The sequence below is a fragment of the Microbulbifer maximicatervae (SeqCode) genome, from assembly GCF_056232625.1.
The window spans coordinates 4,877,401-4,992,743 of the sequence record NZ_CP174324.1; the positions used below are offsets into that span (position 1 = coordinate 4,877,401).

The window sequence follows — 115,343 nt, forward strand, 5'->3', positions numbered from 1 at the left end:
TGTCAGTGGAGGCGGAGTTGGTGCGCTACTACTCCCTCGGGGATTTATTTGCCCACAGTGTGGGCTATGTGGGGCGAATCAGTGACCGGGACCTGAGTAACTTTACCGAGGATGATGTGCGCCGCTATCGCGGTACCCGCAGTATCGGTAAGGTCGGGTTGGAACGCTCCTACGAGGACCTCCTGCTCGGTGAGGTCGGTTATGAAAATGTTGAAATTAATGCTCGTGGCCGGGTTTTACGAGTACTGGAGCGCCAGGACCCCAAACCGGGCTCGGATCTGGTGCTCAACCTGGATGCTCAGCTGCAACAAGTCGCCTCTGATGCCCTGGGAGATCGCCGCGGTGCAGTAGTTGCGATCGATGTAAATAGCGGTGGCGTGTTGGCGTTTGTCAGCAAGCCGTCCTTCGACCCCAATTTGTTTGTGACCGGCATCAGCTTTGCCGACTATCGCGCCCTCAGCGATTCCCTCGATGTGCCCCTGTTTAATCGGGCGGTGCAGGGTCAGTATCCACCGGGTTCCACTTTAAAGCCGTTGATGGGGCTGGGTGGACTCCAGGCGGGCATTATTACTCGAGAGAGTACAGTCAAGGACCCCGGCTTTTACAAGCTGCCCAACGATCCGCGCATCTACCGCGACCACGTGCGCTGGGGGCACGGTGAGAAAGTGGATCTGATACAGGCCATGGCGCAGAGCTGTGACGTCTACTTTTGGGATATGGCGCACCGCTGGGATATCGATGATATGCACAGCATCGCCTCTCATTTTGGCTTGGGCAGCAAGACAGGGATTGATCTGCCCATGGAGCGCTCTGGACTATTTCCTTCCCGAGACTGGAAGCGCGGCGCCCGCGGAATGCCCTGGTTCCCCGGTGACAGTTTGAATGCGGTGCTGGGGCAGGGGTTTGTGTTGGCGACGCCACTGCAGCTTGCAGTAATGACTGCCACGATTGCCAATCGCGGTACCCACTACCGCCCGCAGATGGTCAAGTCGATCAACGGGGTGGAACAACCTCCCGAGATACTGCACAACCTCGAGGCCCGCCCTGATCACTGGGATTTGGTATTCGAGGGAATGGAGGCTGTAGTCAACCACCGTACCGGTACCGGGAAACGGGCAGGTAAAGATCTGGACTTCCGCGTGGCGGGTAAGTCCGGTACTGCTCAGGTGGTCGGTATTGCTCAGGGGGAGCGCTATGACTCAGAGGCCCTGCAAGAGCGCCACCGAGACCACGCCCTGTTTGTGGCTTTCGCGCCTGTGGATAACCCCCGTATCGCCGTTTCGGTGCTGGTCGAAAATGGTGAGGGCGGGGGCAAGGTTGCTGCTCCGGTGGCAAGAGAGCTATTTGCGGAGTGGATGTCACGCCCGCAGTTGGAACCGCAGAAGACGGCGGATACCACTTATTTGAGCGAGGGGGCTGGCAATGGCTAGTCGCGATTTCTCCCACCGTTTGTCAGATGCCCACGGCAGTCTGCGCAAACCGGCCAGTCTCTCACGCCGCCTGCATATTGATATACCGCTACTGGTGCTGTTGTTGGTGTTGGCCGCCGTAGGACTTGGAGTGCTGTACAGCGCTTCTGGCGGTGATATGAACTATGTGCGGCGCCAGTCAATTTTTATGTGCGTGGCCTTTGTGGGCATGTTTATCGTTGCGCAAATCCCCCTGGATTTTTATCGGCGCTGGTCCCCCTGGGCCTATTTGGCCGGTTGTGCGCTATTGGTTGGGGTATTGCTTTTTGGCACCAAGGCGATGGGGGCGCAGCGCTGGTTGGAGATAGGCGGATTTCGCTTCCAGCCATCGGAAGTGATGAAGCTCGGTGTCCCCATGGCAGTGGCAGCTTACCTGCATCAACGCCGCTTGCCGCCATCACTGACCACGGTGATTGGAGCTTTGGCAATTGTGGCGATTCCCGCAGCTCTTATCGTACGGCAACCGGATTTGGGGACCTCGATCCTGATTGCGGCGTCCGGTCTTTTTGCCCTGTATCTAGCGGGGTTGAGTTGGAAGATGATCAGTGCGGCGGCAATGGCGCTATTGGTTGCTGCCTATCCAATTTGGCACTGGGGGCTCCACGACTACCAGCGGCAGCGAATTTTGACCCTGCTCAACCCAGATGATGACCGTTTTGGTGCTGGTTGGAATATATTTAACTCGAAAGCAGCTATCGGCTCCGGTGGTGTTTACGGCAAAGGCTACCTGCAGGGAACCCAGTCACAGCTCGATTTCCTGCCGGAGAGCCATACCGATTTTATTATTGCGGTACTGTCGGAGGAGTGGGGCATGCGCGGCGCCCTGTTGCTGCTTTTGCTATATGTACTGATTATCGCCCGTGGCATTTACATCAGCTTTATGGCCCAGCACGTATTTGGCCGACTGTTGGCGGGGAGTATTACCCTCACTTTTTTTGTCTATGTATTTGTAAACATTGGTATGGTTACAGGATTGTTGCCGGTGGTGGGGGTGCCTTTGCCAGTGATTAGTTACGGCGGGACATCCTTGATTACATTGATGGCCGGATTTGGCTTGTTGATGGCTGTTGGCACTGAGCGGCGCAGAGTTCACTTTTGAGGAACACTGCATAGGGACAATAACCGGATTTAGAGACGCGAGATGAAGACAGGAGCGGTCGTTTTGAAGTGGACCTCGGGATTATTAATCGGGATGGGACTGGCCCTCGCCGCCTGTGCGCAGGAACCGGGTCACGGAAATAATAAACAAGCGCAAGAATTCGTTGATTATATGGTGGAAGAGCACGATTTTAATCGCGAAGAAATGCAGACTTTGATGCGTGAGGCCAAGCGCAAAGACTCCATCCTAAAGGCGATCAAACGGCCAGCCGAGAAAGCCAAGCCCTGGCACGAATATCGCAAAATGTTTCTCACCCCGCAGAGCATTGCCGGTGGGGTAGACTTTTGGGATCAAAATGCCGAGGCCCTGGCTGAGGCTGAAAAGAAATACGGTGTACCGGCAGAGATGATTGTTGCCATTATCGGTATCGAAACCCGATACGGCGGTAATATGGGCGGCTACCGGGTTCTGGATGCACTTTCCACGCTGGCATTTAACTACCCCCGTCGCTCTGCGTTTTTTACCAAAGAGTTAGAAAACTACCTTCTGCTGACTCGTGAGCAGGATATGGACCCCCTGGCCCTCAAGGGCTCTTATGCTGGGGCTATGGGCTACGGTCAATTCATGCCTTCAAGCTACCGCTCTTATGCGGTGGACTTCAGCGACGATGGCAAGGCGGATATATGGAACAACCCTACCGATGCGATCGGCAGTGTGGCTAACTATTTCGTTAAACATGGATGGAAGCCCGGTGAACCGGTTGCGGTACTGGCCAGCCCCCGCCCGAATGCGGATATGACAATCGTCAACGATACTCTGCAGCCGCAGTGGACCGTTGGAGAATTGGCGGACAAAGGCTTTAACGCTACTAGCCAGGTGGCTCCGGAAATGCCGGCCAACGTATTCTCCCTGCAAACTGAGCAGGGAAAACAGTATTGGCTCGGTTTGAATAATTTCGCGACTATCACCCGCTATAACCGCAGTCGTCTTTACGCTATGGCCGTCAATGACCTGGCCCAAGAGATCGTTAAAGCGAGAGGCGGCAAGTCTTAAGGCGGCTTCAGTCCCGCAGCTAAATTTAACCCAAATGGAGGGAACCATTTGGGTTTTTAGTGTTCATATTTTTCTATTTTATTTAGCAGTTCCAGATAATAGCGGCTTGGAGACGGCAGCAATAAGTTGTCGCGCGCCGGGGGGATTATGTTTCAGTGCAAAGCGCGTTGGGGAGTGGCCCTGGCGGTCCTGATATTAGCGGCCTGTAGTGGCCCGCAGCCAAAACCACAGAAAACCGAAAATACCAAGCAGCCGGACTTTAATAGCATCAAGGATAGTGGCCCTGCTGCTCCGGTAAATATGCAAGCAGCCCCTGAGCCGATCCCTGTCCGCGAGCCGATCGGCGACGCCGGCAATAAATCCCCCTATAAGGTCAACGGTGTCACGTATCGTGTACGCAATGACGTCAAGGGTTATAAAGAGGTGGGGCAGGCTTCCTGGTATGGAACAAAATTCCACGGCCGACGCACTGCAAATGGCGAGGTCTACAATATGTATGCCATGTCTGCTGCCCATAAAACGCTACCACTGCCCAGCTATGCCAAGGTCACCAATCTCGACAATGGCCGCAGTATTATCGTGCGGGTAAACGATCGGGGGCCCTTTGTGCACGGGCGCATCATCGACCTCAGTTATACTGCTGCGCAAAAGCTCGGATACATTGATAAAGGCATTGCTCGGGTTGAGGTAGAGGCTCTGGATCCGGCCGCGTTGCCGGCGGCCAATGAAGTGCTGGCCAATAGTGATGGCACCGCTGGTTTGGCGGAAGATACAACTATCAAGTTGCCCGACAATACCTATCTGCAAGTTGGTGCTTATAGCAGTTCCGCGCAGGCCCAGGAAATTCGCACCCAATTGGCAGCGGCCATTGACTATCCTGTTGCTGTTAGTTCTGTTCAGAGTGGCGGCAAGACTTATTATCGAGTTCGAATTGGCCCACTCACCCAGCAGAGAGCTTTGGCAACAGCGCGGGAAACTGTTGAGCAAAAGCAATTTGGACAGCCACAAGTAGTTTACGAATAGTGTTGTGGGCTTTTGGGTATCAATAGGGAAGGGTGATATCTGCCTTAAATGATTGTGACTGATGCTATCGGTGGCAGTCATTTGAATACCCGTTCACAAAATAGTGCGCATTGACGCGTTTTTTCTTGTATTTTGTAATTTTGTAATGATAGGCGGCGTTTGGTGACAAGCTCTAGTGCCGCTGATTAACCTTGTAGATTTCGTTGCAGGTTAAGCCAACGAAAACGAGGAATGACGAGACATATACCTATGATCACACGGATTATCGCCTGTTCTTTCCTGTTGTTATGTGCGGGCCTGGCCCAGGCGCAATCTCTTATCCCTGCACCGCCTCAATTGGCGGCAAAGTCTTACCTGCTCTTAGATGCCAATACCGGTCAGGTCCTGGTTGAGCACGAGGCGGATACTCCGGTACCGCCGGCAAGCCTAACCAAGATGATGACGGCCTATATCGTTTCTGAGGAGATCCTTAAGGGAAGCATCAAAGAAAACGATATGGTTCGTATCTCTGAAAAGGCCTGGCGCAAGGGTGGCTCCAAGATGTTTGTTAAAGTGGGTGACCAGGTGCCGGTTATCGACTTGATGCGCGGTGTGATTATTCAATCCGGTAACGATGCGAGTATCGCCCTGGCAGAACACGTCTCCGGTAGTGAGGAGGTCTTTGCCGAAGTTATGAACCAGCAGGCAGAGCTGCTGGGAATGGAAGATACTAACTTCGTCAACGCCACTGGCTGGCCTGCAGAGGGGCATGTAACGACTGCCCATGACCTGGGTGTACTGGCGCGCGCGCTGATAATGGACCACCCAGAGCATTACGATATTTATTCCGAGAAGTATTTCAGCTACTCCGGCATTAACCAGCCCAACCGCAACCGTTTGCTGTGGCGCGATTCCTCTGTAGATGGAATTAAGACCGGCCATACGGAAGAAGCAGGGTACTGCCTGGTAGCTTCTGCAATGAAGCGCGGCATGCGCCTGGTTGCTATTGTTGTCGGCACCGACAGTGATGAGAAGCGCGCCTCTGAAACCCAAAAACTGCTCGCCTACGGCTTCCGCTACTACCAAACCCACAAGGTCTATGGTCAGGGTGAAGAGTTGCAGACGGAGCGTGTCTGGGGTGGTAAAGAGCCCAGCGTGGGTATTGCCGTAGCTAAAGATGTATTCGTTACCATCCCCCGAGGCGGTGAGGAAGGCATTAAGGCCGACCTGATTGTGGATGGCGAGCTGGAAGCGCCTGTGCAAAAGGGCCAGCCAGTAGGTAAAGTTGTTGTGACCCTGGATGGTGAGACTGTCGCCGATGTTAAAGCCGTTGCTGCCGAAGATGTGGAGCGTGCCGGTTTCTTCAAGCGCATGTGGGACTCCATCAAGCGCTTTGTAATGGGCTTTTTTAGCTAATTGCTGATTTAGGGATGGGAATGATTCCCATCCCTGTCCATCCCTCCCCACTCTCTGTCCACTTCCCCTTTTGCTCACTGTCCACTGCTGTTTAGCCGCTGTATAATCGCCGCCCGGCTGTGCCTAAGCTTTTCTCAATATCTAACAGCCCGGCCCCGGAGAGTGGTATGAGTCAAGATCCCAATCAAAAAGCCCCGAAAATTGAATTTCCCTGCGAAGACTACATGGTCAAGGTCGTGCGTGATGCCAATGATGAGGCGCACGAATTTGTACTGGATGTGATGCGTCGCCATGCCCCCGGCCTGGATGAAGAGCGCGTTACCTTGCGTGACAGTAGTACTGGTAAATTCACCTCAATGACTTTCTTTATCCTCGCCACTGGTGAGGAGCAGCTCAAAGCATTATTTGAAGAACTGAAACAGCACCCCGCTGTGCATATGGTGCTCTGATGACCATTGTTCGCGATCTTGCGCGGCGAGATTACAAGAGTGTCTGGCAGGCTATGTCGCGCTATACCGATAGTCGCGATGGCGAAACTGCCGACGAGATCTGGTGTGTAGAGCACGAGCCGGTTTTCACCCAGGGGCAGGCAGGCAAAGCCGAGCACCTGCTGAATACCGGTGATATACCCGTGGTTCAGGTGGATCGTGGGGGACAGGTGACTTATCACGGCCCCGGCCAGTTGGTGGTGTACCCATTGCTGGACCTGCGCAGAGCAAAAATCGGCGTGCGTGATCTGGTCACTGCCCTAGAAACTGCCACGGTGGCAATGCTGGAAACCTTTGGTGTTGCAGCGGCACCCAGGGCCGATGCGCCTGGGGTCTACCTCACTGAAGGCCCACGTGCGGGGAGTAAAATTGCCTCTATCGGATTGCGAGTTCGGCGGGGGTGCAGTTTCCACGGTATCGCCATCAATATCGATATGGATCTGGCTCCATTCCTGCGGATCAACCCCTGTGGCTATGCGGGGATGCAGATGGTGCAGATGGCAGAAATATTGGAACCAACCCCGAGTTGGAGCCAGGTCGCCGAGATTTTTGTACGCGAGCTACTCCACACTCTTCAGTTGCCCGACGCCCAGTGGCAACCCATTGATGAAAAAGTATTTGCGCAGCTGAGCGCAGAACAGCAGGAATTAAGTAATGGCTGATAAACCCGACCTGGTGCCCGTTAAGCGCACTCGCCGCCTCCAGCAGGGGGAGAAACTTCGCGATGGCGATAAGGTAGAGCGTATCCCGGTGAAGGTAATTGCCAGCGATAACCTGCTGCGTAAGCCTGACTGGATTCGCGTAAAGGTTCCCGCTTCAAAAGAAGTGGATCGCATCAAAAATATTCTCCGCTCACAAAAACTGTCAACGGTTTGTGAAGAGGCGAGCTGCCCTAATTTGGGAGAGTGCTTTAGTGGCGGTACCGCGACATTTATGATCATGGGTGAAATCTGTACCCGTCGCTGTCCTTTCTGCGACGTAGGCCACGGTAAGCCCAATCCACTGGACCCGGAAGAGCCTAAGAACCTGGCGGATGCCATTGCTGCAATGAGTTTGCGCTATGTGGTAATCACCTCTGTTGACCGGGATGACTTGCGCGATGGTGGCGCCGAGCATTTTGCCAATTGTATTCGTGAATCGAGAGCGCAATCCCCGAACCTGCAAGTGGAAATTCTCACTCCGGATTTCCGCGGCCGTATGGATGTAGCGCTGGACATTCTGGAGAAAGAAGCTCCGGATGTGTTTAACCACAATTTGGAAACTGTGCCACGCCTGTATAAAGAGTCTCGTCCCGGTGCCAATTACAAGTGGTCTTTAAAGCTGCTGCAGGAATACAAAAAGCGTCGCCCTGACGTACTGACCAAGTCCGGGTTGATGGTTGGCCTGGGTGAGGAGAAAGAGGAAATTTTCCAGGTAATGGACGATATGCGCGAGCATGATATCGATATGCTTACGATCGGCCAGTATCTGCAACCGAGTAAAGAACACTTGCCGGTGCAGCGCTACGTCCACCCGGATGAGTTTGAAGAGTATCGCCGCTACGCCGAGCAAATCGGCTTTAAGCACGCGGCCTGTGGTCCCTTGGTGCGCTCTTCCTACCATGCCGATAAGCAGGCTCATGGAGAGAAAGTGGGTTAAGTCGGGGGAATAAGTTGATTTGTTAAGGGTGCTTTCATGCACCCTTTTTTTATCATTTTCCCCAGATTATATGTATACCAACCCGAACTGCCAGCTCGTAAACATATTCAGTTGCTAATCGTTGGAGCTAATGTTAGCCGATCCCAAGAGCGTGTTATGAAAGCTCCTAGCCAGACTTTAGAGATGCAGCGAAAAATCATATACTGAAAAATTCTGGTGATACATGGATCTCGTTGTATTCTTCACAAGATCCCAAATTACTCCAAACAAAATTTATATTCTTTTGGGCTATTTTAGCTGTAAGCAAAGTTGAGTAGGCCCGAGTTACTTGGATTTCGTCAGGGAAATCAACTTTGCACCAATTTTGGGAGCAGGTCTTATTTGTTTGAAAGTATACACCTCCATTTTTATGGGTTATCAATCGTGTAACTTGCTCGGTACAGTTAATTGCGGCATTTGCACTCGTAGCGCAAAGGATGAACATAAGGCTAAAAGTTATTTTGTATAGCATAGAAAAGTTTCCTGAAGTTTTTACTTGCTTTGTATGGAGGTGGGTTTATTGTTTTATTTACAAGGTTGATAGTTTATTTGTTTGCGCATGAATATTGATTTCCTTTTTTAAAATTTGGGCTCGTAAGTGTCTTTAAGGTGTTATTTCGATTTTCAATGCAAGCTTGTCAGGGTTTTTCAGCTTGAAAGGATTGGTGTGCGAAGATATTTTTTTTGGTATTTCGGGAATTACAATTAACTTGTACTACTGTTTTAAATGACCTCTAAATTTTTAGTTTTCTAGAGAGAAGTTTAACAGCTGGTTGAAGCTTTTATTCGGATTAAAATACCAGTGACCTGAATGAATGTATAGTGTATGGTAAGTTTGCAAAGAACATGAATCCCTATTTTGCTGTAATTCATGGCTAATGGATAGGAATTGGATGAGTTCCGCTCCGAAATTGGAGGTTCAGCCATGCCAAGGGTTTAACAATGGTTGTGCCGTATTCTAAGTCCCTTCGATTCTTCAGGGAATTTTCCCCAAGCTTTCCTAGCTATCTCTCTCTTTATATTGATAGCTTCTGCATTTACCGAAACTAATACTAGTCTTACTTTCGACTCACCGAGTGATGGCACATGTGTATCTAGTCGATTTCCAGAGTTTAGGTTAAAGCTTGAAGGGGTGGCAGGTTTAAATGATCTGTCCCTCATTGTAGGAAGCAGCCCTTCACCTCAGAATGCCTGTACCTTGGGAAAAACTAGTATTTTTGCTTATTGCTCTCTATCGGTGAGTTAAGATAACGGTTGGCAGTCAATCTCGGCTCTTCTCTATGATGGTGATTCTCTTGTTGCGTAAGCGAATGTCTCTATCGCTGTGAATCTAGATGAGGGTGGGGTTCCTGACCATCTTGATAAATGTGGTGGTACCGCAGAAACAGATGAAGTTGATTTGGATGGCTGTTCCTCTATCCAGCTAGATAGTGATGGAGATGGTACATCTTATGAGTAACGACGCCAGATTCGAGCTGTAAGGAAAATGATAAGAGGTAGAGGGCAATCGATAGGGAATTGGAGTCGGTCAGCCTGCGGTTGGTAAAGAGCTGACTCGCAATTGGGAAGGCAACATCTACTGCTATAAACAAATACAATGAATGATCGAAGAGCGTCGTAGACAAGTGTACCCAATACCATTGAACTAAAAAATAGTAAGCTGAAACAAAAATTGACCACAGAGTAATCTTATGTTAGGTGGGACAAAAAGAAAGCCTGTTAGTCAGCCATAAAGCCATTTACGTACAGTCTAGATTGATAAGCAGAATGGTATACAGGAACTTATGGTGTATCGATAGCCCCCAGCGAGGGGAAAGCTCTATCGGGAGCACATTAAGAGCGTGATGATTATCGAACAGCTACCATAGGTCGTCGATGATAAATCACTTATCGGCGACTGCGAAATTGATATTGTTTTAGGAAAAAGCCATCGTGATACGATGGTCACAATCGTAGATTGTAAGAGCAGGCCCACACACACTCTCAGTAAGTTGAATACAAGACGGCAGGGCTAGTTATTCAGTTTACGATTACGCTACTTGAATTTTATGAGCGTTTAGTGCTTACCATCACTGAGTATAATGGTAAATAAATTTCCCAGCATGAGAGGGTTAGTGAAGCTCTGGATGCTGAGATCCATTTTAAGCATTCGTATGCGTCTTAGAGTATAGGTCTAAACGAAACTAAGAGAGGCTTGTTGTGTCATTTTTTTCGAAAAACTATGACTACAAGCTTGTGCTTGAACAAGAAGTTAAAGGCGTTGTTGAATGCTTAAATGATCGCCCCAGGAAAGCGTTGGACTTTTAAAGTCCTGGCTAGATATTGAAAGATGAGATGACTGTGACTACTGCTTAGGATGGTGTAATTTGAATCATGGTTTTATAGGCTGCCGTTGATCGTTATAAGGTCTTCCAATTACCGTCTAAGTTTGCCAGCTTTCAGTAGTCTGCGTGAGATTTGTGGGCTCTCAATTGAGATGCAGATAACCCCAGAAGTTAGTTCCATTTTAAGTCGGCTGATTGAGTTATGAAAAGTGTTAAGTTTATTGTAATCGTTTTGCTTTCGGTTTTATCTGCTGGATGTTCATTAGAAGTTAATGATGATGACGTGTTGTATCAAGGGTACATGAGAAATTTGGACCTGGTGTACGATTATTACAAGCTAACTGCCGACCAAATAGAAACAGACTCTATACTTGTTAACTACTTAATAGGGGTGGGTACACTTTCGATGTCGATTGTAAATGATATGGAAGTCTCTCCTAGGGAAAATCGGTTTCTCTGCATGTCAGACAGAAGGGTTCATGAAATTAAGGATGATTTAAAAGTTAGGTTTCAGAAGGGGGGATTGGATCCTTTTTTGAAGGATACATTAAAGAGCTCTAGAGAAATAATTGATGAGATAAAGAATGAATTTAATATTGACTGTGAAAGTAAGTTAAAGCAATTTAAAGCTAACTTTCATGGGTAGCTTGAGTTCGGGGAATAAGTGTAGTTGGTAAGGGGGCTTCGCAGGTAGAAACGGTTACTTTCTCGACCAAGAGAGAGGCACCTAAGAGCTTCTGCTGGCTTAGCTGAAGTGAACGATGTCAAATAACAGATTTAGAAATGCTGAATGTTAACAGAGAGAAATAGATAAATTATTGCCTCCCCCTGGTTAGGGGTTATGAAGTAACTATATTTTGCGATGATATTGTTCAGGGCGAGCACATAAATTTTCAGGTCTTAGGTGTGGGCAATTGTATAAATTATAGAAAGTAACTGATTGCCCTTAATAGTTGAAGTTAATATAACATATAAAGTTTTTAATTTATATGCCTTGCTTTAGGTTAAGTTAGTGTAGGAACAATGCACGCATGGACTGGAGTGTGATGTAAAGCCGGTCTTAAAGGTGAAATGGATGAACAGACTCATGTAGTTTATCTTCTGGTAGTAAGGCAAAATGAAGTAGGGGTAGGAATCAATACGCCAGTTTTTCTTGGTGCAACAATGTAATTTGCTTGAGCTGCAGAGATTTATAGTTATTTTTTGAAATAAAAAGGTTTAAGGTTGAATAATATTCTGATAAGGAATCGAATTCATAGGGCTGCAAAAGGGATATATAATGTTTAAAAAAGTATTGGCTATTTTGTGTTTTTTAGCGCCAGTGAGTATTTTGGCTCATTCAAGTACAGGAAGTATATCTATTACTAAATTACAAAGCTGGAATGGCGGTGGGGTTTTTATTAAAACGGATGAGTTGGAGATAAGTAATCCCGCAGGGTGTGCTATTACTGATCAATATGTCCTATCCCCAAATGCATCTGAAATGTCACAGTCTATGCTGCTTAGCTCATATATTGCTGGGCAAAAACTGAATCTAATAGTGTATGGTGATGGCTGTGAAAATGATAGGCCTATGATAGTTGCGGTTACATTTCATAAATAAAGTAAGAAGTAGCTCGGCGATATTTGTCATCGGCACCTTTTGTGTTGCCTGGTGGCAATACTTATTTCTGGCAGTTGTCTATTTTGTACCAGGTTTGTCAGTAAGTCGTTTTTTTCTTGAAGATGAAAAAAAATTCTGTGAAAATGCTCACGAATAAGAAAGTGGTTTTTTCTGTAGTTGGTTGTTGCAGTTTTTGGTCGGGATGCTAAAAGTGTAATCTTTCGATTCGCGAAAAATCTGGCCATCATCAAGGATGAAAAAATGGTTGGATCGCTCGCTGAGCCTCTTCATAAAATGGAAGCTAAAGTAGTTTCTATTTTCTTCTCTTTCTTCATTGTGTTTTCTACCTGTCCTGTTGTTGCAGCCACAACTGCATCTGTATCAATAAATGCTCCAGGTAATGATACGCTAGTTTCAGATAGGTTTCCTGGTGTCGAAGTTTCACTTGCTAACGTTCAAAATCTAACAAATCTTGAGCTTAAAATAAGCCAGGGGAGTGGAGTAGAGAACTTATGTCTGATCGATTTGAATGAAAATATAGGGCTTTGTTCACTTGCAGTAAGTCTTGACGATGGCTGGCAGGCTATTGATGTGAGTTTGTATAGTGATGGAGGCCTGGTTTCCAAAGCAGCAATATCTGTTGCCGTAGATGAAGACCGTGATGGTATTGCAGATCATTTAGATAAATGTAAGAACACTATTGATACTGAGGCCGTAGATGTCGATGGTTGTAGCCCCGTGCAGTTGGATAGCGATGGCGATGGAATTTCAAATGTAGATGAATTTCTACTTATTTTACCTGCGATTAATATGCTACTTGACTCTCCTTTTGAGCCCGTAGAAGAACCTAAACCACTAGAAAATGCTATCGAAGATGGTTTGTTTTTCGAATCCCCAGCCCATAAAGCTCTGGTTGTAACCGATAAGCCCTCTTTGCGGCTGAGAGCTAACTCAAGTCTAGATTTAACTGGTGCAAAATTAACAGTCAGCATTGGTAACGGAAGTACAGAGTCTTGTAGCTTCGATCCTGATACAAAGGTTGGCAAGTGCGATTTAATAAAGCCGATAGGACATGAATGGACAGATATAGAGGCTGTCCTTTTTAAGTCTGATACACAGCTTGCTCGAAGTGTTATCTCAGTGGCGCTGGATAGCGATGAAGATGGAGTCGCTAATTTCGAAGATTTCTGTTCTTCAACTTCCCTAGATGAAACCGCGAATAGTTTAGGGTGTGCTCCATCTCAAATTGATTCTGATTTTGATGGTATCAGTGACATTGATGAGATAGCAGCTGGTAGTAATCCATTTAGCGGAAAAAGTTATCCGGCCGTTAAAATTAGTGCATTTACGGCATTGCCTGAAAAAATCTCTCGTGCTGGTGATAGTGTGGGGTTGAGCTGGATAACATCCGGTGCCACATCAGTTAGCCTTACTAACAATGCTGATGACTTTTCTTTTTCCCGACTACCTGATGAGGGTAATGCGAGGGTGTCGCCAAACTTCTCGACTACCTATACCGTAGTGGCTACGGGACCCGGAGGTAAGTCAAGTGCAAATGTTCAAGTTAAAGTAGGTGCATTTACGCCACAAAACCAGTGGGGAGAATCCCCTCTTGATCAAGTAGCTGAAGCGATTAGTGCTTCACTCACTGTTTCAGAAAGTGGAGCTGTTTTTTTGGGAGCCTTTGATAATAATTATTATCGTTTCTCACCTAAAGGTGATCTTGATTGGACGCTGAAAGATGTCGGTGTGGTGATGAATAAGGGCGCTATACAAGGAAGTACCATATTTATAGGCACCAGCAATTCAACTGGGGGAACTGTAGCAGCCCTTGATGGGGATAAAACCACCAGGTGGACATCAAAGACTGAGTCAGCAGTTATTGGAGGGCCGGTTCTTAATTCCACAGGCACAATTGTATATGCTGCGACATATGATGGCTCGGTATACGGATTTGATACTGTAGATGGTCAAGAGCAGTGGAGTTACCAGCTGCCCGAAGGTGAGACTGTAAGTGCAACACCTGCCTTGAGTCGGGATGGTGCGACCCTCTATGTGCACAGTAACTCCCATAATGTATATGCACTGAGTTTGCTGCCATCGCCCCTGTTAATGATGCGTAGTTCTCAGTCGTTATCCGGCCAGAGCCCTTCAAATAGTGAGCAATCTCAGACTAATGGCACTTTACTTTGGAAAAGTGATATTGGTAAAGAGGAATAAGAAAGTCGAGTAATGGCTTTAACCACTGTCTTCAACGTAATGGATGGTGGGCGTAGTGAATTATTTATAATGAACGATAGTGCAATGTAGTCTGCCAGTCGTCTTGCATATGGAACGGTTTGTTATGTCTTTTTGGGGATTACTCTGTAAAGTTAGATCAATAGTTAGCTCTATATTTCTCGCTTTATTATTTCTTTCTTGTTCAACTAAAGTTTGGGCGATTCAGTGGTTTTCAAATGACTACCGTGATTATTTTGAAAATATAGATGTGACTTTTAGTGTCACTCCGAACTCCATAAGCAAAGATGGGAAAATTAAACTTAAAGTTGTAACAGAATCCAATGGTTACTCCTCTGGTTCATTCACTTGGCCAAGTTTGCGAGATGATGGAAAAATAATTTCTACTCCTTGCATGATCTACCAAAGTACGGACGGAGGAAGCACCTGGAGTCGGATACCGGAGAATTTCTCTTTTTTTACTGGTTTGGAAGGATTTCTTCCAGAAATTGACTGTAACCCGAACACCTTTGGTAGAGCGGGTAAACAGACCATTTTGTCTGCCACCATAACCCGGAATGTTAATAAAACTTATAAATTTAAGTTCAGAATGGCGACTGGTCCAGGTATAGGAGCAGATCCGGTAGACTATTGGACAACTCCCGTTGAAGCCGTAACCGTTGATATTCCGGAAAGACCAGGCAAAGTAAGAATTACCTCAGCTACTGGTGAAAAAGAGGCTGCCGATGGTGTTTTCACTATTAAATGGGCTAAACCTTCTGGGGATGTTAATACTTATAAAATACGGGAGTACTATAAACGAGGTAATGTTACTTCCGACCCAAAATATATCACAGTAAACAAAAACACTTACAGCTATACTCCCCCCAAAAAGCCAGCTTCAACTACTTACTACTATAAAGTTAAGGGGTGTAATGAACTCAATCAATGTAGTAATGAGTGGAGTGATCCTCGGGCTGTTAAAGTAAGAACCAATGAAAAGCCGACAGTTAAATTACAGGCTCCAACTCACGGCAAGACCTACCGGCCAGGTGATATAAAAACCATTTACGCCACTGCATCAGACTATAACGGTATTAACCAGGTAGAGTTTTTTCGTAGTGCGAGCAGCTCCGGTAGCAAACCAGCTTCGTTAGGATATAGTACCTCTGATAATGGTGATTGTAATGGCTGTTACCGTATTAATTGGCCTGCAAACTCTATTTTAGGAGAAAATATCTATATTTGGGCTGTAGCTAAAGACACCCTTGGGCTGAAAAATACGATAGACGATACGAATACAGTAAAAATTACAATTCTAGATAATGAACAGCCTGTTGGCTGGCTAAATAGTCTGCCATCCTCTATTACTCAATATGATAACGTTGTGTTAACTGCAACTGCCTCTGACAATGATGGAAGTGTGGCATCAGTTGAGTTTTTTGTCGGCGGATCCAGTTTAGGTATTGATAGAACTTCACCTTATACGGCTAATTGGAATGATGTGCCAGATGGGAATCATTTACTATCGATAGTTGTTACGGATAATGAGGGGTTGTCTAAGACTTCCAATCCAGTAACCGCTAGTGTAAAAGCACTAGACCCACCAGCTCCTCCTAGCAGTTTAAATATTGATGGATATACCGATCCAGTTCCAGAAAACACTACAGGGTCTTATACCGTCAATTGGAGCGATGCTGGTGAATATTATGTTCTTGAACAATTAAAAGTAGGAGTTGACAGCGTATTTAAGTCAATTCCTTTAGCGAACAATAAAATTACTGGGCAATACATACCCAATCAAGGTGCGGGCACTTATAAGTATCGAGTATATGCTTGCAATAGGGCTGGTTGTAGCTCTCAACCTAGCCCAGAAATATCAATAGAAGTAGTTAAAGAAAGTCCTAAATCCCCCCCAAAACTTGTAGCTGTCCCTGCGGGAAATGAAGCTCTCTTCACAAGTAACTACCAGTTACGATGGGACGCGTTTAACCAACAGGAAGGGGGCGCAAGGCCTACTTATTATGTATTACAGGAAAAATCAGGAGGGCTAGAGACCTCTGGAAAATGGACTGTGCTTTCCTCCAATAGCCTTTCCAACAGTTTTTCTGTAGAGCGTAAGAGCCCAGGAGTTTATAGCTATCAAGTTATGGCATGTAATGTCATAGGGTGTAGCGAACCAGGGGAAATAGTCACATTAACAGTAGTTCCACCCTATTTTTCAGCGGCAGCTGTCTCATGCGACGGTCAATGTATCTCACTTTCTGTTAACGGGCTGGACCCGGAGGGCTCGATCCTGTTGAGCGCGATACATTCCAAGCTATTTGACTTGTCTATTTCTGCTAAAGATCTCAACTGGCAATCCTCTACAGAGTTTGAGCTTGCAATAGTTCCTGAGATGGAGCTTTATAAAGGCCTGTTCGAGCTTGGTGTCCGAGTAACTGCTGTTAACCCTAATAGTGCCAAAGGGGGTATAACTGTTTATGGAGATAAAGCTACAGAGATTATTGGCGAGAGTCAGTCGGCCCCAACCCTTTCCCCGGATGGCACCTTATATGTCGGTGCGGATGAAAAGCTATATGCCTTGAACACTGAGGACGGCTCCGTTCTTCCAGAGTGGCCTTTTACTACTGGAGGAATTATTAAAGCGAGCCCACGGATTGATGGAACGGATGGAACGATTTATGTTGGATCTTTAGACCACAGTCTCTATGCGGTAACTCCTTGGGCTATTCAAAAGTGGCGCTTAGAAACGGGGGGAGAGATCGTCTCCTCTGTTGTGATTGATGACAGCCGCGTGCTTTACTTTGGTTCTATGGATGGTGTGCTCTATGCCGTGAATGCACCTAATGGGAGTATAAAATGGACGTTCCCTGCGGATGGCGGCATTGCGGAAACGCCAGTCCTTGCCGGCAATGATACTCTGTACTTCACCACGGTAGACAGTAATCAAGTATTTGCAATTCCTCGCAGTAACCAGGGGCCTGGAAAGCTGGTCTGGGATAGTGTTGATGACTCTTTGATATGGGAAGAGATCGGCAATTGGAATCCAAATATCGCCCAATTGCCTGAATTTCTTACCGTTGCACGACTTTATCGAGGTCTTTTACAGCCACCACTAGCAATGAATAGAAAGGTACTAACTTTCTGGACTTATCAGCTATTGAGTGGCGACTATACGCAAGTCGACATTGCCAAAGCTTTTCTTAATTCGGATACGGGTCGTAGTATTTATGCTCCAGCATTAAGTAACACTAAATTTATAGACACTCTATATGAAAGAATTTTTCCCGGTCAGGGAGCTCCGCAGATAACCTGGGGTGGGGTAACGTATAGCCGTGCGATGCTGTTGGATATGTTATCTGGTGGCTATTCTCGTGAGCAAATAGCGGTGCTATTAACGCAGTCTCTTGAATTTAGTTATGCCACCAATACCCTTTTAAACTATAGCTTTGATTACCTTTATGAACAGGATTACAGCTGGGCAGTAACAACCTGTGACGAAGGAGATGAATATACTCGCGATTGCGACTCGGACGGGCTCCCTGACTGGTGGGAAATACTCTTTCTTGGGAGTACGGATTACGATAGCTCCGATGACCCAGATGGCGATGGAATTACTAATGGCGAAGCATTTGCAGGTAATCTGAGTCCATGTGATGCTGGTTGTTACAATGGAATCGTTGATCAACCACCGATCCCGGCAGGAATTCCTCAATTATCTGCAAGCGAGATAAAGACATCAGAATCAATAGGTGCATTATCTGGTAACTTCAGGGTCAATGAGACAGGCGCTGCGACTTATTCTATTCCCCTAAGTGTTCCTGTGGGCACTGCCGGTGTCGCGCCAGAGCTTGCTCTAAGCTACTCCAGTCGATCAGGCAATGGGCTTTTAGGGCAGGGGTGGAGCTTATCAGGGCTTTCTTCTATTAGCCGGTGTAATAAAACCCTGGACCAGGATGGTAAGGGTGCAGCGGTTTCGTGGAGCAAAGATGATCGATTTTGCTTGAATGGGCGCCGCCTGGTATTGGTTGAGGGAAGTTATGGAAAACCTGGATCACAGTACCGAACTGAAATAGATACCTATGTTTTAGTTACCGCTAAAGGAGGGACAGCAGGCCACCCCAGCTACTTTACGGTTGAAAGCAAAGACGGATCGATAAGTTATTTCGGTGACGGCAATAAATCACAACAAACTATTTCTGGAAAAGGTACTTCAACTTGGGCAATTAGCCGTACGGAAGATAGTGCGGGTAATGGTATAAATTATATTTATGCAAATGATGGTGGTCATCGTATACGGGAGATACGCTATGCCTATGGAGCGGGAGCAGTAGCTGAGGCCCGAGTCTCTTTTACTTATGATGATCGTATGGACGTGATCAACGGCTATTTTGCTGGCTCCCTGCTATCAGTTAAAAAGCGAATGACCGGCATTGAAATATTTGGTAGCGAAAGTGATGCCTTGCGTCGGTATGAGATTGATTATCTAGACAGTGGTTATGATCACCTGAGTCGAATTGAGTATATACGGGAATGTGCAGGCAATATTTGTAGGCCGGATACAGCCTTCGAATGGCATCTGCCTTCCATTATGCATAATCCTCAGTACTCAGACACGCTGCAGCTGAGCAAACAATTAGATCGCGCAGCCATTTCTCCCCGACCGGCGGATATCAATGGAGATGGTTTACTGGATATAATTTGGCTGGAACCAGATTGGGATCCCGATGGAAGGATCCATGATCAATATTTCAAGTATGTACTAGCTTCTGGTAATTCATTTACAAGAGAAAGATTAGCCTATAAGTACCAAGAGGATGTTGATACGCCTTATCAGTGGAGCATGATTGACTATAATGCGGACGGGCGCTCCGATTTGGCTATCTATGTGAGAGAGCGTGGCCACTGGGTAGTTCACCAGTCTCAACCGAGTTCGGCTGGAGTTTGGAACCTTCCTTCATCCAGTATTCCGCCTATCGACTTGCCTGTTTATGAAGAGGATGCGCGCTTCATAGATATCAATGGCGATGGACTTGCCGATGCGGTATCTGCCACTGGATATCAGTTACTCGAGCCCGATAGCTCCAAATCTACTTCCTCAGCCAATTACTATAAGTATGGTAATAAAAGGAGCTGGACGATTAGTGGACTACCGTCTTGGGGTGAACTTGACAGTAAATACGAAAGTACAGAGTTGTATCTGGATCCAGGTGCAGTAGGAGATTTCAATAATGATGGTCGGGTAGACCTTGTTTTTGTTGATACTAAGCAGACTTGGGAAGTTGATTTAACTAATTTCGACTTTTCTTCAGGTAGAGATGAAACCCTCATTTTGTCCAATCAACATACTCGGGTTTACTATGCATCCATTGATGGGGATAACCTGTTTATTGATGGTAAATTGTTGGATTTCGTGCAGGCGTCCTGGCCAGATAAAGAAAATAAAGAATATGAAACCACAGCACTTGAAAGACATGGGAGCCTTAAGCAGTCGCTACAGGTGGTCGATGTTAATAGTGATGGCTTGCTAGACTTAATTACACGAAATGGAGAAAACTATAAATATCGAATAAATACTGGCGATGGTTTCAATTCGGAGGTTAACCTCGGTACATTAAATAAAAAATTATCGTTCAGCTGGTTTGATTACGAAGGTGATGGTGACCTTGATGTGCTTTGGCGAGAGGAAGATGGCGCTAGTGAAAAGTTAGTTTTCCGTCGCTGGCAAAGCCGTACCAATAACTTCTCTGAGCCTGAAACTTTCAAGCGTGTGAATAGTTCCCGGGTTGGTGGTAAGGATATATTCCTAGATATGAATGGGGATGGGAGGACAGATTATCTCGAATTCCATGATGATTACCTCTATATCTATCATGCTGAGGAGCGCCAGGTTGCCCCTAATGTTATTTCTAAGATAACTAATGGTCTTGGGGCTGAAACTTATATTACCTACAGTGCAACAAATACCTCTGGCCACTACGCCCAGCTGGGAATCGGTGTAGCCCTTTCTGGTTATTGTTCTCGAGTTTCAAATTCTGACAGTAATGTAGAGGACTGGTGTTTAACTAATAAGGTTGCTAGTAGCAGCGAGTTCTATCAAGCCCTTAATTCTGATTGGCAACACTCTTTAACCCTTGGGAAAACCAATGTCGTTATGCCGTTATTGGGTAACCAATTCCTGGTGACTCGCATTGAAAGTTCGACTCCCGCTGCGGGTCACCAACCCGGTACGGTTGACAATCTTGCAACGAGTGGAATTCGCTATTTCTACGGAAATGCTCTTCTACAAGCGGGCGGAAGGGGCCATCTGGGGTTTGAGTCTATCCAGACTTTAGATGAACAAACCGGCGTAACCACGACCACCACCTATAGGCAGGACTTTCCCTTCATCGGTATGCCTCTACGTACAGAGCAGCGTACTGGTGATGGCGCTCTACTAAGTGAAGCGGATAATACCTGGGATATTCTGGGTATGGAGGATTCTTGGCCTGGGACTGCTAGAAGCGAAGGAACTATCTCTTTAGGCTCGTTAAAACCTTATATTTCCCAAACTATCGAATCCAGTTACGCCTTAAGAGCGAACGGTCAAGCTCAGGGGGAACATCTCAAAACTGTTACCACCCATACGGAGCAGGACATGCATGGTAATGCCACCAGGCTTACGGTAAATACCGAGGCCGCTAATGGTGATAACTACATTACCGACACCGAAAATGATTATGGTTCTGGTCGGCGAGTCAACTTCGTTAACCCTGATCACCAATTGAATGAGTATGAGGAACTAGGACGTCTTGTCTCTGCCAGAGTCACTCATAATCGTATTGAGGGGGGTGAGAGTGATTCTGCGGTTCGATATAGTGAATTTAGTTACTATGAAAATGGGTTTAAAGCAGGTCTCTTAAGAGAGGAAATCATCGAGCCGCTCTCCGATATCTTGCGAATCACTACTCTCTATGATTATGACCAGTTCGGTAACAAAATATTCGCGCAGCAGTCAGCGGCGAATGAAGAGAGCCGTTTCCAGCACTGGATTTACGATGTCAGTGGGCGCTTCGTAGATAGGGAAGAAAATGTTTATGGGCAAACCACATCCCTAGTATTGGAGCGTAATGAATATGGTCAGCCGACTCTGGTTGAGAACATTTCGGGTGTGCCTACATCATTCCGTTACGATAGGTTTGGCCAGCAATTACTAGAATATAGTGCTACAGGCTCACACAAAATAGTAATGCTGGGCCATGCCGGTGCTCAGTGCCCAGCAGCTGCTGTTTACCAAGTTACCGAACGCGTCGGCGGCGGTGGTGAATCTGTTACTTGCTTCGATATGCTGGCGCGGAAAATTCGTACCGCCGGGCGCGCTTTTGATGGAGGGTGGAACATTGTCGATATTCAGTATGACCAGCTGGGGCGGGTGAAGCATCAAAGCCAGCCTTATTCCCAGGGGCGTTCTCGTTACTGGACTACACAATATTACGACTTGATTGGGCGTATCGTCGGAACCGACTTACCCGGAGTTTCAGGGGTTAATGGCACTGGCTACGATGTTGCTGTGGAGTATGATGGTTATACGAGCTCATCTATAAATGCTAAAGGCCAGGTTCACCGGTCAACAAAAAATGCGTTGGGTGATCAGGTACGAGTCCAGGATAATTTGGGCAATGTGCAGGAGTTCCAATACGATGCCCAGGGTAACCTCCGATTCGTATTTAATCGTGGCGATGGCAGTCGCAACATTGTGACAGGTATGGAGTATGACCTGCTGGGACGTAAAACAAAGATGTCCGATCCTGACAAGGGGGAATGGGGTTACAAGTACACAGCTTATGGCGAGCTGTTCGAACAGACTGATGCCAATGGCCAAGTAGTAATTAATCGTTATGACCGCCTTGGCCGCTTAAAGGAGCGTACGGATAAAGATAGCTCTGGTGTAATTGTTGAGACTACGCAGTGGGGTTATAACAACGAGGTATCCTCGGATATTTATGGCACACCTGCGGGGGCCCTGCGTGAAGTGGTAGCCTTGGATAGTGGTTATATCCGCTTGCATGGTTACGATACTTTAGGCCGCCCACAAGAGACGATCACCAGTTTTGCTGATGGTGATGATCATTACGAAAGAAGTAATTACGACCAATACGGCCGCGTGTTCCAGGTGTTTGATGCGGGTGGTGATGGCAGCTGGGAGAGCAGTGCGATCCAGCATAAGTACAATGAGTATGGTTATTTAGAGCAAGTTATCGATGCCGAACAACTCAACCTTGCCACTGCGGAACAGTTTTATACTGTTATTCGCATGGATGCTCGGGGTAATGTCACTGAATATTTGAACGGGAATGGGATAACAACCCAAAAATTCATTGACCCCGCCACTGGTCGTCTTACTGGTAAAGTCGCCCATGTACTCGGGCTTGGGAATATTCAGGAGCTAAGTTACCAATGGGATGATGCGGGTAACCTGGAGTACCGGGAAGATCGCAGTGGTGACAAGGATCTTCATGAAAGCTTCAGTTACGATGGTTTGAATCGACTAGAGCGATCGCAAATCCAAGGACGCGATGCTCAAGATGTGCACTACGATGATTTGGGTAATATTACCTTCAAATCAGATGTTGGCACTTATAAATATTCTGAGCAGTGCAGTAACGGCGCGGGCCCTCATGCGGTGTGTGAAACCAGTGATGGTGTCAGCTACCAATACGATGACAATGGCAATATGACCTCTGATTCCAGCGGCCGCTCATTGCTGTATAGCACTTTCGATAAGCCTACTGAAATTACTAAAGATGGCCATAAAACCGAATTCCTTTATGGTCCAGAGCGCAAGCGTTTTCTTCGCAGAGATACGGCTACTGATGGTCAGGTAACTGAAACTCGTTATATTGGGAATGTGGAAAAAGTCACGACTGATGGTAATACCGAAGTGAAGCGGTATTTACCTGGTGGAGCCTTGGTGATTATTTCTGCTGGGCAGCGCAAGAGCCGTTATATGCATACGGATCACTTGGGCTCATTAGATGTCATAACCGAAATTAGTGGGGAAATAGCCAAAGACAGCAATGGAAATCAACAGGTCTTTAGCTTTGATGCCTGGGGTCAAAGGCGCAACGCTGTAGACTGGAGTGCTTTATTGGGTGATGAACTTACAGGCTTCTCATCCAGTTTAACCAGCCGCGGCTATACCGGCCACGAGATGTTGGATCAGGTTGGACTGGTCCATATGAACGGGCGCATCTACGATCCCCGCCTGGCCCGCTTCCTTCAGGCGGACCCCTATGTACAGTCGCCGGATTACAGCCAGTCTCATAATCGCTATGCGTATATATGGAATAACCCACTGAATTCCACCGATCCCAGTGGTTACTTCAGGCTTAGAGACTGGGTGGGAGTCATTGTTGCTGTAGTTGGTGCATGGATCTGTGGCAGCCCTTGCGCAGAATTTGGTTGGGAGATGGTCGCCCTTGGAGCCGCTTCTGGTGCAGCAAGTGCTGCCGCGAATGGAGGGAATGTTCTAGAGGGGGCTTTGATTGGGGGCATAAGTGCTGCTGCTTATGGAGCGGTAGGGCAAATGGACTTTGGTGGGCTGGGCTCGTTTGCAGGCGTTGCTGAATTCTCTGCTTATGGTATAGCTGGTGGTATTACCAGTGTGCTAAGAGGTGGAAAATTTGGGCATGGGTTTGTTTCCGCCGGTGTGAATCGGAGCGTTTCCGGGAAAGTTGATGGTGTTGGAGGATCAGGCCCTACAGGAGTAGCTTTACGAACGGTTGTAAAAGCTGTTGTTGGTGGAACTGTTTCTGAGGTTACAGGTGGCAAATTTGCCAATGGGGCTGCTACTGCTGCTTTCTACGAGTTGGTGGGTTCAGTTGAATTTAGTAACGTTTCAAATGTGGGCAAGATTGATTTCTCAACTGAAGGTACGGCTGCCGAGAGATATGAGCGATTTAAAAAGGTGTCAGAGGGCGAGAAAGGTATAGAATGGAAAGATTATTACAAAGGGGAGCAAAAAAATTCTGATGGCACTGTCACATCAAAAGACTTTACCGATGCAGCAGAGTTCCAAGCATGGCTCGCAGAGGAACTTCCTAAAGGAGCGGTATCGAGGGGCTGGGTCAGTGGAGTTACCACTACAACAAAAGTTTTTGGTCTTACAGTAAGTTCTACAATCGTTCTTTACCGATCAAGTGTTATGGGTTTTACGGGAAGACGATTTTTGCCCGATGGAAAAGAGGTGAGTGGATATTTCTCACCATTAGAGAGTGGCTATATAACTGTAGGACATGAAATCGCTCATAGATCTGGAGTTGAAGTGGGAGACAATTCTATTGCTCACCTTAGGTCTAATTTAAATGGTTACGATAGGTGCTTGGCTGCAGGGATGTGTAATTGGCAAGGCTGGTCCTTTGGAGATTTGTGATTGTGAATAAAGCTTATATTGCCTCAATATTTATGATTTTTTCTAACTGCGTAATTTCTGAATCTACAGCTATATATCAGGCCTCTGAAACTGATGTTGTTGAGAAATCTTATGATATTGTGGAGGGGAAAGTCGTTGGTGGTTCAGTTGAAAAGCCGGCGGGTATAGGAACATGTTTTAGTTATGTATATGATATTAAAGTAGAAGATAGCTTTAAGGGGAAGTATAAAGCGAATGAAGTGATAAAGGTTGGCCTTAATTTGAATTCTATCGCAGTTGAACCGAATCAACAGCAACTTATAGTTTTAATGGAGCCCTCTAAGGATTTTTTTAAGCATTGTATTAGCGCTGATTTTGGCGTAAGTCGTGTGGATAAAATTACATCGGGACACCTTGTAGGTGTATTTGAGATTTTATCTGCTGAGGGGGAGGGTGTTAAATTTAGAAGTGTCAGTTGTAGTAGGGATAAACCTATCTTATACGAGGATTTTGCAAGAAATAGAAAATGGATAACAGGGTCGTGTTATGAGGTAGTTGGTGTGTATCAAGATTTAGAGCAAGAATTAAAGAAAACAGTGGGGGGAAGTGGTCGTTTTTGATGTTGATGCTCATTTTATAGGTTTTTTTGTTTTTATTTTCTATAGTAATTAGCCATCCTAGATTCAGTGACTGTTTTAAGGTCAAGGATATATTATGTTCCGCTCTATTATTTTTTTCTGTTTTCTTATTTTTTCATATGGTGCCTCTGCTGCCTCCACAATGTGCTCCCAATATGGCAATAAATTGGATGGGCTGGTCGGACCTGATTCGGGTACAGGCGATAGAGTATTTTCATCGCTTAAGTCAGAAGGTAATGAGTGTGGCTGTACATTTGTACGGTTTATTGAGGGCACAGCCGATGTCAATAAAGTTCTTTCGGTACTTATGACAGCAAAAGTAAGTGGGAATACTGTCAGAGTGGACTTTGCTGAGCCGGATAATTGCAATAGTGGAGTTAGAGTTTATCTTGAGTGATAGACTGTTAGTTAGTTTTCAATGAATTTTCACTTTTAGGGCTGGATTTTTCAAATGAAGAGTAAGTGCTTAATATTAGTAGCCAGTATCCTTGGTTTTACACAAAGTGCATTCGCAATGTGTACTCAAAATGGTAACAGCTTGAATGGGTTAGTAGGGTTGGGCAGTAGCGGAACACTGGTTTACGCAGACGTGAATTCCGCATCCAATGAGTGTAGTTGCGATCGTTTTAGATTTCAGTCTGAGAATACCGATATTAAAATTGCTTTGAGTGTTCTTCTATCTGCCAAGATAGCGGATAAAAAAGTGAGAATTGATATTAAAGAACCAGGTAATTGTAATACGGCAACTAATGTCTATCTTCAATATTGAAACTACCAGTCTGTCCAGAAAATGGATAACGTCCTAGAGTCTATTTATACCCTCACGAATAAGCAAAGTCAGTACATTCAATATTAAGGTTTGCACTTTTACGAAGACTTAATATTTAGTATATTCTGAATCTGTACAGCATTCTGTCCCTCCCTCGCAATTTATATATTGGGCCTTTGATGCAAGCCTAATTTATCCTGGTAACATTTTGACTATTCAGTCCCTTTTGCACTGAAGAATAATCTAAAGTAAGTTTATCCATTAAGAATAACAATAAATTCACGCTGCCATTCAAGTTGCAGTTACTGCCAGTAGAGCCACTGTGCCACTTTATTGATGGTGTAGAAGGTTACAATCTTACTGAGGATTTTTTGAGGATATTTTCACTAATAAAGCCTGCTACTTAGTACCCAAATTACAAAAAACACAATAATGAGAGAGGACAAGCGATGACCCCGGAAGAAAAGTACGAGATGGTGAAGGACCTGCAGCCCCTGGAGCTTCTATATCAAAGGGAGTTGCAACAGGCGGATACGGTCTTTCTTCGGCAGATGCAGCAGCGTCAATGGCGGGATTATACCTGGGGTGAGGTCATGGATCGGGCTCGCAGGATCGCTGGGTACTTACGGGCCCAGTATGAGCCCGGTGATCGCATCGCTATTCACGGTAAAAACTGTGCGGACTGGATCATCGTGGACGTGGGTATCATGTTAGCGGGAATGATCAGCGTGCCACTTTACCCTGGCCAATCTGTCTCCTCAATGACCTATGTTTTGCAGCACTCTGAATCGAAAATGCTTTTCTGTGGGGCCACCGACAATAATGCCGCTCTACAGGAAGTTGCTGATATGCTGCCCTCGGTCGCTATCCAGCGCTGTGAGATTCGTTGCGATCAGGACCTGGAAGCTCTCATTAAAGGTAGTGAGCGCTTTGAGGAGAAGCCGATCTTTAATCTGGATGATATTTTTACAATCATGTATACCTCCGGAACCACGGGTAATCCAAAAGGGGTTATGCATAGCTGGTCTTCAGTGGTTTTTGTCTCCCCAAATATGATTCGCGGTTATGGCATGGATGAAAATGACCGTGTTCTTTCCTATCTGCCCCTGGCCCACGCGGCAGAGCGAATATTGGTTGAATTCCACTGCTTGTATTCAGGCACTCCAATTCACTTCCCCGAGTCTTTGGATACTTTCTTAGAAGACCTAAAGCGTACGCGCCCAACGATGTTCTTCTCGGTTCCCCGGCTATGGACCAAGTTTAAAGAGGGTATTGATGAAAAAATCCCGCCGTCACTGCAAGAAGTGCTGTTGCGTATTCCCGGAATCAATACCTGGCTGAGAAAGAAAGTTCGCAGTGGTTTGGGGTTGGATGATGCAGAAATATTGGTTAGTGGTGCGTCTCCCATTTCCATTGAGTTGCTCCGCTGGTACCACCGTATGGGAATGAAGGTGGCTGATGGTTATGGTATGACGGAGAACTTTATCTATGGCTGCTTTGCTCCACCTGGGGAAGATCCTGTACCGGGGACGGTTGGTAAGCCTTATCACGGCTGTGAAGTTAAGATTTCTGAGGAAGGGGAGATACTCTTTAAGAGCGGTTCCTTGATGAAGGGATACTATCTTGAACCGGAAAAAACCGCGGAGGTAATACGGGACGGTTATTACCACACGGGTGATTCTGGATTTATTGATAAGGACGGTCTGGTACATATCACCGGGCGTATTTCAGAAACCTTCAAGACCAGTAAAGGCAAGTTTATTCAGCCCAGCCGACTCGAAGGATTTTTTGGTAATGAGACAATGCTGGCCCAGCTCTGTGTTCTGGGACACGGTATGGATCAGCCAGTAATGTTGGTGACTATCTCCGAGTCCGCTGAAAAATTACCACGTGGGGAAGTTAATGAGCATTTGCAGAAACTACTGACTTCAGTGAATGATAAGTTACCGCAACATGAGCGAATTAAGACTATCTTTATCACCAAGGAAGAGTGGACACCTCTTAATGAATTCCTCACGCCGACTTTGAAGATTAAGCGAAAGGTACTCGAAGCGAATTATCAGCCTTTATTTAAACAGCACGTGGATACCAAAGGGGTTGTATGGGAGCCGCGAGCCTCTGTTGGCGAAAGCTCAAAAGAGGCCTCATTAGAGCCTGTGAATTAATTGCCTTTCAATTAATAAAAAAAGCCCGGCAAATATTGAACCGGGCTTTTTTATTGGGTCTCTAGCGGACTACTAATGGGTGTAACTCTGGCAGTGTTGGGACTTGCCTATCAGTCCAATTTGAATGCTCTCTGCTGAACACTCGAAGTCATCATTAAATTTACAGTCTTCCATTTTACAGGCTCCAACACCGGCGGTACGGGAGCTGCTTGTATGACGGGAGTTGGTGAAGAAAGTATCACAGTCGGGATCGGCACCGTCACCAATGGTAATTGCCCTGGCGTGGCAAGCATCGTTGGCGTTGTAAGCACATTGGCTGGCGGCACATCGACTGACTTCTGGCATATCGGTTGCGATAATCATGGCAGTCCTCTCCTTAATAGTAAGTTGGAGACTAGACCAGCATGGTTGCATGTCAATGAAAAACCACAGGGTCTGTGTGGTATTTTTACTTTGTAAGAACAGGCAAAGCTGTTATCGCAAATAGTTTTTGGGTGGATAACCTTTATTCCGAATAGAAATTTTTCTCCATTACTTCTTGCTGCCAAGCCAGTAACAATACTGTTTTCGTTTCACCGGGCAGCACAATTTCTTTTTCAGCACTTAAGCCCAGCTTCTTTAATAACTTAATTGAGGGCGTGTTACTGGGTTGTGCAATGGCCAGAATGCGTCGTAGGCCCAATTCCTCTCTCGCGTATTGCATGACAGCTTGTGCCGATTCCAGAGCGAAGCCCCGGCCGCGAAAATCAGGTAAAAAGGCAAAACCGATATCGATACCATCCAGTCCTGCGCGTTTGACTAATCCGCAGATTCCTATAGCAGTGCTATCTTTCAAGGACACCTTGTACATACCAAAGCCGTGTTCCCGATACATGGCAACGGGGCCGTTCAGGATAAACTGGTAGGCATCTTCCTTAGTACGCACGCCACGATCGCCAATATTTTGTAGGAACGCAGAGTCGTTGAGCAGTGATAGAATTAGGGTACTGTCTTGTTCTGCATTTATCTCTTGGATAATAAGATTGTCAGTCTCCAGCTTAAACATATGAGAATCCCTGTTTTTCCAACGCCAAAGTGGAGTGGGAAAGTTTTGGTGTTTGCAGATCAATAAGGAGGGGGGAGACTGTGCCCCCTGAAAGGGGGCACAGTGTTGCTTAGAAGCGGTAAGTCAAATTGACAGAGGCAGATTCAGTCGTTGGGCGGGAAGCGACAGTTGCGCTAACAGCGATAGCGTCAGCTGCTTGCCAGCGAATACCGGCAATCATACCCATGCCACCGTTGAAGATGCCCTCATCGACACTGGCGTAGCTTGGCATGGCATTCATATTGCCTTCCATGGATTTCACGCCAACCTCAATGGTGTCTTCTTCTGTGCCGTTATTATCTTCGTACCAGATTTCGGCGTAAGCGTTAATGGTATCCCAGCTCTTATTAGCGAAGGCACCAAAACGCATATTTCTAATACGGCGTTCTTGGTCGCCGTAGTGCATGCCGAGAGGGTCGAGCTCATTACCGCTCAAGTCGGTATAAGTGAAGCCCTCGATAGCGTCTTCGGTGTAGCCGTCTACATCAGTAGTGACCTTGGTAAAGCTTACAAATGGACCGAACTGGAAGGTCTCACTACTGAGTAGGTTGGCACCGGCTGTAATTCCCAGGGACAAGCTCTCGCCAGACGTATTGCCAGTCAGGTTGCCGTTGTAAGTGTCACCCAGAGCGACAGCGCGGCTGACGTCATCGTAATCTACATCGGTCAGGGTCGCGTTACTTTCGACAAAGAAAATGTCGTAGTGCATACGGCCAAAGACGCTGTAGTTGGTTGAAGTGGAGTCAATAGCAAGCTGTGAATTATCCACATCAATATTGGAGCGGCTCACTGCAAAACCGATTTCCGCATTGTCGCGCACGGCGTAAGTCAGGCCGAGAATATTGGAATAGCCATCTCCCCTGACATTGGCGGTGTAATCGGTATCGTAGTCGACGTTACCCAGGGAGCTACCGGCGAAAACGCCAGTCTGAGCGGTGCGGTAACGAACACTAGCCAAGCTCTCGTCAAGGCTGTTGGTGTGGGTGCGAGTAGCCTGGATTGCGATATCCGGCAGCTGACCGGCAACCTGAGCAGCATTCACGATTGCGGTGTAGTAGTCACCGAGGATTTCCTGACCAATTTGAGTGGGGTGAACACTGTCGTTGAAGATCAGCTTGTCTGCATCGGGGTCGGTGCCGTTAATGCCATAAACGGAATGCTCAATACAGTCGTTGCCACTGCCGTCGTAACAAAACAGTTGGTTCTCTGAGGAGGATAAACCAAAGATGGTCGGGTTATTGAGGGCGACTTTCAGGATACCTGCCTGGTCAACCATCAGAACGCCGTCGATATCCTTGGCCTTAGCTAACAGTGCTGAGTTGAAGGTTTCAGAAGTGCTACTTGCTTCGAAAAGTATCTCTTCGAAGGCGGTGGCCAGCTGGGCATCCGCATCTTCCTGGGTCATCAGTCCAGCATCAACCGCGGCTTGCAGAGCCTCTGCATTGTCGCTGGAGTAAACGGCTTCATATGCAGCAGCGTAAACGCCAGGAGTTTTGCTGACATCGGGTACATTGGATACGAGGATGTAATTGGCACCTGCATCGGACAGGGCGCCAGCTGCGCTTGCCAGCATAGTTGACGCAACGTCTAGGTCCGCAGTGACTTCTTCGATGGTTGAGGTGCCAGCGACGACATCTTCGAAACCGCTGAGCAAGTCGTTACCACCGCCGTTTACCCAATAAAGAGCGTTGTGATCAGCACTTCCCAGAGTGCTTTCCAGGTAGCCCATTCCCAGTGGGTGTGGGTTACCCGAGGTTCCAGATGTGGCGATAAGACCAGCAAAGGTGCCTTCGATGGCATCGCTCATAGCGGCGGCCTGGGTCATCAGCTCGGCATAAGTAGCCATATCTCCCTCAGCCTTAGCTGCTTCAGCTTCAGCTACTAGTTGGGCTGCTGTGGCCTGTTGTACTAGCAATTGGCCCAACAGTTGGGAGTCTGGATAGCTGGGCGTTAAGCCCTCGTCGCCAGTGGTTGGCATCAGGGCGCTTAACAGGTTATGACGGCTCGGGTCAGCTTCCAGGCCATATGCTTGCAGGTAGGCCGCATAGTTGTCGGGGCCGATGATGTTCATCAGAACATCAGCAGCTTTATGTCCACCTACGGCCCAGCCTGTACCAGCATTGCTCAAGCCAGCAGCAATCTGAGCAGTAACGGAAGCTTCAAGATCCTCTGCACTCAGTGAGGGGTCTACGGTGGGTAGGCAAAAGGAAGATTGCATACCTGCACAAGACGGTGTAACTGCACCCAAGCCGAGATTCTGGGATAAAAGACTAATGGCTACTTCACGATCGTCGCCACCATTGGTGAACACATCGTAGTTGCCAACATCAGTCAGACTGTCACCAAAGGCGATAACTTGGGAAAAGGCGGTGTCTTTAGCAAAAGCTGCTGAGCTTGTCATTGTTGCGAGTGCAATGGCCGCTGCGAGGCTACGCTTGGCGTTGTGCATGGTTTTCTCCTTGTCGCGGTAATCTCACACCCGCGGAGACATCGGGAGCAGTCCAGAGGAAACTACAGGGCGCGAGTCTTTATTGTTCTTTGCTCCAGTACTTCGAGGAAGCTGGGCAATGTTAGCGGATTTGACTGAGACTTGAAAATAAGTCACAAATCATCCCGCGTATTCTGGTCGGCCCTCAGGCCGCTTCACTAGCTTTTATTTGGCTGGCGCAATATTACTTAATGAGGGTTTCCCGGTAAATGAGGTTTACCCCCTGATATCCTCACTTTATAGAAAGCATTTTTCGGTATATTGATTTCTGTCAATGGCGAATTGTATCTGTGTAGTGGGACTGGTTAATAGCTGCACTATTTGGGCAAAATAGTCATAGAGTTTTGTATTTTTAGTAAAACGATGTAGCTCAGGCTTTGGATATTTATGGTTTGTGGAAAAGGTAGGATATCGGTTTCTCAAGATGAGATTGAAATGAGTGCGATACGCGCTCAAGGCGCCGGTGGCCAAAATGTAAATAAAGTTTCCAGTGCAATTCACCTGCGCTTTGATATTCAGGCTTCTTCACTTCCTCAGCTAATTAAAGATGGCCTTTTGAAGCTCAAAGATCGGCGTATTTCTTCAGATGGAGTGGTGATTATCAAGGCCCAGAGGTTTAGGACCCAGGAAAAAAACCGCGCAGATGCCCTAGAGCGATTACAGGAGCTGGTGGATAAAGCCGCATTCAGGCCAAAGTTTCGTGTGGCTACCAAGCCCAGTCGAGGTGCCAAGGAGCGCCGTTTACAAGCAAAAAATCGTCGTTCTCAGGTGAAATCAATGAGGGGTAAGGTAAAAGATCAGCACTAATACAGTTCCCTAGAAAAGGGAAAAATTTTCTCAAAGCTTTACTACCACCCGGCTCCTTAGTACGGATGTTCTAGTTGGTGGGTAGGGCGATATCTCAACTCTAGTGTAATCGAATCATTTGTAGAGCCGACCTATTTTTCTTTTCTCATATGAATTCCTAAGCTACTCACAGAGGGTGGCGTAAACCTGGGAAGGGTGTGTGCTGGTTGAAATAAGCTATATAGGTGTTAACCCCTGCGGACTAGAGTGACCGCAGAGGTATCCTCGATGGGGTAGAGATCTATAGGTAAGGAGAGCGGGCGAGGGCTTGCTGGTACTCTGCCTCCCGTTGCATTAGTTCGTATTGTAAGTCCGCTATTTCCATTCCTAGCTCAGAGTGCCTAACCTTTAGGCGAGCGACGTCAGCTATAAGTGTTACTCGTTCGGAATTGTCGATTGCTTCATCGACCAACAGTGCACCAATTTCTGTCATGTCATCGAGAATGTGTTCTCTCTCCAACTCCAAGTTGTGAATTGCCGACACAATTTCCTCAACGGCTGACTTGGCAAGAAAAATATCCTGGCCTGAATTGTACCCCCGCAGGAATAACCCTTCGAGGTCCGCGGGGCAGACACCGTTATAGTGGTTACCGGAGCGCCCTTGGTCAAATCCGCGCAGCTCGGTACAAAAAAGCTCCAGCCCCTCACCTCGCCCATCCCGGTAAGCATTAGTATTGACCGTTACGCCATATTTTGCACAGGATTCGCGGCGTCTCCCCAGGTAGGATAAGTCCCTGCCCGCTGCGCCATCCTCATACCCGATTGCCTGCCAATCTGCGACATAACATTCATCTTCACTCATGGTGGCACACCCTGAGATCGAGGTTGCTAAAAATATGAGGAGGGCAATTGTAGAAGTAGACTTCACGGTGGTTTTCCATCTCATTAGTTTTGCTACAGCCTACTCAAGTGATCCTGACTGGCAGCTGAAGCGCTAGTTTCATATGGCCATTATGTTAACAAATTGCTACCAACAGTGGCGCCGATAATTTTCCGCTGACGACTAATCTGATGGTGTTAGGGGGCCGGTAATTGTGAGCTTGGGTCAATGAGCGATTTCGTTGGGATGACTGCTCTCGAGTTGTTACGCGGATACAGGGCGAAGTGTTTTTCGCCGGTTGAGGTTGTCGAGGGGCTACTCAATCAAATTGAGAAGCTAAATAGGCATGTCAGTGCTTTTTGTCTGATAGACAGGAAGACCAGCATTGCCTACGCACGGGACTCTGAGCGCCGCTATATGTCTGGTACTGTCAAAGGGTTGCTTGACGGAGTGCCGGTGGCAATAAAAGACGTTTTTTACATGCCGATGTGGCCGACAGTTTTCGGTTCCCAAATTATTGACCCAGAGACAACATTGGGTTGTGCGGCCCCTTGCATTGCGGCTTTGCAACGCCATGGGTACATACCAATAGGGAAAACCACGACACCGGAGTTTGGTTGGAAGGCGGTGACGGATAATGCCATAGACGGTATTACGAGAAACCCCTGGGATAGGGATAAGACATCGGGTGGTTCGAGTGGCGGGGCCGCTGTTGCAGTATCACTGGGATTGAGCCCTCTGGCTGTGGGGGCTGATGGTGGTGGATCTATCCGGATTCCTGCTAGCTTTTGCGGCACAGTTGGGTTCAAACCGAGTTTTGGGCAGGTTCCCCATTGGCCATTAGGTACCTTCTCCTCCCTAGTGCATGTGGGGGCCTTAGCATCGACGGTGGAAGACTGTGCACTGATGATGAATGTAATCAGTGAACCGGATCATCGGGATATCCGCGCAATACCACGTCGGAACATTGATTTCCTTGCAGCTACAGAGGGAAGGTTGATTGAAAGAACAGGAAAGTTGCGTATTGCTTACAGCCCTAGTCTTGGTTACGTAGAACCTGATCCCATGGTGGTGAGCAACGTTTCTGCTAGTGTAATGCACTTCCAGGAATTGGGTGCTGAAGTTGTAGAGGTTGACCCAGGTATTGATGATGCTAGTGCAGCTTTTGGCTGTCTATTTTGCGCGGGAATAGCGAGTATCTTTAGGGCGATGGATAGTACCAGGCGCCAACTGGTGGAGCCCCAATTGTTAGAGGTCGCAGAACAAGCGGACAAATTATCCTTACCTGATTATCTCGACGCGCTGAAGTGGCGAGATAACTTTGTCGAGCGATTACAGGAATTTTTTCTGAAATATGATCTGTTAGTGACCCCAACTTTACCTATTACCGCATTTAGTGCAGGGGTCAATGTGCCGGATAATAATCCAGGCTCTCTATGGTATTCCTGGACACCTTATACCTACCCCTTCAATTTATCAGGCCATCCGGCAATATCAATCAATTGCGGTTTTTCAGCGAGTGGTCTGCCTGTAGGCTTGCAAATAGTAGGCAGAAAATATGCTGATGAGACCGTTTTATGTGCAGCCGCTGCTTTACAAAACCAGCAGGGATTAAAAAAGAGGCTTCCTGGTTGGGTGGATTCCTTGTGAGTTGTAATCTTCAAATTATTCTTGTAGATCTAATTAAAATAAAGGGCTGAAAAACCCTTTAGTTCAGAAATTATTCCTAGTTCTATTTGCTATTAATAGTGTTTTTATATTCTATGTTTTTTGTGTATTTGTGATCCACTTAAAGTTTATTGCGGCTCTTACGTTGAAAGATGCCAAATTGTTTTAGTATTTATTTGAATGTGCTAGCTTTTCCTTGCCGGATTGGTCAATCCGGTTTTGTTTGTTCTCTCTGCGCTTTTCGAAATTCGAATAATAAAAATATTTCTGGATTGTCCGCGATTGTTTATAGGTATGGCCTGTAGTTCCATTCTCATTGGTTTTTGTATTATTTGAATATTATTGAGATTCAAAACTGCTGTTTGTGCAGGCTTCTTGCATGTGTGTTTATTGCCTGCCTGTGTTTTTGAAATATTAGGAATTCGCAGGGGGCTAACTTAATGTGGAGAAGATAATGAAAAAAATTATTAGTAGGTCTTTAGTTGGGGTTCTTGCACTCCCCGGCGCTGTTGTGGCAGAAGAGCTGTGGATAACTATAGGTAGTGATGGTTATAAAACCTTAAAGCAAAACAGTAGCCTGGTTGCCAAGCAACCACTCTCGATTCAAGGTGAGGAACGTAACGGAGTCACTATTCTAAAAGTTAATGAAAAGAATCTTTCCGAAATATCGACTCTGATGCATATCAACCATAACCGTTGTGGCGGCTTTATGGTGCATGACTCATTGGAGGAAGCAGAAGCTGCCCAGATTTCATCGCTGACGACAACAGTGAATAACGTGATCGCTTACTCTATTGATAATGGAGATGTGGTTAACGCCCTGCAGGCAGAGATCTCAGAGTCTAATATACGGTCAACTATTCAAAGTTTGTCGAATTTTACTAATCGCTATTACACCACTTCAACCGGCGTGGATGGTGCTGAGTGGATAAGGGATGAGTGGCAGGCATTAACGAATTCACGAAGTGATGCCTCTGTCGAACTTTATAGCCATAGTTGGGCGCAACCCTCTGTAATTTTGACGATTCAGGGGCAAACTGACCCGGATGAAATTATCGTGCTGGGGGCGCACCTGGATTCTACGGTCGGTTTTGGCACTGGTGAAGGTACGAGAGCGCCGGGGGCTGACGATGATGCGTCTGGCATAGCAACATTGACTGATGTCATTAATGCAATTGTCGCTACAGACTATAAGCCGGATAAAACGCTGGCTTTTATGGGGTACGCTGCTGAGGAAGTGGGGCTGCGGGGGTCAGATGATATTGCTAGCGATTACAAATCACAGAATAAAAATGTGATAGGTGCCTTGCAGTTGGATATGACTAATTACTATGGCTCAAATAGTGATATCTATATTATTGGAGATTACACCAATAGTGCCCAGAATAGCTTTCTTGAGGATCTGGCCCAGACCTACCTGAGCGGCCTCACTGTTGGAACAACTTATTGTGGTTATGCGTGTTCTGATCACGCATCTTGGTATAACCAGGGTTATCCGGTTTCCTTTCCTTTTGAGGCGACTTTTAATGGCTCAAACCCTTATATCCACACTTCAAGTGATACCCTCGCTAATAGTGGTGGAGATGCCAGTCATGCGGTGAAGTTTGGAAAGCTTGCTGCTGCCTATGTCGCTGAATTGGCCAAGGGTTATATAGGGGATGATCCGGGCCCAGACCCCGATCCGGACCCCGATCCCGATCCAGACCCCGGTGAGGAACAAACAGAAACCTTTAGTGGTGATGTGGGGCGAGGTTCGGAGGATCACTATGGACCTCTCAGTGTAACGCCCGGTACAGATTTTATCGCGGATATGACCGGTACTAATGATGCCGATCTATATGTCCGTTTTGGTGCGGCACCTACTTGGCGCTATTACGATTGCCGTCCCTATGAGGGAGATAGCTCTGAGAACTGTTCCTTAACCGTGCCAAGTGGTGAGAGTGAAGCCTATTTTATGGTGCGGGGCTACAGTCGCCTGGGATCGGATTATGAGGTTGATGTTACTTATACACCTCAATAGACGGTGTTGATTTCACCTATTTATTTTTTTAAGTGAACTCATTGCTGTCACTTTTGCTTCAGCCTTTCTAAAAGTCACGTTTGGCAGTTTTTGGCATTTGCTAAACGTGTACCCCCTCCTTTTAAAATAAATATCGCGACATTAATTTTTTGATTTGTTGGAAGTTGACATTTAATCGCGTAAAAGATCTACCCTAGGCGTGCACTAATTTCTGGCATGGATGCAATTAGACGGAACGTCAGTATGCCGCTTTTTTTGTTTAACCCCTGCACGGATCTAATTTGATGTGCATTGCTTTGATGAATTATCCGGTGATGTTCTGTTTGATGTTAATAATGAGAAGAGAGGGTGGTGAATATGAAGCGTTACTTGTTGAGACCTTTGTCATTGGCGGTGGCAGTTGCGATTTTTAACTCTGGTGGGTATGCGATTGCTGAGGAAAAGGAAGAGGGTGCCTCTAATACTGCTGATCGGGCAATGGAGGAAGTGATAACCACAGGTACACGCAAAGAGGGTGTATCTCCCACCGAGACTCTTTCTCCGGTAGATGTGCTTGGCGGAGAGGATATTGCGGATCAAGCGAGCTTTGATCTTACTGAGTCCCTGGCAAAAATTGCCCCTTCATTTAATACGCAGAGATTTCCAATTGCTGATGGTACCGCTTTTATCCGCCCGGTAACTTTACGTAATTTATCCCCAGATCAAACTTTGGTACTGGTCAATGGAACTCGCCGCCATCGCTCTGCGCTGGTTAATTTGCAGCTTGCCCCCCTGGGTACAGTTAACCAGGGTGCCCAAGCCGTCGACTTTTCGGCGCTACCCTCTATGGCTATAGAGCGAGTTGAGGTTTTGCGTGATGGCGCTTCAGCACAATATGGCTCCGATGCGATTGCCGGTGTCGTTAACATTATCCTGAAGGATGATGCAGAGGGATTTAGCTTATCAGCTCAGACAGGGGAGTATTTTGAAGGGGATGGAACCCGGATGAGTATTGCCGCAAATACGGGATTTGCGCTGGGTAATGCAGGATTTATTAATGGCACCGTTGAATTCTCCCGCGCAGATAAAACCTGGCGCAGTGAAGCGCGGCCAGATGCGCAACAGGTAGGATCAGTTGTGGGAAATAATTTAGTACCACTGGATGGCTTGGGTCAGAGATGGGGTGATCCCGATGTTGAGTCCCTGAAGTTTTTTATTAACAGCGGCCTGGAGATCTCTGATTCGGTAGAGCTCTATGGAAATTTCGGTTATTCACAAAATGAAACAATTTCTGACTTTTTCTATCGTGGACCGGTGCTCGACCCAGAACACCAGTTTACTGCGAGAGGTACCCTGCAAGTAGACAGCCCTAATGATCCCCTTGATCCGAATAGTATCGACTACATGCCCGACCCAGCTCCCCAGTCTTTAGTGGATTCTATTTTGGCGCAAGGCCTAAACCCCTCGGATTACCTGGTAGCAGATACTTCCAGCGACAGTGGGTACGTGTTGCGAAACCCAATTTATACTCAGTTCCCCGGCGGCTACAACCCTGAATTTGGTGCAGATATTTATGATATCGCTGCTGTATTCGGGGCGCGTGGAGAGCTTGCCAATGGCCTCTCCTGGGATCTACGCGGACGTTTGGCTGAAAATGAAGTGGACTATGTCCTGAAAAATTCCATCAATCCAAGCTTGGGTATTTTGTCTCCTACTTCCTTCAAGCCGGGAACCCTCACGCAGGAAGAGTCCAGCCTCAATGCGGATTTTGTCTACCCCATTGATGTCATGGCTTTTGCTTCGCCATTGAACCTTGCATTCGGCGCTGAGTGGCGTGAAGAGACTTACTCAATTGGTAGGGGGGATGCAGCGTCCACTGAGGTAGGTCCAACTGCTGCGTATTTTGGTGTGGGTTCAGATGGTTTTCAGGGGTTCCCGATTGAAGCGCTGGGCAGTTTCAGTAGTGAGAGTATTGCAGCTTATATTGACCTTGAAGCCGATCTGACTGAGGCTCTGACTTTGGGAGCGGCTTTACGGTTAGAGGAATATGATGAGTTTGGCTCGACATCGGATTGGAAATTGTCAGCACGGTATGATGTGAATGAACAACTGGCATTTCGAGCGACGGTAAATACTGGTTTCAGGGCGCCAACACCCGGACAGGTGAATACCTTAAATGTTACTACTACGACAGACTCTAGTGGCAACCTGATACCCAATGGAACCTACCCTGTGGCTCATCCGGTGGCATCAGCGCTCGGAGCCGTTGAGCTGGAACCGGAGGAATCCACCAGTTTCACCTTGGGTGCGGTTTTTGCCCCACTGGACAATACCAGTGTGACAATAGATTACTACAACATCGACATCGAGGATCGCCTGGCTCTGCGCAACAATGCCATCGGAGATGACGAAGTGATTCTGTTGCAAAATGCCGGTATAGAAAATGCAGCACTACTCAACGGCAGCAATGCAAACTATTTCGTCAATGCTTATGACTCGGAAGTGTCTGGTATAGATCTGGCAGTTACCAGTGATTTCGAGATTTTTGAAAGTTTATTAGTGGTGGATTTACGCCACAATCACAATCGCCAGGAAGTTACCAGTGTTACGCCAAATACCATCAATGCCTCACGGGTATTTGACCTGGAAAACCAAGTTCCCAGTGATCGAACAACTTTAACTTTTGATCTCGATACGGGTGATTTATTTGCAGGGTACCTGCGTTTTAATCGCTATGGCAGTTGGGAATCAACAGGCGGGTTGTTTGGTGCTGGGGATGCCAGTGATACCTATAGTTATGGCAGTGAAATTCTCGTTGATGTCGAAGCGACGTTTACGCTGTATGAAAATTATAAATTGTCGTTGGGGGGCGAGAATATCTTTGACGTAATGCCTGATGATGAGCAGGAGCCCACATTGCGATATCTCGGGGTACGCCATGCCCTCACATCACCATTTGGCTTTAATGGTGGTTATTGGTATTTACGTGCTAGCGCAGAGTTTTAAGCTGTATAAATAGGGGAGACTATTTAGCCTCGAGTCTTTTCCTGCTTTAACTCAGAGCAGTAGCCCGGTAATTGTCCCGGGTTACTGTCTGTTCTCTTAATTGGTGAAGGGGATCTTCTCCAACGTCTAAGTGCCAGTTTTTGTGAATTCAACACGGGCATTAAAATCGGATACGATTTGAGGTTCATCAGTGAAAACCCCATCAATACCTTGAGCTGCCAACAGTATCAAATCGTTGGGGTCGTTGACGGTAAATACGAAGTTCTTAAGCCCGCGCTGTTTTGCATCGGCTATTAAATCTGCATTTATAAAATCTACGTTCGTATGTAATGAATAGGCCTTTAATGGAGCAGAGCAGGCTGCAAGATCGAGGGGAACACCGGAAACCAGAACTCCCCGCCGAACCTCAGGAGCTAATTGCAGGCACTGGTACAACTGGCGGTGATCAAAAGAGGAGACGATGTATTGCTCGTAGCTTGCACCAGTATCCTGCGTAAAGGTGTGGATTTCATCCGCGAAAAGGGCTGCACAGTTAGGCCCTTTCAGCTCGATATTGAGTTGGGCACTATTTCCCACAAGTTCCAGGACCTCCCTTAATGTAGGGACCTTATTCCCGCAAGGGAGAGGTCTCTCTTTCAGGGCATCGGGATGCATTTCAGTGATGAGTTCAGAGCCCGCGATTAGGCGTCCGAGTCGCCGGTCATGCTTGACCAGAAGCTGCCCACCAATATTCCACACATCAATTTCGATACCCCCGACGTTGAGTTCCAACGCATGCCCGATTGCTTGGAGAGTGTTTTCACTGGCTCGCTGTTGATAGCCCCGGTGGGCGAAACAGAAGAGCGTAGTTGAAGTCATGGCTTATCAGTCCATTTTCATGGTTTGCTTCAGACTGCCCTTAAATTATTACGAGGTCACTAATGCAACACCAAAGTTTCTGCCAAATACTGGTTAATTGGCATTAAAAAATTATTTTTATAGCCTTTGGGTAGTGATTAGGCTCCAAAAAGTGAGCTGCTACTCTCCAGCCAATGCACGATAACAGCCTTGATGAAAGACCAGGGGTTCACCACCAAAAGCGGCAAATTCCAGCACCTCTCCAAGCAATATTGTGTGATCTCCACCATCAATGCACTGCGCGCGGCGGCAATGGAAATAGGCTGCACACTCCTCTAGGCGAGGTATACCATTGGGGCCTTCATACCAGTTGACCTGTCCAAATTTGTCTGCCCCTCGACCAGCAAATAGGTTTGAGACATGTTGTTGGTCTGCTCGCAGGATATGCACGGCAAAGTGCTCCCGGGTGGTAAATGCTTTATAGCCCATGGACTGCTTATCGATACTCCATAGAACCAGGGCGGGGTCCAGGGAAACGGAATTAAAGCTGTTAGCCGTCATGCCGGCAGGTTGGCCATTGGTATCCTGAGTGGTAATGACAGTTACACCGGTAGCAAAGTGGCCGAGGGTGTCCCGCAGTAGCCGGCTTTGCTCGGGTGACGGGGAAATCGTACGGCTTTTCTCTGTCGTCATACTAAGGCTACTTGTACCAAAACTTTGAAGGGCCGCCATTTTAAGGCAAAAGTTAACGGTTTGCGCGCTTTACCTCGAATAGCTATTAAAATAAGTATGATTATCAGTCATTTTTTGACTGATCGTTCATAATTGGCTGGCACTCTTGACTGAGCCTTTCCCGGAGGGCGATCGCACCACCGGTAAGGGCAAAACCTATTAAATTGCCCTTTTCGTCGCGAAATTCGGCGCAAACCCCTGAATCTTCTTTGTTGATTTGCCAAGTCCCCTTGGTATCAGGGCTTGGCGGGCAAACGGTAGTTGGGTGCAGGGTTGTCTTTACGGCCACAGGAATAACGCCAAAGCAAACGGGAGTCAGATTTCCTGACAGAGTATGTGCCAGACTCTTCGCACAGCTGATTAGGGGGGCGACAAAGAGTAACTGATGGCCGTCTATTTCTGCGCAATCCCCCAGGGCGTAGATATCGGGATCGCTTGTTTGCAGATATCGATCTACAGCAATACCTCTTTGCACGGCTATACCGGCCATGGAGGCTAAGCCGGTGTTAGCCTCAAGTCCGAGTGCGGCGAGAACGACATCCGCTTCTATTTGCTCTCCATTACTCAGCTGGGCCCGGAAACCGGTGCTCAATTTCTCGATACGCTTTAATGATGAGCCCCCATGGAAGCGAACGCCATAGTCTTCCAGGGCTCTCTGCAGATCGCGTCCGGCGACTTCCGGCAGCAGTGTCGCCAGTGGCCATTGCTCCATGTCAACCAGATCCACTGCGAAGCCGGTCTGTACCAGATCGTTGGCAAATTCACAGCCAATCAAACCAGCGCCCAGGAGTAGTATGCGTTTGCGCCCCACCACGGCAGTGCGAAAACGGTGGTAGTCTCTGAGATTATTTATGCGAAAGATATGTGATTGGGCATCCCCCTCATAGTGGGGAAGTTTGCGGCACTTGGCCCCGGTTGCCAGAACTAGCTTTCCATAGGAAATCTTGGATACATGCTCTGCACCATCCTGCTGAATCGTCAGAGTTCTGTTTTGGCGATCTATATGTATTACCCGCGTGTGAACCAGAATCTGTGCATTGAGTTCGCGAGCCATATCTTCGGCACTGGAAGTGCTGAGTTGCTGTGCAGTCTTGCCGTGAGAGAAAGAGGCTGACAGCAAAGGCTTGGAGTAAAAAGCTCCATCATCGGCAGTGATTAACAGGAGAGGAGACTGGGGGGTAAGCTTGCGAAACTCTCGCGCCAGATTATACCCGGCCAGCCCTGTGCCAATAATAACTAAAGGTACTGAGGTTGTAGTGGTTGTTTTTTGGTTGGCTGAAGGGGACGGGGCGGTGGGGGCTTGGCCTACAAGAACCATATCAAATTCTTGTTTACTAACGCCGCATTGAGGGCAATTCCATTCGTCGGGAATATCCTCCCAACGAGTACCGGGAGCAATGCCATCTTGTGGACATCCCTCGGCCTCATTGTATGTCCAGCCACATACCATACACTCCCAGATTCGAAAGCCATCATTGCTAGCTAAGCGGGCTTGAGTGGTATCGGCGCCAATCTCCAGCATGGAGAAATCTTGTTTGGCTGCACCACACTCCGGGCAGTACCAGTCTTCAGGTATATCTTCCCAGCGAGTACCGGGAAGAATTCCATCCTCGGGCCAACCTTTGGACTCATCGTATATCCAGCCGCAGTTCTGGCACTGCCACTTTTTGCATGCCGACATGTTTTTTCACCAAACAGAGCTGAGCTCGGTAGCTAAAACTACCGGGTTAACCCCATTTATAGTGGTAAAAACGAAGGCAGTCGGGCAATAGTATTATTCAGTGCTGCGCTGAGAGATTTTACTAAGGGCACCTTGATAAATATCAGCAATTTCCCCCGGGTGCTTAATTGAAATACCCAAATCATGTACCAGGCCATCTTTTAGGCCGTAAACCCAACCGTTGACGGTGAGTTCTTGACCCGCACGCCAGGCATCGCGAACGATCGTTGTCTGACACACGTGTATCACCTGTTCCAGGACATTTAATTCACACAACAGATCTGTACGCTGCTGTTGTTGAAAAATATCGATCAAAGTGTGATGTTTATCCCTAACGTCTTGGATATGTCGCAGCCAGTTATCAATTAAGCCCAGTTGATCATTGTTGAGGGCTGCCTGGACGCCGCCACAACCGTAATGACCACAGACAATAATATGTTTTACTTTCAGGATCTCCACAGCATATTGGAGTACTGATAGGCAATTCAGGTCTGAGTGAACGACTACATTGGCAACATTTCTGTGAACAAAAAGCTCGCCGGGTAAAAGGCCGACGATCTCATTGGCGGGAACGCGGCTATCTGCGCAGCCAATCCACAGGTATTCAGGGCTTTGCTGTTCAGATAATTGAAGGAAAAAGTCTGGCTCTTCTTGACGGGTAGCCTCGGACCAATGTTGGTTATTTTGTAATAAGTGGTTAAGCGGGTGCAATGCGATTGTATCCTGAAGTGACCATTTGGACATGTAGACAGCAGAATAGCGGCTTTGCTCGTGTGCGCCAAGTAAACTTGGTCTAGTCTTAAATGTGACTAACGGCTCAAACTTGGTCTAATAAGGATTTCAGGATCATGGGAAGAAAAAAAAGCTCAGTCCCCGGCAGGCGGCAAAGAGTTACTCGACACTCTAAGACGGCAGGTCGACATCGCCTCAGGGTGCGCCAGTTATTGGCGAGACGAACCCGGTTACGCAGTTACTTACAGTACTTTGTGAGTGATGACAAAGTTGATTTTAAAGAGACTTTAGAAACAGCGAATGCAGAGCTTACCGATTGAGTTTACTATTTTTCCCTGGGATCGCTACAGGTCATTATTTTGGTATGCTCTCCAACAGCTCTTACTTATCAGGCGCCTGTAAAGGCATTTTTTCGCTGTAATTGCGGAGGTAGGAAAAAATATTTATGGTTTTATCAGATTGTGAAGCTGGTACCGCATTAAAGATTGATTTGGCGAATTACGACGACTCGCAACATGCAAGTGATATCTTGGCTTTGATGGATGAATATGCCCGAGATCCATTTGGCGGTGGTGAGTCTCTAAGTGATCACTGCCGCTCTAGTTTATTGCCGGCATTAAGAGATTTTCCTGGGGCTTTTAGTGTTCTTGCTTATCGAGGGGAGCGTGCGGTAGGGCTCATTAATTGCTTTACTGGCTTTTCTACTTTTTTATGTAAGCCGCTGGTTAATATCCACGATGTTATTGTCAGTGAAACTGCTCGAAGTCTGGGGGTGTGCACTGCCATGCTCGACTTTCTGGCGAAAGAGGCAAAAAAGAGGGGCTGTTGCAAACTTACCCTGGAAGTTCTGCAAAAAAATTATACTGCTCAGGCGGCTTATCTTAAGACCGGCTTTAAGCCATACACATTGGATGAAGAACAGGGGCAAGCTGAGTTTTGGCAGCGCTACCTTTAACTTTGTAGGGTGAGCACTCGGATCCCCCACTCAGACAGCAATTACCCGTTTAGTCAGGTAATTGCTGAGCTACCTTCCCAGGAGTTAGGTTGCGCTCACTTTAGGCGCTTTTTTCCAAGAAATGGCCAGGCTGATTAATGTGAGAACTGCAATTAGGCTAACACTAAGTAGCATCCCTGCCAGAGGTTGCGAAGGGCTTTTTTCGTAGAGCCATCCGCCCATTGCAAAGCCAATTGTGTAGCCTCCGGTATGCATCAGTGACAAAAGGCCAAACAAGCGGCCGTTGCGCTGTTGCCCTTGACTTAATAGGGCACTGTAGCCAGGGACTAAGAAGGCGATACCAATAACAAATAGAATCAAGCCTAGCACCGCAAGGGAGCTGCCTAGAGCGAGTGATAGTGATGTAGTGCCCAGGCATATACACAGAACCCCAATTACAAAGCTGATTAGTGGGCGCGCTATTTTTCTAACTAACAGCATCTGGACAAAGAATCCGCAAATGGCGACAGCAGCAAGAAGAATGGCGGTTGTCGATGATGCCTCCAATGCACTTAATCCGTATAAGTCTTGTAGTACTGGCCCCATAACAACTTGTAGCTGCCCGATGCTTACTGTGCCCAGCAGTGCTATCGCGAAAAGCCCAATAGTTGTAGTGGGAAAGTGAGTTTTTTCGACTTTCTTTTCAGCTATTGTGCAGCCCGGAACTCGAGGTAAAAAAAGCGTTAAGGTTAGGGCGGAAAAGGGCAGGAGGACCAGCCAAAGTAAGGGCCAAAGACTACCCACTAGAAGGGTCGGTAAGGCAAGTAAGGGGCCTAATCCTCGCCCTAAATTTGCAGCAGCGCTGATCCCTGAGAGAATTGACAGTTGTTGGTTTTTCTCTCCCAGCTCTAGGGCCCAAGCTTGGCAGCAAGGAAAAATTGCGGCGGCGTTTAATCCATAAAGGATTCTGCTGGCAACCAGGGCCACAAGCGCTGTATCTGTTTCCAAGTACCCTTGAGCCAGGGCGACGAGCAGGGCAACGAACAGGATCTGGGATAGTAGTGCCCCACTGAGCCCAGCTAGCAGAATTGGCTTCCGTCCAATTTTATCGCCTAGCTCTCCCCAGATTGGGCCCGCAATCATCAGGCAAAAAGTACTGACTGCAACTAGTGCGCCGAGAGTGGCTAAATCCAGCCCGCAATACTCGATGATTAATGGAATCTGGGTCAGCAATATGACCTGGGCCGCACCCTGGCTCGCAACAATCCAGTTTATTTTTTGGAAGTGAAGGGATTTCCGCATTCGGGCTCCAGAGGGATAAAACTAGGGACAATTGTCAAATTTGTCCTAAACAATGGTTCTCAGCCGAATAATTTCCCTATTAAAAAGCTTGATGTGTACCAAATTTCACGACATGATAATAAAAATACAAATCATTCGCATTACAATTCTGTAAAAGAACCTTACTCATGAATAATCCAGATCTCGACGGGACTTTGCCGGGCGTCTCCGCAGGAGCTTCTGATGCTCAAGGATTGAGCCTGACCACCTCTGAACAGTTGGTCAATATGACTGTAGAAGATCAAAAGGTCAAATGTGCCGGCGAAAGGTTGTCGGCTAATTGCTTTTTTAATGCGCTATTGCGTGAGACCGAATGTGGTCAATGGTACGAGCAGAGCGGTGTGTCACTCCCCCAAGGCATAAGGGTTCCCGCAGTTTGTGTGCCATTACCGAGCACTGGCGCTGAGCTTTGGCTCAATCTAATCTACCGAAGCGAGTGTGGCAGGCATCAATTTGAGCTGCCAATGGTTTGGCGGCAGACCTCCGGGAAAAGCCAAGAAGTATCAATGGCTGAGTGTGCCCGTTTGATCGCCGACGAGTCAGCTTTTTTCCCCGGCGCTGGAGAAGAATCACGACAGGTATTTGTGGAGCGTGTGCAATCTAGCGTTCGCAATATGACCCAAGCCCTACAGACGCGCAACAAAGATATGGAGCGTTTGTTTGGTGATGTGTTGTCTTTTGGTGAGTCAGAACAAGCTCTACTCTGTGGTCACTCTATTCACCCTACCCCAAAGAGTAGGGAACCCTTTACCGATCAAGATGCTGAGTGCTTTGCGCCGGAATTTGGCAACAGCTTTTCTCTGATGTGGTTAGGGGTAGATCCCAAGTTTTTATCTGGTGCTAGCGGAGCGCGAGTCTCAGAAGGTCAGCTAGCGGGTTTGGTGCGAGTAACTGATGGTGCTCCCCTGCCGCCGGAGGGCTTTGTAGCTGTGCCCGCTCACCCTTGGCAGTGGCGTCAATTACAGAGTGACCAAAGAATTGCCAAATTACTTTCAACTGGCAGTGTTGTTGAGCTGGGTGTTGGCTCGGGCGCTTGGCGGGCGACGTCATCTTTGCGTGCAGTGTACAGCGCTGAGAGCCCCTATATGTTGAAGTTTTCTCTCAGCTTGCGCCTGACTAACTCGGTGCGCACCCTGCAGCCGAAGGAGATGGTGAGGGGACTGGAGGTCTTGAAAGTACGAGACACGCCAATTGGGCAAGACTTTGCACGCCGTTACCCAAATTTCCAGGTTTTAGCTGAACCCGCCTACTTGATGTTAGCGGATGAGTCAGGAAACCCGGTGATCGAGAGTTTGGTGATGTTCCGTGAGAACCCATTCATCGGTGAGGCAGCAGAAAACACCTGTTTGTTGGCAACTTTAACTCAAGACCATCCAGACGCTGATTTCTGTCGCGCAGCTCAACTTATCTCTCAGTTGGCAATGGAACAAAACCTATCTTCTGCCATTGCTGCAAAACGATGGTTTAATGCTTTTCTCGATGCGGTGATAGAGCCACTGTTAATTGCTCAAGCTGATTTTGGAATTTTATTTGGGGCTCATCAACAAAACTTAATTTTGCGTTTTGATGGTTCCATGCCTATCGCTGGTTATTTCCGCGACTGTCAAGGTAGCGGTTATAGTCATCTCGGTGAAGAGCTATTGAAGCCCTATTTACCAAATCTTGCTCAAAATAGTGAAAATGTTATTAATGAGGAAATGGCTAATCGTCTATTCGCCTATTACCTTATTGTGAATAGTTGTTTTGGACTAATTTCCGCCATCGCTGCTGCCGGACTTGTAAGCGAAAGTGCTTTGTTAAGTGAACTTCGTGAACGCTTGCAGCTTCTTTATGACGGTCAGCGACGAGATCGTAGCTGTTTAGAATATTTACTCCAATCTGCTCAGATCTGGTCAAAGGGTAACTTTCAATGTGCAGTTATTGGTATGAACGAAACAACGAGTGAAGACCCTTTATCAATTTACCACTCAATGGATAACCCACTGAAGATAGCTGACAAGCTTTTTGCCGCAGAGCCTGGTAGCTCGGCCCTTGTAGAGCAATAAGGATCGAATGATGAATAACGCAGAGATTGTTTCTGAAAAACAAGGCATCAAAAAAGGTGCATTACCTGATGGACGGCTGTGGACACTTGATGGTGAGGGTTACCAGTGTCAGTTGGAGTTAGATAATTTTTTTAAAGTGCGGCACAGAATAACTAGTGATTTTGCACAGGTACATATTTCTAGTCATGAGGCTGAATCAACCGGATTAAATAATTGGTTGGATTGGGTATTTGGCACTCACGGAGATATTAAGCTTGTTGAAATAATTAGTTTAGGTGGAAAAAAGATAAATGAAATACTCAAATCTGATTTCTATCAGCGTAAGGACCTTTGGTATCGAGGCAATAATGGTGGGAATTTTCCCCTAAGATGGGTGGAAAATGAGCAAGGCGTAAAGCATCCACTTCGAGCAAAACCTGTGGAGGGGGAAGTATATCGTCGTCACTTTTATTCCCTGGAAATGGACCTTAGTCTTCGTCACTTGGATCCAGATAGCGATCTTGAGCTTTTTACAAGCTGGATGAACATGGGGCGTGTAGCGAAGTTTTGGGAAGAGGAAGGGGGAATGGATAAACAACGGAAATTTATCCAAGATGTTATTCAAGACCCTCATAAATACCCACTAATCGCCTGCTTCGATGATGTGCCCTTTGCTTACTTTGAGGTTTACTGGGCACTTGAGGATCGTATAGCCCCTTACTACAACTGCCAACCCTTTGATCGTGGAGCCCATATGCTGGTGGGCAACAGTCGTTTTTTGGGTAGACGCTATGCTCAAGCTTGGTTTAATGCAGTATCTCATTTTATGTTTCTAGATGACTGTCGAACTCAGACTTTGGTTGGAGAGCCAAGAGCTGATAACGGGCCACTATTAAAGTACATTGATGGAACTTTTGGTTGGAAAAAAATAAAAGAATTTGATTTTCCGCATAAACGAGCTGCGTTGGTTACCTGCGACAGAGATGAATTCTTTGAGAGTATGGGGGAGATATGAGCCAAAGTTATTATTGGGAGCAGGCTAATCGGAAAATACTTGCCAAGTCTTTATCTGAACTCTGCTATGAGCAAGCTTTGAGCGCCCGTCAAGAGCTAGATAAATCTTACGTTGTTAAGCTCAAGTCTGGGGTGAGTTATGAATTTACTGCGCGTTTGACTATCTGGGATTGGCTTCAAATTGATGAGGATACAATTCAAAGAAATCAAGGTGATGGAGAATTAGTTGCTGACGATGCAGCTCAGTTCTTTATTGATGCTGCTGAAGATCTGAAAATAACTGCCAGCACACTGGGTAATTTATTGCATGAATTGGCGAATACCATCGCTAGCGATGTGGCCATACTTGAAAAACGTGAAGATCAAGCAGCGGAAACTATGGCCAAGTTTACCGATGAGCAATTACAGTGCTATTTAGATGGGCATCCTAAAGCGATTGTCAATAAGGGGCGTATTGGCTGGGGCGCGCAAGAGTTCAAGGCCTATGGCACTGAATCGGGTGAATATGTGCGCTTCTTATGGTTGGCAGTTCGGCGTGATCTGACTGTCAATGGACATAGTGAGGATTGGAATTGGCAGCAGTTACTTGAGGAAAGCCTCTCCACTAATCAAAAGCAGTCATTGGAAGCTATCTGCCGGGATAAAAAGATAAACTGGCGGGAGTTTGTTCCTCTGCCAGTTCATCCATGGCAGTGGCAGCACCATATTCGTCAGCATTATGCGCAGCTACTAAGTCGCGGGGATATCATTTTATTGGGTGAGTTCGGTGATGAGTACTTGCCACAAGTCTCGTTGCGTACTTTCTCAAATCGGTCTCGCCCACAAGCCTTGCATATTAAATTACCTTTAACAGTGTTAAATACTTCGTGCTACCGTGGAATTCCCGGAAAATACATGCAATGTGGGCCGTCTTTATCACAGTGGATGCAGGAGCTCTGTGATAGAGATGAAAATTTATCGGCTCGCGGTACGGGTATTCTTCAGGAAGTTGCTGGATTACATGTTCCTCATCTCCATCACGAACAGGTAAAAGGGACACCTTACCGATACCGAGAGATGCTAGGGGCGACTTGGCGCCAAAGTCCTGCAAGTCATTGTTCAGAGGGTGAGCGCCACCTTTTAATGGCTGCGCTATTGCAGAAAGATTCCAGTGGGAAATCCATTGCAGCCGCATTAATTGATAGCTCGGGGCTTTCGATTGAAAAGTGGTTGGAATATCTTTTTGATTCAACAGTTGTGCCCTTGTACCACCTGCTTAGCCGCTACGGAATTGGTTTAGTTGCACATTCTCAAAACTTAACTTTGGTACTAAAGGAAGACCGAGTAACTCGTGTTCTGTTAAAGGATTTTCAGGGTGATTTACGTCTCGCGAAAGGAGATTTTCCTGAACGGAGTGATATTCCATCCTCGGCTTTGGCTGTGTTGGATCAGTTGCCTCCAAATTACATTATTCATGATCTTTTTACTGGACATTTTGTGACGGTCTTGCGTTATCTTTCATCCCAGTTGATGTTGGAGCTTAATTTTTCTGAGACTAAATTTTATAGTGTATTGGCTCAAGTTTTACGTTCTTATCAGAAAAAAGTTATGAAAGAAAACGCGAAAATGGCTGAGCGTTTTCAGTGTTTTGATGTTTTTCGAGCCCATATAGAGAGAGTTTGTATTAACCGGGTGCGGTTATCTCAAGGTTATGATGATAGTGCTGAAAGGCCGGTGCCTATAGTTGGAGGTGATCTGGAGAACCCCCTTTGGTTATCAGAACAGAAGCCAACTAAAGACGAATCAAAAAATCATACAATTTCCCCCGTCGAGGTATAATGATGAGTAATATATTAGATCTAGCTGGTATTGGCGCCGGTCCGTTTAACCTAGCTGTTGCCTCCCTGATGTGGGATAAGTCTCTAACCCACCGTTTTTTTGAAGCAAAAGCGGAATTTTCATGGCATCCGGGATTGATGTTGCCCGGAGCCATGATGCAAACCTCTTATTTAAAAGACCTGGTAACACCGGTCGATCCAACTAATCCATATAGTTTCCTGGCATATCTTGTCGAGAAAAAGCGTTTCTACGATTTTTTACATGCCGAGCAACGCACGGTTACCCGCAGAGAATTTGCTGATTATTTGGCGTGGGCTGCAAAGCGTTTAAGTTCAGTAGAAATGGGGAGCCGAGTGCAAAGTGTCTTAGATAAGGGAAGCTATTTTGAACTGGATGTCCACGGTTCTCAAGGTCAAGAAATAGTCAAAGCGAAAAATATCTGTGTTGCAGGTGGTAAGAAACCCAATATCCCAGAGTTTTGTCGTTCTCAACTATCTGAATCCTGTTTCCACGCCTTGGAAATTGCTTTGCGCAATCCTGATGTCCATGGTAAACGGGTTGCTGTAATAGGAGGTGGCCAGACTGGAGCTGAGGTGGTTATCAACCTACTTAATAAAGAGTGGGGAAAACCGGAACAAATCACCTGGGTTTCCCGTCGGAGTAATTATCTCCCCTTGGATGAAACCCCATTTACTAATGACTGGTTTACACCTGAATATGTAGATGTGTTCCGTCAGCTATCCCAGCACCGTAGGGAAGAAGTCGTGGCGGAGCAGAAGCTAGCCTCGGATGGGATTTCACCGGATACTTTAAAAGAGCTGTACCAGCTTTTTTATCGATTGGTACACCTTGATGGTGACACGAATCGTGTGGTGCTAATGCCCAATCGTGAAATGGTGGATATGTCTAGTTGTGGCAGTTATCGAATTCAACTGCAAAATCATCTAGTTGGTGGAGCAAATGGGCAAGAGTGGTTAGACGCGGATATTGTCATTCTGTGCACAGGGCTATGTGAAGCACTGCCTCCTTGTATTGCGCCCCTACAGGATCGTATAGCCAGAGATGGGGAGGGGCGTATACTCCTGGATGACGCTTTTGCAACCCAATTAAATGGTGATGAAAGTGATCGTCGGCTCTATTTTTTGGGGACTGGACGCTTTAGCCATGGTATTGCAGAGCCACAGCTAAGCCTCTCTGCCTGGAGGGCTGCACAGGTTGTTAATGATTTGCACAGTGATCTGGTATACAACAACCAGCAGTCAAGCAACTATATGAATTGGATTACTCCCAAGAAGGTTCAAGAGGCTGCTGTAGCCTAATTCTTTAGCTAATCAGTGGTTGAGTACTTTAATTCAACCACTGATTGTTTAATTCCCCATATCCAAGTCGTAAAAAGCCTTGCTTACTTGGTGACACTTATAAAGATTCCCATATGGTCAGTTACCGCTGCTGACATACTCGCATCGTTCACTGCAACTGGGGTACTCTGTGAGAGATAACCTACTTGATTAACACGAATTGTACTTGTGTTGTAAATCGCCACATCATACTTCTTACTCGCGGTGCTGTTTGTGCCCGAAAAACTGCGTTCATAAGAATCTGAAGGCTGTATGCTAGCGCTACTATGTGCGTCAGAAAAGGTCGACCCAGTGGCCCTGCTAAGAACATCTTCGGTGAAGCTATCAGTCCCTTGATTGGTATCGCCCATCACAAGATCAATGGTGCCATAACCTCCGTGTATCACCTGGTTGTTGATAAAGCGATAGAAGGAGATTGCATCACTTTGTTTTTTGGCAATACTATTGGGAACGTGTACAAAAACGACATTGATATTGCCTGATCTCACTGCAGTCCAACCCATGCCTGAACCGAGGATTGTGTGCTGGGTGGTATTGGCCGCATGAATACTAAAACTGTTACAGGCTTTTCCTGTTGTGTTTGAGCCGACCAGATTTCCTGCATGCTGTTGCATAGAACTCCATTCACTATTGCTACCATCCATTTCTCCGTACACCAATAAATCACAGGTTTGACCCAGCGAGCGATACAGATGTTGATGTGTCTGGCGGGCCTTCCCTTCTATCATGTTCAAAAACTGGGCATCGCTATGCTGATTTTTACCCATAAACCCTTGTGGCGCCTGTGCCACTAGTTGGGCCGGGCCATGGATTGGAATTTGTGGCCTTAATCCATCTGCAGTTGGCATAACCAGGTGCCAGCGGTCCTGGTTAGATGCCTGATGATTATGCGTCATACGGGTGAAATATTGGCTATTGGACGCACCAATTCCGCAATTGGTGCTAGCGTTCGAATTTATTGATTGGTAAGCGAAAGTTGGCATAGAGGATCATCATCCTTGATTCGGGTATTGAATGTCATTTCTTTTAAAACTAAATTCCATGAGTTTTACAGCGGGTAAGCCGCGATCTTATGTAGAACTCAATGTGAATGGCGCTGCTTTGAAATGATCTCACTAAAGACAGTGAGTTTAAATTTTGATGAACAAGAATAAAAGAGGAATATGTAAGCACTTTTACAGACATCGAATTACCCGATAGTTAAATATAGGCCACATTCTCAGGGTTAACTAGGGTATTTTTGTTGTTGTGATATTACTTTGTAGGGTGTTGAAAATGTTCTGGGCATGCAGGTTAGCGAGGGATATACATTATTAGTGTTCTGGCCTAGAAAATTTCCCGTTGCCCCAATTAGATAGCTCATATTAAAAGTACAGGGGAAATTTTATCGTATCGAGCTATTTATAAGTTCTGAGGTCAAATATTGCGATTTTAAAATTTAAATTAAAGGAGGCGCGAAAAACGAGGTCAGACTCCTTCCGTGTGCAATACTTTTTGGGTACTGGACCACCGGTCTAGTGCGCGGTGAGCAAGGAGGGAACCTGCGATGCGATTGAATTCAACTTTGGCTCAGGGGCGCTATCACTATAGTTGTGATGGCAGGGAAATGCCTGTGCAAGATAGTTGGCAGTTAGGGAATGATGAGCAGGGGCGACGCTCGCTTGTCAGTCGGCGCTTAGTCGGGGACCAGGGGTTTGGGATCGAAGTATTTGCTCTTTTGGAAGGGGGGCTAGTGAGTGAGTGTGTTGTGCATTGGCGAGATGAAGTTGATGAGGTGAGCGCCCACTACAAGTTAATTCCTGAGGAGGGAAAAAGTCCTGTGATAGGTGATGACATTCAAGCCAGCTGGACAGGTCCCAATGGCCCTCAGCAACTCAATATAGAAGGGGACGAGCGGCTTTTGTTTCCACTGATGCGGGTTTTTATGGGGCCTGTCTTGTCGAGGTTGGTACAACATGAAAATGGCCTGGAAGTTGTGTCCCCTGATATCGTCGATCCATCTCAGCGAGGTAAGTTGCTCTCTCCTAGGGTGAGCCATCGCACGGCAAGATCAATGGCGGGGGATGTTTCGAGCCAGAAGGCTCAGGAACTGGGTTCCGATATTATTGCTTACATTTACCAGGGCGATGAAGCTGAAAGAGATGCCCATTGCTATGTTGATAGTCGGAGCCTGTTAGTGGGGTACGATTGGCCATCTAGTACTGGCCGCCTGTGGCAGGTTCGGCTGAGGGACTTGGAGTGGTCGTCGAGCTTAAAAGGACTACTTTAGTCCAGCTTGAGGAAACTTTATAACCACTATTGGTCACACAAATAGGCTTAAATGGAGATTCCTGTTTCTATTCCTGTCACTATTTAGTTTTCTGTTCTATCTAAGCTGAAATTAGAGCTTCGCTAGCCTGATTGGCTATCTTGTCACGATAATCGCAAAATTATGTAGTGGGACTTGTAATCCTCTCCAGTGTAAGCTTGCATCACGATTGCAATAAATGACTGGGGGAAAGCGTTTTGTCCTACTATCGAAGAAGGGTTTTTGCCGGGCTCACATTACTTTCTTCTGTTGGGTTAGTTGCACAGTTGCCAACAGCTTTAGCTGAAGAGGCGCCAGAATCAACTTTTTCTATGGATGCGGGAGAAAACCTGCAGACCCACCATAAGCGCTGCTTGAACGAGCAAATACTTGTTTCGGATGCCGATGTCACGATAAGGGAAATTCGACGTATCTGCGCTGAAAGAGTTAGAGCTGAACTGACCCTTGAAGAAGATCCGGTGATAGCAGACTTTATTGTCGACGAGTATGAGGAAGACCTTCCGACAGATGAAGTATTGTTAGGGGGCAGAGCTCAGGCTATCAGGGATGCCGCCAATAACCCCTTTACTTTAGCTTCCCATAAAACTAACTACGTGCTGCCAATGGTCTACAACCCAGCCCCTGAAGAGGGAGGGGTGGCAGATATTGAAGGACCAGATAAAGCTGAGGATTTGGATAACGTCGAAGTACAGTTCCAGCTCTCTGTGCAAGTGCCTATTTGGCGGGGTTTTTTGGGGCAGGCTTCTGTACTGAGTGTCGCCTATACAAATCGTAGCTTTTGGCAGGCATACAACTCTGATAACTCCTCTCCCTTTCGTGAAACAAATCACGAGCCGGAATTGATTCTGAGTTGGCTCAATGATTGGAGCCTATTTGGCTGGAATAATGTAGCTAATCAGGTGGCGATTAACCACCAGTCAAATGGGCGCAGTGAACCCTATTCCCGCAGCTGGAATAGAATTTACGCCAATTTTGTTTTTGAGCGGGATAATTATTCAATCAGCCTAAAGCCCTGGTACAGGGTCCCTGAAGATAAGGATGATGATGATAATCCGGATATTGAGCACTACCTGGGGCATTTTGAACTAGGTGGGCGATACCGCGATGGAGATCACACGGTTTCACTGATGTTACGTAACAATTTGCGCTCAGATAATCGTGGTGCAGTGGAGCTGACCTGGGGCTTCCCTCTCGGGAAACGCGTCGATGGATATATCCGCTATTTCAATGGTTACGGCGAGAGCCTCCTTGATTATGATGAATCAGTGCAAACTTTAGGATTTGGATTTGTATTAGCCCAGGGGTTTTAACCTTAACGACGAGGGCGTACTCGCAATGAATAGGCTCTCGTTTTTCCCTTCTTAACCTGACTTGTTATCAGGGTTTGTTCATGGCCTTTGATGATAGTTACCGATTGAGTGCCCATGCGGTAATCACGAATACTGGCGGAGAAGTACTGCAGCTGAAAGCGACTTATGCTGAGCGTAGCTGGGGCTTGCCTGGCGGAGCATTAGACCCGGGTGAAACTGCCCATGAGGCATTGGTGCGGGAGTGCCATGAGGAGCTTGGACGAGAAGTGCGAATAGAGTATCTCAGTGGCATCTACTACCACAACGCTTTCAATTCACATGTTTTTATTTTTCGAGCCCATTTTATTAAAGAGGGTGACTACATTCTCTCTGATGAACATTCCCAATGGGCTTACTTTCCGCTTCACCAATTATCCCTGGTACAACGTCACAGGGTCGAGGATTGCCTCACGTTTAATGGTATTGTGCGTAGCGCAAAGTTCTAACTTTATTATCTTCCTTGGCAATAGATCTGGTATGCCTGGGTACATTTGGCGAAAATCGCCAAATGCAATGTAGTCGCAGAATTCCCCTCCCTCCTACATTAGTATTTGCCCCCTGGTGTTTATTGCCCTGGAATTCCAGAGCCACCGCAACTCGCGGGGGCCTTATAAAAGTTAATAAAATCAAATAGTTGAATAATTGATACAGCAAGTTGTTCTCACCTGCAAGCTATGCTGATGGATAAGAATTATGGGTTTGGAATTGAAGATGCCTGAGTTGGGCAACCTAAACGAAAACAGCCTTGAATTAGAGTGCCGGGTCGCTCTGGTCAGTTCTGATAGCAAATTGGCCAATGAGTGGATTACCGCTCTCAATAATACGGCAGCAGTACACGACAATCCTTTTGGCCTTCACTTTGAAGCCGTAACGCCCGCAGATGCTGAAAGGTTGGCAAAAGAAGAGGATTCACTGCAAGCGGTCATTGTCGATGGTGGCAGTGACGGGCAGGGGTTGGATGCTGCAGATGACATCGCTGACCGAATTCACGCTTTGCGTTCCCAGCTTAATATCTTCCTCGTAGCCCACAGTGGTTTTGCTGGAACAACCTCCAAGCCGGGCAAATCCGGTTCAAAATCCCTGGCAAATTTGCGTCGCCGCTTCGATGAGTTGTTCGATCGTCGTGAGGGCAATTTCAACCATATGTTCCGCTTGGTGCAGGCGTTTATTGCTCGAAGAGCTTCGACTCCTTTTGCCGACACTCTGAAAGAATACGTATTCTCAGCTCGGGATGCGTGGCATACACCTGGCCATTCTGGTGGTGACAGTTTGCGCAATAGTCCCTGGGTGGGGGATTTTTATCGCTTTATGGGTGAACATATCTTCAATACAGACTTGTCTGTTTCTGTTCAAGTTTTAGATAGTTTACTTGAGCCCCACTCGGTTATTCAGGAGGCGCAGGATCTAGCAGCTCAGGCTTTTGGGGCTCGCCATACCTTTTTCCTGACCAACGGCACCTCTACCGCAAATAAAGTGGTTATTCAGCAAATTCTTGGTGGTGGCGGAAAAATTATCGTTGACCAAGCGTGTCATAAATCAGTTCACCATGCGATTGTGATGAATCGCTGTGAGCCGGTTTACCTGAAGTCTGTACTGCATCCAGAATTTGGAATTTACGGGCCGGTAAAGCGTTCGGATATTGAAGCTGCCCTGGATGAGCACAGTGATGCGCGCCTATTGGTAATTACCTCCTGTACCTATGATGGATTGCGTTACGACCTTAAGCCAATTATCGACTACGCCCATGAGCGTGGAGTGAAAGTGCTAGTGGATGAAGCCTGGTTTGCCCATGGTTTCTTCCATCCCGAGTTGCGGCCTACAGCACTGGAGTGTGGGGCGGATTATGTGACCCAAAGCACCCACAAAATGCTGTCGGCCTTTTCCCAGGCCAGTATGATCCACGTGCAAGACCCGGACTTTGATGAATTCCGTTTTCGCGAAAACCTGAATATGCACGCCTCTACCAGTCCTCAGTACGCAATGATTGCGAGCCTAGATGTGGCGCGTAAACAAATGGCGATGGAGGGGTATGGTCGTTTGAAGCAATGTCTAAAGATGGTGGAAATTTTACGTAATGCCGTCAATGAGACAGGTGTGTTCCGCGCGCTAACACGTGATGACTTGATTGCTGATCCACTTGCCAGTGATAACATTCGCCTTGATCCCACCAAGGTGACTATTGATATTTCCAAGAGTGGTTACTCTGGCAATGAAATGCAGATTAAATTGTTTGATCAGTATGGCATCCAGGTGGAAAAGACTACCTACAATACCATTACTGTACTTGTAACCCTCGGTAGTACAGAGAGCAAATTACTTCGCTTGATTCATGCTCTTAAGCAATTGGCAGGAAATACTCACAAGCGTATTCATATCGGGTCGCCGAGGCGTTTGCCAGAATTTACCCGTTTTACATGTCTACCGGCAGATGCTTATTTTTCGGAAGCAGAAGAATTGCCGCTGATGGATAATGGCACAGAAGCTATTGAGAATCTGGTTGGTCGGACCAGTGCAGATGAAATTGTTCCCTATCCGCCAGGTATTCCGGTCCTTGTGCCGGGGCAGGAAATTTCAGCCCAAATAGTACAGTTTTTGCAGCAGCTACTTCAGGGGCAGAATACGACAGAAATTCACGGTCTTATTTTCCGCTCTGATGAGCCGATGCTAAGGGTCGTTAAGGAAGCCTCCAAGGGCAAAGCTGAGAAAGTGCAGTCTTCTGGAGAGAAAAAGAAAGGAAAATAGTAAAACTCCACAATCCGGCATGGAGGCCGGTATGCTCGAAAGTCCACAATCTGTGTTGATAGCCGGTGCTTCCGGTGGCATAGCGCAGGCTATTGGCGCCGAAATTATTCGGCGCTATCCTCAAGTTACATTATTGACCTTGAGTCGAATCACAGTTGATATGATTCCTGGCCATGTCGGTGAGCGACACCATTTATCCGTTTGTTTAGAGCAAGCCGAGTCCATCGATATTGTTGAAAATTTTTTGGCCGAACATTCTGAGCCTCCAGGTTGGGTAATCAACTGCTGTGGCATTTTACATGATGAGTTCCACGGACCGGAGAAGTCCCTATCGCAATGTGATGATCACTGGCTATTGCAGTCGATTCAGGTCAACGTACTTTCCCATTTACATTTAGCGCGCGCACTAGATGGATTCTTGAAGCGCAGACGCCCTTTGTTGTGGGCGTCGCTTTCGGCAAAGGTGGGAAGTATCACGGATAACCAGCTCGGTGGCTGGTACAGCTACCGGTGTAGTAAGGCCGCATTAAATATGCTGGTTAAGAATCTGTCTATTGAGTGGGCGCGGAAACTGGAGGAAAGTTGTGTGGTAGCGATTCACCCGGGTACGACAGATACTTCACTATCCAAACCTTTTCAGTCTAATTTGCCCCCAGATAAACTCTACACCCCTGAATTAAGCGCGAATCGTATTGTAGATGTCTTGAGCCAACTGGCATCGTCAGACACCGGAAAATTACTATCATGGGATGGAAGTCTTATACCCTGGTAGCGATCAGCGTGAAATAGGCGCGATAGTAGCTGTTATCGTATCTTAAGTTATAAGAGGGTTTCCCCGCTCCAGAATAGTGGCGATGTCAATCCCGGTGGGTAGGCTTCCAGTATTGTGTGTGCCGTTAATCCCTATTCTTGATTTGATAAAGGCATCAGTTACACAAGGGCTACTCCCCTGTAGCAGAAGGTGCGCCTGCATGGTCAGGGCCATTTGATCAATAATATGACGTGCACGGTATTCAAATTGATTTAGGTCGGAAAGATCGTTTCTTAACTTGTCGACTGCCGTATCAAATTGTGTGTTTATGCCTCGACTAATGTTTAACTCATCAAACCAGTGGCTAATTACTGCAGGGGTTTTAGTGATGGCACGTAACACGTCCATCGCTTGAATGTTCCCTGAGCCCTCCCAGATTGCATTTATCGGAGCATCTCGGTACAGCCGTGCCGTAATAAAGTTTTCAATAGCTCCATTGCCTCCCAGGCACTCCATAGCCTCATAGGCGTGATGGGGACTGCGTTTGCATATCCAGTATTTTCCCACCGCGGCCCCGAGCCTGAGTAGCATCTTCTCGTGTTCGCTGCCCTCTTGATCCATTGCTCTGGCTATGCGCATGGTAAAGGCAATTGAGCCTTCCACCTCCAATTGAAGGTCGGCAAGTACATTTTGCATCAGTGGTTGATCAATCAGCTTTTTGCCAAATGCTTTACGCTCACTAGCGTTGTATATTGCCTGGATAACAGCTTGCCGCTGCCCTGCAGATGAGCCCATCATGCAATCAAACCGCGTAATCGCTACCATCTTGATGATGGCGCTGACCCCACGCCCTTCTTCGCCGATTAGCCAGCCCAATGCGCCGCGTATCTCAACTTCTGAAGAAGCATTGGAGACATTGCCACACTTTGTCTTCAGGCGTTGAATCTCCAGCTGGTTCTTCGATCCATCCGGCCTCCATCTTGGAACCAAGAAGCAGGATAAGCCGCCGGGCGCCTGGGCAAGAATTAAAAAGGCATCGCACATAGGGGCGGACATAAACCATTTGTGCCCTAATAATTCATAGGTTCCATCGGCGAGGGGAATTGCAGCGGTGGTATTTGCCCTGACATCTGAGCCCCCTTGTTTTTCGGTCATGCCCATACCGATCGTCAATGAGTTTTTTTCAAAATATGGGCGATTACTTCCATCGTAAGTGCGGCTGGTTATTTTGGGTACCCATTCACTGGCGATTTCAGAGTTTAGCTCGATAGTGGGTACTGAGGCGAAGGTCATAGTGATAGGACACCCGTGACCGGCTTCAAGCTGAGTGTGCAAGTAATTTTTTGCAGCTCTGGCCACGTGGGCACCTGCGCGTGGGGCGGTCCAGGGAGAGCTGTGTAAACCTTCTGAAAGTGCCAGCTGCATTAGCTGGTGATAAGAGGGGTGGTATCGAACCAAATCAATGCGGTGGCCAGAACGATCATGACTTTCGAAGATAGGTTTAAATTCATTGGCAGCATAACCCCGCTCAATCATTTCTGGCCTGCCACACACCTCCCCATACCGCTCCAGGTCATCTTCAGCCCAATGGGCCCCATTAATATGTACGGCTTCCTTTAACGCCTGATCAGCAATATAGAGGTTATGACCAGTAAGTGGGCGAGGCTGATTGCTAACTTGATATGTGGATTTGTAATCTGGCACATAGTTTTGACTGTTCATAACTTCACCTAAAGGACTTGAGATTTCAATTGGTGTAGCGACTTACTTTGTACAATTTTACCAATTAACTAAAGGTAATAATTCAAGAAATAGCTGAATATGAGCATAAAACAAGCTTTCCTTGATTACTATTTAAGCTGTTTGATTGTGGGCAGTTATTTTGTTGCTTTTATTTGCAGGGCTGTATGTTTTGATTTGAGGGTAATGTTTACTCGATCAAATATGGTTTTAAAGTAATGAAATGAAATTTATATTTAATTGCTATCGAATACTGTTTTTTCAGTTTATCTACTGTAGCTCTTGAATAGTTTGATGTTTGTCACCTCATTTTAGCTAAGGTTTTTTTTTATCTAAAATTGATCAAAATAAATTTAATAATACTGTGGACCAGTATAAAAAAATTGATATTTATGAGTTCTTGTTTGCTGGGAGAATCTATACCAAAGCATGTGAATTTTTCTTTTCGGTTCACCTTTCTATGATACCTTAGTATTACTAAATGGTATGAGGGAACCAAGTTGGCACACTTAAGATTGAATTTTTGATATCTAGATCACTACCGGTTGAAGTCATTGGGTTGATCGAATAGATTTAGCTCACAGCATAAGATGAGCGCGGAAACTTAAAAAATAGTTAGCCTGGTAACAGGCTTAAACATAAAAGGACTGCACATTGGGGGAACCCAGATGAATTTGCATAAGGATTATGCACCGCTAAAGGTTGTTAGCCCTAAGTCAGAAAAGACAGGGATTACAGTTGCCTTTTTAACCGCATGCGTCAATCTACAATCCTCAATATTTGCCGGGCGAATTGAAGATGAGTTTAAGACTACTTGCGCTATTTTGCAGCGCTCGACACTTTCATCGCTGAGTGGCATTAAGGCTGAATACCTCCTTCTTGATTGTGCCGATGTCTCTGCTTCAGAGCTTGAATTACTCTTAAGGGAAATACACTCCCTGCCCAGTCCACCAAATATCGTATTGATCAATGTAGGTCAGAAATCGGATATTGATTTTGTTCTTCACTGGGAAAAAGTCTTGGGATTAATACCCTCTGAGTGCGAAGCAAAAGTCATTATGGAGAGGTTAGGGAGGATATTCTCAGGGGAATACTGGTTCCCAAGAGATGTGCTTCATAACTTCCTTAGGCAGCATAGAAAGCCAAAAAAATGGTGCGATAAAGTATCAAATCTTACTCAGCGGGAACGGCAAATTTTGCAGTTGATTTGTGACTGTAATACTAATGCTAATATAGCTGAAGCCTTGTGTGTCAGTGAACATACTGTTAAGAGCCATCTATATAAGATCTATAGAAAAATAGGCTGTAAGAATCGCCTAGAAGCAAGTAGCTGGGCCAGTCAAAACTTGTAATATTATGAAATCACTATTAATAAGTGCAGCTGTGTTTACAGTTGCACTTTCATGTATCGTATACAAAAGTTATGCCCAAGAAACAGGTGAGCAAATCTCAGAGGAGTCTCTGCTTACTGGACTGGTTATTGATAATACGGTAAGTGGTATCGGCCATGAGTTTGCGAGATCTCTTTCTATTTATATCACGACTAATTTCACTGGGTTTGATTACAATCTGACAGTGCATGAAAGGCCGTCGGCTAGATGGGGTAGTGTTGTTTGGGTGACCTTCGATAGCAAGCAGGTTTTTAAGACGGTTATTTACCCTGGGCGAAGAAAGTTCGGTGCAGTTGTCGAGCAGGCAGCATCGCAAATAAATAATAATGTACGTCAGCAGCGGTTACAGGAGCTGTTATCTCAAAATATTGATTTGGCGGGGGATGAAATATAATGAAATATATTTGCGCGGTAGCTATTTGTATTTTTTCTTGTTCAGTGTTTGCAACGGAGTTGGTGTATACGCCAGTTAACCCATCATTCGGGGGTAATCCTTTAAATGGTAATTATTTGTTGAATAATGCTAGCGCGCAGAACAGTAAGAAAGATCCTGATGCTAAGAATTCCCCCTATTCTGATTCTTCTTCCCTGGATAGATTTACAGACACTCTAGAATCTCGCTTGCTTTCACAGTTGTTGACAGATGTCGGGAACGGTAATGACGGGACTTTGGTGACTGATGATTACATTGTAAATATTGTTGATATTGATGGTGAGCTAACAATAACGATAACCGATGCTGTTACAGGTGAAATATCTGAGATTGTGGTAGTGGGTCTCAATCCTACCAATTAATAAAATTTTATCGATAGGCTTAGGTTTTTGTGGGGTGGTGCAATGTTGTTAAGAATATTGTTGTTTACTGTTATTTTTGGGTTGAGTGCGTGTAGCTCTGTAAAAGAAGCTTTATTTGGTCCCGGTCAACAAAAGGCAACGCTGACAGACCGAATGAGCACTTATTCTGATTTGGTTAGCTTGCCAGCTCCCAGGGGAAAAATAGTCGCAGCTGTTTATGGTTTTAGTGATCAGACTGGGCAGTATCGGCCTGCGCCTTCCAGTTCATTTTCGACAGCGGTTACTCAGGGAGCTGCTGCCATGCTTGTTCAGGTTCTGAATGAATCTGGGTGGTTTGTAACGCTTGAGCGAGAGGGTCTTCAGAACCTATTGACGGAAAGGAAAATAATTAGGGCCGCAATAAAAGAACAGGATAGCCCTGCAAGTCCTGTGTTCGATTTACCTTCACTAATGTCAGCAAACATTATGCTTGAAGGTGGGATTGTTGGTTATGATACCAATATTAAGACTGGAGGAGCAGGTGCCCGTTACTTTGGTATTGGTATTTCCGAGCAGTATCGTGTCGATGAAGTGACCGTTAATTTACGTGCAGTAGATGTGCGAAGTGGTCGGGTGTTGAGTAGTGTTTTGACTAGCAAGAAAATTTTGTCGAGGCAGGTTCAGGGAGACGTTTACACTTTTGTTGAGTATAAGCGATTGCTTGAAATAGAAGCAGGTATGACAACTAATGATCCTACTCAGTTATGTGTTCTTTCGGCCATAGAGTCAGCGGTAATTCACCTTATTTCACAGGGGGTCAATGCTAACCTGTGGGCGCTAGAAGATAATAGCCAATACCCTATGTCTGTACTTAGCGAATACGCAGCAACTCCAGTTAAAATATTATAAATTTTTAAAGAATATTAAATTTTGCAATACATGTTTCTATTTGTTTGGTTGGCCTGGAGTGGTTTTGTTTGTTAATTGTCAAATTTTATTTGTGAGCTTTAATGTTTTTGCGTGTAATTAGATGGAATGGGTTTACGTTGGCATTTTGTGTGTTTTGGGCTTGTGGTCTAAGTTAATACCAAAGTCTTATATTCTTCTTATTCTTTTTTATTAAATATAATCTTTCTTCTGATTCAATATTTCTCTTTTTTACCTATAGTTGTTCTCGTTGTTTTTTTAGTTGTTAACCGTTCTTTATTGAGAGGTGGTTGGTGATTGCTACAGCGAAACGAGTAACGGTAATTACACTTCTGTTCCTGGTTTTACCGCTTTCGGTGTGTTGGGCTTCTGATCTGGATAACCACGATGAACTGTCTGCGGGGCAGGGGGCCCTGGATCTTCTTTTACTAAGAAAAGATTCAATTGCGGGCAACTTGGCTCAGGTTTCACAAACGGGTGATTATAACGTTGCAGAGATTACCCAGTCTGGTTTTTATAACCAGGCCGTCCTGATACAAGGAGGTGAATCCAATGCTGCATTAGTGCAGCAAACAGGCGATTCTAATTATGCTGCGATATCGCAGTCTGGGGCCTACAACCAAGCTACAGCGATACAGAGTGGTGTGGGTAACGTGGCATTGATCAGTCAGGTTGGCTACGGAAATTCCGCAAACATTATTCAAAACGGTGATGGATTGTTTGGTTATGTCGCTCAGTTCGGTGACGACCATGCGGTGCAACTAGTGCAGTACGATTAAAGCACTGCACTCTTTTACTTGTATTTATAATTTTATTCCGAGGGAGATTGATAGATGAAAAAGGTTACACTTGCTGCTGCTATTGCTTTGGTTGTTGGCTCTAGCCAGGCACTAGCTGATAACAACTTTGGTGATCAGGTGCAGCTTGGAAATGACAATGATGCCAATGTTATCCAGGTGACAGCAGCTACCAATAATGCGGCGTACCAGTGGCAGGAAGGCGAGTCAAACTACGCCAGAGCCATTCAATCTAATGCTGATGACAACTACATTGACCAAACACAAATTGGCAACCGTAATTCAGCTAGAACAACCCAAGAATATGGCCAAGTAGGTAGTGAGGCAACTACTTATCAAGATGGTGAGGGAAACAACGGTGTAATTCATCAGTGGGAAGGTTCGTATAACACGACTCATATTGCTCAAATCGGTAGTGAAAACCAGCTGCATGTAGATCAGTTCTTTGGGTCTAATTTCAATTACTCTGACATGTATCAAGTGGGTAGCGATAACGCCGGACTCCTACAGCAAGAAGGTGATGGTAACTACTTTGTCAGCACCCAAGAAGGCGATAGTAACGGTGTTTGGAACAGCGCAGTTCTTTCTTCTACCGATGGGTTTTATGGCGGTCAGCTAGGTGACTTCAACGTGGGGTCAGTCTATCAATATGGTTCTGCCAACAATGCTAATTTGATGCAAAGAGGCGACTTCAACCTATTAGACGTTGGACAGGCCGGAGCTAATAATACAGCTAATGTCTTACAAGAAGGCCTGGGAAATGCGGGAATGGGCTATCAATCTGGAGATAATAACGTTGTTAATATCAGCCAGAACGAAACCTTCAATTATGGTGTTATGAATCAAGTGGGTAATGATAATAGCGCTAATCTTGTTCAAACTGGTGATGCTAATGTGGCCGACTTCGGTCAGTATGGCGATTTGAATCTTGTTAACATTGACCAGGCTGGTATTAGTAATGAGACATACGGTTATAGTGCCGGTGTATCAAATATTGTAGATGTAGATCAGTTTGGGGAGCTGAACTTGGCTGAAGTGCATCAAGATTTTGGTGCTGATAACCTGGTAACCGTAGCTCAATCAGGCGCCGAGCACTTCGCTCACGTTGGTCAGTCTGGCTATGAAAACATTGCCACAGTTAACCAGACCAGTACCTTAAATATGGCTAGCATTGAGCAAGTTGGCGCCAACAATATGGCTACCATTACTCAGAACTGATCTTGAAAAGTTTCAGGTATGAGAAAAAACCGCCCTTTTGGGGCGGTTTTTCATGAGGCCAATGTGGTTTTAGGTAAACAAAAAGTGACTAGATTATCCGTTGACCAGAAAAGTTGAGGATCAGCTCTAATAGCCCTGTCCATGGAGATTGCTGCCCACTACCACCTTTAATAGAGATATCTATAGCTCGAGCGCGAATTAATAAGCTTTCTAGTTGCTTCCTATTTAGTCTGTGTAGGGCTCCTTGGACCAATGGCTGTCGCTTTTGCAGCCGAACCAATCTCGCTAGAGGTTGGCCTTGATCCAGTTTTTCCATAATGTCGAGAAGAGTGCGAATTTCTCTTGCTATTGCCCAAAGTACAATGGGTGGTTCAATACCTTCGACCCTCAATCCGTCGAGTGTTTTGACTGCTTTGGCTGAGTTGCCAGAGAGTGCTGTGTCAATTAGGTCAAAAACACTGTAACGGGCGGAGCTGGTGACACTATGCTCCATCATTTCCCGGGTGATTTCTTGCCGGGGGCTGGAAAGCTTAAGTTTTTCTATCTCCTGGCTTGCGGCAAGCAGGTTGCCCTCTACTCTTTCTGCCAGGATTTGTACTGCTTCTGGTTCGGCTGAGAGGCCTGCAGATGCAAGGCGCTGGTTGATCCAGCGGGGCATTTCCTGAATCGTCACAGGCCATACCTGAACCAGTACTCCTGATTGTTCTAGGACTTTGACCCATTTGCTGTTGAGTTGCGATTTATCAAGTTTCGGTAATACCAGTAAAAGCAAAAGATCTTCACTCGCCAGTGAAGCAAACTCTTGCAGGGCTTTACTGCCCTTATCCCCGGGTTTACCTCCGGGTAAACGCAGCTCGACAAGTTTTTTTTCTGCGAAAAGAGACATATTTCCGGCTGAAGCAACCAGCGTGTTCCAGTCAAAATTATGCTCTGCGTGAATAAGTTCTCGCTCGGTGAAACCGTGCTTTTTCGCTGTTGAGCGGACTAAATCGCAGCACTCTTGTACTATTAAGGGCTCATCACCAGTGATAATAAAAATTGGCGATAGGCCCTTTTTTAGATTTTGCGATAATTGATGGGGGTTAACGCGCATTAATAAAACTAACCTAGTAGCTCTTTTCTTCTAATGAAGCATTCACATCGATACGCCGTAAGCGATCGATAATGCGCCCAATAAGCTCCCGCTGCATCTCCGCGCGCAAGGTATTTTCCTCTTCACTTTTACTGACAATTTCATCGACATCCCACTCCAAGGTGCGGTAAACATCTGCCTGTGCTTTATTTAGGAGGACTTGGCCTGAAGCTGTGCGTACGCTATAGATTGCACTGGTAATTAATTCGTATTCAGATGCTCGCCCTTCAGAGTCTACAGCTACGGTTAGTTTTCTCTCGGTTTCCTGGTGAATGATGAGTGTATAGTCAGCTTCTGCAGGTGATTCCGCCATAGGCACACCCGCATTATTGAGCAGTCGAGTTAATTGATCTGCGATATCACTGCGAGGGTCTACTGTGGATATATAGAGTGTACTACCGGGAGGAAAATTCTTAGGGGCGCCTCTTAGATGCCAGCCGCAACCGGCAATAGTGATAGCGAGAAGAAAAATAAAGGCTCGATTTGCGATTGTTTTCATAAACTACTTGCCATGGTCTTGTCGGCTACAGCGAGCTGACTTAAGTGAGCCGGGAGTGAAACTCCCGGCATCATATTGCGGGTCTTTACTTGGCGACAATATTAACCAGCTTGCCAGGTACGACAATTACTTTGCGCACCGTAGCTTCACCGATAAATTTCTGAACGTTCTCATCGGCGAGGGCGAGTTTTTCCAGGCTCTCTTTGTCTGCATCAGCAGGCGCATCCAGTTTTGCGCGTACCTTGCCATTGACCTGGACGACCAAAGTAATCGAGGTGCGCACCAGTGCTTTTTCATCTGCCATTGGCCAAGGAGAATCGATTAGGGCACTGGTATTCCCCAGCACCTGCCACAGTTGGTGACAGATATGAGGAGTAACCGGAGCCAACAGCAAGACGGCGGTCTGTAGGGCTTCTCTCTCTACAGCCAGTCCTTGATCACTGTTGCGATCTGCCAGCTTGCCGACTTCATTGAGCAATTCCATTACTGCTGCGATAGCGGTATTAAAGGTCTGGCGGCGGCCATAGTCATCCCCCACTTTTTGGATGGTCTCGTGGGTTTTGCGGCGCAGCTGCTGTTGCTTGTCATTGAGGGACTGCTGGTCGATCTGTGCTTCACTGGAGCCCGCTGCAATATGGGCGTGAACGGTCTTCCAGAGTTTGCGCAGGAAGCGGCTGGCACCTTCCACACCGGCATCGTGCCACTCCAGAGTCTGCTCCGGAGGGGCGGCAAACATGGTGAACAGGCGAACGGTATCGGCACCGTACTCCTCAACCGCAGCGTGAGGGTCTATGCCATTGTTCTTGGACTTGGACATCTTTACCACGCCGCCGGCAATAATCTCTTCGCCGGTGGCTCGCTCAATCGCTTTGGTCGGCTTGCCCTTGTCATCGCGCTCGACGTCCACATCGGCGGGGTTGATCCAGGTCTTGTGGCCGTGTTCTTCCTTGTAGAAGGATTCGGCTAACACCATGCCCTGACACAGCAGCTGCTTGAAGGGTTCATCGCTATTGACCAGGCCCTCATCCCGCATCAGCTTGTGGAAGAAGCGCGCGTAGAGAAGGTGCAAGATGGCATGTTCAATACCGCCGACATACTGGTCCACAGGCAGCCAGTAGTTGGCGCGGTCCGGGTCCAGCATGCCCTCTTCAAAATCGGGACAGGTATAACGGGCGTAGTACCAGCTGGACTCCATAAAGGTGTCGAAGGTATCGGTTTCACGCTCTACGGGAGTGCCGTTGAGTTCGTCTTTACGCCATTCGGGATCGGCTTTAATAGGTGATTGAACGCCGTCGAGCTCGACATCTTCCGGCAACAGGATCGGCAGTTTGTCTGCGGGTACTGGTATTTCTCCGCCGTCGGCCAGGTTGAACATGGGGATGGGCGCCCCCCAGTAGCGCTGGCGGGAGACACCCCAGTCGCGCAGGCGGTAGTTGGTCTTAACCCGCCCCTTACCTGCAGCAATCAGCGCTTCGGAGATCGCAGTAAAGGCGCCATCAAAATCCAGGCCGTCAAAACTGCCGGAATTCACCAGTTTGCCTTTCTCTGTATAGGCCTCTTTCTCCAAATCGATAGACTCGCCGTTGGCAGCCTCGATAACCTGGATAACAGGCAGCTGGTATTTTTGTGCAAATTCCCAATCGCGCTGGTCGTGTGCCGGTACTGCCATCACTGCGCCTGAGCCGTAATCCATCAGAACATAGTTGGCCACCCATACGGAGACTTCTTCACCGCTGATGGGGTGAATTGCCTTGAGCCCGGTATCCATGCCTTTCTTGTCCATCGTGGCCATATCGGCTTCGGACAGGGACTGCTTTTTGCACTCGGCGATAAAGGCTTTGAGTTCGGGGTTGGACTCGGCAAGCTCCAGAGCGATGGGGTGCTCGGCGGCGAGGGAAACATAGGTAACGCCCATCAGTGTATCCGGACGGGTGGTATACACATCGAAGTGGTCCATGCCCGCAATAGGCTTGGGCAGGGCAAAGCTCAGCTCTACTCCCCGGCTCTTGCCGATCCAGTTGCGCTGCATGGTGCGCACCTGCTCGGGCCACTCGGGCAGTTTGTCCAGGTCTTCGAGCAGCTCTTCGGCATAATCGGTGATCTTGATAAACCACTGGGCCAGCTCGCGGCGCTCAACGGTGGTGCCACAGCGCCAGCAGGCGCCATCTTCGACCTGCTCATTGGCCAGTACGGTCTGGTCGTGGGGGCACCAGTTCACTGCAGAGTTCTTCTTGTAGACCAGGCCTTTTTCGTAGAGGCGGGTGAAGAACCACTGCTCCCAGCGGTAGTAGGTGGGCTGGCAGGTGGCCAGTTCGCGGGACCAGTCAAAGCCAAAACCCAGGGCCTTGAGCTGGCCTTTCATGTACTCGATATTGGCATAGGTCCATTTGGCTGGAGCGGTCTTGTTCTGGATGGCCGCATTCTCTGCAGGCAGACCGAAAGCATCCCAGCCCATCGGGTGCAACACGTTCTTGCCCTGCATGCGCTGATAGCGAGTAATTACATCGGTAATGGTGTAATTGCGCACATGCCCCATGTGTAGCTTGCCGCTGGGGTAGGGGAACATGGATAGGCAGTAGAACTTTTCCCTGCCGGCGTCTTCCTTTACTTCAAAGCTCTTCTCGGCCTCCCAGAATTCCTGGGCGGAAGCTTCGACTGCGGAGGGGTTGTACTGCTCTTCCATCGATTCGGGACCTATACTCTGTGATCAAAATTTGCGGGAAACTGTTCAGTGTTTATTGGGGGATGTGAACGCTTGTCAATCGGTAAAGATTGATCGCGATCAAGTTTCGCTCCCAGTGCATCTTTTACGATGCGTAAACGCGGGATTATAGGAGGGATACCGTGACGAAGGAACCAAAGTTGCCGCCGAAGGACGATCTGATTAATGAGTTTCGCGAAGACTTTGAAGATTTGGTCGAAGGTGAGCTGGCTGTTGAGAATCTCACCGCCAATAAGATGGCATTTTTGCGCGCTTGGCTGAAAGATGACCTGCATCGGGCTGCTGACTATATCCGGGGACTAGGTGGGGAATTGAAGACCCTAGAGGAGCGCAGCGGTGATTGGCTGCTGGATGCGGCGGACCCCACAGAAACCGCCTGGCCAAACTTAATGCGATGCATCAAAGATGGCAAGCCCTGGGCTTTGGCCGGCGAGTTTGTAGGGCCGGATGAGGAGTTGCAGTGTTTGGGCTGTGGATACCGAGCTATGCCGCCGGCAAATACCCAGATTACCCCCTGCCACCGGTGTGGTTATGGATGCTTTCGTCAGATTGAGGGTGGTCTCGAGTATTGAATGGGCTCTATACGGCGGCGGCCACGCTTCTGATGCCTCCAGCAGCCCCATTGTTGGGGCTGCTGGTTGCATTCCTTTTGCGATTCTCTTCATCCGGGTCCCTGCTTGAGAGATGCTCTCTACCCTTGGCTATGATTTCCTTTTGTGTGCTTTGGTTAGGGGCGACCCCGGCATTCTCATCCTGGCTTGGGGATCGATTGGGCAAGGTACCTTATCAACCCCATATAAGGCCTGAGGCCGTTGTGATCCTTGGTGCAGGGCGTTATCGCGATAGGTATTCGAATAGGGAGAGACTCTCTGCGGCGAGTCTCGAAAGAGTTGCCGGTGCTGTCGAGCAAGCACCAGAAGACTTACCGATTCTGGTATCTGGCGGTCGGGTTCACAGCGGAGAGCGGCTGGCAGAGTCTGATTTAATGGCTGCGTTGTTGGAGGAGGAGTTTTCCACTCCGGTCACTTGGCGTGAAGATTGCAGTCGTACTACTGCAGAGAATGCAGTAAATAGTGCTGATATTTTGCACAGTGCTAACGTGAGGTCGGTTTTTTTGGCCACTCACTGGTGGCATATGCCTCGCGCAGCGGAAATTTTTTCCCGCGCTGGCTTAGAGGTACAGCCCCTGCCGGTTGGGAGTGCCGGAGAGTTGATGCCCCGCGCTCAAACAGGTGTGGGGCGCTGGCTGCCCAATGCTGTCTCCCTGCTAAGGACCCAGGTCTACTGGCGGGAAATACTGGCACGGATCTGGTATCGGTGGAGTTCGCTACCGTCCATCAGAAAATGTTGAGGATGGATAAGGAACTTTTTGATAAATGTAATCTCAGAGGCCTACAGGATTTGAGGGATCAGGCGTCGAGCCCAAATGTTTGAGAGCTCTTGATTGCTAGTTGTACCGGGCTTAGGATGACTGGCGCCACAGGACATACCCATTGATTATCTTTTTATATGGAGTAGCGGCTGTGGATAAGAAACATAACAATAATCGAGATAACCTTATGATGAAGGGCATCCCACTTTCTTTCTCTCCGATACAGTTACATAACCGGTTAAACCGGGCTGTTTGGATTGGCTTCAAGCGGGTTGAGCAAGATGGCCGCACACTGGTTTTTCTGTGTGCTGGTGGCGATAGCGGCGCCCAACTCAGTAAAAATTTTGAGACCTTTGCCGGGCAGATTGTTCGGGAGTTCGGTTTTGCTCCCGCCGAAGTGGAGTTTATCGAGCTGCGTTCAAAAGCCGAGGAGTCCCATTGGTATCGCTGGCATGCCCAATGGGTGGGTTCTGCGCCAATGGAGTGCCATGGCGACCTGGTGACCAGTGAATCTAGCCGACGCTACTTAGCCCAGGCACTCGAAAGCGATATGGCCGCCGCTTAAATTCATTTGTTTAGACGCTGGCTTTAGTGGCAGCGCCGTCACCCTTGAGCAGGTCTGAGAGGGCTTGCTCTAGAGTTGGAAATTGGAAGGTATAGCCGGTTTCCAGTGCTGTACAGGGCTCGACCCTATCACTGGCTAGCAGTAATTCATCAGCCATCTCTCCAAAAGCTATCTTTAAAGCCCAGGCCGGCAAGCGTAAAAACGCCGGGCGATGCAGCTCTTTGGCCAGGATCCTGGCAAAGCTGTTGTTGGTTACAGGTTCTGGTGCACTTCCGTTAAATGGACGGCAAAGTTGATTGTCGATGGCGTGTAATATCAGCCCGACTTCGTCTTCTTCGTGAATCCAGCTCATCCAGTGCTCGCCCGAGCCCATGGGGCCGCCAAGCCCGAGACGAAATGGTGGCAGCATTTGGGGAAGGGCGCCACCGCGCATGGAGAGAACGATAGCTGTGCGGATAATGCCTACCTTAACGCCAGAGTGCTGCAACGGGAGCGTGGCGGCCTCCCAGTCCCGACACAGCTGTGCGGCAAAGCCCCCTCCTGGAGCGCTGTCTTCTTTCAGTAACTCCCCTCCGCGATTGCCGTAATAGCCGATTGCGGAGCCGGACAAGAAGTAGGATGGCTTGTCTCTTTGGCCCAGGGTCCAGTGAACCAGCTTCTCTGTTGTGTCCAGGCGTGAACTGCGAATCTCAGTGCGATATTTTTCTGTCCAGCGACGGGAGATGGGGGCCCCGGCAAGGTTCACAATAACATCTACGGGCTGGTTTACCTCTGCGGGATCGCGGCAGGCGTTGGCTGATTCGCCACATAAGTTTCGAACCCTGTCCGGATGTCGGCTTAATACCGTAATAGTATTGCCTCGCTCCAGCCAGCGCCGACAAAAGAGTCTGCCTATAAGCCCGGTGCCACCGCTAATCAAGCAATGCATGGGGAATCACCTTGCCTTATATTCGCTAGAAAATTGAATGGAGCATAGCAGTGATATTCAGTGGCGGTAGCTTACCGATGGCCACCCCGGCAGGGAGTGGCCACAGGGCTTGTTTTAATCGGGTAGCTCGCCACTGAGAGGGGAGTTGGATTGGGGTTCCACCCTACGGCGTAAAAACAGGGCCAGGGCCAGCATTGGGAGCGCCAAGGCAAATACCAATGAGATGCCGGCTAGCATAAACGGAGTGGCGCCACTCATCGCTCTGATATCCCCGGTCATATTCGCGCGCTCGAATTGGGGGAGTTTTTTAATAATCCTCCCCTTGGGGTCCACAATTGCCGTCACACCAGTATTTGTCCCTCTCACCAGGTAGCGACCAGTTTCCAAAGCGCGCATCTGCGCCATTTGCATATGTTGTAAGGGGCCAATAGAGGTCCCGAACCATGCATCATTGCTAATGGTCAGCAAAACCTGGGAAGACAGTGCTGAGTCGGCAACCAGCCTGGGATAGACAATCTCATAGCAGATAAGCGGCGCCCAGCTTGCACCAGCAGCATTGAGTGGTGATTGTTCGTCCGGGCCTGAGCGGATAAAGGAAGTGGGGAGATTAAAAAACTCGATAGTGCCCCGAATAAAATCCTCCAGAGGTACATACTCACCAAAGGGGACCAGGTGGCGCTTGTGATACACGCTGGGGCTCTGGCCAAAAACTGCGGCGGAGTTGTGAATACTCGGCCGCTCCTGTGCCGAACCCCGGGTGTCATAGAGAATACCGGTGATCAAATCGATGTTGGTAGTCTCAGCATTGCGTTGCAGCGCCTGCATAAGGTTGGGGGCTTGCCCGTAGAGCATGGGCAGGGCGGCTTCGGGCCAGATAATAACGTCTACATCCTGATCGCTAAGGGCGCGAGTACCCTCCTGATAACGACTGATAGTTTCCCCGCGAAACTCTGGCAACCACTTCTTTTCCTGAGGAATATTAGCCTGCACCAGCCCAACGCTGATAAGAGGACCTTTTGCGGAGGTCCACTCCACTTGGGAGAGGGCAGCTCCTATTGGCCAGGGGGCCAGTGCCGCAGTGAGTAGAATGATATGGCTGTGTCGCTTGAGCGGGGATAGGCGGCCACTGACAACCAGGGCCAGCACTGCGCCGGTAAATGCCAATAGCAGGCCTATGCCGTAGACACTCAAAATCGGCGCCCAGCCCGCTAGCCAGGTTTCTGTATGGCCATAGCCGGCGAAGAGCCAGGGGAAACCGGTAAAGGCCCAGCTGCGCAGCCATTCACTGATAAACCACAATGCGGCAAAAGCCAGAGCGAAGCTGAATTTATTATCTGTGAAGCGGCCCAGAATGTAGAAGGGCGCGGCTAACAGCAGCGCCATAATAGCGACGAAGCTTCCGGTGAGGGCCAGTCCTAATGGCACCGATGAGTTGCCAAAATTTGTAATCGAAACGTAGACCCAGGAAGCCCCGCTGGCGAAGAGGCCCAATCCATAGCAGAGGGCGAGCCAGAAGCTTTTGCGACCTGGTAGCACCTGCCCTTTGGCTGCAGAGAGCAGAATCCAGGCGAATAGTGTCAGGGACAGCAGGCCACATACCCAATAGTTAAATGGGGCAAATGAAAGTGTCATCAACCCGCCAGCTACAACGCTGGCGAGAGGAGAAAATAATCTGCGCATAAAGTTGTTGTCAGGATACCCCGTTCGCTCAGGGTATCAGTGTATTAAGGCTTGCAGTAATGAGCGGTACTCAGCTGTCTTCTTCTGGCGGTTTGCGCATATGGGCAACCCGCAAAAGGTGTATCTGGCGGCTGTCTGCATAGAGTACCCGGAACATAAAGTCACCCAGTCGGGTGACTTCGTCACGGCCCGGCAAATGGCCGAATGATTGCATAATAAGACCGCCGACAGTGTCGAATTCTTCATCACTAAAGGCGCTCTCGAAAAATTCATTGAACTCTTCAATGGGAGTCAGAGCTTTAACGATAAAATCGTTTTCCCCAACTTTACGGATATAACTATCCGCTTCTTCCTCGTCGGTCTCGTCTTCGATTTCACCGACAATTTCCTCGAGAATATCTTCGATAGTCACAACACCGGATACACCGCCGTATTCGTCTATCACGACCGCCATATGGTAGCGGTTCTCACGGAACTCGCGCAGCAGGATATTGAGGCGCTTGCTCTCGGGAATAATATTGGCTGGGCGGATCAGGTCTTCGAGCTGAAATCCGTCGAAACCTTTCAACAGGAGAGGGAGCAGGTCTTTGGCGAGCAATATCCCGCGTATATCATCAACACTTTCGCCGACGACAGGGAATCGGGAGTGCCCCGAATCAATAATTTTGGGGAGGAACTCTTCCGGCTTATCTTGAAGGCCTACCACAACCATTTGCGAGCGTGGAATCATAATCTCGCGGACTTGCTGGCTGGAAACGTCCAGTGCGCCTTCGATAATAGAGAGCGCTTCAGCATCTACCAGCTGATTTTCAGCGGCGTCCTTAATGATGTCCAATAATTCGTCGCGAGACTTGGGTTCAGCTGAAAAGGCGCTGAACAGCTTTTCCAGCCAACTTTTTTCACTCGCGCGGGATTTGCTCGCTGAGTGACTACTTGGGGGCTCGTCTGTGGTCATGGAAGTGGCCATGCTCCGGGGTTCTCTCGTTGGTAGATAAAATTCAGTAGCAGTTTGCCATTACTTCGGTGGTACAGCGGCTATCATCCCACTTCATCCTGTGGGGCGTAGGGGTCTGCAATGCCGAGGTTGGCGAGCAACTTCGTTTCCAGGCTTTCCATAACCTGAGCGTCTGCATCTTCGATATGGTCATAACCTAGAAGGTGCAGTGTGCCATGGACCACCATATGTGCCCAGTGCGCCGATAGTGATTTGCTCTGTTGCTCCGCTTCCAGTTCAACTACTGGGGCACAGATCACAAGATCTCCAAGCATTGGGAGATCCAGCTCCGCAGGGAAATCGGTAGGGAAGGATAAAACATTAGTGGGTTTATCCTTGCCTCGGTACTGGTGATTAAGTTCCTGGCTCTCACTTTCGTCCACGATTCGCACCGACAGTTCCGCTTCGTTGCGGTGGCCGGTCAAAGCCTTGGATACCCAGTTGCTGATAGCCTCATCGGAAGGGATGTCGTGGCAGCGGCTGACCCGCTGCACATCGAGTGTTAAATCAGTCATAACTCAGGTGCGGACTCTAAGCGGCATTCTCATCGGCTTTATTGGAAATTCGATCTGCTGAGGCCATTTCCAGCTCAGCTTCATGAATATCGTAGGCCTCCACAATGCGCTGCACGAGGGGGTGGCGAACCACATCCTTGGCTCCAAAGTGGGTAAAGCTGATTCCATTAACTCGCCCCAGTACTCCAACAGCATGGCGCAAACCGGAAGCTTGGCCACGGGGCAGGTCGACCTGGCTGGGGTCACCGGTAATTACGGCGGTGGAGCCAAAGCCAATCCGCGTGAGGAACATTTTCATCTGCTCGCGGGTGGTATTTTGGCTCTCATCGAGAATAACAAAGGCATTGTTCAGGGTGCGCCCGCGCATATAGGCAAGGGGAGCCACTTCGATAACGTTGCGTTCGATCAGCTTGCCAACAGTTTCAAAACCGAGCATTTCGTAGAGGGCGTCGTAGAGTGGGCGGAGGTAAGGGTCTACCTTTTGGCTCAAGTCACCGGGCAGGAAACCCAATTTCTCGCCGGCTTCAACGGCGGGGCGGACCAGGAGGATTCGCTCAACTTCATCCTTGAGCAGAGACTCCACAGCACAGGCTACCGCCAGATAAGTTTTACCGGTACCGGCGGGTCCGATACCGAAATTGATATCATTGGTCTGCACAGCGCGAACGTATTTACGCTGATTGAGCCCTCTGGGGCGTACCGAGCACTTCTTAGTGCGAATCAGTACTACTTGGTCAGCTTCGTTGGAATCACCGCTACCATCTTGGCCGGTGAGTTCTTCAACCCCCGCTTGCTGCAGAGCCAGGTGAATCTCATCTGGAGTGAGATAGTCCTTGGTACCGGTTTCCTTGTAGAGCCTACTGAGTAGTTCGCCAGCGGCACGCGCCGATGTGGCATCGCCGAAAAATGAAAACCGGTTGCCGCGATTTCGAATTTCGATATCCAGGCGCTGTTCTATTTGGCGTAGGTGTTGGTCGAACTGACCGCAGAGATTGGCGAGACGGCGTGCGTCGTTGGGCTCGAGAGTGATGCTGTGGGCGAGGGTTTGTGTTTCCAAATTGGTTTCCGGCACCTTTAATCCAGGGGTTATATTGCTAGGGTATACCCATTTTCCCTAAAGGGGAAAGAGGTGATTCCTACAAATAGGTTCTAACTTTACCTGATTTTAATTACGGGGCGTAATTTGGGGGGTAAGTTGAGCCTAATTTGGCGGCAGGATGTGCTTTCGAAGTACATCTTGCCGCTATTTGAGGTAATCACAAAGTCTTAGAACAGATCTTCTTCCAGCTCAGATGTGACTAAAGTACCGCGCAGGGAGTTTGGCAGGGCCTCTTCAATCACAACATCGGCAAATTTGCCGATCAGGGCGAGATCGTCCGCACGGAAGTTGACTACCCGGTTGTTCTCGGTGCGGCCTTGCAGCTGTCCGGGGTCCTTTTTGGAAACGCCGGTTACCAGCACACGCTCAGTGTTGCCAACCATGCGGCGGGCAATAGCTGCAGCCTGCTGGTTAATCCGCGCTTGCAGCAGCTGTAGGCGCTGCTTTTTCACCTCTTCCGGGGTGTCATCGGCCAAGTCGGCAGCCGGAGTGCCTGGGCGAGGGGAGTATATAAAGCTGAAGGAGATATCGAAGCCCACGTCCTGGATCAGGTTCATGGTCGCTTCAAAGTCCCTGTCAGTTTCGCCGGGGAAGCCGATAATAAAGTCTGAAGACAGGCAGATATCCGGGCGAATTTTCTTCAAGCGGCGGATCTTGGATTTGTACTCCAGGGCGGTGTGGCCGCGTTTCATTGCCATCAGAATGCGGTCGGAGCCACTCTGTACGGGCAGGTGAAGGTGACTAACCAGTTCTGGCACCTGTCCGTAGACATCGATCAGCGCATCGGAGAACTCTACCGGGTGAGAGGTGGTATAGCGGATACGGTCGATGCCATCGATCGCTGCCACATAAGTGATCAGCTCGGCGAAATCTACTTCGTGGCCATCTTCTCCCGTAGCGCGGTAGGCGTTTACGTTTTGCCCAAGCAGGTTCACCTCGCGGACACCCTGGTCTGCCAGATGGGCGATCTCTTCGAGTACATCGGCCACAGGGCGGCTGACTTCTTCGCCACGGGTGTAGGGAACCACGCAGAAAGTACAGTACTTGGAGCAGCCTTCCATAATAGAGACAAATGCGGTGGCGCCGTCGGCCTCTGGCTGGGGCAGGCGATCAAACTTCTCGATCTCTGGGAAGCTCACATCGACGATAACTGCGCCGCTTTTTTGCTCTTTGGTCTCCATCATCTCCGGCAGGCGATGCAGGGTCTGGGGACCAAAGATCAAGTCTACATGGGGTGCGCGCTTGGCAATCGCCTCGCCTTCCTGACTGGCTACACAGCCGCCAACACCAATCACCAGGTCGGGATTTTTTTCCTTCAGGTGCTTCCAACGGCCCAGCTGGTGGAACAGCTTTTCCTGGGCTTTCTCGCGGATAGAACAGGTGTTGACCAATAGTACATCCGCCTCGTCGGGATCGTCGGTAGGTACCATGTCGTGGGACTCGCCGAGCAGATCGCGCATCCTCGCGGAATCGTACTCATTCATTTGGCAGCCGTGGGTCTTAATATATAGCTTTTTCACCGATGTTTCGGACATATCGCGCCTGGTTAAAAACTGGTCAACAATTAGGGTGGGGCATTATAGCGATACGACCCGGCACTGCATAGATGGCTATATTAGCTGTTGCGAACCTGTGCTATTCTTGCGCGCTTTTTCGGGCTTTGCCCGTTCTTTGATCAATTTGAGCTTCGGGGTCATCCCCATCCTGAGAGACTTATGGCCAACCCGATTTATAAAGTTATTTTCCACAATCAAAACCAAGTGTACGAACTCTACGCTCGGGCCATCTATCAAAGTGATATGTACGGCTTTATCGAGGTGGAGGAGTTTGTATTTGGGGAAAAGGCTCAGCTTGTGGTCGATCCCAGTGAGGAAAAGCTGAAAACCGAATTTGCTTCGGTAACCCGTTCCTATATTCCGATGCACAGCATCGTGCGTATCGATGAAGTGGAAAAAGAGGGCACCGGCAAGATTGTTGAAGTAAAGGGTGACAAAGTTGCCAAGTTTCCTTTTGCCCCGCCTATCCGTCATCCCCAGGACACAGAGTGAGCTTTATTTTTACTCTGAATCAGGCCGGGCTCTATGCCCGGTTTTTAGCGCCAAAATCATCCGCTGCACCTTTTTTTCCTCTGCAATATAAGCTTCAATAAAAATCCTCCTGACTGTCATCAAATCGCTGCAAAGTGGTTGCGCTGACGATCAACGCCGTTCTGTATTTAGTTGATCTCAATTTGCTAGCAAGAGAGCAAATACGGATTTATCGATTTTTCTCAAGTTAGCTCAAGCGACGACCTATATTTTTGCCGCGTATCTGCCCTGATTTTTATGGGCTGATAACTGGTACAGACTGGAACTTTGCTATGAGCAATCGCTATCGCGCACTGTGGATTTCCGATGTCCATTTGGGCAGCAGAGACAGTGAGCCCCATCGACTTGCAGATTTTCTGGCTCAGAATCGCGCCGATACGGTCTATCTGGTTGGGGATATTTTTGATATGCAGGCACTCGCTCAAGGACGAGGTACATGGTGTCAGGCCTCTTCGCTGCTACTGGAAATGCTTTCCGAATTAAGTAGCCTGACGCCTGAAGTCATTTATATTCCTGGAAATCACGACGCGCCAATGCGCAGCTGGGCCGGAAAGCGGCTCGGCAATATCCGAATTGAAAAAGACTATATCCACACTGCTTCTAATGGGCGCCGCTTTTGGGTAACCCACGGCGATCAGTTTGAACACCGAATTAAAATAAATCCAATCAGTTACCATATCGGCGATCGCAGTTATTACCTGATGCTGCGCTTTAATCGCTGGATCAATTATTGGCGCAATCGGTTTAACAAGCCTTGGTGGTCGCTGGCCAGCCAAATAAAAAATCGTGTGGGTGCCGCTCGACAAATGATGAGTGATTTTGAGGATGTCGCCACCCGTGAAGCGATATCGCGGGGGTTCGATGGTGTTATTTGTGGCCATATCCATAGGCCTGCCCTTAGAAATAAAACAGTGTGTGGGGATGCTGTGACCTATGCGAATTGTGGTGATTGGGTCGACTCTATGAGTGCGGTTGTAGAACAACAGGATGGCAATTTAGATCTTTTACATTGGTATCGGACTCCAAAAATTGCCAGCATAATGACAGAGGTGGTTGCGGCATGATTCATCTTGAGACTCTTTTGCAGAAAAACGCCTGGTACAGCGCGGCACCACAAAAAACCACGCGAAAATTGGTTTCTGCCACAGTAAAGAAAATCTGTTGTGAGGAGCAGCTACAGGAATTTACCAGCAGTTACCCCCACCTTGGCGGCCTGGATTTTATTCGCCAAGTATTCGATGACTTGAATTTTCGCTACGAATTAAATCCATCAGAGTTGGCTCGGGTTCCCACTAGTGGGCCGCTGGTGATTGTGTCTAATCACCCCTTAGGAAGCCTGGATGGTCTCGCTCTGATCGATATGGTAGCGCGGGTACGGAAAGATGTTCGAGCTGTCGCAAGCCAATTATTATGGAACATAAAATCCCTGCGCCCCTGTTTATTGCCCGTAGATAACTTTAATGGGCGTACCCGTCGAGCCGATATTGAAGGTATCTATAGCCATTTAGGTGACGGGGGAGCGATTATTATTTTCCCGGCGGGAGAAGTATCCAGGCTCACCCCCCATGGGGTTCGGGATGGACGCTGGAATTCAGGCTTTGCCCGTTTTGCGGAAAAAACCAATGCGCCGATATTGCCGGTGCAGGTTTTAGGGAGGAATTCCTGGTGGTTCTATGGCCTCTCCATGTTGAACAAGCCCCTCTCGACTTTATGGTTGATTAGGGAGATGTTTAAACAGGCCAGCCGCAGTATCGATATTCGTATAGGACGTCCCTTGGAAGCGGAACACTTTCGTAGCTGGCCGCTAACACCCCGCGCCAAGGCTGCTCTGTGGCGTAAACATGTCTACCAGTTACATCGTTCGCCCGCCCCTCTGGGGCCGGAATTAATTGTTGAAGCTGAGCCAAAAGCCGATGTGGCGCGAGTGGTTGAGTCCTGTGTATCACTCTCTGAACTGGGTAATTTTTCTGTGCGTTTGTATCGGCAAAAAGCAGATTGCCCCGTCATGCGGGAATTGGCTAGAGTGAGGGAGATAGCCTTTCGCTCAGTGGGGGAAGGGACCGGCCAGAGCCGGGATTGGGATGCGTTTGATGCTCATTACGACCATCTATTGTTGTGGGATGCAGAAAATCGACAGATTGCAGGAGCTTACCGCATAGCAGCGACCGAGGCGCTCTCGGATGATCAGATATACAGCAGTACGCTATTTAATTACCCGCAGCCTCCTCGGCAGTGCCTGCCAGATTCTGCTGAGCTAGGGCGTAGCTTCCTACTGCCGGAATATTGGAGAGGGCGCGGGTTAGACCTGCTCTGGTGTGCTATTGGGCAGTGGGTATTGCGCAATAAGGTACGCTACCTATTTGGCCCGGTGTCTATGCCCGGTACATTTTCCGTGAGAGCGAAGTCCGTTATTGTGCGCTATTTTTCCCATTATTTTGCTCCTGAAAACTCCTTGGGGGATGCTCGACTGCCATTTCCGGAAGCACAATCTGAACTGCCTGAATTACTTGGGGATTCGGTGTCAGATATGCGTCAATTGAAGCATATTTTGCGTGAGGAGGGCGTTATGCTACCTCCCCTATTTAAAAAGTATGCCTCTGTTACTAAAACGGGAGGAACCAGTTTCCACGCCTTTAATATTGACCCGGATTTTTGTGATGCTGTGGATGGGCTGGTCGTTGTTGATTTATCAAAAGTGGACGAGAAGTTTGCTAAACGTTATTTATCCAGCTGACTTAGAAGTGGCTCTTTATGAAAAAGGCAGCGTAAAGCTGCCTTTTTTGAAGATTCAGGAAATCTCACCTGGCATTTTGGATGGTTAAATTTTGCCAAGCTTTTTACGTAGACTCACCAGTTTGACACAGAGGACGAAAACAGACATTGCGGTATCCAGTTCTTCCAGCGGTGGGAAACTGGGTGCAATACGAATATTGCTGTCCTCAGGGTCCTCACCATAAGGGAAGGTAGCGCCGGCAGGTGTTAATTTTACTCCGGCATCCGCAGCCATTTTAACCACTGCTTTTGCGCAACCGGGAAGGGTATTAAAGGAAACAAAATAACCCCCTTCAGGTTTTTCCCAAGTACCCATATCTGCATCGGTGAGGGCATTATGTAAATGCTCCAGAACACACTCGAACTTCGGGCGAAGAATATCTGCATGTTTATGCATGTGTTCTGTCAGGCTGGTGTATTCGGTAAAAAATCTCGAGTGACGCAACTGGTTGACTTTGTCAGGACCAATGGTCATTGCCTGCATTTGGCCTTTGAGGGAATCGAGATTTGCCTGGCTGGCGCTCACAAACGCAACGCCTGCGCCAGCGTGGGTGACTTTTGAAGTTGAGGCAAACTGTATTACGGAGTCTGCAGTATCATTTTCCAGGGTTGCTGTGCGAATATTTGGCAGATTTACATAGTTGCCAATGTCGTGCACCGAATAGGCATTGTCCCAAAATATCCGGAAGCTAGCGCCGGCAAATTGTCCCAGTTGCGCCAATCTTTCTACAGTTTCCTTGCTGTAAGTGGCTCCTGTTGGATTTGAAAACTTGGGCACACACCAAATACCAACAATCTCTGCGTCTTCACGCACGAGCTTTTCCACAAGCTCCATGTCGGGCCCCTGCTCTCCCATGGGCACGTTAATCATCTCGATACCCAGCTGCTCACAGATCGTAAAATGGCGATCATAGCCGGGAACAGGGCAGAGAAATTTGGGAGCTTTTAATTCGCGCCAGGGGGTAGTGCCCGCAAAGCCGAACAGGTAACCGGTGACTAGGGCGTGATACATCAGTGTAAGAGAGCTGTTGCCTCCGGCAATCACTTCGTTGACCGGCACTTGAAGCATTTCGGCTCCCAGCTCCCTTGCGCAGGTCAGACCGATTAAGCCACCGTAGTTGCGAGTGTCGGTACCGTCTGCCGCTCGATAGTCACCGGAGAGAATTCCATCAAGTTTATCGGAAAGTTTTAATTGCTCCGCCGAGGGCTTTCCACGTGTGATATCCAGGCTTAACTCGTGTTGACAGATCTTGTTGTAGTGAGCGCTTAATTCTTTTTCCCACTCGATCAATTGTTCCTGTGTGGCGGATTCGATATGCACTTGAATTCCCCTGGCTGGTAATGTGAGTTGGCGAGCTTATCAGCCTTAGGTCGCTTTCGTCAGCAGGAAATCACACATGATTATTAGTTTCTCTTGAATCTATTGAGTGGAATTTATCCTGGATACGCTAGCTTTTGAGCTCTCATGTCGTTCATCAGTTCGGCGGTGGTGTTGGGATCTGGGCGTCTGATTATTGGCTGGCTAGAGAGCGGAAGTCCTGGGCATAGTCGCGCAGAGTTTTGCTTAGATGACGACGTTGTGTGGGGCTGGTACTGGATAGAATTTGTTCTCCCAGTTCGCGAGCTTGGGTTTTGCGCTGCTCTTGCGCCTTGCGATATTCTTCGGACCAAAGTTGGTCTGGGTTTTCCAATAGACCGCGCAACTGTTGTTTGTATCCATCAGGCTTCTGTCGGAGAAGCTCAATGGCATGTTGCTGCCAAATCATATGTTGTTCGTTACGTAAAACAGGGTTGTACTCTACCTGCTTTACCCAGGCTGCGATCAGCTGCTTTTGTTGCTCGGTTAAACTTCCCAGCCATCGCCTGCTCTCCCGGCGAATTTGCCGATCGCGGTGTCGTTGTATTTTCCACGGCGAGCGCTGCCATTTTTCCAGTGTTTTCTGCTGCTTTTTGGCCAGGTTGTGTTGCAGGCGATCAATTTGTTGTGGTGTTAACTGCGCCACAATAGGAAGCATTAAGTTGAAGGCGTTGTTACTGGCGCTTTCGATGAAGTGGTACACCTCTTTTTCAACTGGGGCCAGCTGAGGATTCTCAAGTTGGCCTTGATCTACTTTATCTGCCAGTTGGCTCAGGAAATCGGCATATTTTGGTAGCTGTGTTTGGCGGTGCCAGTGAAAGAAGCTGTTTAGAGCCCCTTGAAACTCCAGCTCTTGCTGGGAATTTAAGTCGACATAGTCACGAAGCTTCCAGCGAATCCAATAGTCAATGTTGTTATAGGCGAATTGAATGCTGGAGCAGCTGCTCAGTAAGCTCGCAACTACAAGGAGAATGATTAAACGCCATTTTTGTGTGGTGCAACTGCCCGGGGTTTGGGGCATTGATCCTTCCTGTAGATATGATCGGCAGCGACTGATAGGGGTGCCTTAAGCATAGATTAAAAAGGTATACCCAATTCCAGTTTTGTTGTGACAGTAATGGGGTATCGGGTTGTCGAGCTAGTGGGCGTTTGAAAACAAAGCAGGACGATTAATGGCGTCAATTAACCGAGGTGAAGTACTGCTGGGCATAGACTGTTTGATGGAGCTCGGTATTAATGTGAGAACTGGGTTCATATTTTGAGTGAGTCAGGTAGGAAGTATTATGGTTACCACGGTCATGGAGGCTGAGGCTCGTGAGGCGCCGGATAGGATTGCTGAACAGCTGCATTCCAATGCCAATATAATGTCTCATCTGGGAGAGCGGCTGCGCCAGAAGCCTCCTCGTTTTGTGATGATTGTGGGGAGGGGTTCTTCTGATCATGCGGGCGTCTTTGCCAAGTATCTGATAGAGATTGAAACTGGTACCCCTACTTTTGCTGCCGCACCGTCGGTCTCCAGTGTTTATGGTCGCAAATTAAAGCTCGATGAGGCCCTGGTTATCGTCATTTCCCAGTCTGGGAGAAGCCCAGATATTCTGACCCAGGCCCGCATGGCGAGAGAGCAGGGGGCTTATACAGTCGCTTTGCTTAACGATGAAGATGCGCCGATTAAAGATGTGGTTGACTTGGTAATTCCCCTAAAGGCTGGCCCGGAAAAAGCGGTTGCAGCTACAAAAAGTTATCTAGCGACCCTATCTGCGATACTGCAGATGGTCGCCAGTTGGACGCAGAATCCCGCTCTTTGTAATGCTCTGGAAAAGTTGCCGGAAACTTTGAGATCTGCGGTGCGGGCAGAAATTCAATTGCGTCCGGAAAACCTGGCCTCGGTACAAAATCTGGTAGTTTTGGGGCGGGGTCCCGGTTATGGGATTACCCGGGAACTGGCGCTGAAGTTAAAAGAAGTCTGCAATATCCATGCGGAGTCCTATTCCAGTGCGGAATTCTTGCATGGCCCCGTTACGCTGGTGGAAGGGAAATTGACAGTGGTGAATGTTCCAATCGAGGATGAGTCATTCCCCACACACAGCCAGCAGATCGATGAAATTCGACGGCGTGGGGCGGCTCTGATTAATTTGCATGTGCCGAGTAAGGGGGTTCACCCGAGGGTGGCTCCACTGGCGCTGTTGCAGCGTTTTTATATCGATGTGGCCCACGTGGCGGTAAGTCGGGGGATTAATCCCGATGAGCCGGCGGGTTTAAAGAAAGTTACTCAGACAGTCTGAATAAAACAGAAAATAATATTTGGGAGGGGGAAGTGGGGGTTATCCTGATTGCTGAAAAGCTATTTGATGGCGAGCGCATACTTGCAGATGTTGCTATCACCATTGGAGATAGTGGACTGATTTCCGCAGTGGGTGGGGGAGTGAGTTCCGATGCTGAGCGCTTACCGGGTTTGTTGGTGCCGGGCTTTATTGATATCCAGGTCAATGGTGGAGGTGGTGTACTGTTTAATCAGGAGCCCTCAGTTAATGCGCTTCAGAAAATAAGCGAAGCCCATAGTCAGTTTGGTACCAGTGCTTTCCTGCCCACCTTGATTACGGATAGCTTTCCAGTGATGCAGCAGGCAGCCGATGCGGTAAGTGGGGCCTTGTCCAGCGGTGTTCCGGGTGTGATTGGAGTACATTTTGAGGGGCCGCATTTAAGTGAGGCCAAAAAGGGTACCCATGAAGGAGGGTTTATCCGCTCTTTGAGTCATGAGGAGCTCTCCCTCTACGCCCGGGAAGACCTGGGAATCCGCTTGGTCACTCTGGCGCCAGAGTGTGTATCGGTATCCGATATCCGAAAGTTGGTTTCCCTGGGGGTTCATGTTTGTCTCGGCCATTCGAATGCGAGTGCTGAAGTTGTTGAAGCTGCGTTGGATGCTGGAGCGACAGGATTTACCCACTTATACAATGCAATGTCCCCGCTTCATTCGCGTGAGCCGGGTATGGTGGGGGCAGCCCTGATCCGGGATGATGCCTGGTGTGGATTAATTGCCGATGGCCACCATGTCAGTACCGGCGCTATGGCGTTAGCTTTGAAAGCAAAACCTCGCGGTAAGTTGTTACTGGTAACCGATGCAATGTCGCTAGTGGGCAGTGATGCCACCAGTTTTCCCCTATTTAATCGAGTGGTTACACGAGAAGGGGATAAACTGACCTCCAGTACCGGAGAATTAGCGGGTTCTCACTTGGATATGATCGGCGCGGTTAAAAATATCAGCGACTGGTGTGGGATTGAATTGCCGGAAGCGCTGCGCATGGCAAGTTTGTATCCGGCGCAGTTCCTTGGTCTGGGGGCAGGTGTAATCACTGAAGGGGCCCGAGCGGATATGGTTTTATTAGGTGAGGATCTGCAAGTGAATAGGACCTGGAGCCTGGGGCGTGAAATTTATCGACGAAATTAACTTTCCAGGTCTCTCTTAAGCTGAAGGGGTTATTTGGGCGCGGGGCCAGTGGATTGTCGAATAATTAACTCGGGGGTGAAGCTACGGTATGTTTCACCCTCTTGCCCGGAACCATTGAGTTCTTTTGAACTTTTACACTGAATTTTCTCAAGCAGTAATTCTGCTGCCGAACGGGCGATTTCCTGGTTGGGTTGGTGTGCGGTTGTAAGTTTGGGCCAGGTTTGTCGAGAAAATGGGCTGTCTTCAAATCCTGCGATAGAGACTTGCCCGGGAACATCAATCTTTAACATACGAGCAGCAAATAGAGCGCCCGCTGCGATTTCGTCATTAGCGGCAAATATTGCTGAGGGAGGTTTGTCGCTGTCGAGGATCTTTCTCGCATTAATCTCGCCCGATTCAAATGAATATTTCCCTTCAACAATCAAATGTCGGTCTACTGCTATTCCTGCATCTTTGAGTGCCTGGCTGTATCCATTTTGGCGCCCCAATGTAGAAAGGTGCTCCTCGCCTCCGCTTAGATAAGCGATACGTTTGTGCCCGAGTGAAAGTAGGTGCTGGGTAATATTGTAGGCGGCTTGGCGGTCGTCAATCTGTATAGATTTTCCCTTTGCTTCCTCTGTACTGGTGGAGGAAATAATTCGCACAAATTCCACATTCATGGATTGGAGCGTATCGATAAAAGAAGGTGACTCTGAAAAAGGGGGGGTCAGGACCAATCCGGCTACTTTGCCGTGCTCGACCAGTTTATTTAGGTCGCTGTGGATAACTGGAGATTTCGAACTGCATGGATGGATAAGTAGTTCATACCCTTTTGCTCTGCAGGCTTCCAATATGCCGTTTTGCATATCGATAACGTAGTAGGCATTAGGGTTGTCATAAATAAATGCGATGGAGTAGGAATGTGTCCCCGCCAGATTCCGCGCGGCCAGATTGGGTGTGTAGTTCAGGCTTTTGACTGCGTCGAGCACTTTTTGCCGAGTGGCTGCGCGTACAGAGGGCTCATTATTGATCACCCTGGACACTGTTTTGATAGATACGCCGGCGCGCTCGGCAACATCGTTAATTGTGACTTTCATGCATCAACTAGTTCTATCTGAGCCTTGGCCTTGCTGGCATCGACAAGTAAGTATTGCTGGAAGGTGGGATTTTAACAGTTATGAGTCTGCAATTAGTTTATGGAGTGCGCTTCCTTTCTTAATTTGTGGGTAATTTGTAGTTTTTTATCCCAATGCGTTGAGATTTCTAGACCTTATCATTTGTCTGTAAAAATCCTACACCTAAGTAAGGCCAATCTTTCACTTTGTGACTGAATGAAGGCATTAAGTTTCCCAGTATTAAAGAAAATGATGGCTTTTACGCCAAATGCCTCCTATATGCCTGTCTCCCCTGGTCAACATCTTCAATCACTATTTGAAGCCTCTTGAAAATTTTTGTAGTTTTACTACATAATGCGCATCAATAAGATTGAGTGGCTACAGATTGGGTGAATTACTCAAGCCGGGCGTCCAAAGTCTCTACCACCTCAGTGGGGAGGAGGTTCCGGCATTGTTGGATCACTAACATTCAGCTCTAAGAGCGGGAAGAGGTTCGGAAGTGAGATTTCTACCCGATAACAGGATTTCCCATAAGTCTCCATAAGCAGTCTTGCCGTGGGCTGAAAGGTTTTCCGCTGGAATGATTGGGTTTCCAGCGATCTGATAAAGGCAACTTTGTTCCTTCTGCTTCAGATTTACGATTGGGCAATAGGACATTGATGGCACTACAACCAAAGGGTTGCAGTGGGAGCCATTCCGCCGAAAGGCGCTCCACGGAAAGATAATCACAGGTGGCTGATGCCACTGAAATGTGACCCTGGTGGTTTTTGTAACTAGAGACCACCTCAACAGAGTTATTACGGAATAGTCATGGTTCACAGCAAGCTTCAGACCGTTACCGAACGCATCATTAAGCGCAGCGAAGAAACTCGTGCAGAGTATCTGGCGCAGGTTGAGAAAGCGCATATTGAAGGGCGGGCAGCGGCACATGTGTCTTGCGGAAACTTGGCCCACGCAATAGCTGCATCTCCGGAAGGTGATAAGCAGTTGATCGCCTCTGGGCGGGGGCCGAACCTGGGTATCGTCAACGCATACAACGATATGTTGTCCGCTCATCAGCCTTATGGTGCCTACCCTGCTCAATTGAAAGAGGCAGCTGCGCGCAATGGCGCAACGGCTCAGGTTGCCGGTGGCGTACCGGCAATGTGCGATGGGGTGACTCAAGGGCGTGCAGGGATGGAACTCAGCCTGTTTTCGCGAGATGTGATTGCCATGTCCACAGCAATCGCGCTTTCGCATGATGTTTTCGAAGGAGCCATATTCCTGGGTATCTGCGACAAAATTGTCCCCGGCCTGGTTATTGGTGCTCTCTCTTTTGGCCACTTACCTTCAATTTTTGTACCTGCGGGTCCAATGCCCACAGGTCTGTCCAATGCGGAAAAAGTCCGGGTTCGCCAGCTGTATGCTGAAGGTAAAGTAGGGCGCTCTGAACTATTGGAAGCCGAGAGTGCTTCCTACCACAGTGCCGGCACTTGCACCTTTTACGGCACTGCCAACAGTAACCAGATGTTGGTAGAAATTATGGGGCTGCAATTGCCCGGCAGTTCCTTCGTAAACCCCGGTACTGATTTGCGCTCGGCATTAAATGAAGCTGCTGTGGCGCAATTGGTAAAAATTACTGAACCGAGCCAGCATACTTCGGTAGCTAAAATTCTCACCGAAAAAGCATTCGTCAACGGAGTGGTGGGATTGCTCGCTACCGGCGGATCTACAAACCACACATTGCACCTTATTGCGATGGCGCGTGCAGCAGGTATTCAGTTGACTTGGCAGGATATGGCAGACCTCTCTGAAGTGGTGCCGTTGCTTTGTCATGTGTACCCGAACGGCACTGCGGATATCAACCACTTTGCCGCAGCCGGCGGTATGCAGTTCCTGATTCGCGAACTCCGCTCCGCTGGCCTTTTACACGATGATGTGCACACAGTACTCGGTAATTCCGGTCTCGAACCTTACTGTGAAGACCCCTTCCTCAACAGTGATACAGGTGGAGTGGTTTGGAAACCCACTCCAGAAGAGAGCGGTGATACGACGGTCATTCGTCCAGCCACTGACCCTTTCTCCCAGCATGGTGGCTTGCAGTTGCTCGAAGGAAACCTTGGGCGCAGTGTAATCAAAGTCTCTGCGGTTAAACCTGAGCACCTCAAAGTGAAGGCTCCGGCCATTGTTCTAGATAACCAGGACGACCTGCTCAAGCGATTCAAAGCCGGTGAGCTAGAGCGTGACTTTGTCGCTGTAGTGAGATTCCAGGGACCTCGCGCCAACGGTATGCCGGAACTGCACAAGCTAACACCGACGTTGGGGGTGCTACAGGACCGTGGCTTTAAAGTGGCATTAGTCACCGATGGGCGTATGTCCGGCGCTTCCGGGAAAGTCCCAGCTGCCATTCATATGTCACCGGAAGCCGTAGAGGGCGGTGCGATTGCCAAGGTACAAGAGGGTGACATGATTGAACTCGACTCAGAGGCTGGTGTTTTACGCGTACTGGTAGATGAAGCTGAATTTAATGCCCGCCAACCGGCCCAGTGTGACCTGTCTAAAAGTGCCCGTGGTACCGGCCGTGAACTATTCGCTAATATGCGCGGGCTTGCCAGTGGTGCAGAGACCGGTGCAAGTATTCTTTATTGATTATTACGGAGCCAAACAGGCTCCGAGACAAGAACGATCTCAGAGCAAAATTTATGATTAACCCTTTTGATATGGTGTTATTTGGTGGAGGCGGAGACCTTGCACTGCGCAAGTTACTACCGGCACTTTACCGAGCATTTAGAGAGGGCAGCTTGGTTGAGGGCTGTCGCATCCTTCCGGTGTGTCGCCGCCAGTCAGATGTTGATCAATATATCGATACAGCCCACCAGGCACTGCAAAAATATCTCCGTGAGGGTGAGTACAGTGCTTCGAGCTGGGACCAATTTAGCCAATTACTTTGTCCGATCGCACTGGATATCGCCGTACCGGATAGCCAGTGGGATCACCTGGCAGAAATTCTCGGTTCCGACTCAGAGCGGGTTCGTATTTTCTATTTGGCAATACCGCCCGCGGTATTCGGCCCCTGTTGTGAAAACCTCTCCGTAAAAGGCCTGATTACTGGAAATTCCAGAGTCGTAGTGGAAAAGCCACTGGGCTATAACGCCCAAACCTCTGATGAAATTAACAGTAAAATTGCCAGTTACTTCCCGGAAGATAGTATCTTCCGTATCGATCACTACCTGGGTAAAGAAACTGTCCAAAACCTTCTTGCACTGCGTTTTAGCAATGTATTGTTTGAGCATCTTTGGGATGCAAAAACCATTGATCATATCCAGATTAGTATTTCAGAAACCGTAGGCCTGGAAGGGCGTGCGGGTTTTTATGATGAAACTGGTGCTATGCGGGATATGGTGCAAAACCATCTGCTGCAACTGCTGTGCCTTATCGCCATGGAATCTCCCAACAGTATGTCGGCGAAGAATATCCGTGCAGAAAAAATTAAGGTGCTTGAGGCTTTGCGCCCGCTTACCGGTAATTTGGTCGATAAAAACGTTGTGCGTGGCCAGTATATAGCTGGTCAAATAAATGGCAATGATGTTCCTGGTTACCTCGATGAACTCGACGGTGGAACTAGTTCAACCGAAACCTTCGTTGCCATTCGAGCACATATCGATAGTTGGCGTTGGGCAGGGGTGCCGTTTTACTTGCGTACCGGCAAGCGCATGGAGAAGCGTTGTGCCGAAATTGTAGTGCAGTACAAAAATGTTTCTCATCATGTATACGATGAGTCAGCCGGAAAGGTTGTTCCCAATCGCTTGGTTATTCGCTTACAGCCGGAAGAAAGTATCAAGCTGGTTTTGATGGCGAAAAAAATGGACAGTCTCACCACTGAGTTGCAACCGGCCGAATTGAATTTAACCCTTTCTGATACTTATGACAGTTTCCGCAGCGACGCTTATAAGCGCCTGATGTTGGATGCTGCAGCAAATAATCCCGCGCTTTTTATCCACCGTGACGAAGTTGCCGCTGCCTGGGCGTGGGTGGATCCAATTATTGAGCATTGGCGCGAAACGGCTAATCAGCCGCAACCCTATCCTGCAGGTAGCTGGGGGCCAGAAGAGGCAGAAAAACTGCTGTCACGCAGTGATCGTCATTGGTTTAACGCGCAGTAATAATCTGGAAATCCGGCGCAGCTATTAAATTTACCGCGCCGGTTTCCACTAAGAGAAATGGAAGAATCCATGGCTGAAGAAAAATTTTTCCAAGATCGCGAGCGCCTGGTGCAGGCTCTAGCCCACGATTGTGCTTGCGAACTGCAAAAAGGTATTAAAGAAAAAAATCACGCAAGTTTCCTGGTATCTGGCGGCAGTACGCCGGAACCAGTTTATCGCGAGCTATCCAAACGCCCGCTTCCGTGGTCACAAATTACAGCTGCTCTCGTTGATGAGCGCTGGGTAGAAAAAACCGAAAGCGGTAGTAACGCAGCTTTCATTGAAAAGTCGCTCTTACAGAACTTTGGCGCTGAAGCCAATTTCCTGGGTATGAAAAACTCACATGCAACAGCCGCTGAAGGTGAAGAGGCCTGTGAGCGCGCATATAGCGAGTTACAGAAACCGTTTGATGTTTGTCTGCTGGGTATGGGCAGTGACGGCCACACCGCATCACTATTCCCCCATGCACAGGGCTTGCAGGATGCACTAAATCCTGAATCACAAAAGTTGTGCAAGGCAATTACTGCTAATCAAAGTGAAGTTACCGGCTCCAATACCGAGCGTATGACTTTGACCCTGAGTGCAATTTTGCAAGCGCGCAATATCAAGTTATTGATCACTGGCGAAGAGAAGCTAAAAGTTTATCGCGAGGCGTTGCTCGGCAGTGATGAGTTAGAAATGCCGGTGCGCAGTATTCTTAAGCAGGGGCTGAAACCAGTCACTGTTTACTGGGCGCCTTAACGAAAGATTTGGAATTATCTGATGCAGAAAAATATCGCCGAGATTTTGCAGGTAGCTGGCGTTGTCCCAGTACTGGTTGTAGATAAAGTTGAAGATGCCCTCCCTCTTGCCGGCGCTTTGATTGAAGGTGGCCTGAAAGTACTTGAGGTAACCCTGCGCACTGAGGCAGCCCTGGAAGTTGTTGAACAAATTGCAAAACACCTGCCGGAAGCCCATGTGGGAACTGGCACGGTGCTCAATGGTGATGATCTGCGTCGCTCTATCGAAGCCGGCGCCAGCTTTATGGTGAGCCCCGGCGCAACCGACCGCTTACTGGATGTTGCTGAAGGCAGTGAAGTACCGCTGCTGCCTGGTGCTGCCAGTGTTTCAGAAGTGATGCGCCTCTACGAGCGTGGTTATCGCTACCAGAAATTTTTCCCAGCCCAGGCGGCAGGGGGAGTGCCAATGTTGAAATCCATTGGCGGTCCGCTACAGGACGTTCGCTTTTGTCCCACCGGTGGTATAGGGCCTCAAAATGCCCCGGACTTTCTGGCTCTGAACAATGTGGTTTGTGTCGGTGGTTCCTGGATGGCGAGCAGCACTCTGGTTCGTGAAAAGAACTGGGCAGAGATTACTCGTCTGGCAAAACAAGCTGCGGAATTGAAATAACACACACTCGGTATGGTGCACTCGCAAGCGGGTGCCACTTGAAAAACCAGAAGCATATAAAGAGGGTAAAGCGAGATGAAAATTAAAATTGCCATTAATGGTTACGGTCGTATCGGTAGAAATGTCACCCGAGCTATCTATGAATCAGGCTACAGCGATCGTGTTCAATTGGTCGCGATTAATGATCTCGCTCCGGTAGCTTCTAATGCTCACCTGACTCGCTTCGATACTATTCACGGTCGCTTTGGTACAGACGTCAAAGTTGATGGTGATGCTCTGGTTATTGGTGGTGATCGAGTTCAGGTTTGCCAGGAGCGCGACCCTTCCAAATTGCCTTGGAAGCAATTGGGTGTGGATTTAGTCCTGGAGTGTACTGGCCGCTTTACCGATCGCGCTTCCGCTTCTGCCCATATTGAAGCCGGTGCCGCTGCAGTGCTGATTTCTGCACCCTCAAAAGATGCGGATCTCACAGTTGTTTACGGTGTAAACGACAGCAATCTCACTGCGGATCACCGTGTGGTATCCAATGCATCCTGCACTACCAATTGTCTGGCACCTGTAGCTCAAGCACTGCATCGTGAATTGGGTATTGAGCGCGGCTTTATGACCACCGTGCATGCCTACACCAATGACCAGAATACCCAAGATGCAGTGCACGCAGATATTTATCGTGCCCGTGCGGCGGCGGATAATATGATCCCTACCAAAACAGGTGCGGCTGCAGCGGTAGGTTTGGTATTGCCTGAGTTAAAAGGTCGCCTCGATGGTATGGCCGTCCGTGTACCGATAAGTAATGTGTCTCTGGTGGACTGTCAGTTTATTTCCGGCCGTGACACCACCGCCGAAGAAGTTAACCGCATTATGCAGGAAGCTGCTAAGGCCAGTGGCGGTGTACTGACCTACTGCGATCAGCCCTTGGTATCCGTGGACTTCAATCACACCAGTGCCTCCAGTCACTTTGATGCCAACCACACCCGTGTGAATGGTAACTTGGTGAAGGTCATGGCTTGGTATGACAACGAGTGGGGCTTCTCCCACCGCATGTTGGATACCAGTTTGGCGATGGCTGAAACGCTTCAGTTGAACCAGCCTGTTGCTGAATCCGCCTGATTCCCCTCATTTACCATATTTTGGTAATTCAATTACTGAGGGCCATTAAATGGACATAGAATTCCTGTTTGATAGCCCTCTGAACCTCCTTCTCAAATTATTAGATGACGGGATCTTATGATTCGCCATACAAAAATCGTAGCAACCTTAGGCCCGGGTACGGACAAGCCTCGCGTAATCGATGAAATGATTCGCGCTGGGGTGAACGTTGTACGTCTGAACTTTTCTCACGGATCGGCAGAGGATCACCGACGCCGCGTTACAGAAGTGCGCAACGCCGCCGAAGCGCAGGGAAAAATTGTTGCGGTTTTGGGGGACTTGCAGGGCCCTAAAATCCGCATTGCCCGTTTTGCCAAGGGCAGTGTACAACTGGAAAACAATGACGAATTTACCCTCGACCTGGATTGCCCGGTTGAAGGGGGAGATGAACACCGCGTTGGAGTGGATTATCCAAGCCTGATCAGCGACTGCCAGTCCGGCAATATCCTGCTGTTGGATGATGGCAAGATTCGCCTTGAAGTAACCGGCACTACGCCAAGCAAGCTCTATTGCCGAGTTTTACAAGGCGGTAAGCTGTCGAATAACAAGGGCATCAACTTGTTGGGCGGGGGCCTGTCTGCACCGGCACTGACAGAAAAAGACTACCGGGATATCAAGCTGGCAGCAGATCTCGAAGTGGATTTCCTCGCAGTCAGTTTCCCGCGTTGTGCGGAAGACCTGGATACTGCTCGCAAAGCCATGGCAGAGGCTGGTAGCCAAGCAGCGATCGTCGCCAAAGTTGAAAGGGCCGAAGCAGTTGCCGATGATGAGCAAATGGACAGCCTAATCCTGGCTTCCGATGCGATTATGGTAGCTCGAGGTGACCTAGGGGTAGAGATCGGTGATCCCGCTCTGGTCGGGGTGCAGAAAAAACTGATCAACCGCGCAAATGCTCTCAATCGCGCGGTAATCACTGCAACACAAATGATGGAGTCGATGATTACCAGCCCGACTCCCACCCGTGCCGAAGTGATGGATGTTGCCAATGCGGTGCTGGACGGTACTGATGCAGTTATGTTGTCGGCGGAAACAGCAGCGGGTGATTACCCGGTTGCCGCCGTGGAATCTATGAGTGAAGTGATTATCGGCGCTGAACAGTATTTGGGCAGTGTTCCCTATACTGCAGAGGACCACGGTTCTTCAGCTTTAATCGATACTGTAATTGCCCAGGCAGCGATTGATGTTGCAACGCGCGTGGAGAATCTCTGTGCTGTAGCCGCACTGACCGAGTCTGGCCGCACACCGAGAATGATGTCCCGTGCAAATACTCGCTTGCCGATCTATGCACTAACCCGGCACCCTAAGATCGCTCGCCAGCTGATGCTGTTACGGGGAGTAGAGACAGTGAGCTTTGATCCGGCTTCAGTTCCCCTGGGACATTTAACCGAAGCGGTTATCGAGGTATTAAGCTCTAGAATCGATTTGCAGAAAGGGCAGCGGGTACTGATTACCCAGGGGGAACGCCTCAATATGGGTGGGCATACCAACTCCATGAGGATCAAAGAGATCGAATAGACTTCCTGAGAAAAGGCCCTGGCACCTGATCATGAGGTTACTGGGCCTGCTTCAACCCATACCGCGCTTTAATTGCAGTTCCAGGCAATCCAGTCTGCTGATTTCCCCCGCTCACCCTGCTTGTAACTGGGATATCCTTGTGATGAATGTCACAAATTTAAAGATCCAATTTCGCAGTCCGCCAAAAGCTATCTAATTAGTAACTTTTATCAATAACGGAATATTGATACTCGCTGTAGAGAAATTATCCAATCACGGTAAACAAATGAATAATAATTGTTCATAGGGCTCGTATTGCAGGATATTTTTTTAATACACAGGTACTATTTTTATTGTTTTATTAAAAATTAATCGACGATAACTTTTGCTCGGTTTTGTGTTATCGAAGTTTTAATTTCTGCTCCCGAAAATTTCGGTACTCAGCTTAACACTTGCTATCTACCGTATTTACCTAATTTGCGGTAACCTCGCGAAGTAGATCTCAGCCCTACGTTTTGTTCGGCGCCACCTAGATTCTTAATTTCTTAAGAGTGAAAAGGAAGATAAGAATCTAATCGTTAGTATTCTTCTAGCACGGTAGCCCTTAAGCTCCCTTTTTTGGATAGAGAATGTTCTTCTCAGCGGCTTCGTTGTGTAATGGCGTGGTATTGGCTGATCTTGCGATTTCGATTTTAATCGACGCCGGCAAAGTTCGGAGGAATCACCAGTTCAAGTTTGGTTGACTTCAGCTTAAAGGTATTTTGCTCGAAAAATAGACGGAAGCGAAAGCTTACCGGAGTTCTTTGGGGGTTCCCTAATGTTCGCGGGTGAGAATTAACTGAATTAGGTCCCCACTAGGTCCAGATAGGCGTAAGTGTTTAAAGGATTATCATGCAGCTACGTGTTGAAAATAAGCAAGGCATCCAGTACGAAGTCAGGACAGTGGGGGGCGATCCAGTTGCATTCCCAAATGAGGCCGATGCCAGCCATTTACTTTCAATGTTCGACGATGCCGCCATTGAGAAGATTTACACTCACTTCTTCCCACTCAATAGCGGTTTCCAAGCTAACATCTCCGGCACACCTTTTTCAGGACCGGCATCCGAGCCTCCGAGCTATTTATCCATCCATGCCCAAGAAATTTACCGCGCCCTGGTACAGAACCGCCTGATTATCGAACAAGCATCGACTGCTACTGCAGCGCTGGAAAACCAGCCGGCGGACTTAATCGTTAAAATCCGTCTGGGGCTACAGCAAATTATTACCCAAGAGCGCGCCGAGGCGGCCCAGATCCAGCAGCAACACGAAAAGCGTTCCCCTCTGGAAAAGGTGGGCGCTTATATTGAAAGCGGGGCAACAGGCTTAGGTAATGCCGCCTGGGACCTGGCGGTATGGAGTAAAGATGTGCTTGAGGTGGCGCAGATGCTCAACCCCATGCGCCAATCCCATAGATTGGGAGTTGCCACAGCGAACTACTTCTTAAATGAAAAAAGCTTTGAAACATCCACACAGGAATACGTCACAGGCTTACAAAAGGAAGTCGTGGATGTTCTCGGTTTTGACCCATCTTCGATCACCCGCCAGCAGCTGGATCTGGCTCTGGATGTTACCCAGCTTATTTACGATGACCCAGCTCTGCGCGATATTATTTTCCGCTTTGCCCAGGATTATGTAAAAGCCCAGCACAGCCTGGAAGTGACCGAAATGGCCGGTGGTGGTGCCTTTGAGATTATCCTCACCATTGTTCTTGCCGCCGTTACCGGGGGTGTCGGTGCGGCTGCGGCGATGGTTAAAAATGCGCGCCTGCTGAAGTCCTTTAAAAAGGTTGGCGAGCTAATGTTGGATTTAGCCAGGCTGAAAAAACAGCGACTGCTGGCCGCCAAGGAAAGCGGTGCCAAGGGCGATAGCGCCAGCTTCTCGGACTTTAGCTCCTCTGAGGCTGCGGTACCAGCAAGCTCTGGTGGCCCCTCTTCGAGTAGTTCCAGCTCTGGAAGCTCTAGCAGTTCTAGTGGTTCCAGCAGCAATCAAAACAATAGTAATTCTGAAAGTAGCGCCAACAGTAATTCAAATAGCACACAGAATAGTCAAGCGAACAATACTAACGAGCCTGACAACAGCTCTAATGCAGCTGGGCAGACACCTAAAGGTGAGGTTGTACCCTGTGCAAAAAAATCCTGTCACGGCGGCGACCCTGTCAACTTAAAAACCGGGGAGGAGTTTTTATCCCTGGTGGATGCGGTGCTGGATGGCCCGCTGCCATTAACCCTGACCCGCTCTTATCGCAGCAGTAATAGTGAAGATTTTGGATTAGGCCACGGCTGGGCGCACACCTTAAACGAGCGCCTGGTTCTAGGTAATAAAACTGTAAAGTTTTACGATGCCGAGGGTCGGGTAATTAGTTTACCGACACCGGGCAATAGCGGTCGAAGCCACAATGCGGTGGAAAAGTTATCGCTCATTCGAATCAATGATGGGCACTGGGTAATAACCCCTTATGGTGCTCTAGATGGTGTGCAAAAACACTTCAAACCGATAGGCGATAACGGTGCGTTAAAACTCTCCGAGATTCGCGATGGCTACGGTAACTACTACCTGTTCCACTATGTCGGCGAACGCCTGATTTGTATCGAGAGCAGTCTTGGTGAAGCCCTGCATATTAGCCCACCGGAAGGACAGCGCAACAGCCTGCGCATGGGCGAGTTAAAGAAAGAAACCCGCGATGGCCGCATTAAAATACTGGCTCAGTATGAATACAGTGACGAAGGCGACCTGATAAAAGCTACCGATGCAGACGGCTACAGTGAGCACTATGAATACCAGCAACATGTAATCTCTAAGCGCACCTTAAAAACCGGCTACTGCTTTTACTTTGAATGGGATAGAGAAGGTCCCTCGGCCCGCTGCGTGCGCCAGTGGGGCGACCCCATTGATGGGCAGGCCACCTACAACTACGCATTTGCCTGGGATGAGGATGGTCACGGAGTTACGGTGACCGATACCCGTGGGGGGCAGGAACGCTACCGCTTTAATGAGCGTGCCCTGCCGATTTATCACCGCGACCCCGAAGGCGCAGAGACGCTCTACAGCTACAACGAGCTGGGGCAGGTAACCAAGGTCCAGTTGCCCAGCGATGATGGCAGCCTGCGTGAAGAGATCTATCAGTACGACGATCAGGGCCGCCTAATCCAAAAGACCGATGCCACCGGCAATAGCCACCGCATTGAATACAACAACGAAGGCTTGCCAGGCAAAGTCACCGACCCATCCGGTAACACCTGGCAGCGCGAATACAACAAAAACGGCCAGATCGTCACCACCACCGACGCCCTCGGCAACAGCACCCGCTACAGCTATAACCCGGTCGGTCTGATCGGCAGCGTTACCGACCCCCTGGGCAATGCCACCCGCTACCTGTGGAACCCGGAAGGCAGGCTGGCAGCGATCAAAGACCCCATGGGCCGCAGCCAGCACTATCGCTATGATATTGCCCGCCGCCTGCAAGAAGTGCAGCACGCCCCCGGCCAAGTCACCCGCTACGAATACGATACCCAGGATCGTATCCATGCGGTTATTACCCCAGATGGTGCCCGCACCCAGTACAGCTACAACGCCCAAGGATTGCTTGCCGAAATTACTGACTCCGAAGGCCGCACTACCTGCTATGCCTACGACGGTCTTAGCCAAGTTAAGGCGCGCACCAACCCAGATGGCAGCGGCCTGGAATACCACTACGACGGCGAGCGCAACTTAATCGAGCTCACCAATGAAAATGGCGAGCGCTACCAGCTTAAATACGACCTCAACGAACGCCTGATTGAAGAAGTGGGCTTCGACGGTCGTGTAACCCGCTACGCCTATAACCGTGCTGGCCATCTGATCGGCTCAAGAGCGGTCACTGATCCTGATACCGGCAAGGGTATCGATACGATTTTTGAACGTGACCCGTTCGGTCGTATGCTGGAGGAAGTAACCCCAGATGGGATTACCAATTTCCGCTACAACCGCAGCGGCCAGCTAATCGAAGCGGAAAATAGCCACCGCAAGCTGCGCTGGGAGTATGATGCCAACGGCCGTGTCATTGCGGACTGGCAGGGCAAAGAGAAGCTTACCCATCAATACGATGCCGCTGGCAACCGTATCGCCACTACCTTGCCCGATGGCGAAGTGCTTAACTTCGCCTTTAACCCTGCCGGTCAATTCCAAAGCCTGCACCACCGCCCGGCAGGCAGCAACTCTGATCAGCTGATTACCAGTATTAATCACGATGAACATGGTCGGGAGAGTCAGCGCCAACACGGCAATGGGCTGGAAAGCCAGCGAGATTATGATCCTCAGGGGCGGCTGCAAAAGTTGCGTCTCAACAAAGCCAGCAACTCAGCCTCCGATCCAACCCAAAATACAAACTCTATATTGGAGCGCGGCTATCAATACAACAAAGCCGGTCAGATCGCTAAGATTGAGGATAGCCTGCGTGGCACTCGTAGCTACCACTATGACGCCCTGGATCGTCTCACTCAGGTAGATGGCCCCAACCCCGAATATTTTGTGCACGATCCTGCACACAATATTCTTGCTACCGCCAACTCAAAGGATGAAGCCAAACAGCAAGCCAATGCCACTCAGATCAAAGGCAATCGCTTAGCCTTCCGTGGCGATACCCACTACCGCTACGATATCCACGGCAACCGCATCGCCGAACTGCGTGGTAAAGGGCAAAAACTGCAAACCCGCTATCACTACAACCGCCGTCAACAGTTGGTGCGGGTAGAAAAGCTCAAACAGGAAGATGGGGCAGAACAGCTTCAACAAGAGGTCCACTATCAGTACGACCCGCTGGGCCGTCGTATTGGTAAAAGCACCAATAGTGAATACACCAATTTCCTCTGGGATGGGGATGTCCTGCTTCGTGAAAATAAAGCTGATATCCAAACTCGGCAGGACCTGAATACTCGGACCTACTACTTTGAACCCGGTACTTTCAAGCCGGTTGCGTTAAAAGAAGGCAGACAAGAGAAAGAGCAGGTTTACCACTACCACCTGGATCATCTGGGTACGCCGGATACCCTTACCGATCAGGAAGGTGAAGTAGTTTGGAGTGTCGCCTATAAGAGCTATGGCAATGTTGCCCTAGCGCATAAGAACCAGATAGAGCAGCCGATTCGCTTCCAAGGGCAATACTTCGATGAAGAGACAGGGCTGCACTACAATCGGTTTAGGTACTATGATCCAAAAGTCGGAGAGTTTACTCAACAGGACCCAATTGGATTGTTGGGAGGATCGAATAATTATCTATATGTGCCTAACCCTTTAATCTGGACTGACCCTTTAGGTTTATCATCCAAAGATTGTCCTCCTAAACAAGATCTTGAGAGAAGTAGTAAGCCTAGCCTCTTTAGTAAAATTAAAGCTCTATTTACTGGAAAAAATGAAAAAAACGGGAATACATCTCAACCCCCTAAGGACACGGTCAAACAAGTTGATCAGGGTACACCGGTCGCAATTATCAACGGTAAGGCATTTGAACCAACTGTAATGCATGGAAAAGGTTTCCATGGCATGAGAATACCTGAAGGCATGTCTATTGATGATTTGTTTGAAAATGGATTACCGGCAAAAGGTAATAATAATGACCTTATAAATCACGCTAATGGTGGAGATGATAGCGCATTCAGAGGTACATCACCTTTCATTAAGAGCCCTATGGCGGAACATGGCGGACCGATAGATTGGGCAGATGAAGGAGGGATAGTTATTGAAATTGAGGGCGCTCCAATGTTTAACGTTAACGAACTCCTAGAAGGAAGAGTTGAGAATGCATTTGGAGGGTTCGGTGGGAATAGGTTCACAGCAGAGTCAGAGAATGCTGTTTTTGCTGACGTAAAAACTGAGCATATTAAAGCTATAGCAAAGGTTAAAGAAAATGCCCGAGGAAGGTTGGAACTCGAAGAATGGGTTGAAAACCCTAACTTTGGGAAAGGTTTAGAGGAATGAATGAATTTATTTCAAGGTGGAAAACAGAAAGTGGTGCCAAGAAAGCATCGCAGATAGTATCAGCTCTACAGTCAGATAAATCTTTGGATGAATATCTTATTGATATCTATTTACCAGACAAATACAGCGTCAATGATCGTGATTTCGATCAGATTTTTGATCTTAGAGGGCTGGAGATAGTGGGGGGGAACTTTTCAGGCTGTAGTTTAAGTTATTTAAATTTGAGTTACTGCACGTTTATCAACTGCAACTTTTCTAGAGTTAATATGTTTAATAGCAGAGTACACGAAGCCTGCTTTAAAAAGTGTGAATTTGTTTCGTGCGGCCTAGAGTCCTTGTATGGCAATAGTGCCAAATTCGATCATGTTAAGTGGAATTTATCTAGCTTTAGATCCAGTTATTTTATTGAGCCAAAAATAGTTAAATCCACTATATTAGATTGTAACTTTTCTTCTTCAAGGCTAGTCTTGCCCAACTTCAGGGGGACCACAGTCAAGAATAGTGATTTTTCTCGGGCAAGAATTGCACCAACCAAGAGCTTTGTAAGGGCTATCGGTGAAAATAAAAAAACAATAAATTTAAATTCTGTTGAGTGGCTCACCTCTAAAGGTGAAATGGCTAAAGACCCATTTGAGGCCTCAAGAATTTTTAATTTTTTTAAGTCTATTGGAGGTGGGTGATTACATTTAATGCTGTGTGTTAAATAAATTGATAACCTGCATTCAATACATAGGCAAACCACCAACCATGCAGTGCCCCGGTCTCTCTAGTGTGGGAAGCAAGGACATCCAAAGAATGAAGAGCCGGAATCTAGAAGTAAATTTATGCGCAATTACTTGGTGGCTGGTATATCTTTTTCAAAATAGATGGTAATTTGGCGTTAAAAGATCTTTTGGGGAGCCCGTAGGGAATTAGGGGGAAGTAGAGTCAGGGCGATATAATCTAGGGCAGCTGATAAGCGGATTTCTGTCATTTAGCAAGGGGTGGAGCTAAGAAAGCGCTGGCAATCGCGTAGCCCGTGCACCCAGCGTTTATTTTGCTGCGCACAGACCTGGTGTATCGCTTCTGCCGAGCCCACCAAGCGTTTAAAGCGGCTTTCAAAATTGCGGTTTAGATAGAGCTAGTGTTTTGGCGAAATACTCAGCCGATTTAAAATAGGTGGGATGTTTTCAGAGATGGCGCCGCGCTTTTTAGGGTGCAGCTGCCGCCCACTCCAATCTACCAGCTCTAAATAGTGACCCAGCTGAAAAGGCAAGCCTTTAGGCATATCCCGGCGCTCCCCGCCCACCAGTGGCAGTAGGCTTTTGGGCTGCTGGCCTGAGATGGTTGTATGAATGCGTTGCTGGATCGAAGTGTAATCGGATTCTTCTGGAGTTTTAGCGATACCAGAACGGATAGGGTTGAGATTGACATAGGCGATACAGGCGGCAAGGGCTCTTTCATCCAGCAAGGCCTGAGACTTGAAACGCTCTTTCCAGAAGCGACCGGTGCAGTTATCCTCGGCATTGGCTTGGCGGGCGATGGACTCGTTCAGGCAGCGCATAAACCAGCTGATATCGATCAGGTGCTCGCGCCAAAGGGTTGTCACCTCCTGAAGTTTTTCCAGCCCGACGGCATCCAGGGCTTCACCGCGAAGATAACGTTGGCTTAGCGCAGATCCTTTGAAAAGTTGTTGCCAGCGTTCAATTATCTCGATAGTGGACCAGGAGTTTGCTGTGTAGGTATCGATATAGAGCACAATATGGGTGTGATTACTCATTACCGCATAGGCAGCGATATCGAGAGCAAAGATTGAGGCCAGCTTATGCATCCTGGCCTCAATCCACCGGCGCCGGTGCTCTTAGTCTTTTCCGGATTTAGCATCCCTACCGCAAAGGAACGCTCTACGCACACAGCGGGAGACACAGTGATAATAGGATGTCGCATCGAGAGAGATTTGCGTGCTGCGCGGAAGAGCCATGGATTTTTACTTTTGTCTGTATTTATATCCAGTATTTTGGCCATTCTGCCTGTGTTGTGTCAATTGACTTGACGCTTTAGGCTTCTACTTTGGTGGGTGTCCAGAATTGTGATTCCTTGAAATGAATGAGCTGAAAAATACTGTAATTGATGATGAAGAAATAGCTAGAATAACAAATTTTTTACCTGAGAGGGCTTGGAAAAACGATGTAGTTTCAACTTTACCCAAGAGTAAGAGAAAAACTTGGAGTCAAGCTATTGCAATTCATGGAAAATCTTGAGGTTTATATGAGACTTAAAGGTGAAGATGCGAAAAAATTTTCGGCTGAGTTAAGAAGGCGACACATTAAAGAAAGGCGGGGAAGGCTCATAAAAGCTAAGCAAAAAGCAAAAGTTGATGGCAAAGAGACTTTTGATATTAATTTGGTTTTTAAATATTTTCCAGTTTATGAGCATGACAAAGAGGATTTAAAGAATCCAGAAATAATGCAGAAAAAAATAGAAGCTTTAGAGGAGCGTTACTATGTGAGTTTTTCGGACATTATGACTCTTGAAGAATTTGGGAAAAAAATGTGTGACTTGAGAGGTTGGGGAGCTTTTGATTAATTTCTTTTTAAATTTGAGTGTGTTCAAAATTCTTTGCCAACAAGCAGCCATAGTTCGATGTATTTCTCCAGGTGTTCGAGAAAGTGGATCGCCAGTTAAATATTTCTGGACACCCATAGATTGAGGTCTTTAACCCCCTTCGGCCACTTTCAAAGCCTGCACCGCCGCCCCGTAGGCTCTGGTATTGATCAGCAGATTATCCGTATTAGTCACGATGAACAGGGTCGGGAGAATCAGAGCCAACACGGCAATAGGCTGAAAAGCCAGTGAGGTTACGACCTTCAGGGACGGCTGCAAAAGTTGCGTCTCAACAAAGCTGGTCAGATCGCCAAGATTGAGGATAGCCTGCGTGGTACGCGCAGCTACCATTACGACGCCCTGGATCGTCTCACTTAGGTAGAAGGCCCCAACCCCGAATATTTTGTGCACGATCCTGCACGCAATATTCTTGCTACCGCCAACTCAAAAGATGAAGCTAAGCAACAGGCCAGTACCACTCAAGTCAAAGGCAATCGTTTAGATTTCCGTGGTGATACCCACTACTGCTACGATACCCACGGCAACCGTATTGCCGAACTGCACGGCAAAGGACAGAAGCTGCAAACCCGCTATCACTACAATACTCGTCAGCAATTGGTGAGGGTAGAAAAGCTAAAATTGGAAGAAGGGGTAGAACAGCTTCAGAAGAAGATTCACTACCAATACGACCGACTGGGCCGCCGTATTGGTAAAAGTACCACCAGTGAATATACGAATTTCCTCTGGGATGGCGATGTCCTGTTTCGTGAAAATAAATCTGATATCTACACTCAGCAGGACCTGAATACTCGGACCTACTACTTTGAGCCGGGAACTTTCAAGCCGGTTGCGTTAAAGGAAGGCAAACAAGAGAAAGAGCAGATTTACCACTACCACCTAGATCATCTGGGAACGCCTGATACCCTTACCAATCAGGAGGGTGAAGTTGTATGGAGTGTTGCTTATAAAAGTTAATAGCCCATGAGAACCAGATAGAACAGCCGATTCGCTTTCAAGGGCAGTACTTCGATGAGGAGACGGGGCTGCACTACAATCGGTTTAGGTACTATGATCCGGAGGTTGGTGAGTTTACTCAGCAGGATCCAATTGGGCTATTGGGGGGGGCAAATAATTATCGGTATGCGCCGAATCCAGTTAGATGGATAGACCCCTTTGGACTTTCTTGCAAAGAGGGTTCCGCAGTAATAAAAATGTATAAAGAGGGAAGGCAAGTACACTTTGTTGTTGAAGTGCATCACAATGATACCATCATGGTAACAGAGCAGCAAAGCTCACGTAACTTTGGAAGCACAGCAGAAATTGTAGATGAAGATTTCTCAGCAATGTTGGGACTGGAACCTGAAAATTTAATAACTATTAAATTGCCTGATGCCCAGGCTGCAATTGAATATCAGAAGAGCCGAGCGGGAACACCTGATGGAGCTTATTGTGTAGAGAGTAATAGTTGCCTTAGATATGTTTTTGATGTTCTAAAAGCTGGTGGTAAAGAAGATGCTCCAAATAACTCTAAGAGTTTAACCGCAGCTAAGTATCTAAAAAAACTTGAAAAAGAGGGGGGGGGTAAATTTTGAGTGAAAGAGATGAATTGGTGAGAATGGGGGAAAACTTGTTGAAAAATTTAGTGAAAAATTAGATCAAAGAGAGGGGGGAGATTTATGGCGAAAAGATGTAGTTTTAGCATGTGAGATATTGCTGGATTATCTGCGTGCCAAGCCAGTTGAAATAGATAAAGTTTTGCTTTTAGCTCACGTTTTTCAAAAAAAATATGAGCTAAATAAACCCCCGGTAGTTTCTTATTGGTGCAGAAAAATAACTGAGTGCTTGTTGCAAGAGCAGTCTTAATCTAAGTCTATAGATAAATATTAAGTATGCAGTTTTAATCTTGTATGCCCAGAGAGTTAGATATTGAAAAATAATATTAATAGACTGAGCATTAGTGGTTAATTTTTGGGGTGGAGCTAACAGGAAACGTAAATCCTTTGGGGAATACTGAGGTAAGCCTTGGGCGGTTAAAGGTATACCTTATCCAGTAATATAGAATCTAGGATGTCCTCTAATTAGATGATTGTTAATTAATGCTAACAGAGTAATTCCCAGCGATTTTAGAGGTGAAAGGAAACTTGATTCTGATTAGTATGGTTCAGGAACGGGTGATATAACGAAGTCAGCACAGGTAATTTGCAATGATATTATCGGATCGGTGGAATAGCATCGAATTAGTCAGGGGTAGCGAATTTGCCCCACGTAATCAACCTTTGTTTAGCATGCAGCAGACTTCTCACCCTGCCTTCCTCGTCCTCACCAAGCCTTTAAAGTAGCTTTCATTGTTTAGATAGAATCAGCATTTTGGTGAGATGTTAAGCTGATTGAGGGTGGTGGGAGAATTTTGGCAACATACAACCCGTTTTTTTTGGGTTTAGATTTCAGCTACTCCAGCTTATCAGCTCCGAATATTAATCCATCTCAATAGGAAGTTGTTTAGGGTTATTCGGGCCCTCGTTGCATATAGATGATTGAATTTCTTTTGGCTGGCGGCCGGTATTGCATAAATACATAGTCGCATAACGCCGTGTCTGTGTTTTATACACATCTTTTAAGGTTGCACCGCAGCACTAGCTTAATGTAGCTCTAAAAATTACATAGTTTATATCCAATAGTACCGTTTGTAGGCCTGAAGGCCATCAAAACCTATAACAAATAGTGGATTCTCTCAGACTTGTTTGTTTATAGGACAAGTAAGATCCTCTTTCTCGCCCTATTTTACATCTGAATTGATTGAGGATATATTTCTTCTACTAGTTCAGAGCTTAACCAGAGGGCTGATATGAACAAAAATACTTGTGTATAAAATTTAGCGCCGTGTTGGTAGATCATAAAGTAAGCTTAGCTATCAATACCGTACCGCCTATATCCTATGCCTGATAATGAAATGCTCAATTGCGCCTATAACTTGACTGGCTAGCTTCCGCACAATTGTTCCCTAGACAGTGATGCCGAGTATACTTGATCTCTAAAGAAGAATTTCTTGTAACTCCATTGGAAACAAGATTAGGGGCATTAATGCCAAGCCTACAAATAGAAGTAAGTTTGATGCAACGCTAGAAAAATATAAAGAGGCTCATAAAAATGGGAGAGAAGATGAATAATAGAGAGGTAAGGATACCTCGAATGTATTTAAGAAAGATCGAAAAAGTAATTGGTGTTGTTACTCCAGATGAAGAAAGTAAGTTTGCTAATTTTCAGGAAGTCGATGAATTAACAAGGAATCGTGTTAGAGAAATTTATTATCAGCTGGATGAGTTGAGGGCTGAGGCATACCTTAAATATCTTTTATCAAGAAATATTGATCGTGGACATATGTTTTCTTTTTTATTCGATGTCATAATTGGGGGTATGGACCAGGATGAATGGCTTAAAGAAAAGCTTGGGCAATCAGATAGCGATAAAGTTTGGAGCTTAATTTAGGGGGGCCATAGAATGTAGAAAGAGATGAACAATCCTGGACGCCCAGAGATAGGAGGGAGGTGCTAACAGCAAACTGGATATCTAAAGAATGGAGAACCTGAAGCTAGGCAAGAATTTTTGCGCTACTGCCTGGTAGTCGGTATATCTTTCTCAAATTAAATGGCGATTTGGTGTTAAAAGTTTTTCTGGGGAGCCCATAGAGGATCAAGTGGAGTGTAGAGTCGGGAGCGATGAGATCTAGGGACAGCTGAAGCGGATTTCTGTAATTTAGCAGGGAGTGGGACTAAGAAATCGCTGACAATCGCGCAGCCCGTGTACCCAGCGTTGATTTTGCTGCGCACAGACCTGGCGTACCGCTTCTGCCGAGCCCACCAAGCGTTTAAAGCGGCTTTCAAAATTGCGGTTTAGATAGAGCCAGTGTTTTGGCGAAATACCCAGCCGATTTAAAATAGGTGGGATGTTTTCGGGAATAGCGCCGCGCTTTTCAGGGTGCAGCTGCCGGCCACTCCAGTCTACCAGCTCTAAATAGTGATCCAGCTGAAAAGGCAAGCCTTTAGGCATATCCCAGCGCTCCCCGCCCACCAGTGGCAGTAGGCTTTTGGGCTGCTGGCCTGAGATGGCTGTGTGGATGCGTTGCTGGATCGAAGTGTAATTGGATTCTTCTGGAGTTTTAGCGATACCAACACGGATAGGGTTGAGGTCCACGTAAGCCAGGCAGGCGGCAAGGGCTCTTTCATCCAGCAAGGCCTGAGATTTGAAACGCCCTTCTCAGAAACGACCGGTGCAGTTGTCCTCGACATTGGCCTGGCGGGCGATGGACTCGTTTAGGCAGCGCATAAACCAGCTGATATTCATTAGGTGCTCCCGCCATTGGGACAAGAATTCTTTTAGCCTGTTTACTTCAGCGTGATCGAGGGTATCGCCTTGAATATAGCGCTGGGCTAAGCTAGAGGCTTTGAAGAACTTTTGCCAGCGAGTAATTAACTTATCAGCAGATTCTGTGTCGATGTATAGCATTATGTGGTAGTGATTATTTATTACCGCATAGGCAGCAATATCTAGCGCAAACATCTCGGCCAACTTATGCATACGGCTTTAAATCAATTCGTGTCGATGCTCGTAATCTTTTCCGGATTTAGCATCTCTGACACAAAGAAATACACGCAGTACACAGATTGCAACACTTAAAGATAGAAAAGTATCAGGAAGGAAAAACTTGTAACCTGAATTTGACCTGACGGGGCACCTTTTTAAAAGCTGATAACTTTCATAACAAGTCTGAACTACTACATTTTATATACACCCTTTAAGTCGATTTAAAGTCTCCGCTGCCTCCAAATAATAAAGCAGTTTAGTTTTTCCCTGCCAAACATTTTTTACACCAGGCTCTCCATCGCTGCTTCGCCCGAGAAAGTCTCCAATTCCTGCCAGCATACGATTTTTATCTCTCATATTTGGAGGTTAATTTGGTGAGGAGTTTTTATCTTGTTTTATCCATACCATATGCCACTCTTTTTCAGCTTAGACATTCCTCCACAGCTCATCAATTCTTTCTTGTCAGCTTAAAATAGTAATCCAACTGAAAGGGTAGGCCGTCAAGCTGTTTAAGTCGTAGCCGTCTGTGAAAGATTTCTCTCTAGTATGTTTGTAAAAAAATAACTCTGCATTTCATATAGTGTTGCTTATGTTGTCAATCTAGGCTTTTGTAGCTTATTGACCTCTCTTGCTAGAACAATGATGAGGGGCGGCATGCCCTCCACCTCTAATTTTAACCAAAAAGAATTGAATAAAGAGTTTGCTAGGTGTGCTTAACTGTATGATGGTTGTAACAGGTAAGAATATTGTCTTTTATGTGTAATAGAACTTTTGTTATGCGAAATTTAGTCTCAGGTTCTCGAAGGTAACATAACCATTTTTTGTGAGGTAGTTCATTTAGCTTAAACCCTTATACTCCTAGCTTGAAATGTGGATGAAAAATTCCTTAATTGAGGTTTTGTAATTTTTTTGGGTTTTTGTATGATGTTTGTTTCGCAGTTGTTGGTTTTTCTACTTTTTCTGATTATGGTTTTGCTTGAGTGAGAGGGTGGTAATGAAGGTTGGATTTCAATCGCTTACGTAGATTCTATTTCCATTGATCTAATTTTGTTTATCTGCAACTATTAAAAACAGTTAAGCCTAGCTTGAAATAAAGAATCTAAAATTTATGACCATGTCTTGGTGTTGTGGTCAAAAAATAGGTTCTGTAACCTTTGAATAATAGGGATTGTGATGAAAACCATTCAGTTTGGAAAAGTAATAATTCATAAAAAAGAGCAAGCCAATGGTAAAGAGGCGATTCTTTACGCACATGGTTCATATGATAAGGGATCTTTTGGCGAAGCCAAAGTGCCAGAGACATTAGCTCTGTACTTCTACTCCTTCCATGGCTCTGCATCTTCTGATCATGCAGTCAGAAGCTTGACAAAAACAGGTAAGCCTGCGGACGGAAAAAATAGTGTGGCAGATTTCGGAGCAAAGCAGTTTCTCAATATGGGATCAGGAAAAGTGCACTCTATAGCTGGTGGTGGTTCTGAGGTTTATAATTATAATCTTTCATATAATGAAAAAAGTCCTGGTCATATGGATAATATAAAAAAGGCATGGGAGAGCGGTCTTCATAATCATGATTTGATTTTGGTTGAAGAAGGAGCCCGTATTCATTTGGATGATGTCCTAAAAGTCATTACTGAAAATAAGCTAGGTTATAACAAGCTTCACTTTACTGCCTGCCGCTCGCCGAGCAGCGGAAATGATCTTAGCTCTCAAAAACAGTGGGGTTAATTTAGAGTAGAGTGTTGACTCTAGTTTAAAAACTGTAGAATTTATAAAGGCCACTTACCTTCATGGCCACAGAAGGTAAGTGGCCTTTGTTATTTGTGATTGGCCTTTTGAATTAGGTGCTCTAGTGGTTGGAATATCTTTTTATTGTTAGCCCCAGTTGGTGCGAGCTGTTTTTGCGATGATGTATCATAAAAAATATAACTGTCCGCTTTGTTGAAATAAAATTCGGTATTTTTTATTGGAATTTTACCTGTCAGTAATTTCAGGTTCCCCAATTTTTGTTCGCATTTTTAAGTGAGTTGCACCTTGTGTTTTCCGTGAGAGAATTTCATATGTAACTAATTTAAGAGAAAAATGTATCTGCTTTTTGTTTTTTGGGGTTTTTATTTTTTTATATTTACATTTTTTTTGTTGAACGTTACGCCTTGTTAAAGAGTTTGGTGTCATTATCATCAATTTAAGAATTGGTGCTATTGACAAAAGTTTATGGAAGCGTGGAAAGTTGGCGGGCTCTTATGGGAGTGTAAATAAATAATAAAATTAAGGCTTAGGTTATGAGAAAGACTGTTTCCAATATCTCGATAAAAACTGCTCTATCATTGTGCATGCTTGCTTCATCAACTATAGGTTTTGCTCAGAGTGTTTCTTCGGTTGAGGCTGCCAACAATAGCGTTGAGCTAAAGCGCTGCGGTACAGACCACCCATCAATTCAGGAAGCTGCATTAAAAGAGCAGCATTTTTCTACTCTGCGTGGTATATCAAGCGATAGAAGTGTGGCACACACATTGCGGCCCGCAGGTTCTGTAGAAGTTGATGTTTACTTTCATGTAATTACTGACTCAGCTAATAATGGAGCACTTTCTAATAGTGAGATTAATACGCAAATGGATGTGTTGAATGATGCTTACGCAAATACTCCATTTACTTTTAACTTAGTTTCAACCACTGTTACAGCAAATAATTCTTGGTATAACGTTGGTTACAATTCTTCGGCTGAGCAGTCAATGAAATCTTCCTTACGAGTTGGCGATGCCGGGGATTTGAATATCTATGTAGCTGAAATTAGTGATGGCCTACTTGGGTGGGCTACATTCCCAAGTAGTTACTCCTCTGATCCACTTGATGACGGCGTGGTAATTTTAACTGGTTCTGTACCTGGAGGTGATGCTGCGCCCTACAATGAGGGGGACACCTTAACTCACGAGGTTGGCCACTGGTTGGGTCTTTATCACACATTCCAAGGAGGATGTTTTGGCCGGGGGGACTACGTCTCAGATACCCCTGCGGAGAGATCGGCTGCTTATGGCTGCCCTGTTGGTCGGGATACCTGTACCAGGGGAAGAAATGCTGAAGGGGAAGATCCGGTAACTAACTTTATGGATTACACTGACGATAGCTGTATGTACGAGTTCACTGAAGGTCAGGCCACTCGCGCAGATGAACAAAGCGCGACTTATCGTGGTCTTTAACAGTTAAGGGGGGGCTTGTCCCCCCTTCTTTAATTATGAATAAAGAACATTATTTATTTTTAGTGCTGAGTTTATTTGTTTTTGCTAGCCCGGGTCTATTGGCTCAAAGGCTAGCTGTTCCAGAGTACGTGACTTGTAATCGAAACCAATTAACTTCATGGCAGGGAGATATCACAAAACTTGTGCGAGCGAAAGATGGAGTCATGCTTTGGATTGCTACTGACCATGGAACAAATGAGGTTCTAAACCTAACTATGCCAAATTGGAAGGAGGTTCTCGGGCAGTTCCGCATCCATGGCCGTAATTTTCATTCCAGCGATTGGGGGAAACTCATTGATACTAAGGGGAAGCTTAAGGTGGGAATGAAAGCGATTGTTTGGTTATGTAATACTGAAGGTATAAGCCCGGTAATCAATTGGCAGCCACCCTCAGGGTGAAATCTTACTATAGGCGGAGAAAGAAAATTTTTGAATCTTATGCTTAAGCGATTATTTTGAGTACATAAGGTTCTGAGATCAAAAGTATATTGGTGTGATTTTATCCGTGACATAAATTGCAAGAAATAGAACTATAAAAGTGCCCGCTATCCATATACTCGATTCCACTAAAGATAAAGAATACATTTCCATTTTAGGCGTTTCTGCTTGTGAGGTAGCATGGATGTGCGGTGCTGAATTTGAGGCGCATTCATGTGAGCAATGACCAAAATTGGGCGCGGCTCCATCTTTTCCCGGAAGAGTCATACATCCATGTTTTAAGTGATTTTTTACCAACCAATAGTTAATAGGGTAAGCAATGATACCCCCAACAATGGTTGCCAAGCTCATACGAAACCAAAAGGTAGCATTTGTTGGGTCTTCAGAGTGTGGCCATATGGAAGTCAGTATCACCATAGCGGGTATCATTCCAGCCATAACCATATTCATCGATACAGTTTCAGCAAAGAAAGTTTTACCCACTGCTTTTAAGTAGTTTCCCTGATACATACTTCGCATCATCAATGCCTGAAAAATAAACAAACCACAAACAAAGCCAGCCAAGTACTCAATTATGGAGTCCCATCCATTGGTGAGGCCCAGTGTGGGTACAATAGATGCTGCGATAAGGATCCCTGTTGCATCACCTGCAAGACAATGCATTTCGCTATTTACACTTTGCTTCCATGTGGCCCTAGTGAATTGATCGTGGCCGCCAGGAAAAGGACGGCGACAGGTGAGTAGGTAGAAGATTAAGCCGATAACACCGGTATAAAGAATTACTAATACCCAAGCCAGGCGCTGAACCCAGCTGGTTGGCGCATTAGTGATTGAGTCCCAAATAATAAAAACTAGGCTGAGACTCGTAAGAATAAACCAAACAAGCATTGCTCCGGTTAACATATAGGCTACCCATGATTGAGGGGGCGATATAAAACAATTATATCTTCTGAGCAATCAAGTAGGCGTGTAATTCTGGTGGTTGATCGTACTCCAGATGTCTACAAATACAACCAGATGAAATAAGAAGTTGTATAAATTTATTTGTGCCTAACGTAGAGTAGTATAATTCCGGTCCCATCGCATTATTCGTATGATAGTCCTCTTTATCTGTTCCACCAAAGGAGAATATTAGAACGCCTTCCTTGTTTAAGTAAGACGCTAGATTCCTTATTGTTTCCTCTTGTTTTTCAATTGGTATATGCCAGATGCTATCCCACGCACTTATAAAGTCATATTTTCTTGTGGCTTTCCACTTACATATATCCTCTAGATAGAAGTTGACAGTAGGGTGCTTATCCCTGGCGATCTCT

General features: G+C 47.4%; 91 protein-coding genes and 1 pseudogene (2 of these 92 only partly in view). 62 read left to right on the forward strand and 30 right to left on the reverse strand.

Annotated features, from left to right (window positions below; genetic code table 11):
- From mrdA to ACJJI6_RS21315, 16 genes are all read left to right on the forward strand, one after another.
- Nucleotides 1-1,430 carry the 3' portion of a penicillin-binding protein 2 gene (gene mrdA, locus ACJJI6_RS21240; protein WP_445361212.1) on the forward strand. 466 nt of this gene lie to the left of the window's left edge, so only the last 1,430 of its 1,896 coding nucleotides appear in the window; its start codon lies off the left edge, out of view; the stop codon is at nucleotides 1,428-1,430.
- Nucleotides 1,423-2,568 carry a rod shape-determining protein RodA gene (gene rodA / locus ACJJI6_RS21245; RefSeq protein WP_475711990.1) on the forward strand — a complete coding sequence of 382 codons (1,146 nt, stop codon included), beginning with the start codon at nucleotides 1,423-1,425 and terminating at the stop codon, nucleotides 2,566-2,568. The genes mrdA and rodA overlap by 8 nt, the downstream gene beginning before the upstream one ends.
- Before the next feature lie 42 nt (nucleotides 2,569-2,610).
- A complete protein-coding gene (gene mltB, locus ACJJI6_RS21250) occupies nucleotides 2,611-3,621 on the forward strand; it encodes a lytic murein transglycosylase B (protein ID WP_413663142.1) in 1,011 nt (336 codons plus the stop codon).
- 147 nt (nucleotides 3,622-3,768) lie between these two features.
- Nucleotides 3,769-4,644 carry a septal ring lytic transglycosylase RlpA family protein gene (locus ACJJI6_RS21255; protein ID WP_282931471.1) on the forward strand — a complete coding sequence of 292 codons (876 nt, stop codon included), beginning with the start codon at nucleotides 3,769-3,771 and terminating at the stop codon, nucleotides 4,642-4,644.
- Between the two features lie 249 nt (nucleotides 4,645-4,893).
- Nucleotides 4,894-6,039 (forward strand): D-alanyl-D-alanine carboxypeptidase family protein, encoded by a 1,146-nt coding sequence (locus ACJJI6_RS21260; RefSeq protein WP_282931472.1) that lies wholly within the window; start codon nucleotides 4,894-4,896, stop codon nucleotides 6,037-6,039.
- Nucleotides 6,040-6,206: 167 nt separating this feature from the next.
- On the forward strand, nucleotides 6,207-6,488 hold the full coding sequence (locus tag ACJJI6_RS21265; RefSeq protein WP_282931473.1) for an HP0495 family protein: 282 nt from the start codon (nucleotides 6,207-6,209) through the stop codon (nucleotides 6,486-6,488).
- Nucleotides 6,488-7,189 (forward strand): lipoyl(octanoyl) transferase LipB, encoded by a 702-nt coding sequence (lipB, locus tag ACJJI6_RS21270; RefSeq protein ID WP_444915656.1) that lies wholly within the window; start codon nucleotides 6,488-6,490, stop codon nucleotides 7,187-7,189. Before ACJJI6_RS21265 ends, lipB begins: the two co-directional genes overlap by 1 nt.
- Nucleotides 7,182-8,165 carry a lipoyl synthase gene (gene lipA, locus ACJJI6_RS21275; protein WP_282931475.1) on the forward strand — a complete coding sequence of 328 codons (984 nt, stop codon included), beginning with the start codon at nucleotides 7,182-7,184 and terminating at the stop codon, nucleotides 8,163-8,165. The genes lipB and lipA overlap by 8 nt, the downstream gene beginning before the upstream one ends.
- 1,363 nt (nucleotides 8,166-9,528) lie before the next feature.
- Complete coding sequence (locus ACJJI6_RS21280; protein ID WP_475711991.1) at nucleotides 9,529-9,663, forward strand: hypothetical protein; 135 nt, start codon at nucleotides 9,529-9,531, stop codon at nucleotides 9,661-9,663.
- Nucleotides 9,664-10,730: 1,067 nt separating this feature from the next.
- Entirely contained in the window at nucleotides 10,731-11,174 is a 444-nt protein-coding gene (locus ACJJI6_RS21285; protein WP_475711992.1) for a hypothetical protein, read from the forward strand.
- A gap of 633 nt (nucleotides 11,175-11,807) precedes the next feature.
- Nucleotides 11,808-12,131, forward strand: a complete 324-nt coding sequence (locus tag ACJJI6_RS21290; RefSeq protein WP_475711993.1) for a hypothetical protein — start codon at nucleotides 11,808-11,810, stop codon at nucleotides 12,129-12,131.
- Between the two features lie 177 nt (nucleotides 12,132-12,308).
- Nucleotides 12,309-14,351 (forward strand): BamB-related PQQ repeat family beta-propellar protein, encoded by a 2,043-nt coding sequence (locus ACJJI6_RS21295; RefSeq protein ID WP_475711994.1) that lies wholly within the window; start codon nucleotides 12,309-12,311, stop codon nucleotides 14,349-14,351.
- 607 nt (nucleotides 14,352-14,958) lie between these two features.
- The gene (locus tag ACJJI6_RS21300) at nucleotides 14,959-24,762 is read left to right on the forward strand and encodes an Ig-like domain-containing protein (protein ID WP_475711995.1); all 9,804 of its coding nucleotides are present in this window, start codon (nucleotides 14,959-14,961) and stop codon (nucleotides 24,760-24,762) included.
- Nucleotides 24,763-24,764: 2 nt separating this feature from the next.
- Nucleotides 24,765-25,361: a hypothetical protein gene (locus tag ACJJI6_RS21305; RefSeq protein WP_475711996.1), complete on the forward strand. Its 597-nt coding sequence runs from the start codon at nucleotides 24,765-24,767 to the stop codon at nucleotides 25,359-25,361.
- A gap of 94 nt (nucleotides 25,362-25,455) precedes the next feature.
- Nucleotides 25,456-25,776 (forward strand): hypothetical protein, encoded by a 321-nt coding sequence (locus ACJJI6_RS21310; protein ID WP_475711997.1) that lies wholly within the window; start codon nucleotides 25,456-25,458, stop codon nucleotides 25,774-25,776.
- Nucleotides 25,777-26,597: 821 nt separating this feature from the next.
- The gene (locus tag ACJJI6_RS21315; RefSeq protein WP_475711998.1) at nucleotides 26,598-28,313 is read left to right on the forward strand and encodes an AMP-binding protein; all 1,716 of its coding nucleotides are present in this window, start codon (nucleotides 26,598-26,600) and stop codon (nucleotides 28,311-28,313) included.
- A 72-nt stretch (nucleotides 28,314-28,385) separates the two neighbouring features.
- Here ACJJI6_RS21315 and ACJJI6_RS21320 read toward each other — a convergent pair whose 3' ends face one another.
- From ACJJI6_RS21320 to ACJJI6_RS21330, 3 genes are all read right to left on the reverse strand, one after another.
- Entirely contained in the window at nucleotides 28,386-28,676 is a 291-nt protein-coding gene (locus ACJJI6_RS21320) for a DUF1540 domain-containing protein (protein ID WP_444896253.1), read from the reverse strand.
- Between the two features lie 142 nt (nucleotides 28,677-28,818).
- Nucleotides 28,819-29,358, reverse strand: coding sequence for a GNAT family N-acetyltransferase (locus tag ACJJI6_RS21325; protein WP_444896254.1), 540 nt, complete (start codon nucleotides 29,356-29,358; stop codon nucleotides 28,819-28,821).
- Between the two features lie 109 nt (nucleotides 29,359-29,467).
- Nucleotides 29,468-31,846 carry an autotransporter domain-containing protein gene (locus ACJJI6_RS21330; RefSeq protein ID WP_475711999.1) on the reverse strand — a complete coding sequence of 793 codons (2,379 nt, stop codon included), beginning with the start codon at nucleotides 31,844-31,846 and terminating at the stop codon, nucleotides 29,468-29,470.
- A gap of 426 nt (nucleotides 31,847-32,272) precedes the next feature.
- Here ACJJI6_RS21330 and arfB point away from each other — a divergent pair, with 426 nt between their 5' ends.
- A complete protein-coding gene (arfB, locus tag ACJJI6_RS21335) occupies nucleotides 32,273-32,692 on the forward strand; it encodes an alternative ribosome rescue aminoacyl-tRNA hydrolase ArfB (RefSeq protein ID WP_444915660.1) in 420 nt (139 codons plus the stop codon).
- Between the two features lie 280 nt (nucleotides 32,693-32,972).
- Here the strand turns inward: arfB and ACJJI6_RS21340 are convergent, their stop codons facing one another.
- Nucleotides 32,973-33,533, reverse strand: a complete 561-nt coding sequence (locus tag ACJJI6_RS21340; RefSeq protein ID WP_444915661.1) for a DUF2799 domain-containing protein — start codon at nucleotides 33,531-33,533, stop codon at nucleotides 32,973-32,975.
- A 246-nt stretch (nucleotides 33,534-33,779) separates the two neighbouring features.
- Between ACJJI6_RS21340 and ACJJI6_RS21345 the strand changes: the two genes are divergently transcribed.
- The 3 genes from ACJJI6_RS21345 (at nucleotide 33,780) to ACJJI6_RS21355 (ending at nucleotide 40,224) form a co-directional block, all read left to right on the forward strand.
- Nucleotides 33,780-35,201, forward strand: coding sequence for an amidase (locus ACJJI6_RS21345; protein ID WP_475712000.1), 1,422 nt, complete (start codon nucleotides 33,780-33,782; stop codon nucleotides 35,199-35,201).
- Nucleotides 35,202-35,673: 472 nt separating this feature from the next.
- A complete protein-coding gene (locus ACJJI6_RS21350; protein ID WP_475712001.1) occupies nucleotides 35,674-37,239 on the forward strand; it encodes a M28 family peptidase in 1,566 nt (521 codons plus the stop codon).
- 357 nt (nucleotides 37,240-37,596) lie between these two features.
- Nucleotides 37,597-40,224 (forward strand): TonB-dependent receptor plug domain-containing protein, encoded by a 2,628-nt coding sequence (locus ACJJI6_RS21355; protein ID WP_475712002.1) that lies wholly within the window; start codon nucleotides 37,597-37,599, stop codon nucleotides 40,222-40,224.
- Nucleotides 40,225-40,350: 126 nt separating this feature from the next.
- Here the strand turns inward: ACJJI6_RS21355 and ACJJI6_RS21360 are convergent, their stop codons facing one another.
- From ACJJI6_RS21360 to can, 4 genes are all read right to left on the reverse strand, one after another.
- Entirely contained in the window at nucleotides 40,351-41,082 is a 732-nt protein-coding gene (locus ACJJI6_RS21360) for a glycerophosphodiester phosphodiesterase (protein ID WP_445362380.1), read from the reverse strand.
- 159 nt (nucleotides 41,083-41,241) lie between these two features.
- The gene (locus tag ACJJI6_RS21365) at nucleotides 41,242-41,754 is read right to left on the reverse strand and encodes a flavin reductase family protein (RefSeq protein ID WP_413663130.1); all 513 of its coding nucleotides are present in this window, start codon (nucleotides 41,752-41,754) and stop codon (nucleotides 41,242-41,244) included.
- Nucleotides 41,755-41,857: 103 nt separating this feature from the next.
- Nucleotides 41,858-43,474, reverse strand: a complete 1,617-nt coding sequence (locus ACJJI6_RS21370) for an FAD-dependent oxidoreductase (RefSeq protein WP_475712003.1) — start codon at nucleotides 43,472-43,474, stop codon at nucleotides 41,858-41,860.
- A gap of 93 nt (nucleotides 43,475-43,567) precedes the next feature.
- Entirely contained in the window at nucleotides 43,568-44,224 is a 657-nt protein-coding gene (gene can / locus ACJJI6_RS21375) for a carbonate dehydratase (protein ID WP_444898283.1), read from the reverse strand.
- Between the two features lie 137 nt (nucleotides 44,225-44,361).
- On the opposite strand from can, the gene ACJJI6_RS21380 reads away from it, so the two are divergent.
- Both ACJJI6_RS21380 and ACJJI6_RS21385 read left to right on the forward strand, forming a co-directional pair.
- The gene (locus ACJJI6_RS21380; protein ID WP_444896263.1) at nucleotides 44,362-44,565 is read left to right on the forward strand and encodes a hypothetical protein; all 204 of its coding nucleotides are present in this window, start codon (nucleotides 44,362-44,364) and stop codon (nucleotides 44,563-44,565) included.
- A gap of 125 nt (nucleotides 44,566-44,690) precedes the next feature.
- A complete protein-coding gene (locus ACJJI6_RS21385) occupies nucleotides 44,691-45,200 on the forward strand; it encodes a GNAT family N-acetyltransferase (protein ID WP_444896264.1) in 510 nt (169 codons plus the stop codon).
- Between the two features lie 84 nt (nucleotides 45,201-45,284).
- On the opposite strand, the gene ACJJI6_RS21390 is transcribed toward ACJJI6_RS21385, so the two are convergent.
- Nucleotides 45,285-46,481 carry an MFS transporter gene (locus ACJJI6_RS21390; RefSeq protein WP_444896265.1) on the reverse strand — a complete coding sequence of 399 codons (1,197 nt, stop codon included), beginning with the start codon at nucleotides 46,479-46,481 and terminating at the stop codon, nucleotides 45,285-45,287.
- 167 nt (nucleotides 46,482-46,648) lie between these two features.
- Between ACJJI6_RS21390 and ACJJI6_RS21395 the strand changes: the two genes are divergently transcribed.
- Genes ACJJI6_RS21395 through ACJJI6_RS21410 form a run of 4 tightly spaced genes read left to right on the forward strand, consistent with a single transcriptional unit; the run spans nucleotide 46,649 to nucleotide 52,695 of the window.
- Nucleotides 46,649-48,565 (forward strand): IucA/IucC family protein, encoded by a 1,917-nt coding sequence (locus ACJJI6_RS21395; protein ID WP_475712004.1) that lies wholly within the window; start codon nucleotides 46,649-46,651, stop codon nucleotides 48,563-48,565.
- Nucleotides 48,566-48,575: 10 nt separating this feature from the next.
- Nucleotides 48,576-49,559: a GNAT family N-acetyltransferase gene (locus tag ACJJI6_RS21400; protein WP_475712005.1), complete on the forward strand. Its 984-nt coding sequence runs from the start codon at nucleotides 48,576-48,578 to the stop codon at nucleotides 49,557-49,559.
- Nucleotides 49,556-51,376, forward strand: coding sequence for an IucA/IucC family protein (locus tag ACJJI6_RS21405; protein WP_475712006.1), 1,821 nt, complete (start codon nucleotides 49,556-49,558; stop codon nucleotides 51,374-51,376). The genes ACJJI6_RS21400 and ACJJI6_RS21405 overlap by 4 nt, the downstream gene beginning before the upstream one ends.
- Before the next feature lie 2 nt (nucleotides 51,377-51,378).
- The gene (locus ACJJI6_RS21410; RefSeq protein ID WP_444896269.1) at nucleotides 51,379-52,695 is read left to right on the forward strand and encodes a lysine N(6)-hydroxylase/L-ornithine N(5)-oxygenase family protein; all 1,317 of its coding nucleotides are present in this window, start codon (nucleotides 51,379-51,381) and stop codon (nucleotides 52,693-52,695) included.
- An 83-nt stretch (nucleotides 52,696-52,778) separates the two neighbouring features.
- Here the strand turns inward: ACJJI6_RS21410 and ACJJI6_RS21415 are convergent, their stop codons facing one another.
- The gene (locus ACJJI6_RS21415; RefSeq protein ID WP_475712007.1) at nucleotides 52,779-53,717 is read right to left on the reverse strand and encodes a hypothetical protein; all 939 of its coding nucleotides are present in this window, start codon (nucleotides 53,715-53,717) and stop codon (nucleotides 52,779-52,781) included.
- A 563-nt stretch (nucleotides 53,718-54,280) separates the two neighbouring features.
- On the opposite strand from ACJJI6_RS21415, the gene ACJJI6_RS21420 reads away from it, so the two are divergent.
- From ACJJI6_RS21420 to ACJJI6_RS21440, 5 genes are all read left to right on the forward strand, one after another.
- Complete coding sequence (locus ACJJI6_RS21420) at nucleotides 54,281-55,003, forward strand: hypothetical protein (RefSeq protein WP_475712008.1); 723 nt, start codon at nucleotides 54,281-54,283, stop codon at nucleotides 55,001-55,003.
- Between the two features lie 236 nt (nucleotides 55,004-55,239).
- Nucleotides 55,240-56,352: a phospholipase A gene (locus tag ACJJI6_RS21425; RefSeq protein ID WP_445355807.1), complete on the forward strand. Its 1,113-nt coding sequence runs from the start codon at nucleotides 55,240-55,242 to the stop codon at nucleotides 56,350-56,352.
- A gap of 80 nt (nucleotides 56,353-56,432) precedes the next feature.
- On the forward strand, nucleotides 56,433-56,837 hold the full coding sequence (locus ACJJI6_RS21430) for an NUDIX hydrolase (RefSeq protein ID WP_445355808.1): 405 nt from the start codon (nucleotides 56,433-56,435) through the stop codon (nucleotides 56,835-56,837).
- A 247-nt stretch (nucleotides 56,838-57,084) separates the two neighbouring features.
- Nucleotides 57,085-59,133 (forward strand): aminotransferase class I/II-fold pyridoxal phosphate-dependent enzyme, encoded by a 2,049-nt coding sequence (locus tag ACJJI6_RS21435; protein ID WP_475712009.1) that lies wholly within the window; start codon nucleotides 57,085-57,087, stop codon nucleotides 59,131-59,133.
- 31 nt (nucleotides 59,134-59,164) lie between these two features.
- Nucleotides 59,165-59,905: an SDR family NAD(P)-dependent oxidoreductase gene (locus tag ACJJI6_RS21440; RefSeq protein ID WP_444934028.1), complete on the forward strand. Its 741-nt coding sequence runs from the start codon at nucleotides 59,165-59,167 to the stop codon at nucleotides 59,903-59,905.
- 42 nt (nucleotides 59,906-59,947) lie between these two features.
- Here the strand turns inward: ACJJI6_RS21440 and ACJJI6_RS21445 are convergent, their stop codons facing one another.
- A complete protein-coding gene (locus tag ACJJI6_RS21445) occupies nucleotides 59,948-61,606 on the reverse strand; it encodes an acyl-CoA dehydrogenase family protein (RefSeq protein ID WP_445355810.1) in 1,659 nt (552 codons plus the stop codon).
- A 686-nt stretch (nucleotides 61,607-62,292) separates the two neighbouring features.
- Between ACJJI6_RS21445 and ACJJI6_RS21450 the strand changes: the two genes are divergently transcribed.
- The 6 genes from ACJJI6_RS21450 to ACJJI6_RS21475 all read left to right on the forward strand — a co-directional run bounded on the left by ACJJI6_RS21450 (nucleotide 62,293) and on the right by ACJJI6_RS21475 (nucleotide 66,731).
- Nucleotides 62,293-62,976: a helix-turn-helix transcriptional regulator gene (locus tag ACJJI6_RS21450; RefSeq protein ID WP_444896277.1), complete on the forward strand. Its 684-nt coding sequence runs from the start codon at nucleotides 62,293-62,295 to the stop codon at nucleotides 62,974-62,976.
- Between the two features lie 4 nt (nucleotides 62,977-62,980).
- A complete protein-coding gene (locus tag ACJJI6_RS21455; protein ID WP_444896278.1) occupies nucleotides 62,981-63,409 on the forward strand; it encodes a CsgE family curli-type amyloid fiber assembly protein in 429 nt (142 codons plus the stop codon).
- Complete coding sequence (locus tag ACJJI6_RS21460; RefSeq protein ID WP_444896279.1) at nucleotides 63,409-63,810, forward strand: curli assembly protein CsgF; 402 nt, start codon at nucleotides 63,409-63,411, stop codon at nucleotides 63,808-63,810. The genes ACJJI6_RS21455 and ACJJI6_RS21460 overlap by 1 nt, the downstream gene beginning before the upstream one ends.
- A gap of 42 nt (nucleotides 63,811-63,852) precedes the next feature.
- A complete protein-coding gene (locus ACJJI6_RS21465; RefSeq protein ID WP_444896280.1) occupies nucleotides 63,853-64,698 on the forward strand; it encodes a CsgG/HfaB family protein in 846 nt (281 codons plus the stop codon).
- A gap of 311 nt (nucleotides 64,699-65,009) precedes the next feature.
- A complete protein-coding gene (locus ACJJI6_RS21470; protein WP_444925765.1) occupies nucleotides 65,010-65,495 on the forward strand; it encodes a hypothetical protein in 486 nt (161 codons plus the stop codon).
- Between the two features lie 54 nt (nucleotides 65,496-65,549).
- Nucleotides 65,550-66,731, forward strand: a complete 1,182-nt coding sequence (locus tag ACJJI6_RS21475; protein WP_444896282.1) for a hypothetical protein — start codon at nucleotides 65,550-65,552, stop codon at nucleotides 66,729-66,731.
- Nucleotides 66,732-66,819: 88 nt separating this feature from the next.
- Here ACJJI6_RS21475 and holA read toward each other — a convergent pair whose 3' ends face one another.
- The 3 genes from holA to leuS form a co-directional block, all read right to left on the reverse strand.
- Nucleotides 66,820-67,824, reverse strand: coding sequence for a DNA polymerase III subunit delta (gene holA, locus ACJJI6_RS21480; RefSeq protein ID WP_475712010.1), 1,005 nt, complete (start codon nucleotides 67,822-67,824; stop codon nucleotides 66,820-66,822).
- A gap of 13 nt (nucleotides 67,825-67,837) precedes the next feature.
- Nucleotides 67,838-68,362, reverse strand: a complete 525-nt coding sequence (locus ACJJI6_RS21485; RefSeq protein ID WP_444907431.1) for an LPS-assembly lipoprotein LptE — start codon at nucleotides 68,360-68,362, stop codon at nucleotides 67,838-67,840.
- A gap of 85 nt (nucleotides 68,363-68,447) precedes the next feature.
- On the reverse strand, nucleotides 68,448-71,045 hold the full coding sequence (leuS, locus tag ACJJI6_RS21490) for a leucine--tRNA ligase (protein WP_475712011.1): 2,598 nt from the start codon (nucleotides 71,043-71,045) through the stop codon (nucleotides 68,448-68,450).
- Nucleotides 71,046-71,206: 161 nt separating this feature from the next.
- Here leuS and ACJJI6_RS21495 point away from each other — a divergent pair, with 161 nt between their 5' ends.
- From ACJJI6_RS21495 to ACJJI6_RS21505, 3 genes are all read left to right on the forward strand, one after another.
- Complete coding sequence (locus ACJJI6_RS21495) at nucleotides 71,207-71,656, forward strand: zinc ribbon-containing protein (protein ID WP_444907433.1); 450 nt, start codon at nucleotides 71,207-71,209, stop codon at nucleotides 71,654-71,656.
- 197 nt (nucleotides 71,657-71,853) lie between these two features.
- Nucleotides 71,854-72,435: a YdcF family protein gene (locus ACJJI6_RS21500; protein WP_282931508.1), complete on the forward strand. Its 582-nt coding sequence runs from the start codon at nucleotides 71,854-71,856 to the stop codon at nucleotides 72,433-72,435.
- Between the two features lie 172 nt (nucleotides 72,436-72,607).
- Nucleotides 72,608-73,021, forward strand: coding sequence for a hypothetical protein (locus ACJJI6_RS21505; protein ID WP_413663111.1), 414 nt, complete (start codon nucleotides 72,608-72,610; stop codon nucleotides 73,019-73,021).
- A gap of 10 nt (nucleotides 73,022-73,031) precedes the next feature.
- Here the strand turns inward: ACJJI6_RS21505 and ACJJI6_RS21510 are convergent, their stop codons facing one another.
- From ACJJI6_RS21510 to miaB, 6 genes are all read right to left on the reverse strand, one after another.
- Nucleotides 73,032-73,949, reverse strand: coding sequence for a TIGR01777 family oxidoreductase (locus tag ACJJI6_RS21510; RefSeq protein WP_475712012.1), 918 nt, complete (start codon nucleotides 73,947-73,949; stop codon nucleotides 73,032-73,034).
- Between the two features lie 114 nt (nucleotides 73,950-74,063).
- Nucleotides 74,064-75,629, reverse strand: coding sequence for an apolipoprotein N-acyltransferase (gene lnt / locus ACJJI6_RS21515; RefSeq protein ID WP_475712013.1), 1,566 nt, complete (start codon nucleotides 75,627-75,629; stop codon nucleotides 74,064-74,066).
- A 70-nt stretch (nucleotides 75,630-75,699) separates the two neighbouring features.
- Entirely contained in the window at nucleotides 75,700-76,596 is an 897-nt protein-coding gene (locus ACJJI6_RS21520) for a CorC family transporter (protein WP_445355814.1), read from the reverse strand.
- A 71-nt stretch (nucleotides 76,597-76,667) separates the two neighbouring features.
- Nucleotides 76,668-77,138 carry an rRNA maturation RNase YbeY gene (gene ybeY / locus ACJJI6_RS21525; RefSeq protein WP_444940901.1) on the reverse strand — a complete coding sequence of 157 codons (471 nt, stop codon included), beginning with the start codon at nucleotides 77,136-77,138 and terminating at the stop codon, nucleotides 76,668-76,670.
- 16 nt (nucleotides 77,139-77,154) lie between these two features.
- A complete protein-coding gene (locus ACJJI6_RS21530; protein WP_445362367.1) occupies nucleotides 77,155-78,210 on the reverse strand; it encodes a PhoH family protein in 1,056 nt (351 codons plus the stop codon).
- 194 nt (nucleotides 78,211-78,404) lie between these two features.
- The gene (miaB, locus tag ACJJI6_RS21535; protein ID WP_413663105.1) at nucleotides 78,405-79,772 is read right to left on the reverse strand and encodes a tRNA (N6-isopentenyl adenosine(37)-C2)-methylthiotransferase MiaB; all 1,368 of its coding nucleotides are present in this window, start codon (nucleotides 79,770-79,772) and stop codon (nucleotides 78,405-78,407) included.
- Nucleotides 79,773-79,952: 180 nt separating this feature from the next.
- On the opposite strand from miaB, the gene ACJJI6_RS21540 reads away from it, so the two are divergent.
- The 3 genes from ACJJI6_RS21540 (at nucleotide 79,953) to olsF (ending at nucleotide 83,058) form a co-directional block, all read left to right on the forward strand.
- On the forward strand, nucleotides 79,953-80,285 hold the full coding sequence (locus tag ACJJI6_RS21540) for a DUF1820 family protein (protein ID WP_172975496.1): 333 nt from the start codon (nucleotides 79,953-79,955) through the stop codon (nucleotides 80,283-80,285).
- Between the two features lie 311 nt (nucleotides 80,286-80,596).
- Nucleotides 80,597-81,388 carry a UDP-2,3-diacylglucosamine diphosphatase gene (locus ACJJI6_RS21545; RefSeq protein ID WP_444896292.1) on the forward strand — a complete coding sequence of 264 codons (792 nt, stop codon included), beginning with the start codon at nucleotides 80,597-80,599 and terminating at the stop codon, nucleotides 81,386-81,388.
- Nucleotides 81,385-83,058, forward strand: a complete 1,674-nt coding sequence (gene olsF, locus ACJJI6_RS21550; RefSeq protein WP_444915682.1) for a bifunctional ornithine lipid synthase OlsF — start codon at nucleotides 81,385-81,387, stop codon at nucleotides 83,056-83,058. The genes ACJJI6_RS21545 and olsF overlap by 4 nt, the downstream gene beginning before the upstream one ends.
- An 84-nt stretch (nucleotides 83,059-83,142) precedes the next feature.
- On the opposite strand, the gene ACJJI6_RS21555 is transcribed toward olsF, so the two are convergent.
- Together ACJJI6_RS21555 and ACJJI6_RS21560 are read right to left on the reverse strand one after the other, a co-directional pair.
- On the reverse strand, nucleotides 83,143-84,417 hold the full coding sequence (locus ACJJI6_RS21555; RefSeq protein WP_444925758.1) for an aspartate aminotransferase type Ic: 1,275 nt from the start codon (nucleotides 84,415-84,417) through the stop codon (nucleotides 83,143-83,145).
- A gap of 190 nt (nucleotides 84,418-84,607) precedes the next feature.
- The gene (locus ACJJI6_RS21560) at nucleotides 84,608-85,474 is read right to left on the reverse strand and encodes a DUF6279 family lipoprotein (protein ID WP_444925757.1); all 867 of its coding nucleotides are present in this window, start codon (nucleotides 85,472-85,474) and stop codon (nucleotides 84,608-84,610) included.
- 262 nt (nucleotides 85,475-85,736) lie between these two features.
- Between ACJJI6_RS21560 and nagB-II the strand changes: the two genes are divergently transcribed.
- The gene (gene nagB-II / locus ACJJI6_RS21565) at nucleotides 85,737-86,735 is read left to right on the forward strand and encodes a glucosamine-6-phosphate deaminase NagB-II (RefSeq protein ID WP_444925756.1); all 999 of its coding nucleotides are present in this window, start codon (nucleotides 85,737-85,739) and stop codon (nucleotides 86,733-86,735) included.
- 32 nt (nucleotides 86,736-86,767) lie between these two features.
- Nucleotides 86,768-87,898, forward strand: coding sequence for an N-acetylglucosamine-6-phosphate deacetylase (gene nagA, locus ACJJI6_RS21570; protein ID WP_475712014.1), 1,131 nt, complete (start codon nucleotides 86,768-86,770; stop codon nucleotides 87,896-87,898).
- Between the two features lie 29 nt (nucleotides 87,899-87,927).
- Here the strand turns inward: nagA and ACJJI6_RS21575 are convergent, their stop codons facing one another.
- A complete protein-coding gene (locus ACJJI6_RS21575; protein WP_444925754.1) occupies nucleotides 87,928-88,974 on the reverse strand; it encodes a LacI family DNA-binding transcriptional regulator in 1,047 nt (348 codons plus the stop codon).
- Between the two features lie 828 nt (nucleotides 88,975-89,802).
- On the opposite strand from ACJJI6_RS21575, the gene edd reads away from it, so the two are divergent.
- The 8 genes from edd to ACJJI6_RS21615 all read left to right on the forward strand — a co-directional run bounded on the left by edd (nucleotide 89,803) and on the right by ACJJI6_RS21615 (nucleotide 103,876).
- The gene (gene edd / locus ACJJI6_RS21580; protein WP_444925753.1) at nucleotides 89,803-91,620 is read left to right on the forward strand and encodes a phosphogluconate dehydratase; all 1,818 of its coding nucleotides are present in this window, start codon (nucleotides 89,803-89,805) and stop codon (nucleotides 91,618-91,620) included.
- A 53-nt stretch (nucleotides 91,621-91,673) separates the two neighbouring features.
- Nucleotides 91,674-93,134 carry a glucose-6-phosphate dehydrogenase gene (gene zwf, locus ACJJI6_RS21585; protein ID WP_444911406.1) on the forward strand — a complete coding sequence of 487 codons (1,461 nt, stop codon included), beginning with the start codon at nucleotides 91,674-91,676 and terminating at the stop codon, nucleotides 93,132-93,134.
- A gap of 69 nt (nucleotides 93,135-93,203) precedes the next feature.
- Entirely contained in the window at nucleotides 93,204-93,914 is a 711-nt protein-coding gene (gene pgl / locus ACJJI6_RS21590) for a 6-phosphogluconolactonase (protein WP_475712015.1), read from the forward strand.
- 21 nt (nucleotides 93,915-93,935) lie between these two features.
- Nucleotides 93,936-94,562 (forward strand): bifunctional 4-hydroxy-2-oxoglutarate aldolase/2-dehydro-3-deoxy-phosphogluconate aldolase, encoded by a 627-nt coding sequence (gene eda / locus ACJJI6_RS21595; RefSeq protein ID WP_444907444.1) that lies wholly within the window; start codon nucleotides 93,936-93,938, stop codon nucleotides 94,560-94,562.
- A 75-nt stretch (nucleotides 94,563-94,637) separates the two neighbouring features.
- Complete coding sequence (gene gap, locus ACJJI6_RS21600) at nucleotides 94,638-95,672, forward strand: type I glyceraldehyde-3-phosphate dehydrogenase (protein WP_444925751.1); 1,035 nt, start codon at nucleotides 94,638-94,640, stop codon at nucleotides 95,670-95,672.
- Between the two features lie 117 nt (nucleotides 95,673-95,789).
- Nucleotides 95,790-97,226, forward strand: a complete 1,437-nt coding sequence (gene pyk, locus ACJJI6_RS21605; protein ID WP_444907446.1) for a pyruvate kinase — start codon at nucleotides 95,790-95,792, stop codon at nucleotides 97,224-97,226.
- An 870-nt stretch (nucleotides 97,227-98,096) separates the two neighbouring features.
- Entirely contained in the window at nucleotides 98,097-103,196 is a 5,100-nt protein-coding gene (locus ACJJI6_RS21610) for an RHS repeat-associated core domain-containing protein (RefSeq protein ID WP_475712016.1), read from the forward strand.
- Complete coding sequence (locus tag ACJJI6_RS21615) at nucleotides 103,193-103,876, forward strand: pentapeptide repeat-containing protein (RefSeq protein WP_475712017.1); 684 nt, start codon at nucleotides 103,193-103,195, stop codon at nucleotides 103,874-103,876. Before ACJJI6_RS21610 ends, ACJJI6_RS21615 begins: the two co-directional genes overlap by 4 nt.
- A gap of 440 nt (nucleotides 103,877-104,316) precedes the next feature.
- Here the strand turns inward: ACJJI6_RS21615 and ACJJI6_RS21620 are convergent, their stop codons facing one another.
- A complete protein-coding gene (locus tag ACJJI6_RS21620) occupies nucleotides 104,317-105,006 on the reverse strand; it encodes a transposase (RefSeq protein WP_475712018.1) in 690 nt (229 codons plus the stop codon).
- A 271-nt stretch (nucleotides 105,007-105,277) separates the two neighbouring features.
- Here ACJJI6_RS21620 and ACJJI6_RS21625 point away from each other — a divergent pair, with 271 nt between their 5' ends.
- Entirely contained in the window at nucleotides 105,278-105,436 is a 159-nt protein-coding gene (locus tag ACJJI6_RS21625; protein WP_475712019.1) for a hypothetical protein, read from the forward strand.
- Entirely contained in the window at nucleotides 105,423-105,761 is a 339-nt protein-coding gene (locus ACJJI6_RS21630; protein WP_475712020.1) for a hypothetical protein, read from the forward strand. The genes ACJJI6_RS21625 and ACJJI6_RS21630 overlap by 14 nt, the downstream gene beginning before the upstream one ends.
- Before the next feature lie 129 nt (nucleotides 105,762-105,890).
- On the opposite strand, the gene ACJJI6_RS21635 is transcribed toward ACJJI6_RS21630, so the two are convergent.
- The gene (locus tag ACJJI6_RS21635) at nucleotides 105,891-106,130 is read right to left on the reverse strand and encodes a hypothetical protein (protein ID WP_475712021.1); all 240 of its coding nucleotides are present in this window, start codon (nucleotides 106,128-106,130) and stop codon (nucleotides 105,891-105,893) included.
- A 54-nt stretch (nucleotides 106,131-106,184) separates the two neighbouring features.
- On the opposite strand from ACJJI6_RS21635, the gene ACJJI6_RS21640 reads away from it, so the two are divergent.
- The 4 genes and pseudogenes from ACJJI6_RS21640 (at nucleotide 106,185) to ACJJI6_RS21655 (ending at nucleotide 109,265) form a co-directional block, all read left to right on the forward strand.
- Complete coding sequence (locus tag ACJJI6_RS21640; RefSeq protein ID WP_475712022.1) at nucleotides 106,185-106,754, forward strand: RHS domain-containing protein; 570 nt, start codon at nucleotides 106,185-106,187, stop codon at nucleotides 106,752-106,754.
- Between the two features lie 29 nt (nucleotides 106,755-106,783).
- Nucleotides 106,784-106,900, forward strand: a pseudogene (locus tag ACJJI6_RS21645) (RHS repeat-associated core domain-containing protein); the annotation flags it as partial.
- 90 nt (nucleotides 106,901-106,990) lie between these two features.
- A complete protein-coding gene (locus ACJJI6_RS21650; RefSeq protein ID WP_475712023.1) occupies nucleotides 106,991-107,371 on the forward strand; it encodes a hypothetical protein in 381 nt (126 codons plus the stop codon).
- A gap of 1,567 nt (nucleotides 107,372-108,938) precedes the next feature.
- The gene (locus ACJJI6_RS21655) at nucleotides 108,939-109,265 is read left to right on the forward strand and encodes a hypothetical protein (protein ID WP_475712024.1); all 327 of its coding nucleotides are present in this window, start codon (nucleotides 108,939-108,941) and stop codon (nucleotides 109,263-109,265) included.
- A gap of 267 nt (nucleotides 109,266-109,532) precedes the next feature.
- Here the strand turns inward: ACJJI6_RS21655 and ACJJI6_RS21660 are convergent, their stop codons facing one another.
- The 3 genes from ACJJI6_RS21660 to ACJJI6_RS21670 form a co-directional block, all read right to left on the reverse strand.
- Complete coding sequence (locus ACJJI6_RS21660) at nucleotides 109,533-110,009, reverse strand: hypothetical protein (protein ID WP_475712025.1); 477 nt, start codon at nucleotides 110,007-110,009, stop codon at nucleotides 109,533-109,535.
- A gap of 24 nt (nucleotides 110,010-110,033) precedes the next feature.
- A complete protein-coding gene (locus tag ACJJI6_RS21665; protein ID WP_475712026.1) occupies nucleotides 110,034-110,354 on the reverse strand; it encodes a hypothetical protein in 321 nt (106 codons plus the stop codon).
- 204 nt (nucleotides 110,355-110,558) lie between these two features.
- A complete protein-coding gene (locus tag ACJJI6_RS21670; protein WP_475712027.1) occupies nucleotides 110,559-110,717 on the reverse strand; it encodes a hypothetical protein in 159 nt (52 codons plus the stop codon).
- An 816-nt stretch (nucleotides 110,718-111,533) separates the two neighbouring features.
- On the opposite strand from ACJJI6_RS21670, the gene ACJJI6_RS21675 reads away from it, so the two are divergent.
- The 3 genes from ACJJI6_RS21675 (at nucleotide 111,534) to ACJJI6_RS21685 (ending at nucleotide 113,991) form a co-directional block, all read left to right on the forward strand.
- Entirely contained in the window at nucleotides 111,534-112,085 is a 552-nt protein-coding gene (locus tag ACJJI6_RS21675; RefSeq protein WP_475712028.1) for a putative adhesin, read from the forward strand.
- Between the two features lie 554 nt (nucleotides 112,086-112,639).
- Nucleotides 112,640-113,554 (forward strand): zinc metalloprotease, encoded by a 915-nt coding sequence (locus tag ACJJI6_RS21680; RefSeq protein ID WP_444896311.1) that lies wholly within the window; start codon nucleotides 112,640-112,642, stop codon nucleotides 113,552-113,554.
- A 35-nt stretch (nucleotides 113,555-113,589) separates the two neighbouring features.
- On the forward strand, nucleotides 113,590-113,991 hold the full coding sequence (locus ACJJI6_RS21685; RefSeq protein ID WP_444896312.1) for a hypothetical protein: 402 nt from the start codon (nucleotides 113,590-113,592) through the stop codon (nucleotides 113,989-113,991).
- A gap of 78 nt (nucleotides 113,992-114,069) precedes the next feature.
- On the opposite strand, the gene ACJJI6_RS21690 is transcribed toward ACJJI6_RS21685, so the two are convergent.
- Complete coding sequence (locus ACJJI6_RS21690; protein WP_444896313.1) at nucleotides 114,070-114,933, reverse strand: DUF4396 domain-containing protein; 864 nt, start codon at nucleotides 114,931-114,933, stop codon at nucleotides 114,070-114,072.
- Nucleotides 114,934-114,970: 37 nt separating this feature from the next.
- A protein-coding gene (locus ACJJI6_RS21695) for a class I SAM-dependent DNA methyltransferase (RefSeq protein ID WP_444896314.1) crosses the window boundary here: on the reverse strand, nucleotides 114,971-115,343 show its 3' portion. The gene runs 227 nt beyond the window's last position; the window shows 373 of its 600 coding nt (coding positions 228-600); its start codon lies off the right edge, out of view; the stop codon is at nucleotides 114,971-114,973.

Excerpts from the sequence above, each read along its gene's own strand:
- rodA (WP_475711990.1), top strand. The coding sequence starts at position 1,423 with ATGGCTAGTCGCGATTTCTCCCACCGTTTGTCAGATGCCCACGGCAGT.
- mltB (WP_413663142.1), top strand. The coding sequence starts at position 2,611 with ATGAAGACAGGAGCGGTCGTTTTGAAGTGGACCTCGGGATTATTAATC.
- ACJJI6_RS21255 (WP_282931471.1), top strand. The coding sequence starts at position 3,769 with ATGTTTCAGTGCAAAGCGCGTTGGGGAGTGGCCCTGGCGGTCCTGATA.
- ACJJI6_RS21260 (WP_282931472.1), top strand. The coding sequence starts at position 4,894 with ATGATCACACGGATTATCGCCTGTTCTTTCCTGTTGTTATGTGCGGGC.
- ACJJI6_RS21265 (WP_282931473.1), top strand. The coding sequence starts at position 6,207 with ATGAGTCAAGATCCCAATCAAAAAGCCCCGAAAATTGAATTTCCCTGC.
- lipB (WP_444915656.1), top strand. The coding sequence starts at position 6,488 with ATGACCATTGTTCGCGATCTTGCGCGGCGAGATTACAAGAGTGTCTGG.
- lipA (WP_282931475.1), top strand. The coding sequence starts at position 7,182 with ATGGCTGATAAACCCGACCTGGTGCCCGTTAAGCGCACTCGCCGCCTC.
- ACJJI6_RS21285 (WP_475711992.1), top strand. The coding sequence starts at position 10,731 with ATGAAAAGTGTTAAGTTTATTGTAATCGTTTTGCTTTCGGTTTTATCT.
- ACJJI6_RS21290 (WP_475711993.1), top strand. The coding sequence starts at position 11,808 with ATGTTTAAAAAAGTATTGGCTATTTTGTGTTTTTTAGCGCCAGTGAGT.
- ACJJI6_RS21300 (WP_475711995.1), top strand. The coding sequence starts at position 14,959 with ATGGCGACTGGTCCAGGTATAGGAGCAGATCCGGTAGACTATTGGACA.
- ACJJI6_RS21310 (WP_475711997.1), top strand. The coding sequence starts at position 25,456 with ATGTTCCGCTCTATTATTTTTTTCTGTTTTCTTATTTTTTCATATGGT.
- ACJJI6_RS21315 (WP_475711998.1), top strand. The coding sequence starts at position 26,598 with ATGACCCCGGAAGAAAAGTACGAGATGGTGAAGGACCTGCAGCCCCTG.
- ACJJI6_RS21320 (WP_444896253.1), bottom strand. The coding sequence starts at position 28,676 with ATGATTATCGCAACCGATATGCCAGAAGTCAGTCGATGTGCCGCCAGC.
- ACJJI6_RS21325 (WP_444896254.1), bottom strand. The coding sequence starts at position 29,358 with ATGTTTAAGCTGGAGACTGACAATCTTATTATCCAAGAGATAAATGCA.
- ACJJI6_RS21330 (WP_475711999.1), bottom strand. The coding sequence starts at position 31,846 with ATGCACAACGCCAAGCGTAGCCTCGCAGCGGCCATTGCACTCGCAACA.
- arfB (WP_444915660.1), top strand. The coding sequence starts at position 32,273 with ATGGTTTGTGGAAAAGGTAGGATATCGGTTTCTCAAGATGAGATTGAA.
- ACJJI6_RS21340 (WP_444915661.1), bottom strand. The coding sequence starts at position 33,533 with ATGAGTGAAGATGAATGTTATGTCGCAGATTGGCAGGCAATCGGGTAT.
- ACJJI6_RS21345 (WP_475712000.1), top strand. The coding sequence starts at position 33,780 with ATGAGCGATTTCGTTGGGATGACTGCTCTCGAGTTGTTACGCGGATAC.
- ACJJI6_RS21350 (WP_475712001.1), top strand. The coding sequence starts at position 35,674 with ATGAAAAAAATTATTAGTAGGTCTTTAGTTGGGGTTCTTGCACTCCCC.
- ACJJI6_RS21355 (WP_475712002.1), top strand. The coding sequence starts at position 37,597 with ATGAAGCGTTACTTGTTGAGACCTTTGTCATTGGCGGTGGCAGTTGCG.
- ACJJI6_RS21360 (WP_445362380.1), bottom strand. The coding sequence starts at position 41,082 with ATGACTTCAACTACGCTCTTCTGTTTCGCCCACCGGGGCTATCAACAG.
- ACJJI6_RS21365 (WP_413663130.1), bottom strand. The coding sequence starts at position 41,754 with ATGACGACAGAGAAAAGCCGTACGATTTCCCCGTCACCCGAGCAAAGC.
- ACJJI6_RS21370 (WP_475712003.1), bottom strand. The coding sequence starts at position 43,474 with ATGTCGGCATGCAAAAAGTGGCAGTGCCAGAACTGCGGCTGGATATAC.
- ACJJI6_RS21380 (WP_444896263.1), top strand. The coding sequence starts at position 44,362 with ATGGGAAGAAAAAAAAGCTCAGTCCCCGGCAGGCGGCAAAGAGTTACT.
- ACJJI6_RS21385 (WP_444896264.1), top strand. The coding sequence starts at position 44,691 with ATGGTTTTATCAGATTGTGAAGCTGGTACCGCATTAAAGATTGATTTG.
- ACJJI6_RS21390 (WP_444896265.1), bottom strand. The coding sequence starts at position 46,481 with ATGCGGAAATCCCTTCACTTCCAAAAAATAAACTGGATTGTTGCGAGC.
- ACJJI6_RS21395 (WP_475712004.1), top strand. The coding sequence starts at position 46,649 with ATGAATAATCCAGATCTCGACGGGACTTTGCCGGGCGTCTCCGCAGGA.
- ACJJI6_RS21400 (WP_475712005.1), top strand. The coding sequence starts at position 48,576 with ATGAATAACGCAGAGATTGTTTCTGAAAAACAAGGCATCAAAAAAGGT.
- ACJJI6_RS21405 (WP_475712006.1), top strand. The coding sequence starts at position 49,556 with ATGAGCCAAAGTTATTATTGGGAGCAGGCTAATCGGAAAATACTTGCC.
- ACJJI6_RS21410 (WP_444896269.1), top strand. The coding sequence starts at position 51,379 with ATGAGTAATATATTAGATCTAGCTGGTATTGGCGCCGGTCCGTTTAAC.
- ACJJI6_RS21415 (WP_475712007.1), bottom strand. The coding sequence starts at position 53,717 with ATGCCAACTTTCGCTTACCAATCAATAAATTCGAACGCTAGCACCAAT.
- ACJJI6_RS21420 (WP_475712008.1), top strand. The coding sequence starts at position 54,281 with ATGCGATTGAATTCAACTTTGGCTCAGGGGCGCTATCACTATAGTTGT.
- ACJJI6_RS21430 (WP_445355808.1), top strand. The coding sequence starts at position 56,433 with ATGGCCTTTGATGATAGTTACCGATTGAGTGCCCATGCGGTAATCACG.
- ACJJI6_RS21435 (WP_475712009.1), top strand. The coding sequence starts at position 57,085 with ATGGGTTTGGAATTGAAGATGCCTGAGTTGGGCAACCTAAACGAAAAC.
- ACJJI6_RS21440 (WP_444934028.1), top strand. The coding sequence starts at position 59,165 with ATGCTCGAAAGTCCACAATCTGTGTTGATAGCCGGTGCTTCCGGTGGC.
- ACJJI6_RS21445 (WP_445355810.1), bottom strand. The coding sequence starts at position 61,606 with ATGAACAGTCAAAACTATGTGCCAGATTACAAATCCACATATCAAGTT.
- ACJJI6_RS21450 (WP_444896277.1), top strand. The coding sequence starts at position 62,293 with ATGAATTTGCATAAGGATTATGCACCGCTAAAGGTTGTTAGCCCTAAG.
- ACJJI6_RS21455 (WP_444896278.1), top strand. The coding sequence starts at position 62,981 with ATGAAATCACTATTAATAAGTGCAGCTGTGTTTACAGTTGCACTTTCA.
- ACJJI6_RS21460 (WP_444896279.1), top strand. The coding sequence starts at position 63,409 with ATGAAATATATTTGCGCGGTAGCTATTTGTATTTTTTCTTGTTCAGTG.
- ACJJI6_RS21465 (WP_444896280.1), top strand. The coding sequence starts at position 63,853 with ATGTTGTTAAGAATATTGTTGTTTACTGTTATTTTTGGGTTGAGTGCG.
- ACJJI6_RS21475 (WP_444896282.1), top strand. The coding sequence starts at position 65,550 with ATGAAAAAGGTTACACTTGCTGCTGCTATTGCTTTGGTTGTTGGCTCT.
- holA (WP_475712010.1), bottom strand. The coding sequence starts at position 67,824 with ATGCGCGTTAACCCCCATCAATTATCGCAAAATCTAAAAAAGGGCCTA.
- ACJJI6_RS21485 (WP_444907431.1), bottom strand. The coding sequence starts at position 68,362 with ATGAAAACAATCGCAAATCGAGCCTTTATTTTTCTTCTCGCTATCACT.
- leuS (WP_475712011.1), bottom strand. The coding sequence starts at position 71,045 with ATGGAAGAGCAGTACAACCCCTCCGCAGTCGAAGCTTCCGCCCAGGAA.
- ACJJI6_RS21510 (WP_475712012.1), bottom strand. The coding sequence starts at position 73,949 with ATGCATTGCTTGATTAGCGGTGGCACCGGGCTTATAGGCAGACTCTTT.
- lnt (WP_475712013.1), bottom strand. The coding sequence starts at position 75,629 with ATGCGCAGATTATTTTCTCCTCTCGCCAGCGTTGTAGCTGGCGGGTTG.
- ACJJI6_RS21520 (WP_445355814.1), bottom strand. The coding sequence starts at position 76,596 with ATGGCCACTTCCATGACCACAGACGAGCCCCCAAGTAGTCACTCAGCG.
- ybeY (WP_444940901.1), bottom strand. The coding sequence starts at position 77,138 with ATGACTGATTTAACACTCGATGTGCAGCGGGTCAGCCGCTGCCACGAC.
- miaB (WP_413663105.1), bottom strand. The coding sequence starts at position 79,772 with ATGTCCGAAACATCGGTGAAAAAGCTATATATTAAGACCCACGGCTGC.
- ACJJI6_RS21540 (WP_172975496.1), top strand. The coding sequence starts at position 79,953 with ATGGCCAACCCGATTTATAAAGTTATTTTCCACAATCAAAACCAAGTG.
- ACJJI6_RS21545 (WP_444896292.1), top strand. The coding sequence starts at position 80,597 with ATGAGCAATCGCTATCGCGCACTGTGGATTTCCGATGTCCATTTGGGC.
- olsF (WP_444915682.1), top strand. The coding sequence starts at position 81,385 with ATGATTCATCTTGAGACTCTTTTGCAGAAAAACGCCTGGTACAGCGCG.
- ACJJI6_RS21560 (WP_444925757.1), bottom strand. The coding sequence starts at position 85,474 with ATGCCCCAAACCCCGGGCAGTTGCACCACACAAAAATGGCGTTTAATC.
- nagB-II (WP_444925756.1), top strand. The coding sequence starts at position 85,737 with ATGGTTACCACGGTCATGGAGGCTGAGGCTCGTGAGGCGCCGGATAGG.
- ACJJI6_RS21575 (WP_444925754.1), bottom strand. The coding sequence starts at position 88,974 with ATGAAAGTCACAATTAACGATGTTGCCGAGCGCGCCGGCGTATCTATC.
- edd (WP_444925753.1), top strand. The coding sequence starts at position 89,803 with ATGGTTCACAGCAAGCTTCAGACCGTTACCGAACGCATCATTAAGCGC.
- zwf (WP_444911406.1), top strand. The coding sequence starts at position 91,674 with ATGATTAACCCTTTTGATATGGTGTTATTTGGTGGAGGCGGAGACCTT.
- pgl (WP_475712015.1), top strand. The coding sequence starts at position 93,204 with ATGGCTGAAGAAAAATTTTTCCAAGATCGCGAGCGCCTGGTGCAGGCT.
- eda (WP_444907444.1), top strand. The coding sequence starts at position 93,936 with ATGCAGAAAAATATCGCCGAGATTTTGCAGGTAGCTGGCGTTGTCCCA.
- gap (WP_444925751.1), top strand. The coding sequence starts at position 94,638 with ATGAAAATTAAAATTGCCATTAATGGTTACGGTCGTATCGGTAGAAAT.
- pyk (WP_444907446.1), top strand. The coding sequence starts at position 95,790 with ATGATTCGCCATACAAAAATCGTAGCAACCTTAGGCCCGGGTACGGAC.
- ACJJI6_RS21610 (WP_475712016.1), top strand. The coding sequence starts at position 98,097 with ATGCAGCTACGTGTTGAAAATAAGCAAGGCATCCAGTACGAAGTCAGG.
- ACJJI6_RS21615 (WP_475712017.1), top strand. The coding sequence starts at position 103,193 with ATGAATGAATTTATTTCAAGGTGGAAAACAGAAAGTGGTGCCAAGAAA.
- ACJJI6_RS21620 (WP_475712018.1), bottom strand. The coding sequence starts at position 105,006 with ATGCATAAGCTGGCCTCAATCTTTGCTCTCGATATCGCTGCCTATGCG.
- ACJJI6_RS21625 (WP_475712019.1), top strand. The coding sequence starts at position 105,278 with ATGAATGAGCTGAAAAATACTGTAATTGATGATGAAGAAATAGCTAGA.
- ACJJI6_RS21630 (WP_475712020.1), top strand. The coding sequence starts at position 105,423 with ATGGAAAATCTTGAGGTTTATATGAGACTTAAAGGTGAAGATGCGAAA.
- ACJJI6_RS21635 (WP_475712021.1), bottom strand. The coding sequence starts at position 106,130 with ATGGTAGCTGCGCGTACCACGCAGGCTATCCTCAATCTTGGCGATCTG.
- ACJJI6_RS21650 (WP_475712023.1), top strand. The coding sequence starts at position 106,991 with ATGTATAAAGAGGGAAGGCAAGTACACTTTGTTGTTGAAGTGCATCAC.
- ACJJI6_RS21655 (WP_475712024.1), top strand. The coding sequence starts at position 108,939 with ATGAATAATAGAGAGGTAAGGATACCTCGAATGTATTTAAGAAAGATC.
- ACJJI6_RS21665 (WP_475712026.1), bottom strand. The coding sequence starts at position 110,354 with ATGCATAAGTTGGCCGAGATGTTTGCGCTAGATATTGCTGCCTATGCG.
- ACJJI6_RS21670 (WP_475712027.1), bottom strand. The coding sequence starts at position 110,717 with ATGAGAGATAAAAATCGTATGCTGGCAGGAATTGGAGACTTTCTCGGG.
- ACJJI6_RS21675 (WP_475712028.1), top strand. The coding sequence starts at position 111,534 with ATGAAAACCATTCAGTTTGGAAAAGTAATAATTCATAAAAAAGAGCAA.
- ACJJI6_RS21680 (WP_444896311.1), top strand. The coding sequence starts at position 112,640 with ATGAGAAAGACTGTTTCCAATATCTCGATAAAAACTGCTCTATCATTG.
- ACJJI6_RS21685 (WP_444896312.1), top strand. The coding sequence starts at position 113,590 with ATGAATAAAGAACATTATTTATTTTTAGTGCTGAGTTTATTTGTTTTT.
- ACJJI6_RS21690 (WP_444896313.1), bottom strand. The coding sequence starts at position 114,933 with ATGTTAACCGGAGCAATGCTTGTTTGGTTTATTCTTACGAGTCTCAGC.